The organism is Nesterenkonia halotolerans, from assembly GCF_014874065.1.
Taxonomy (GTDB): Bacteria; Actinomycetota; Actinomycetes; order Actinomycetales; family Micrococcaceae; genus Nesterenkonia; species Nesterenkonia halotolerans.
This window is the reverse complement of the sequence record NZ_JADBEE010000001.1, coordinates 56,424-171,766: the sequence shown is the minus strand read 5'-3', so window position 1 is coordinate 171,766 and position 115,343 is coordinate 56,424. Positions and strand designations below refer to the sequence as shown.

General features: G+C 66.3%; 99 protein-coding genes and 3 tRNA genes (2 of these 102 cut by a window edge). 35 read left to right on the top strand and 67 right to left on the bottom strand.

The window, feature by feature from the left end; translation table 11 throughout:
- From H4W26_RS00785 to H4W26_RS00765, 5 genes are all read left to right on the top strand, one after another.
- A protein-coding gene (locus tag H4W26_RS00785; RefSeq protein ID WP_192591935.1) for a glutamine synthetase family protein crosses the window boundary here: on the top strand, positions 1 to 1,121 show its 3' portion. The gene continues 226 nt to the left of window position 1, outside the view; 1,121 of the gene's 1,347 nt are visible here — the last part of the coding sequence; its start codon lies off the left edge, out of view; it ends in the stop codon at positions 1,119 to 1,121.
- On the top strand, positions 1,102 to 1,911 hold the full coding sequence (locus tag H4W26_RS00780; RefSeq protein WP_318779722.1) for a gamma-glutamyl-gamma-aminobutyrate hydrolase family protein: 810 nt from the start codon (positions 1,102 to 1,104) through the stop codon (positions 1,909 to 1,911). The genes H4W26_RS00785 and H4W26_RS00780 overlap by 20 nt, the downstream gene beginning before the upstream one ends.
- Entirely contained in the window at positions 1,908 to 3,266 is a 1,359-nt protein-coding gene (locus H4W26_RS00775; RefSeq protein WP_192590295.1) for an aldehyde dehydrogenase family protein, read from the top strand. Before H4W26_RS00780 ends, H4W26_RS00775 begins: the two co-directional genes overlap by 4 nt.
- Before the next feature lie 14 nt (positions 3,267 to 3,280).
- Entirely contained in the window at positions 3,281 to 4,057 is a 777-nt protein-coding gene (locus H4W26_RS00770) for a 3-oxoacyl-ACP reductase (RefSeq protein WP_192590294.1), read from the top strand.
- A 170-nt stretch (positions 4,058 to 4,227) separates the two neighbouring features.
- The gene (locus H4W26_RS00765) at positions 4,228 to 5,508 is read left to right on the top strand and encodes an ammonium transporter (RefSeq protein ID WP_192590293.1); all 1,281 of its coding nucleotides are present in this window, start codon (positions 4,228 to 4,230) and stop codon (positions 5,506 to 5,508) included.
- A gap of 100 nt (positions 5,509 to 5,608) precedes the next feature.
- On the opposite strand, the gene H4W26_RS00760 is transcribed toward H4W26_RS00765, so the two are convergent.
- Positions 5,609 to 6,823: an MFS transporter gene (locus H4W26_RS00760; protein WP_192590292.1), complete on the bottom strand. Its 1,215-nt coding sequence runs from the start codon at positions 6,821 to 6,823 to the stop codon at positions 5,609 to 5,611.
- 157 nt (positions 6,824 to 6,980) lie between these two features.
- On the opposite strand from H4W26_RS00760, the gene H4W26_RS00755 reads away from it, so the two are divergent.
- The gene (locus H4W26_RS00755; protein ID WP_318779721.1) at positions 6,981 to 7,397 is read left to right on the top strand and encodes a DUF1801 domain-containing protein; all 417 of its coding nucleotides are present in this window, start codon (positions 6,981 to 6,983) and stop codon (positions 7,395 to 7,397) included.
- Here H4W26_RS00755 and smc read toward each other — a convergent pair.
- A complete protein-coding gene (gene smc / locus H4W26_RS00750) occupies positions 7,384 to 11,028 on the bottom strand; it encodes a chromosome segregation protein SMC (protein WP_192590290.1) in 3,645 nt (1,214 codons plus the stop codon). The two genes, H4W26_RS00755 and smc, sit on opposite strands and share 14 nt — an antisense overlap.
- A gap of 10 nt (positions 11,029 to 11,038) precedes the next feature.
- Complete coding sequence (gene wecB / locus H4W26_RS00745) at positions 11,039 to 12,220, bottom strand: non-hydrolyzing UDP-N-acetylglucosamine 2-epimerase (RefSeq protein ID WP_192590289.1); 1,182 nt, start codon at positions 12,218 to 12,220, stop codon at positions 11,039 to 11,041.
- Between the two features lie 198 nt (positions 12,221 to 12,418).
- Between wecB and H4W26_RS00740 the strand changes: the two genes are divergently transcribed.
- From H4W26_RS00740 to H4W26_RS00720, 5 genes are read left to right on the top strand one after another with little or no spacing between them, the layout of a single operon-like run.
- Positions 12,419 to 13,813 carry a glycosyltransferase gene (locus H4W26_RS00740; RefSeq protein ID WP_192590288.1) on the top strand — a complete coding sequence of 465 codons (1,395 nt, stop codon included), beginning with the start codon at positions 12,419 to 12,421 and terminating at the stop codon, positions 13,811 to 13,813.
- The gene (locus H4W26_RS00735; protein WP_192590287.1) at positions 13,810 to 14,889 is read left to right on the top strand and encodes a hypothetical protein; all 1,080 of its coding nucleotides are present in this window, start codon (positions 13,810 to 13,812) and stop codon (positions 14,887 to 14,889) included. The genes H4W26_RS00740 and H4W26_RS00735 overlap by 4 nt, the downstream gene beginning before the upstream one ends.
- 4 nt (positions 14,890 to 14,893) lie before the next feature.
- Complete coding sequence (locus tag H4W26_RS00730) at positions 14,894 to 16,471, top strand: glycosyl hydrolase family 28-related protein (RefSeq protein ID WP_192590286.1); 1,578 nt, start codon at positions 14,894 to 14,896, stop codon at positions 16,469 to 16,471.
- Between the two features lie 27 nt (positions 16,472 to 16,498).
- Positions 16,499 to 17,752, top strand: coding sequence for a glycosyltransferase (locus H4W26_RS00725; RefSeq protein WP_192590285.1), 1,254 nt, complete (start codon positions 16,499 to 16,501; stop codon positions 17,750 to 17,752).
- A 33-nt stretch (positions 17,753 to 17,785) separates the two neighbouring features.
- Positions 17,786 to 19,069 carry a polysaccharide pyruvyl transferase family protein gene (locus H4W26_RS00720; protein WP_192590284.1) on the top strand — a complete coding sequence of 428 codons (1,284 nt, stop codon included), beginning with the start codon at positions 17,786 to 17,788 and terminating at the stop codon, positions 19,067 to 19,069.
- Here the strand turns inward: H4W26_RS00720 and H4W26_RS00715 are convergent.
- The 3 genes from H4W26_RS00715 to H4W26_RS00705 form a co-directional block, all read right to left on the bottom strand.
- Entirely contained in the window at positions 19,044 to 20,774 is a 1,731-nt protein-coding gene (locus H4W26_RS00715; RefSeq protein WP_192590283.1) for a glycosyltransferase, read from the bottom strand. The two genes, H4W26_RS00720 and H4W26_RS00715, sit on opposite strands and share 26 nt — an antisense overlap.
- A complete protein-coding gene (locus H4W26_RS00710; protein WP_192590282.1) occupies positions 20,771 to 21,847 on the bottom strand; it encodes a glycosyltransferase in 1,077 nt (358 codons plus the stop codon). The genes H4W26_RS00715 and H4W26_RS00710 overlap by 4 nt, the downstream gene beginning before the upstream one ends.
- Before the next feature lie 77 nt (positions 21,848 to 21,924).
- Positions 21,925 to 24,774 carry a glycosyltransferase family 2 protein gene (locus H4W26_RS00705; RefSeq protein ID WP_192590281.1) on the bottom strand — a complete coding sequence of 950 codons (2,850 nt, stop codon included), beginning with the start codon at positions 24,772 to 24,774 and terminating at the stop codon, positions 21,925 to 21,927.
- Between the two features lie 127 nt (positions 24,775 to 24,901).
- Between H4W26_RS00705 and H4W26_RS00700 the strand changes: the two genes are divergently transcribed.
- The 3 genes from H4W26_RS00700 to H4W26_RS00690 all read left to right on the top strand — a co-directional run bounded on the left by H4W26_RS00700 (position 24,902) and on the right by H4W26_RS00690 (position 29,201).
- Positions 24,902 to 27,076 (top strand): acyltransferase family protein, encoded by a 2,175-nt coding sequence (locus H4W26_RS00700; RefSeq protein ID WP_192590280.1) that lies wholly within the window; start codon positions 24,902 to 24,904, stop codon positions 27,074 to 27,076.
- Between the two features lie 149 nt (positions 27,077 to 27,225).
- Positions 27,226 to 28,164 carry an ABC transporter permease gene (locus H4W26_RS00695; protein WP_192590279.1) on the top strand — a complete coding sequence of 313 codons (939 nt, stop codon included), beginning with the start codon at positions 27,226 to 27,228 and terminating at the stop codon, positions 28,162 to 28,164.
- Positions 28,161 to 29,201 (top strand): ABC transporter ATP-binding protein, encoded by a 1,041-nt coding sequence (locus H4W26_RS00690; protein WP_225939544.1) that lies wholly within the window; start codon positions 28,161 to 28,163, stop codon positions 29,199 to 29,201. The genes H4W26_RS00695 and H4W26_RS00690 overlap by 4 nt, the downstream gene beginning before the upstream one ends.
- 105 nt (positions 29,202 to 29,306) lie before the next feature.
- Here H4W26_RS00690 and ndk read toward each other — a convergent pair whose 3' ends face one another.
- The 4 genes from ndk to ileS are packed head-to-tail and all read right to left on the bottom strand — an operon-like array spanning position 29,307 to position 34,972.
- A complete protein-coding gene (gene ndk, locus H4W26_RS00685) occupies positions 29,307 to 29,720 on the bottom strand; it encodes a nucleoside-diphosphate kinase (protein WP_192590278.1) in 414 nt (137 codons plus the stop codon).
- Positions 29,713 to 30,264: a DUF4233 domain-containing protein gene (locus H4W26_RS00680; protein WP_225939543.1), complete on the bottom strand. Its 552-nt coding sequence runs from the start codon at positions 30,262 to 30,264 to the stop codon at positions 29,713 to 29,715. The genes ndk and H4W26_RS00680 overlap by 8 nt, the downstream gene beginning before the upstream one ends.
- A complete protein-coding gene (locus H4W26_RS00675) occupies positions 30,261 to 31,637 on the bottom strand; it encodes a bifunctional folylpolyglutamate synthase/dihydrofolate synthase (RefSeq protein ID WP_318779720.1) in 1,377 nt (458 codons plus the stop codon). The genes H4W26_RS00680 and H4W26_RS00675 overlap by 4 nt, the downstream gene beginning before the upstream one ends.
- On the bottom strand, positions 31,637 to 34,972 hold the full coding sequence (ileS, locus tag H4W26_RS00670) for an isoleucine--tRNA ligase (RefSeq protein ID WP_192590277.1): 3,336 nt from the start codon (positions 34,970 to 34,972) through the stop codon (positions 31,637 to 31,639). Before ileS ends, H4W26_RS00675 begins: the two co-directional genes overlap by 1 nt.
- A gap of 390 nt (positions 34,973 to 35,362) precedes the next feature.
- Here ileS and H4W26_RS00665 point away from each other — a divergent pair, with 390 nt between their 5' ends.
- Positions 35,363 to 36,070: an MgtC/SapB family protein gene (locus H4W26_RS00665; RefSeq protein ID WP_192590276.1), complete on the top strand. Its 708-nt coding sequence runs from the start codon at positions 35,363 to 35,365 to the stop codon at positions 36,068 to 36,070.
- A gap of 119 nt (positions 36,071 to 36,189) precedes the next feature.
- Here the strand turns inward: H4W26_RS00665 and valS are convergent, their stop codons facing one another.
- Positions 36,190 to 38,832 carry a valine--tRNA ligase gene (valS, locus tag H4W26_RS00660; protein ID WP_192590275.1) on the bottom strand — a complete coding sequence of 881 codons (2,643 nt, stop codon included), beginning with the start codon at positions 38,830 to 38,832 and terminating at the stop codon, positions 36,190 to 36,192.
- A 108-nt stretch (positions 38,833 to 38,940) separates the two neighbouring features.
- Positions 38,941 to 40,545 carry a murein biosynthesis integral membrane protein MurJ gene (murJ, locus tag H4W26_RS00655; RefSeq protein WP_192590274.1) on the bottom strand — a complete coding sequence of 535 codons (1,605 nt, stop codon included), beginning with the start codon at positions 40,543 to 40,545 and terminating at the stop codon, positions 38,941 to 38,943.
- A gap of 108 nt (positions 40,546 to 40,653) precedes the next feature.
- Here murJ and H4W26_RS00650 point away from each other — a divergent pair, with 108 nt between their 5' ends.
- Together H4W26_RS00650 and H4W26_RS00645 are read left to right on the top strand one after the other, a co-directional pair.
- Positions 40,654 to 41,841, top strand: coding sequence for a hypothetical protein (locus H4W26_RS00650; protein ID WP_192590273.1), 1,188 nt, complete (start codon positions 40,654 to 40,656; stop codon positions 41,839 to 41,841).
- A gap of 29 nt (positions 41,842 to 41,870) precedes the next feature.
- Positions 41,871 to 42,635, top strand: coding sequence for an SDR family oxidoreductase (locus H4W26_RS00645; RefSeq protein WP_192590272.1), 765 nt, complete (start codon positions 41,871 to 41,873; stop codon positions 42,633 to 42,635).
- 75 nt (positions 42,636 to 42,710) lie between these two features.
- On the opposite strand, the gene H4W26_RS00640 is transcribed toward H4W26_RS00645, so the two are convergent.
- Together H4W26_RS00640 and H4W26_RS00635 are read right to left on the bottom strand one after the other, a co-directional pair.
- A complete protein-coding gene (locus tag H4W26_RS00640) occupies positions 42,711 to 43,313 on the bottom strand; it encodes a mycothiol-dependent nitroreductase Rv2466c family protein (RefSeq protein WP_192590271.1) in 603 nt (200 codons plus the stop codon).
- A gap of 208 nt (positions 43,314 to 43,521) precedes the next feature.
- On the bottom strand, positions 43,522 to 44,967 hold the full coding sequence (locus H4W26_RS00635; RefSeq protein WP_192590270.1) for a mycothione reductase: 1,446 nt from the start codon (positions 44,965 to 44,967) through the stop codon (positions 43,522 to 43,524).
- Positions 44,968 to 45,091: 124 nt separating this feature from the next.
- Between H4W26_RS00635 and H4W26_RS00630 the strand changes: the two genes are divergently transcribed.
- Together H4W26_RS00630 and H4W26_RS00625 are read left to right on the top strand one after the other, a co-directional pair.
- Positions 45,092 to 45,421: a putative quinol monooxygenase gene (locus H4W26_RS00630; RefSeq protein WP_192590269.1), complete on the top strand. Its 330-nt coding sequence runs from the start codon at positions 45,092 to 45,094 to the stop codon at positions 45,419 to 45,421.
- Between the two features lie 60 nt (positions 45,422 to 45,481).
- Positions 45,482 to 46,267 (top strand): ParA family protein, encoded by a 786-nt coding sequence (locus H4W26_RS00625; RefSeq protein WP_192591930.1) that lies wholly within the window; start codon positions 45,482 to 45,484, stop codon positions 46,265 to 46,267.
- Positions 46,268 to 46,406: 139 nt separating this feature from the next.
- Here H4W26_RS00625 and H4W26_RS00620 read toward each other — a convergent pair whose 3' ends face one another.
- The 14 genes from H4W26_RS00620 to H4W26_RS00555 form a co-directional block, all read right to left on the bottom strand.
- The gene (locus tag H4W26_RS00620; protein ID WP_378626046.1) at positions 46,407 to 47,015 is read right to left on the bottom strand and encodes a MerR family transcriptional regulator; all 609 of its coding nucleotides are present in this window, start codon (positions 47,013 to 47,015) and stop codon (positions 46,407 to 46,409) included.
- 184 nt (positions 47,016 to 47,199) lie between these two features.
- Positions 47,200 to 47,703 (bottom strand): bifunctional nuclease family protein, encoded by a 504-nt coding sequence (locus H4W26_RS00615; RefSeq protein WP_192590268.1) that lies wholly within the window; start codon positions 47,701 to 47,703, stop codon positions 47,200 to 47,202.
- 14 nt (positions 47,704 to 47,717) lie between these two features.
- Positions 47,718 to 48,476 (bottom strand): transcriptional regulator FtsR, encoded by a 759-nt coding sequence (gene ftsR / locus H4W26_RS00610; protein ID WP_318779719.1) that lies wholly within the window; start codon positions 48,474 to 48,476, stop codon positions 47,718 to 47,720.
- 91 nt (positions 48,477 to 48,567) lie between these two features.
- Positions 48,568 to 49,038, bottom strand: coding sequence for an FHA domain-containing protein (locus H4W26_RS00605; RefSeq protein WP_192590266.1), 471 nt, complete (start codon positions 49,036 to 49,038; stop codon positions 48,568 to 48,570).
- A gap of 9 nt (positions 49,039 to 49,047) precedes the next feature.
- On the bottom strand, positions 49,048 to 49,434 hold the full coding sequence (gene gcvH, locus H4W26_RS00600) for a glycine cleavage system protein GcvH (RefSeq protein ID WP_192590265.1): 387 nt from the start codon (positions 49,432 to 49,434) through the stop codon (positions 49,048 to 49,050).
- A 174-nt stretch (positions 49,435 to 49,608) separates the two neighbouring features.
- Positions 49,609 to 50,859, bottom strand: a complete 1,251-nt coding sequence (locus H4W26_RS00595) for an ABC transporter ATP-binding protein (protein WP_192590264.1) — start codon at positions 50,857 to 50,859, stop codon at positions 49,609 to 49,611.
- A gap of 21 nt (positions 50,860 to 50,880) precedes the next feature.
- A complete protein-coding gene (locus H4W26_RS00590) occupies positions 50,881 to 51,732 on the bottom strand; it encodes a carbohydrate ABC transporter permease (protein WP_192590263.1) in 852 nt (283 codons plus the stop codon).
- Between the two features lie 2 nt (positions 51,733 to 51,734).
- Entirely contained in the window at positions 51,735 to 52,685 is a 951-nt protein-coding gene (locus tag H4W26_RS00585) for a carbohydrate ABC transporter permease (protein ID WP_192591928.1), read from the bottom strand.
- Between the two features lie 38 nt (positions 52,686 to 52,723).
- Positions 52,724 to 54,034: an extracellular solute-binding protein gene (locus tag H4W26_RS00580; protein ID WP_192590262.1), complete on the bottom strand. Its 1,311-nt coding sequence runs from the start codon at positions 54,032 to 54,034 to the stop codon at positions 52,724 to 52,726.
- 133 nt (positions 54,035 to 54,167) lie between these two features.
- Positions 54,168 to 55,460 carry an ATP-dependent Clp protease ATP-binding subunit ClpX gene (clpX, locus tag H4W26_RS00575; protein ID WP_192590261.1) on the bottom strand — a complete coding sequence of 431 codons (1,293 nt, stop codon included), beginning with the start codon at positions 55,458 to 55,460 and terminating at the stop codon, positions 54,168 to 54,170.
- Positions 55,461 to 55,617: 157 nt separating this feature from the next.
- The gene (locus tag H4W26_RS00570; protein WP_192590260.1) at positions 55,618 to 56,286 is read right to left on the bottom strand and encodes an ATP-dependent Clp protease proteolytic subunit; all 669 of its coding nucleotides are present in this window, start codon (positions 56,284 to 56,286) and stop codon (positions 55,618 to 55,620) included.
- Between the two features lie 65 nt (positions 56,287 to 56,351).
- Positions 56,352 to 56,960 (bottom strand): ClpP family protease, encoded by a 609-nt coding sequence (locus H4W26_RS00565; RefSeq protein WP_192590259.1) that lies wholly within the window; start codon positions 56,958 to 56,960, stop codon positions 56,352 to 56,354.
- Between the two features lie 203 nt (positions 56,961 to 57,163).
- Complete coding sequence (gene tig, locus H4W26_RS00560) at positions 57,164 to 58,573, bottom strand: trigger factor (RefSeq protein ID WP_192590258.1); 1,410 nt, start codon at positions 58,571 to 58,573, stop codon at positions 57,164 to 57,166.
- A 40-nt stretch (positions 58,574 to 58,613) separates the two neighbouring features.
- Positions 58,614 to 58,687 (bottom strand) — tRNA-Pro (locus tag H4W26_RS00555).
- Between the two features lie 312 nt (positions 58,688 to 58,999).
- Between H4W26_RS00555 and H4W26_RS00550 the strand changes: the two genes are divergently transcribed.
- Positions 59,000 to 59,072 (top strand) — tRNA-Lys (locus H4W26_RS00550).
- 144 nt (positions 59,073 to 59,216) lie between these two features.
- On the opposite strand, the gene H4W26_RS00545 is transcribed toward H4W26_RS00550, so the two are convergent.
- Positions 59,217 to 59,771 (bottom strand): hypothetical protein, encoded by a 555-nt coding sequence (locus tag H4W26_RS00545; RefSeq protein ID WP_192590257.1) that lies wholly within the window; start codon positions 59,769 to 59,771, stop codon positions 59,217 to 59,219.
- Positions 59,772 to 59,860: 89 nt separating this feature from the next.
- Here H4W26_RS00545 and bcp point away from each other — a divergent pair, with 89 nt between their 5' ends.
- The 5 genes from bcp to H4W26_RS00520 all read left to right on the top strand — a co-directional run bounded on the left by bcp (position 59,861) and on the right by H4W26_RS00520 (position 64,572).
- Positions 59,861 to 60,328 carry a thioredoxin-dependent thiol peroxidase gene (gene bcp, locus H4W26_RS00540; protein ID WP_192590256.1) on the top strand — a complete coding sequence of 156 codons (468 nt, stop codon included), beginning with the start codon at positions 59,861 to 59,863 and terminating at the stop codon, positions 60,326 to 60,328.
- Between the two features lie 59 nt (positions 60,329 to 60,387).
- Positions 60,388 to 60,471 (top strand) — tRNA-Leu (locus H4W26_RS00535).
- 33 nt (positions 60,472 to 60,504) lie between these two features.
- Positions 60,505 to 62,148, top strand: a complete 1,644-nt coding sequence (locus H4W26_RS00530) for an ABC transporter substrate-binding protein (RefSeq protein WP_192590255.1) — start codon at positions 60,505 to 60,507, stop codon at positions 62,146 to 62,148.
- Positions 62,149 to 62,268: 120 nt separating this feature from the next.
- Positions 62,269 to 63,780: a malate:quinone oxidoreductase gene (locus tag H4W26_RS00525; RefSeq protein ID WP_192590254.1), complete on the top strand. Its 1,512-nt coding sequence runs from the start codon at positions 62,269 to 62,271 to the stop codon at positions 63,778 to 63,780.
- 3 nt (positions 63,781 to 63,783) lie between these two features.
- Positions 63,784 to 64,572, top strand: coding sequence for an alpha/beta fold hydrolase (locus tag H4W26_RS00520; RefSeq protein WP_192590253.1), 789 nt, complete (start codon positions 63,784 to 63,786; stop codon positions 64,570 to 64,572).
- 36 nt (positions 64,573 to 64,608) lie between these two features.
- Here the strand turns inward: H4W26_RS00520 and H4W26_RS00515 are convergent, their stop codons facing one another.
- Genes H4W26_RS00515 through H4W26_RS00505 form a run of 3 tightly spaced genes read right to left on the bottom strand, consistent with a single transcriptional unit; the run spans position 64,609 to position 70,345 of the window.
- Positions 64,609 to 66,024, bottom strand: a complete 1,416-nt coding sequence (locus tag H4W26_RS00515; RefSeq protein ID WP_192590252.1) for a hypothetical protein — start codon at positions 66,022 to 66,024, stop codon at positions 64,609 to 64,611.
- Positions 66,021 to 69,101: an AAA family ATPase gene (locus H4W26_RS00510; RefSeq protein ID WP_192590251.1), complete on the bottom strand. Its 3,081-nt coding sequence runs from the start codon at positions 69,099 to 69,101 to the stop codon at positions 66,021 to 66,023. Before H4W26_RS00510 ends, H4W26_RS00515 begins: the two co-directional genes overlap by 4 nt.
- Positions 69,098 to 70,345 (bottom strand): exonuclease SbcCD subunit D, encoded by a 1,248-nt coding sequence (locus H4W26_RS00505; protein WP_192590250.1) that lies wholly within the window; start codon positions 70,343 to 70,345, stop codon positions 69,098 to 69,100. The genes H4W26_RS00510 and H4W26_RS00505 overlap by 4 nt, the downstream gene beginning before the upstream one ends.
- 67 nt (positions 70,346 to 70,412) lie before the next feature.
- On the opposite strand from H4W26_RS00505, the gene H4W26_RS00500 reads away from it, so the two are divergent.
- Positions 70,413 to 71,198 carry an ADP-ribosylglycohydrolase family protein gene (locus H4W26_RS00500; protein WP_192590249.1) on the top strand — a complete coding sequence of 262 codons (786 nt, stop codon included), beginning with the start codon at positions 70,413 to 70,415 and terminating at the stop codon, positions 71,196 to 71,198.
- Here H4W26_RS00500 and H4W26_RS00495 read toward each other — a convergent pair.
- The 7 genes from H4W26_RS00495 to clpS are packed head-to-tail and all read right to left on the bottom strand — an operon-like array spanning position 71,182 to position 76,385.
- Positions 71,182 to 72,321, bottom strand: coding sequence for an exonuclease domain-containing protein (locus H4W26_RS00495; RefSeq protein WP_192590248.1), 1,140 nt, complete (start codon positions 72,319 to 72,321; stop codon positions 71,182 to 71,184). The two genes, H4W26_RS00500 and H4W26_RS00495, sit on opposite strands and share 17 nt — an antisense overlap.
- Positions 72,318 to 72,956: an RdgB/HAM1 family non-canonical purine NTP pyrophosphatase gene (rdgB, locus tag H4W26_RS00490; RefSeq protein ID WP_192590247.1), complete on the bottom strand. Its 639-nt coding sequence runs from the start codon at positions 72,954 to 72,956 to the stop codon at positions 72,318 to 72,320. The genes H4W26_RS00495 and rdgB overlap by 4 nt, the downstream gene beginning before the upstream one ends.
- Positions 72,953 to 73,693: a ribonuclease PH gene (gene rph / locus H4W26_RS00485; protein WP_378626047.1), complete on the bottom strand. Its 741-nt coding sequence runs from the start codon at positions 73,691 to 73,693 to the stop codon at positions 72,953 to 72,955. The genes rdgB and rph overlap by 4 nt, the downstream gene beginning before the upstream one ends.
- On the bottom strand, positions 73,690 to 74,523 hold the full coding sequence (locus tag H4W26_RS00480; RefSeq protein ID WP_192590246.1) for an MBL fold metallo-hydrolase: 834 nt from the start codon (positions 74,521 to 74,523) through the stop codon (positions 73,690 to 73,692). The genes rph and H4W26_RS00480 overlap by 4 nt, the downstream gene beginning before the upstream one ends.
- A gap of 18 nt (positions 74,524 to 74,541) precedes the next feature.
- The gene (gene murI, locus H4W26_RS00475; protein ID WP_192590245.1) at positions 74,542 to 75,441 is read right to left on the bottom strand and encodes a glutamate racemase; all 900 of its coding nucleotides are present in this window, start codon (positions 75,439 to 75,441) and stop codon (positions 74,542 to 74,544) included.
- Positions 75,438 to 76,070, bottom strand: coding sequence for a DUF2017 family protein (locus tag H4W26_RS00470; RefSeq protein ID WP_192590244.1), 633 nt, complete (start codon positions 76,068 to 76,070; stop codon positions 75,438 to 75,440). Before H4W26_RS00470 ends, murI begins: the two co-directional genes overlap by 4 nt.
- A 3-nt stretch (positions 76,071 to 76,073) precedes the next feature.
- A complete protein-coding gene (gene clpS / locus H4W26_RS00465; RefSeq protein WP_192590243.1) occupies positions 76,074 to 76,385 on the bottom strand; it encodes an ATP-dependent Clp protease adapter ClpS in 312 nt (103 codons plus the stop codon).
- A 23-nt stretch (positions 76,386 to 76,408) separates the two neighbouring features.
- Between clpS and H4W26_RS00460 the strand changes: the two genes are divergently transcribed.
- Positions 76,409 to 77,731, top strand: coding sequence for a nicotinate phosphoribosyltransferase (locus H4W26_RS00460; protein ID WP_192590242.1), 1,323 nt, complete (start codon positions 76,409 to 76,411; stop codon positions 77,729 to 77,731).
- Here the strand turns inward: H4W26_RS00460 and H4W26_RS00455 are convergent.
- On the bottom strand, positions 77,724 to 78,335 hold the full coding sequence (locus H4W26_RS00455) for a helix-turn-helix domain-containing protein (RefSeq protein WP_192590241.1): 612 nt from the start codon (positions 78,333 to 78,335) through the stop codon (positions 77,724 to 77,726). The genes H4W26_RS00460 and H4W26_RS00455 overlap by 8 nt on opposite strands.
- Positions 78,336 to 78,412: 77 nt before the next feature.
- Here H4W26_RS00455 and H4W26_RS00450 point away from each other — a divergent pair, with 77 nt between their 5' ends.
- Together H4W26_RS00450 and H4W26_RS00445 are read left to right on the top strand one after the other, a co-directional pair.
- Positions 78,413 to 79,378, top strand: coding sequence for an NAD(P)/FAD-dependent oxidoreductase (locus tag H4W26_RS00450; protein WP_192590240.1), 966 nt, complete (start codon positions 78,413 to 78,415; stop codon positions 79,376 to 79,378).
- A 74-nt stretch (positions 79,379 to 79,452) separates the two neighbouring features.
- Positions 79,453 to 80,097: an isochorismatase family protein gene (locus tag H4W26_RS00445; RefSeq protein WP_192590239.1), complete on the top strand. Its 645-nt coding sequence runs from the start codon at positions 79,453 to 79,455 to the stop codon at positions 80,095 to 80,097.
- 31 nt (positions 80,098 to 80,128) lie between these two features.
- On the opposite strand, the gene H4W26_RS00440 is transcribed toward H4W26_RS00445, so the two are convergent.
- The 6 genes from H4W26_RS00440 to H4W26_RS00415 all read right to left on the bottom strand — a co-directional run bounded on the left by H4W26_RS00440 (position 80,129) and on the right by H4W26_RS00415 (position 87,977).
- Positions 80,129 to 81,916 carry a DEAD/DEAH box helicase gene (locus H4W26_RS00440; protein ID WP_318779718.1) on the bottom strand — a complete coding sequence of 596 codons (1,788 nt, stop codon included), beginning with the start codon at positions 81,914 to 81,916 and terminating at the stop codon, positions 80,129 to 80,131.
- Between the two features lie 21 nt (positions 81,917 to 81,937).
- Positions 81,938 to 82,354: a DUF3039 domain-containing protein gene (locus H4W26_RS00435; RefSeq protein ID WP_192590238.1), complete on the bottom strand. Its 417-nt coding sequence runs from the start codon at positions 82,352 to 82,354 to the stop codon at positions 81,938 to 81,940.
- Positions 82,355 to 82,413: 59 nt separating this feature from the next.
- A complete protein-coding gene (locus tag H4W26_RS00430) occupies positions 82,414 to 83,994 on the bottom strand; it encodes a transporter (protein WP_192590237.1) in 1,581 nt (526 codons plus the stop codon).
- A complete protein-coding gene (locus H4W26_RS00425; protein WP_192590236.1) occupies positions 83,979 to 84,749 on the bottom strand; it encodes an ABC transporter ATP-binding protein in 771 nt (256 codons plus the stop codon). The genes H4W26_RS00430 and H4W26_RS00425 overlap by 16 nt, the downstream gene beginning before the upstream one ends.
- A gap of 90 nt (positions 84,750 to 84,839) precedes the next feature.
- On the bottom strand, positions 84,840 to 85,802 hold the full coding sequence (locus H4W26_RS13915) for a tetratricopeptide repeat protein (RefSeq protein ID WP_192590235.1): 963 nt from the start codon (positions 85,800 to 85,802) through the stop codon (positions 84,840 to 84,842).
- 66 nt (positions 85,803 to 85,868) lie between these two features.
- Positions 85,869 to 87,977 carry a hypothetical protein gene (locus tag H4W26_RS00415; protein ID WP_192590234.1) on the bottom strand — a complete coding sequence of 703 codons (2,109 nt, stop codon included), beginning with the start codon at positions 87,975 to 87,977 and terminating at the stop codon, positions 85,869 to 85,871.
- Positions 87,978 to 88,124: 147 nt separating this feature from the next.
- Here H4W26_RS00415 and H4W26_RS00410 point away from each other — a divergent pair, with 147 nt between their 5' ends.
- Complete coding sequence (locus H4W26_RS00410; protein ID WP_318779717.1) at positions 88,125 to 89,324, top strand: AI-2E family transporter; 1,200 nt, start codon at positions 88,125 to 88,127, stop codon at positions 89,322 to 89,324.
- Between the two features lie 21 nt (positions 89,325 to 89,345).
- Here the strand turns inward: H4W26_RS00410 and H4W26_RS00405 are convergent, their stop codons facing one another.
- A complete protein-coding gene (locus tag H4W26_RS00405) occupies positions 89,346 to 89,657 on the bottom strand; it encodes a hypothetical protein (protein WP_225939541.1) in 312 nt (103 codons plus the stop codon).
- Between the two features lie 80 nt (positions 89,658 to 89,737).
- Between H4W26_RS00405 and nucS the strand changes: the two genes are divergently transcribed.
- Positions 89,738 to 90,430: an endonuclease NucS gene (gene nucS, locus H4W26_RS00400; protein ID WP_192590233.1), complete on the top strand. Its 693-nt coding sequence runs from the start codon at positions 89,738 to 89,740 to the stop codon at positions 90,428 to 90,430.
- Positions 90,431 to 90,531: 101 nt separating this feature from the next.
- On the opposite strand, the gene H4W26_RS00395 is transcribed toward nucS, so the two are convergent.
- The 20 genes from H4W26_RS00395 to H4W26_RS00300 all read right to left on the bottom strand — a co-directional run bounded on the left by H4W26_RS00395 (position 90,532) and on the right by H4W26_RS00300 (position 112,626).
- On the bottom strand, positions 90,532 to 90,798 hold the full coding sequence (locus H4W26_RS00395) for a F0F1 ATP synthase subunit epsilon (protein ID WP_192590232.1): 267 nt from the start codon (positions 90,796 to 90,798) through the stop codon (positions 90,532 to 90,534).
- A 2-nt stretch (positions 90,799 to 90,800) separates the two neighbouring features.
- Positions 90,801 to 92,261: a F0F1 ATP synthase subunit beta gene (gene atpD, locus H4W26_RS00390; protein WP_192590231.1), complete on the bottom strand. Its 1,461-nt coding sequence runs from the start codon at positions 92,259 to 92,261 to the stop codon at positions 90,801 to 90,803.
- A gap of 67 nt (positions 92,262 to 92,328) precedes the next feature.
- The gene (locus H4W26_RS00385) at positions 92,329 to 93,222 is read right to left on the bottom strand and encodes a F0F1 ATP synthase subunit gamma (protein ID WP_192590230.1); all 894 of its coding nucleotides are present in this window, start codon (positions 93,220 to 93,222) and stop codon (positions 92,329 to 92,331) included.
- Positions 93,223 to 93,277: 55 nt separating this feature from the next.
- Positions 93,278 to 94,906, bottom strand: coding sequence for a F0F1 ATP synthase subunit alpha (gene atpA, locus H4W26_RS00380; protein ID WP_192590229.1), 1,629 nt, complete (start codon positions 94,904 to 94,906; stop codon positions 93,278 to 93,280).
- Between the two features lie 90 nt (positions 94,907 to 94,996).
- Positions 94,997 to 95,806, bottom strand: coding sequence for a F0F1 ATP synthase subunit delta (locus H4W26_RS00375; RefSeq protein WP_192590228.1), 810 nt, complete (start codon positions 95,804 to 95,806; stop codon positions 94,997 to 94,999).
- A complete protein-coding gene (locus tag H4W26_RS00370) occupies positions 95,806 to 96,375 on the bottom strand; it encodes a F0F1 ATP synthase subunit B (protein WP_192591923.1) in 570 nt (189 codons plus the stop codon). The genes H4W26_RS00375 and H4W26_RS00370 overlap by 1 nt, the downstream gene beginning before the upstream one ends.
- A gap of 86 nt (positions 96,376 to 96,461) precedes the next feature.
- Complete coding sequence (gene atpE, locus H4W26_RS00365; RefSeq protein ID WP_192590227.1) at positions 96,462 to 96,665, bottom strand: ATP synthase F0 subunit C; 204 nt, start codon at positions 96,663 to 96,665, stop codon at positions 96,462 to 96,464.
- Between the two features lie 130 nt (positions 96,666 to 96,795).
- Positions 96,796 to 97,587: a F0F1 ATP synthase subunit A gene (gene atpB, locus H4W26_RS00360; RefSeq protein WP_378626048.1), complete on the bottom strand. Its 792-nt coding sequence runs from the start codon at positions 97,585 to 97,587 to the stop codon at positions 96,796 to 96,798.
- Positions 97,588 to 97,835: 248 nt separating this feature from the next.
- Positions 97,836 to 98,267, bottom strand: a complete 432-nt coding sequence (locus H4W26_RS00355) for a hypothetical protein (RefSeq protein WP_192590225.1) — start codon at positions 98,265 to 98,267, stop codon at positions 97,836 to 97,838.
- Complete coding sequence (locus H4W26_RS00350; RefSeq protein WP_192590224.1) at positions 98,264 to 99,493, bottom strand: MraY family glycosyltransferase; 1,230 nt, start codon at positions 99,491 to 99,493, stop codon at positions 98,264 to 98,266. The genes H4W26_RS00355 and H4W26_RS00350 overlap by 4 nt, the downstream gene beginning before the upstream one ends.
- A complete protein-coding gene (locus H4W26_RS00345) occupies positions 99,490 to 100,182 on the bottom strand; it encodes an L-threonylcarbamoyladenylate synthase (RefSeq protein ID WP_192590223.1) in 693 nt (230 codons plus the stop codon). The genes H4W26_RS00350 and H4W26_RS00345 overlap by 4 nt, the downstream gene beginning before the upstream one ends.
- Complete coding sequence (gene prmC, locus H4W26_RS00340; RefSeq protein ID WP_192590222.1) at positions 100,170 to 101,156, bottom strand: peptide chain release factor N(5)-glutamine methyltransferase; 987 nt, start codon at positions 101,154 to 101,156, stop codon at positions 100,170 to 100,172. The genes H4W26_RS00345 and prmC overlap by 13 nt, the downstream gene beginning before the upstream one ends.
- A 4-nt stretch (positions 101,157 to 101,160) precedes the next feature.
- On the bottom strand, positions 101,161 to 102,243 hold the full coding sequence (gene prfA, locus H4W26_RS00335; RefSeq protein ID WP_192591922.1) for a peptide chain release factor 1: 1,083 nt from the start codon (positions 102,241 to 102,243) through the stop codon (positions 101,161 to 101,163).
- Positions 102,244 to 102,386: 143 nt separating this feature from the next.
- Positions 102,387 to 104,507, bottom strand: a complete 2,121-nt coding sequence (rho, locus tag H4W26_RS00330; protein WP_192590221.1) for a transcription termination factor Rho — start codon at positions 104,505 to 104,507, stop codon at positions 102,387 to 102,389.
- Positions 104,508 to 104,816: 309 nt separating this feature from the next.
- A complete protein-coding gene (thrB, locus tag H4W26_RS00325) occupies positions 104,817 to 105,887 on the bottom strand; it encodes a homoserine kinase (protein ID WP_192590220.1) in 1,071 nt (356 codons plus the stop codon).
- 22 nt (positions 105,888 to 105,909) lie between these two features.
- A complete protein-coding gene (gene thrC, locus H4W26_RS00320) occupies positions 105,910 to 107,016 on the bottom strand; it encodes a threonine synthase (RefSeq protein ID WP_192590219.1) in 1,107 nt (368 codons plus the stop codon).
- Positions 107,017 to 107,114: 98 nt separating this feature from the next.
- The gene (locus tag H4W26_RS00315) at positions 107,115 to 108,464 is read right to left on the bottom strand and encodes a homoserine dehydrogenase (RefSeq protein ID WP_192590218.1); all 1,350 of its coding nucleotides are present in this window, start codon (positions 108,462 to 108,464) and stop codon (positions 107,115 to 107,117) included.
- A 56-nt stretch (positions 108,465 to 108,520) separates the two neighbouring features.
- Positions 108,521 to 110,032 carry a diaminopimelate decarboxylase family protein gene (locus H4W26_RS00310; protein WP_225939682.1) on the bottom strand — a complete coding sequence of 504 codons (1,512 nt, stop codon included), beginning with the start codon at positions 110,030 to 110,032 and terminating at the stop codon, positions 108,521 to 108,523.
- An 18-nt stretch (positions 110,033 to 110,050) separates the two neighbouring features.
- On the bottom strand, positions 110,051 to 111,706 hold the full coding sequence (gene argS / locus H4W26_RS00305) for an arginine--tRNA ligase (RefSeq protein WP_192590217.1): 1,656 nt from the start codon (positions 111,704 to 111,706) through the stop codon (positions 110,051 to 110,053).
- A gap of 128 nt (positions 111,707 to 111,834) precedes the next feature.
- Complete coding sequence (locus tag H4W26_RS00300; RefSeq protein ID WP_192590216.1) at positions 111,835 to 112,626, bottom strand: LysE family translocator; 792 nt, start codon at positions 112,624 to 112,626, stop codon at positions 111,835 to 111,837.
- 90 nt (positions 112,627 to 112,716) lie between these two features.
- Here H4W26_RS00300 and H4W26_RS00295 point away from each other — a divergent pair, with 90 nt between their 5' ends.
- The 4 genes from H4W26_RS00295 to H4W26_RS00280 form a co-directional block, all read left to right on the top strand.
- A complete protein-coding gene (locus H4W26_RS00295; protein WP_192590215.1) occupies positions 112,717 to 113,637 on the top strand; it encodes a LysR family transcriptional regulator in 921 nt (306 codons plus the stop codon).
- 33 nt (positions 113,638 to 113,670) lie between these two features.
- A complete protein-coding gene (locus H4W26_RS00290) occupies positions 113,671 to 114,042 on the top strand; it encodes an ArsR/SmtB family transcription factor (protein WP_225939540.1) in 372 nt (123 codons plus the stop codon).
- Between the two features lie 27 nt (positions 114,043 to 114,069).
- The gene (locus H4W26_RS00285) at positions 114,070 to 115,056 is read left to right on the top strand and encodes an SRPBCC family protein (protein WP_192590213.1); all 987 of its coding nucleotides are present in this window, start codon (positions 114,070 to 114,072) and stop codon (positions 115,054 to 115,056) included.
- 108 nt (positions 115,057 to 115,164) lie between these two features.
- Positions 115,165 to 115,343 carry the 5' portion of an NAD(P)-dependent oxidoreductase gene (locus tag H4W26_RS00280; RefSeq protein ID WP_192590212.1) on the top strand. It continues 466 nt past the right edge of the window, so the window shows 179 of its 645 coding nt (coding positions 1–179); it begins with the start codon at positions 115,165 to 115,167; its stop codon lies beyond the right edge, outside the window.

Sequence of the window (115,343 nt, the reverse complement as noted above, 5' to 3'; positions counted from 1 at the left end):
GCTACGGGGACATGAGCTTCGCGATGGACCTCGACACCATTCGGCTGATGCCGCACAACCCCGGACAGGCGATGATTCAGTGCGACCTCACCGCTCATGACGGCCAGCTCATCCCCATGTCCCCCCGCGCCATGCTGCGCCGGCAGCTCGACCGCGCCCGGGAGATGGGCTACCAGATGCTCACCGGGACCGAGCTGGAGTTCTGCGTCTACAACACCAGCTACGAGGACGCCTGGGACTCCAACTACCAGAGCCTGGTCCCGGCCAACAAGTACAACGTCGACTACAACATCCTGGGCTCCCAGCGGGTCGAACCGCTGCTGCGCGAGGTCCGCAACGCCATGTACACGGCCGGGATGACCGTGGAGAGCGCCAAGGGCGAATGCAACTTCGGCCAGCATGAGATCGCCTTCCGCTTCGACGAGGGACTGATCACCGCTGATAATCACGTGGTCTACAAGCTGGCCTCCAAACAGATCGCCCACCAGCAGGGCAAGTCGATCACGTTCATGGCCAAGCCCAACGACCGAGAAGGCAGCTCGTGCCATATCCACATGTCGCTGCGCGGACTCGACGGCGAACTGACCTTCTGGGATGAGGAGAAGGACGCGCGCAGCGCCACCTACGACCACTTCATCGCAGGAGTGCTCAAGGGCATGCGTGAGCTCTCCATCTTCTACGCCCCGAACATCAACTCCTATAAGCGCTTCGCCAAGGGGAGCTTCGCGCCCACCTCGGTGGCCTGGGGCATCGACAACCGCTCATGCGCGGTGCGGCTGGTCGGCAGCGGACAGTCGGCCCGGATGGAGAACCGCCTCCCCGGTGGCGACGTCAATCCCTATCTCGCGCTCTCGGCGATGCTGGCTTCAGGGCTCTACGGCATCGAGCACCAGCTGGAGCTGGAGCCCATGATGGAGGGCAATGCCTACGAGTCGGACGCGCAGGTCGTCCCGTCGGCGATGCGGGAGGCCCGTGATCTGCTCCACGGCTCGTCACTGGCCCGCGAGGTGTTCGGAGAGGACGTCGTCGAGCACTACGTCCACTACGCCGAGGTGGAGCTGGAGGCCTTTGAATCCGCCGTCACCGACTGGGAGCTGCACCGTGGCTTCGAGCGGCTCTGAGATGGGTGAGAGTGGATCCGAGCACCGACCCCGCATCGGCATCACCACCTACTACCAGGAAGGATCCTGGGGCGTCTGGAGTTCAGTCGCCTCCATCGTCCCGGGATCCTACGTCGAAGGGGTGGCAGCCGCCGGTGGAACTCCCCTGCTGCTGCCACCGGTCGGCACCGACCCCTCGGTCCTGGAGCTGATGGATGGGCTGATCGTGATCGGCGGAGTCGACGTCGACCCGCAGTTCTACGGGGCCGAACGCCACGAGCTGACCTCATCGCAGCCCTCCCGGGACGATCACGACATCGCGCTCACACGCGCCGCGCTGGAGCATGGTGTCCCACTCTTCGGCATCTGCCGCGGGGCCCAGATCCTCAATGTGGCTCTGGGTGGGACGCTGATCCAGCACCTGCCAGACGTCACCAGCACCGCGAAGCAGTATCAACCGGCTCCCGGCCAATACGGCGAGGTGGAGTTCACCACGGTGCCCGGCAGCCGCTGCGCCGCGCTGCTGGGCGAGCAGGCCGACTCCCCCTGCCACCACCACCAGGCCCTGGACGAGGTGGCGGAGGGCCTCGTGGTCACCGCCCGAGCCGCCGACGGGACCATAGAAGCCGTGGAGACCACCGGCGAGAACTGGGTGCTCGGCGTCCAGTTCCACCCCGAGGAAAACCGCAAGGATGCGCGTCTCTTCGAAGGCTTCGTCGCGGCCGCGCGGCGCTTCGCCCATACCCGTGACGCGGAATCCCGCCCTGTTCACGGAGCCGACCACGACCGAGAGGATGCGCTGCTTCCATGACGATCACCGAGATCATCAATCCCGCCACCGAAGAGGTCATCCAGGCCGTCGAACGCACCAGCCTGGAACAGACCGACACGGCGATCGCCCGCGCACAGCATGCGTATCAGAGCTGGCGCACCGTCGCGCCAGCAGATCGGTCCCGCCTGCTGCGTCGCTTCGCCGACGCGGTGGACGCGGATCTGGAGCACCTGGCAGCACTGGAGGTCCGAAACTCGGGGCACACCATCGGCAATGCACGCTGGGAGGCCGGCAACGTCCGAGATGTGCTCACCTACTACTCGGGGGCGCCCGAGCGGCTCTCCGGACGTCAGATCCCCACCCCGGGAGGGGTCAACATGACCTTCCACGAGCCGCTGGGCGTGGTCGGCGTGATCGTGCCGTGGAACTTCCCGATGCCCATCGCCGCCTGGGGCTTTGCACCCGCCCTGGCCGCCGGAAACACGGTGGTGCTCAAACCCGCGGAGATCACCCCGCTGACCGCTCTGCGCCTCGCAGAGCTGGCCCTGGAAGCTGGAATTCCTGAAGGGGTCTTCACCGTGCTCCCAGGGGCTGGATCGGTGGTGGGTGACCGCTTCGTGACACATCCGGCGGTGCGCAAGATCGTGTTCACCGGATCCACCGAGGTGGGCAAGCGCATCATGGCCGGATGCGCAGATCAGGTCAAGCGCCTCACCCTGGAGCTGGGTGGGAAGAACTCCAGCATCATCTTCGCCGACTCAGACCTGGAACAGGCCGCCGCGGCGACACCCAACGGAGCGTTCGACAATGCCGGCCAGGACTGTTGCGCGCGCTCCCGCGTGCTGGTGCAGCGCTCGGTCCTGGACCGATTCCTCGAGCTGCTCGAACCCGCCGTCCAAGGCTTCACCTGCGCAGACCCTCAGGAGCAGGACACCCAGATGGGGCCGCTCGTCTCCGCCGGGCACCGCGACTCGGTGTCCTCGTTCCTCGGTCAGGACGCACCGATCGCTTTCCAAGGCTCCGCCCCCAGCGGCCCAGGGTACTGGTTCCCACCCACGGTGCTCACACCCACCACCGATGCGCGGGCGTTCCATGAGGAGATCTTTGGTCCGGTCATCGCCGTGGTCGCCTTCGAGGACGAGGCGGAGGCCATGCGTCTCGCCAATGACACGGAGTACGGCTTGTCCGGGTCGATCTGGACCCGCGACGTCGGACGTGCGCTGCGCGTGAGCCGCGGCGTCGAGGCAGGCAATCTCTCGGTGAACACCCACGCGTCCGTGCGCTACTCGACCCCCTTCGGCGGGTTCAAGCAGTCGGGCTTCGGCCGCGAACTGGGACCAGACGCCCCGGAGGCCTTCACCGAGACCAAGAACGTCTTCATCTCCAGCACCTGAGCCTAAGGAGCTTCATGGACACCAACGCCCGTCGCCTGATCGACCGCAGCGCCGTCATCACCGGAGGTGCCAGCGGGATCGGCCTGGCCTCTGCTCGCAGATTGGCTGCTGAAGGAGCCCGCGTCGTCATCGCCGACATCGACCCTCTCGCCGGGAGACAAGCGGCAGCAGAGATCGGAGGCATGTTTGTGCGGGTGGATGTCACCGATCCCGAGGATGTGGAGAACCTGTACGCCGAGACCCACCGCGCCTACGGCAGCGTGGACATCGCCTTCAACAACGCCGGCATCGCTCCGGCCGAGGACGCCTCGATCCTGGAGACCGGACTTGAGGCATGGAAGAGGGTGCAAGAGGTCAACCTGACCTCGGTCTACCTCTGCTGCAAGCACGTCCTGCCCTATATGCAGGAGCAGGGCAAAGGCTCGATCATCAACACCGCGTCCTTCGTCGCCGTGATGGGCGCAGCCACCTCGCAGATCTCCTACAGCGCCTCCAAGGGCGGAGTGCTCTCCATGAGCCGGGAGCTGGGCGTGGAGTTCGCCCGCCAAGGGATACGCGTCAATGCGCTCTGCCCCGGTCCCGTGAACACGCCGCTGCTCAAGGAGCTCTTCGCCAAGGACCCGGAGAAGGCGGCCCGGCGCCTCCTCCATGTGCCGCTGGGGCGCTTCGCCGAACCCGAGGAGCTGGCGGCCGCCGTGGCCTTCCTCGCCAGCGATGACTCCTCGTTCATGACAGCCTCCAGCTTCCTGGTCGACGGCGGAATCTCCGGCGCCTACGTCACCCCACTCTGATGGCTCAAGCACCCGCCAGGGTGAACCGCAATGCACCAAAGTCGCCAGGGGAAAGGTTTTACCTTCTCGAAACATGAAGGCGCGCCGGGTGAAACACGGGCCAAGGACCATAGAGATCAGCTCGCATCGGTGAGATACACCGATGACCTGATGTTTCTCCTGGAGGACACATGGAACTTGGATCACTAGACGTCTGGGTGCTTGTCTCAAGCGCACTTGTGCTGCTCATGACACCCGGTCTGGCCTTCTTCTACGGCGGTCTGTCGCAGGCCAAGTCCGCCATCAACATGATGATGATGAGCTTCGCGGCCATGGGTCTCGTGGCCGTGGTGTGGGCCCTCTGGGGCTCCGCCATCGCAGGCGGTGAATCCGTGGGCGGTCTGTTCGGCAACCCGGCGACTGACCTTGGTCTCTACACCACGCTGAGTGACGCGCCCGAAGGCCTGATCGGCATCGGCTTCGGCGCAACCTTCGCCATCATCACCACGGCACTGATCTCCGGCGCCATCGCGGACCGCGCCAAGTTCTCCGCCTGGATGGTCTTCGTTCCCATCTGGGTGACCCTGGTCTACTGCCCCTTGGCCTTCATGGTCTGGGGCGATGGTGGACTCCTCGGCGAGGGCGGCGCCGTCGGCGACGCTGTCGGTGAGGCAGTCGACTACGCCGGTGGCCTCGTGGTTCACATGTGTGCCGGTCTGGCAGCCCTCGTGCTCGCCCTGATCCTGGGCAAGCGCCGCAACTTCACCGAACGCGCCTCCCACCGCCCCCACAACACTCCGTTCGTGCTGCTGGGTGCTTCGCTTCTCTGGTTCGGCTGGTTCGGCTTCAACGGCGGCGCAGCTGCCGAGGCCGGCGAAGCTGGTCTGATCTGGGTCAACACCCTGCTGGCCCCTGCCGCAGCACTTGTGGTCTGGCTGGTCACCCAGCGCGTCCGCGGAGAGAAGCCGACCGCGCTCGGCGCTGCGTCGGGCATCGTCGCTGGCCTGGTCGCCATCACCCCTGCGTGTGCTCACGTGGACCCGGTCGGCGCCATCATCATCGGCGCCATCTCCGGCTTCGTCTGCTACCTGGCCGTCGGCCTGAAGTACAAGCTCGGCTTCGATGACACGCTCGACGTCGTCGGCCTGCACTTCGTCGCCGGCCTCTGGGGCACAGTGGCCATCGGCCTGCTGGGCCGCGCCGAACTGATCGACGGCGAACGTGCCGGCCTGTTCTACGGCGGCGGACTCGGACTCATGGGATCCCAGATCGTGGCGGTCCTGGTGACCCTGGTCTTCACCGTGGTGATGACCGCGATCATCGCCTACGCCATCCACGCCACCATCGGGTTCCGCGTCACCTCCGACGTGGAAACCCTGGGCATCGACCGCTCAGAGCACGACGAAGATGCCTACATCTTCGAGACCGAGGGCAGCAGCCGCAAGACCACCGCGGGAGCACCTCCGGAGTAGTCGGCTTCACGAGACTCCTCCAGGGCTTCGCCTCTGCAGAGAAAGAGGGCCGGTCAGGCGAGCATCATGCTCACCGGACCGGCCCTCTTCGCGTGCCGTCTCAGGTCTGCGGCGCGGGCTCCAGCGTCTCGGGAGCCCTGGTCCAGGCCAGAGCTCCGAACATCAGAATGACACCGGTGACACCGAAGGCCCACGAGTACCCCAGCTGGTCCACCAGAAAACCAGCCAGCAGCGGGCCGATGATCGACCCCAGATCCTGGGTCATCTGGAAGGTCGAGACCACGGAACCGCCGTTGCGTCCGGAACCGACGATGTCGGCGATGGCCGCCTGCTGTGCCGGATTCATCAGTCCGGTCCCCACCCCGGCGATGACGCTGAGCACCAGCAGCCACAGCGGACTCGGCGCCAGCCCGAGGACACCCGTGGCCACCGCGGAGATCATGAGTCCGATGATGATGGGACGTCGTCGTCCGAAACGATCCGAGCGGCGAGAGAACAGCAGCACCGCTCCGACGTTGCCCGCGGCGAAGGTGGCCAGCGCAACGCCTGCGAGCTGACTGGAGTCCAGCACCCATCCGGAGCCGACGAAGGCCGAGGCGGCGAAGAGCGGCACGACGGAGTTCCGCAGTCCGAACGTCGCCCACCCATTGGCGAATCCAGCGGTCAGCGCCGCACGATAGCCGCGATGCTGCCAGGCCTCGGCAAGTGTGGCCTTCTCCCGGTCCTCCTTGCGGCCGCGATCCTCAAGACGCGATTGGCGCAGCATCACGAAGACGATCGCCGCCGCGACCACCAGTGCTCCGCCGTAGACCAGGAAGGGAACACGCTGACCAAAGACCAGCAGGCCCGAGCCGACGAGCGGACCGGCGACGCTGCCGATGAGGAACGCGGAGGCGTAGGCCCCGGAGACCCTGCCACGGATGGTCGGCGGTGACTTCCGGGCGAGGAAGGTCATCGCCGAGACGGTGAAGAAGGTCGATCCGATGCCCCCCAGCGCGCGGAAGATCAGCAGAAGCTCGAAGCTGGGCGCGAAGGCTGTCGCGATCATCGAGGCGGCGACGATGAGCAGACCGATCACATAGACCGGGGTCTCCCCCAACCACTGGGTGAGTCTGCCGGAGGCGGGAGCAAAAAGGAGCCGGAAGAGCCCGAAGGCGGAGACCACGGCAGAGACGGCCATCGCCGAGACGCCGAAGTCCGAGGCATATTGCGGCAGGATGGGAGCCACGATTCCGAACCCGATGGCGATGACGAACGCCGAGACGATCATGACCTTCAGCTCGGAAGGAATCGGAATCTTCGTCTCACGCGTCATGCAGCCACTCCTGTGTTCAACCCATCATTGATCCTTGTTGCTCAACCCAACCAAACCCCGTCGCATTCCCGGGCGCCGCAGTCCCCCCACTCCGAGGTCCTCATGGCCATACTGGAGGAGGAGAGAGAGGACGCCCATGGCACCTACAGGTGGAAGTGTGGAAGAGCTTATCGGGTCGGTGACTCCCCGCGTCCGGCAGGAGGATGCCCGGACGATGCTGACGCTCATGCGCCGCGCCACCGGCGAGGAGCCTGCGCTCTGGGGACGCATCATCGGCTTCGGCACCTACCACTACCGCTATGACACGGGCCGCGAGGGCGACGCGCCGGCGGCGGCCTATGCGCCTCGACGCCAGGCGACGACGGTCTATCTGCCCGACGGAGTCGGGGCCCATGCCGAGGCTCTCACCACGCTCGGGGCGCACAGCACCGGGGTGGGGTGCCTCTATATCCCGCGGTTGGACCAGCTGGATCCGGTGGTGTTGGAGCAGATCATCGCGTCCTCGTTCACCGCGGTCACGGCCGGCACGTTCGAACACCGTGCGCGCGAGGGCGGCTCCACTACGGCGTCGTGACCTGATCTGCAGCGGCGAGTCGCTGCGACACCACGCGAGTCGAACCGTCCTGACGCATGGACACCCCGTAGAGGGCGTCAGCGATCTCCATGGTCCGTTTCTGGTGGGTGATGATGATGAGCTGGGAAGACTCCCGGAGCTCCTCGAAGATCACCAGGAGCCGGGACAGGTTGGTGTCATCCAGCGCCGCCTCCACCTCGTCCATCACATAGAACGGGCTCGGGCGCGCCTTGAAGATCGCCACCAGCAGCGCCACGGCGGTCAGCGATCGTTCTCCGCCGGAGAGCAGCGAGAGCCGTCGGATCCGCTTGCCGGGTGGCCGAGCCTGGACCTCGATCCCGGTGTTGAGCATGTCCTCCGGATTGGTGAGCTCCAACCTGCCCTCACCGCCGGGGAAGAGTCGGCCGAAGACGCGCTCGAACTGGGCCTTCGTGTCCAGCCAGGCTTCGGTGAAGACCTTTTCCACGGTGGCGTCGACATCCGCGATGATGTCCATCAGATCCTGGCGAGACTTCATCAGGTCGGCCAGCTGCTCCTGCAGGTAGCTGTGCCGTTCCTCCAATGCTGAATGCTCCTCGAGCGCCAGGGGATTGACCTTGCCCAGCGCCTTGAGGTCGCGCCGCGCCTGCGCCAGTCGCTTCTCCTGCTCCTCGCGCTTAAAGGCACGCCCAGGGGCGGGCTCCTGCTGGTCAGAGCCCTTGTGCTCGGATTCTGCGGTGTTGGGTTCTGCGGTGTTGGATTCTGCGATGTCATAGACCGGTTGATCGGGCCCGTAGTGCTCGATGAGGTATTCCGGCGTCAGGCTGAGCTCCTCGAGCCCACGCGCCTCAGCCGCCTCCAGACTCAGTCGCAACTCGGTGCGCCTGAGCTCGGCCTGGTGGAGCTTCGCCGTGACGGCCTCAAGCTCCTGGGCGTCCTGTCTCCGCGTGGACTGCAGCTCGCGGGCATGCTGCACCGTCTGCTGCGCCGCAGCATCCACCCCCGCACGGCTGGCCTGCGCGCGCTGGCGCAGCTGCTCCAGAGCTTCCACGGCTTCGGCCGCTTCGGCATGGATGGACTCGGCCTCGTCCGCGCGCCTACTGCGCACCTGGGCGATCCGTTGCGCCTCCTGAAGCCGAGATTCCTCCGCTGCGGCGGACCTGCGCAGCGCCGAGGCGCGCTCGAGCATCTGTTTGTGCTGCTCCTCGGCGGCGCGCAGCTCCAGCCGAGCATCGACCTCCTCGCGTCGCTGCGTTGACGCCGTCTCTGCGCGCCGATCACGCTCCGCCGTGGAGGGATCCTCGTCGATGTCCTCGCTCTGGGCCGCCGTGAGCCTGGCGTCAGCTTCCTCCCACTGCTGCTGGGCCTCTCCCGCGGCGTGCTCGGCTGCCTGGATCTCCTGTTCGGAAGCCTCGATGCGCTCGGCGCTGCGTTGGAGCTCGGCGTTGAGCCGACCCAGCTGTTCGGTCGTGGCGTGAAGCTCGGCGTCGTTTGCATGCAGCGCCTGCAGGGTCTCCTCGACCTTGAGTTCGGCGGCGCTGACCTCGGACTCCTCTTCAGCGGCCAGTGCCGTACGGCGCTCAAGCTCTGCCTCGCTGGTCTCCAGGGTCTCGGTGAGCTCGTTGATCTGCGCCGTGATGGCGACATCGGAGTTTTCCAGCGCGGTGCCGCCGATCCGCTCGCCGGCGCGCAGCACGATGCCGGAGACCGTGACCACCGTGATGACCTGCTCCATGTCCAGGAGCTCCTCGGCCAGCGACTCCTCTGGGCAGAGGACGACGCCGTCCAACACCGCAGTCACCGAGGCCGACAGCTCGGCCGGCGCGGTCACCGCCTCGCTCGCCCAGACGGCGCCCTCGGGCAGCGCGACTGTGGTGCCCCGCGCGACTGTGGTGCCTCGCGCCTCGGAGGGAACGCTCGGCGACGGGGCCGCGGGGGCGGGGTGGGGGTACACCAGATGGGCTCGGCCGGCCTTCTGCGCCGCCAACCAGCTCAGCGCCTCGGTGGCAGCCTCCGCGTCTCGGGTGACCAGTGCCGAGTCGAGGCTTCCCAGGCAGGCGGCCACTGCCGTCTCCCAGCCGCGCGTGATGCTCAGTCGCTGGGCAAGCGGGGCGTCGATGATCTCGGGGCGATCCCGGCTCAGCGCGGCGGCGCCGTCGCGCGGGGTCCTTGCCGCGGAGAGGCCGGAGAGTCGCGCCCGGTACTCGCTGATGGCCCCGTTCAGCCGCTGGTGCTCGCTGAGTTGATCGTCGTAGCGTGCGCGCAGAGTCGCCAGTCGCCGGTGCGCGGTCTCGTAGGCGGCGTCGAGGTCTTCCTCCCCCGTCTCGACACCTGCTATCCGCTGTTCGAGCTCGGCAAACTCCGCGCCGGCTCGCTGCTGTGCCGTTCGCGCGGCGTCGCGCTGCTCCTGCGCACGCTGGCGTCGGCCCTGCGCCGCCTCGATGCGCCCCTGGGCGGTCTCCACGCGACCACGCAGAGTGGCGAGACCTGCTCGACGATCCGCCACTGCACGCAGCTGCTCGGTCAGCCGCGTCTCTTCGGTCCTGAGCTCGTCCTCGGCGGCGGCTCGCGCAAGCGAGGTCTGCTCGAGTCGTTCACGGGCGGCACCGACCTCGCGCTCCAGTTCGGCCGCCTGGTCGGTGACGCTCTGGGCCTGTGTGCGCAGCTGCTCGGGATCTCGCCCACTCGGCGGCACCGAGGCTGCAGCGCGGAGGCTCCGGGCGCGCTCCTGCGCCAGCGATCCCACGGAACGCAGCCGTTCCTGCACCTGCTCCAGCCGGTGGTGTCCGGCGAGCAGCTTCTCACTGTGCTGCCGCTCAGAGCTGGCGCGCTGTTCGAGCCCGGCCAGCTCGGCGTCCTTCTCGGCGAGGTTCGCTCGCAGCTGTTCGGCGCGATCGCGGTCCTGGTGCTCACCCTGGGTCGACTCCTGCAGCGCGGTGGCCGCCTGGACGAGGTCATCGGCGATCAGCCGGGAGAGCGAGTCGCGCAGGTCGTGCTGGATCTGCTGGGCCCTGCGCGCCACCCGAGCCTGTCTGCCCAGTGGGGCCAGCTGGCGGGAGATCTCTCCGATCAGGTCTTCCAGGCGGGAGAGGTTCGTGCCCATGGATTCGAGCTTGCGCACGCTGCGTTCGCGCCGGCGTCGGTGTTTGAGCACGCCGGCGGCTTCCTCGATGAACCCGCGGCGCTGTTCCGGAGTGGCCTGCAGGATCTGGTCCAGCTGGCCCTGGCCCACGATCACGTGCATCTCGCGGCCCAGCCCGGAGTCGGAGAGCAGCTCCTGGATGTCCAGGAGACGACACTTCGCGCCATTGATCGTGTAGTCACTGCCTCCTGCGCGGAACATCGTCCGGGAGATGGTGACCTCGGAGTACTCGATCGGCAGCGCGCCGTCGGAGTTGTCGATGGTCAGCGACACCGACGCGCGGCCCAGCGGCTGCCGCTCCGTGGTGCCGGCGAAGATGACATCCTCCATGGTGCCGCCGCGCAGCGATTTCGCACCCTGCTCCCCCATGACCCAGGCCAGCGCGTCGACCACGTTGGACTTGCCCGACCCGTTGGGACCGACGACGGCGGTGACTCCCGGCTCGAACTCGAAGGTGGTGGCCGACGCGAAGGACTTGAACCCGCGGACGGTGAGGGTCTTCAGGTGCACGGCGGCTGGCTCACACGGGGTGGGTGTTGGTGTGCGCGGCGGGGCTCTGCTGGGGGTGGAAGTCCTCAAGCCGGTCGCCCAGTCCGAACATCGACGCGATCGCCGCGACCGTCCGCTTCGCCGCGTGACCATCACCGTAGGGGTTCACCGCATTGGCCATCGCCGCATAAGCCTCGGGGCTGTCGAACAGTGCGGCGACCTCTTCGACCACCCGCTCCTCCGAGGTCCCGATCAGTCGGACCGTCCCAGCATCCACCGCCTCGGGCCGCTCGGTGTTCTCCCGCATCACCAGCACCGGCTTGCCCAGCGAGGGGGCCTCTTCCTGGACGCCGCCGGAATCGGTGAGGACCACCGTGGCCAGGTTCATCAGCCGGGTGAACTCGCCATAGGGCAGCGGTTCGGTGACGATCACATTCTCATGCCCCGCCAGCGCGGGCAGGATCGCCTCACGGACCACCGGATTGCGGTGGGCCGGCAGCACGATCAGCTTCTCCGGGTACCGGTCGGCCAGCCGGGCCAGCGCCCGACCCACACCCTCCATGGCCGAGCCCTGGTTCTCCCGACGATGGGTGGTCACCAGCAGCACCTCCCGCCCGGAGGCCGCGGCTTCTTCCAACGCGGCATCGGCGAAGGGCACATGCTTCTGTGCGACCTCCAGCAGCGCGTCGATCACCGTGTTGCCGGTGACCACGATGTCCTCGGCCGGCAGGGACTCGCGCAGCAGGTTGTCCCTGGACTGCGAGGTCGGCGCCAGGTGCAGCGCGGTGATCTGGCTGGTCATCTTCCGGTTCGCCTCTTCAGGGAACGGGGAATAGAGATTGAAGGAACGCAGCCCGGCCTCGGCGTGGATCACCGGGATCCCGGAGTAGAACGCGGCCATCGCACCGGCCGTGGTGGTGGTGGTGTCGCCCTGGACGACGACGGCGTCGGGCTTGTGCTGGGTGAAGAGCGCGTCCAGGCCGGTGACGGTCCGGGTCAGGACCCCGTTGAGCGTCTGCCGCGGCTGGATGATGTTCAAGTCATGGTCCGGGGTGATGCCGAAGAGGTCATTGACCTGGTCGAGCATCTCGCGGTGCTGACCGGTGACGGTGACCTCGCATTCGAAGAGGTCACTGGCCTGCAGCGCCTTGACGATCGGGGCCATCTTGATGGCCTCGGGCCGGGTCCCGTAGATGGGCATGATTCGCTTCATCCGACCATCCTAGTCATCCTCAGGTTCCTCTTCATTGGAGAGCGGGGCAGGAACGCGGGGTGGGTTCGCCGCGGATCAACCGGTCCAGGCCACACCGCGTTGTTATACTCGCTCGGACGCTGCAACGATTCCTGTCAGCAGAATCTGCTCTGCACGTGACCCACGCGCGCCGCCGATCAGCACCGAAAGGGCTCTTTCATGAACAAGTTGTTCCGGATCTTGCGGCGGAGTGTGAATCCCGCCCAGCCGGGCGAAGCGCCCAGCGAGGCACCCGTCGAGGCAACCAGTGTGAGACCCGGCGCAGAGACTCCCGCGGCCCCCGCCGACCGGACGCTGTTCATCGGTCACACGCGCTTCAGCGTGCACCAGCATGGTTCCGGCTACTTCAACGCCACCCGGGGTGCGGAGCTGGGAGCCGGATTCAGCGAAGAGGAATACACCCAGTGGTTGTACTCCGAGACCAGGCTCGCCCCGCGGACCGAGATCTTCACGACTCTGAGTCTGCCCCAGCTGGCCCTCGCCGCGAAAGACCACGACGTGGTGCATTTCGTCTCTTACTCTCCTTCGCTTCCCGACCACCACAAGGCGCAGCTGAAGGAGGCCGCAGAGCGGCATGGCTTCCTCCGTCTGAACGAGACCACCAAGCCGGTGAATTCCACCCCCTCCCGCGCGCTGGTCAACAAGGCCCTGGGAGAGCGCGACCACGGGTCCCGTCCCTTCGGTGTTTACCGGTTGGATGATGATGATCTGTTGTCGGTGGGGTACTTCGACCAGATGGCTTCCTATGTCACCCCACGGCACATCGGCTGGTGGGTCTCACTGGGAACCGGTTTCTCAGCGATCCGCATGGAGGGCAGATACGCCTACACCCGCGAGCTCTACTATCCGAAGAGCGCCTTCGGGCCCATGGCCGTCGCTGCCAAGAACGACGACGGGGAGATCCTCAACCTCAGTGCCCCGAAACACACGGTGATGGACAAGTTCAACCCGACGATCCTGGACTCCCGTGAGCCTGCGTACTTCCATATTCGTCACGAGAGCCAGGACAGCACGGTCAAGGGTTCGGTTGCGCCCTTCTACCCGGAGGCGATGAGCAGGATCCTCGGGGAAGGCCCTGCGGACCTGGACCAGGTCTCCGAGCTCTTCCCCGTGCTCTCCGGTGTGGTCTCACACGAGCCTGGACCTGCCGAGCGTGGCGTTCGGCTGAGCACCGGGCCACTTGCGCTGAGCCGCGAATCCGTCACCTTCGAGTGGGCCCACGAAGGCCCCCTGGCTCTGGTGCTGAAGCCATCGGCCGGGGCAGGCCTGAAGGCGAACCAGGTCCAGGTTCGGCTCACTGTCGCCGCTGAGGGCGACGCCGAGATTGACGCCGCTGCTTCGAAGTTCTTCACCCAGGCGAAGTTCCGACATTCCGACCGTGACGGCACCTTCTGGTCCTACATGCCGCAGAAGCCGTCAGGCTTCGGTCATGTCCTGCCCATCGAGCCGCCGCGGGGCGTCCGAGTCACTGCCATCACCCTGGTCACCGCCAAGTCAGAAGAGGTGCACCTGGATTCCGTCGTCGCCTACCCGCTGCCGGTGAGGAAGTCTTGACCGATGCCTCCGGCGCCGACCTCAACACTGGTCCCGCGATGAATCCGCACGTGACGGAGTTTCTGCGCAGCTTCGGCCGCGAAACACCGGTAGATTTCGGCGGCCGACGAGCTGATTCGCCCTCAGCCCTGCTCAGCGGAGCAGCGCGCCGAAACAAGTTCCGACTCTCGAAGGTCCAGAACAACCACTACGTGATCACCGGTGGCAGACGAGTCATCGGCGGCTTTGCCGTGCACCTGACCAGCCTTCCGAGTGCGGAGGCGCTGCGAGCTTCCATGTCCCTTCCGCTGGCCAAACGTCACCTCCAGCTCGAGGGGCTTCCCGTCCCGCCGGGGGCCCATTTCGACGTGGACCACCTTGAAAAGGCCATCGCTCATTTCAAGGGGTTGACGAAGGCTGCGGTCGTGAAGCCTGCGGCCTCCACCCATGGCGCGGGATCCACCACGGGGATCACGACAGAGCGAGAGTTCCGCGACGCTTGGACAGCAGCCGCATCGGCACGGCGCTCCGACGCTGATGCGGACCAGCGTCTGATCGTGGAGGATCACGTTGAAGGCCTCGATGTCCGCGCGTTCGTCGTAGGAGAGAACGTCGTCGCGGCAAACGCCCGGGTCCCTCTCTTCTGCATCGGTGACGGCTCCAGGACACTCCGCGAGCAGGTCGAAGAGGTTTCTGCCCGCCGTTCGGCCCATCCTCTCTTCGGCAAGTTTGACCATGATGCGTGGGGCTACGCGATCGAAACCGGGCTCCCGCTCGACAGCCGCACCGAGAAGGATCGCGTCTACCAGCTGTCTCCAGGAATCAACATGCGGGCCGGCGGGGTGACGGTCGACGTCACAGACCATATGGGCTCGGCGCTGAAGGACCTTGCTGTCGCCGCGACATGGGCCATCCCCGGCTGCAAGGCCGCAGCGGTGGATCTGCTTCTGCCTGATATCAGCTCGGTCGAGGGCGCGACCATACTCGACGTCGATGTACAGGCAGGCTTCGCGACCCATCACTATCCCTGGATCGGGTCCCGTCGCCAGGTCGCAGACGCCCTCATCAAGAAGATGCACGAAAATTCGCGAGGTTGACCCCGTGACCCTGTTCGCCTCCCTCGTCCACCGATTCAGACGCAACTTTCCCGCGCTCTCTGCGTGGGATCGCTATACCAGGGCTCCGAACACCCATCCCCAGATTCCTAATGTCTCCTACGCCGGTTACCGTCGCGGCGAAGAGCCGCTTCCAAGGCCGAGTGGGCCCGTCTTCAACGTCCGGGACTACGGTGCGAAAGGCGACGGAAACAGCGACGACACGACGGCCCTCGCGTCCGCGATCACCGCCGCCGGCAGCGCAGGAGGCGGCGTCGTCGTCGTTCCTGCCGGAAACTACCTGCTCACGGGCGTCCTGTGGATCCATCACTCGGGCGTGGTGGTGCGCGGGGCGGGCCGTGACCTCACGACTCTGTCATTCCGGGAATCACTGGAATCTGCCTATCGGACACCGACCAAGGGGGAATGGTCCTGGACGGGAGGCCTCGTCTGGTTCATCCCTCGCAAGCTGTTGAACCGGCTCGAAGCTGCCGAGTGGGGGTGGGGGGAGAATGAGGGCTGGTTCGACACCGAGGCATTGTCCTGTGTCACCGGTGATGTCCCCCGCGGCGAGACTCGAATCCCGGTGGCCGACACCGACCGATTCACGGCGGGTGACCACGTGCTGCTCATCATGGACAACCTCGCCGACAGTTCTCTGCTGCGACACATGAGCGGGGATCTGCCCACCGACAGCTACGCCTGGGGCGTCGAGGACGCCTCACTGCACAAGCAGCCGAACTACCGACGGTTCCGGTACCCGGTGCAGGTCAAGTCTGTGCACAAGGACAGCATCGTCTTGGAACAGCCCACTCGGCTTGACCTGCGTCGGGAATGGAATCCCCGCTTCGAGACCCTCGGGGTCCATATCTCGGAGTCTGGGATCGAAGATCTCCGCATCGACATGTCGCTGGTCGAACCTCGGCCACACAACCAGGACCACGGGTTCAACGGGCCGCATTTTCAGGCATCGTTGAACTGTTGGGCCCGCAACGTCACCGTGCGGGACAGCGACAACGGGTTCGGCATCACCAGCTCCAAAGGCATCACGCTGACCGAGGTCACGGTGGAAGGACGGGCGCGTCATCATCCCTTCATCTGCAGGGAACAGTCCCACGACAACCTTGTGCACGGATTCACCATCGCCGAGCCCACGACGCCGCTGCCTCCGGAATCCCTGACCCACGGCCTGAACATCGAGGGATACTCGGCCGGCAATGTCTGGTCCAAGGGTCAGATGGAGGGAACCTTCGACTCCCATCGTCGCTTTCCCTTCGAGAATGTGCGGACAGAGATCACGATCAAGAACAAGGGCGTGGTCGGGGGCGCCAAGAACGCCGGACCACATTGGGGCGCCCGCTTCTGTCACTGGAACATCTCCGTGACCAACGGTCGCTCCTACGCCGTCCGACTGGAAGAGCACGCCCCGTACAGCGCGATGGTGGGGATCCAGGGCACGTCAAAGCCTTCGCAGCAGAAGCCTGAGTTCCATGGAGACCTGCACACCATGACCGAGTCAATGGGAGTCCAGCCGCAACCGACCAACCTCTATGAGGCGCAACTGCGTCATCGCCTCAACCGCTGACCAGGCAGACACAGACAGGAAGCATCCATGCGCAAACTTTTCATCGGGCATACGCGCTTCAGCGTGCATCAGTACAAGTCCGGCAGCTTCAAGGCGACCCGCCAGGGCGATGGGGGTCTCTTCTCGGAGAAGGAATACACGGACTGGCTCTACGACGAGGAACGCCTGGCTCCGCGGACCGAGATCTTCATCGAAGAGAGCCTCCCGCAGCTGGCCGCCTCCGCGGATTCCTGCAACCTCGTGCACATCGTGCACTACTCGGCATCGCTGCCGCAGAAGTACCAGGATCTCCTCCGCGACGCCGCACTGGAGTACCCGTTCCTGCATCTCAATGAAGCTCCGGGGATGGTCGCCCCCAGCGCACCCAATAAGAAGGTGCTCAATCAGGTCCTGCGAGGGCGTCTGCCGGAGGACGGGGTCTTCGGCATCTACCGACTCGACGACGACGACGTGCTGCCGATCAACTTCTTCCCTCGGATGAGCCCCTACGTCGTGGATGAGCACGTCGGGTGGCGTATCTCCTTCCCCGAATCGCTGACAGCCATTCGCACGCAGTCGGAATACATCCTTCCCTGGCGTCGGTACTTTCCCAAGGCCGCTGCCGGGCTCGTGTCAGTCCATCAGAAGACCTCTGACGGTTCGATCCTGGGTCTGCAGACGCGCGCTCCTGCCAAGGGCCATATGAAGCTCGACACCGCATACCCCACCGTGCTGGACTCCCGCGAGCCCGGCTTCTTCCAGGCTCGACACAAGAGTCAGGACAGCACCTTGGGAGACGGCGAGAGCCCCTTCTTCGCGTCCTTGATCCCCGCCGCCGCCAAGAAGGAACGCGTCGCGGCCGATCTGCTCCAGGAGTACTTTCCCTTCGTCAATCGCAGAATCCGCAGAGACATCGCTGCAGCCTCCGATCCCCTGCCTGTCGATACTGCCACGCCCCTGGACTCCCCGACGGGGGTCGGCGTCGCTCTAGGATCTGGAAGCTCTCAGCTTCTCCTGGCAGAACTCGACGACGCCGGTGCGGGTTCGAGGACCCTCAATGTAGAGATCACCGTGAGTCACGGCGCCGGGGTCTCGAAGGCTGGCGTGAAGGCCTTCATGGCCGCCGCCGATCTGCGCAGCGCCGGGGGCGGCCTGTACCGTGGATCGGTGGTGTTCGACAGCGACTCGGGATACGCGACCTGCGTCCTCGAGACACCACCGGGGTGCGTGGTTGACGACGTCCGCTTCACCTCGCCCGACCCAGTCCGCATGAAGTCGCTGCGCTCCTATCCCCTGGCCTGAGTCTTCCTGAACCAAAGAAGGTCTTCACACACGATGTCCTCCCGTACCGCTCTCTCCTCGCTCCACGAAACCTCCAACGCCGATGGGTGGGTGCGCTCGCAACAGGTCCACGTGAGGCTGAACCCCGAGCTCGCGACACTGACCTGGGATGTCCCAACTGCTCACGGCCTCGTGAGCCTGGTGCTGCGCGACACGGGAGACGAACACGGACTGCTCATGGCCCGGGGTGAATCTGAGAATCTCCGGCGCATCCTGCGCAATGAGCTGGTCACCGACGCCCTGCTCAAAGCCACTCCACATGAACATCACGTGCTGGAGCCCGCGCTGCCGCTGGGCGAGTCCTCCGGGGCCGCGCTCAGGCTGCTGCGGGAATGGGCCGGGCGCATCCAGGCAGGGATCATCGACGTGGACTCCGTGGAGCGCGGGGAGACGATGGACAAGAACCCTCCGTTGCACGGCTTCTGGTGGGACCGGAAAGCCAACTTCGGCGATGCCGTGGGTCCGTGGCTGGCTGCCACCCTCTCGGGCCGCGATGTGGTCAATGTGCGTCCGACGAAGGACAATCCCGTGCCCGCGCAGGGCCGCGCCATCGCGCTGGTCGGCTCGATCATCCACATGATCGGTCGGCCCGACGTGGACATCTGGGGAGCCGGTCTGATGAGGCCGCTCTCTGCGAAGTCACCGTTGCGGCGACTGACCGGAATCCGCGTCCATGCAGTGCGCGGGCACCTGACCCGGAATGAACTTCAGGCGAAGCTGGGGTGGGAAGTTCCTGAGGTCCTGGGAGACCCCGCCCTTCTGCTCCCCCGTCACTACACGCCGCGGCCGTCAGCTCACTCGGAGCAGAAGATCGCGTTCGTGCCGCATATGTCGCACCGTCCCCACTTCAAGAATCTCGACCAGGACACCTTCGACATCGTGGACGTCCGCGATGACCTGACGATCGTCGTCGATGGCATCGCGAATGCTCGAGTCTGCGTCTCGACGTCACTCCACGGGTTGATCATCGCTCAGACCTACGGTGTCCCGTGGGTCTGGCTGAACATCACCGATGCCGAATTGGGCGGCGGCGAGTTCAAGTTCAACGACTTCTTCTCCACTTTGAGCGGATCAGCGCCTGCACGCGTGGACGTCTCCCGCGAGGAGCTCGCCGACCTTGACCTCGAAGAGGTGGCACGCAGCAATGCTCTGCCGCGGCTCAATGTCGATCTCGAGGCCCTCGAATCAGCGTTCCCGGGAGCACGAGCCGGTTCCACGAGACCAGAACAGCGCAAGGGGCTCCTTCACCGGCTCATCTCGCGGTTCTCGAGACGCTGAGCCCTTCGCGGCGACGCCACCACCTTTGGGCAGCCGTGAACTGGTGCCGGCGAATCCGGAGGCGAGACCCGGGCGTCTCGGCGTCGACGATCAGCGTCTCCGCTGCCGTCTGGATCCGGTGCTCTGCTCCCTCGCTGAGGTGAACGTACGCACTGGCCTGAGCCTTCGTGGCGGACAGCGGGACCTTGAGGGTGTAGGTGACATCGGGTTCCAGCGCCGTCACCGCACAGCGGATCACCCAGTGCCCGTCAGGTTCACCGGGCGAAGTCTCTGCGGTCAGCTGCACCGGGGTCGACTGTCCGTGCGAGGAGACGACAGTGCCTGACCCGAGAGTCACACCGGAGGGAAGAAGAGTTCTCAGTTCCAGCTGTTCGCCGGAGAGGGCCGCGCTGTGGCAGACCACGGTTCTGGGGAGTTCTCCCGGGGGGTTCAGCAGGTCTGGGTCTTTGCGGGTGAGCGCCTGGTGCAGCGTGAGTTCGCGGTCGGAAGGGTCCTTCAACTCCACCGCCACACGCGCAGAATGTTCCTCGAGCCGGAGAATCTTCCCCAGCGCGAGTATCTGCGCATCTTCGAGGTCCTGCTGCGCGCCAGGACGGATCACCAGCTCTGAGTAGTACCGAGACACCGCCAGTTCATCGGCGAACCTGGACCGCGCGAGGCGACGGATGAGCCTGGCGCTCGTGGCAAGATCAGCTCCTGAAGCGACTCCCTCGCGTGCATCCCACATCCGCCACGCAGGTGCGACAAGCTCCGGCTCGCCCTCGGCCAGCAACGAGAATCCTGCCCTGAGCCGGGGCTGAAGGCGCATCCACTCGCTGCGATCTCGGCGCAGCAGGTATTCGAGGAGCTGCTGTCTCAGCACGGGTTCGAAGACCGCACCCCTGGTCTTCGCGATCACATCAGCAACCAGCGGCCGGAGATGACCATCGAGCGAGCTTCGCCAGAAGCTCCTCCACAGCGTCTCCGAACTCAGCCTCAGCAACTGATCCGCAGCCTCATTCTCCGAGCTCAGAAGCTCTGCCATGCGTTCCTGCCAGCTTGCACCCGGCGCGGTCCGTCGAATCCACGCCACGGCGTCCACTGCGACGACTCGCCTCAGCTTCGCGAGAAGCATCACCCCGACGGAACCCTCCGCGTCGAGACGGCCGTCCCCAGGATGGAGATCGAGGGAGCGAGCAGCCACCGCATGCAGAAGCACACCTCGGGAGCCTCGGACGCCCAACAGCCCGGGGTCGGTGTAGACATCCGACGCCCCCGGCTTCTCATGCAGCGGAACATGCTTCCACGCAATCTCTGCTCCGAGAGTCTCCTGCGGGGTGTAGAGGAGCTGACGACCGACGACGGCGTCCGCAGACTCCCGCACCGCGGCGGCGAAGAGCGTCAGCAGAGAATGGGGCCCGAGAAGGTCTGGCAGTGACAGGAACTGGAGGTACTCCCCCTCCGCGACATCGCGCCCAAGCCGCCAACGCTCAGCCTCGGAGACCGGTCCTGGGCGGACGCACCGCACACGCGCGTCGGAGTCGGCATGCTCGAGACACCGTTTCCACACACTCGCCGGGGCGCCGTGATCCACCAGGACCAGTTCCAAGCGACAGCCGGGCTGCGAAAGCACCGAGAGAACCGACTCACCCAGCCATGGCCCGTGGTCCCCGACCAGAGCGATGACTGAGATGTCCGGCGTGCCGAGCTCGACCTGCCTGCTCATGCCGCCCCCACTCGGGGGCGGAGCATCTGCAGCACCTGCAGAAAACGGGATGACATCGACCAGGGAAGATGATCCCGGGCGAACCTCGCCGCGTCGTCTCGGCGCTGTTCAGCTGAGTCGAGCATCGCTTCGACGACTGGACGAAGCGCCGAAGCGTCCTCCGGGTCGAACAGTCCAACCCAGGGTTCGGCTCCGAAGAGCTCTTCGAACTGGGGCTCAGCCGGGAGCACACACGGCACTCCGAAGCCTGCAGAGAGGTAGGCGCTTCCCGAGTTGAGCACCTTGCGGTAGGGAAAGACCATCACATCCGCAGCTTTGAACCAGAGCTGCAGATCCTTATCATCGACAAATCCGAAGTGACTCACGCACGGGAGTCCGTGTTGAGCCACAAGGCGCAGGATCTCGCGATCCACCCCGCCCTGCGGACGCCCGGCAAGCAGCACGGTGACCTGGCGCCCCGATTCCTGCATCTGCGCCGCGACCTCGATCAGTCGTTCGATCCCCTTATAGGGACGCACCTGCCCCAGAAAACCCACCACGGCGTGGTCTTCTGGGACGCCGAGGGCTGCTCTGGCCTCATCGGTTCGCACCGTGTTGGGATATATCCCCTGATAGGAGGAATGCGGGATGGTCACGAAGTCCGCGTTGCCGATGGTGAAACTCTCGCGGCAGACCGTCTCCGTGTAGTCGTTGAGTTGAATCACCACGTCGGCGCGACTGCCCATGAAATTGTTGAAACGCGTCTCCAGCTCGATGAACTCCGTGTCGTGGGAGGCCATGTTGTGGACGGTCCAGAGCAGGTGGATGCCGCGTCCCATACACTCGTCCACGGCCTCACAGAAGGAGTCCACGGCCTCCTTGGCTTCAGCCCACGTTCCACCGTTGCGGAACAGCGGCCAGTTCCACTGCACGTGGAACACGTCACCAGGAACCAGTCGTCGCAGGTGGGACACCACTCGAGCAGGCTGACTGGTCTCCAGGATCTTCCAGCCGGCAGAACGAGCATGCAGGTAGAGCATATTCGTGTACGGGTTCATGCCTGCATACGGGAAGGAGACGAGAGTCCGGCTCATGGCATCTCCACGGCCTGTGGACCTTGAGACTTCATGACGAGACCGACTGAGTCTCGACAGCGTCGTGCTTGGTCTTCTCAGTGCTCGACTGCGGCCTCTGCATGGGTACGCAACACCTCCAGGTACTCTGCAGCGCTGCGGTGCTCAGCGATGAACGCGAAGCCGCGCTCGCGCTGAGCCGAATAGCTGTCATCGTTGAAGCAGGCTTTCATGACCTGACGAAGTTCAGACGGACTCGCGTAGAGCAGCGCGTCGCCGTATTCCTTCTCGAGATGCGGGGACGCGATGCACACGGTGCCGGCTCGCAGGGCTTCCACCACGCTGGGCTCGATCGATTCGTCCCATTCCTCTGCCGGATAGATCAGCAGGAAATCGATCTCGTCCAGATACTCCTGGAAGCCGCTGACCGAGTGGTCCTGGATGATCCACCCCTCAGGCACCTGGCTCCCGCTCAGAATCTCCTGGCGCTGCAGGGCGCTGAGCTGGGATCTGATAGAGACTGTGCGGGAACCGTCCTTTGGAAATAGCTCTTTCCGCTCCTTGCTGGACGTCGGCCAGTTGAGCTCCTCCTCATCCCACGGCCGCCCGACCACGGGAACCCGGGACTCGACGAAGGTCTTGGTCAACGGTCGTCTGATGGGGTCGCCGACGCCGTGCCACAGTCCGGGCACCATCTCTCGAGCCGGAACCAGCTTCGCCAGGCTCTGTCGCATGATGGTGCTCTGCGCCGCCCAGTACGGACGCGTGCCGAAGGTCTCGAAACAGTTTTCCGCCACGTCGTGGACGTCATAGCCGCTGTAGACCGCGCTGAGCACGGCCGGGGCTTCGTTCGCGACGGTGATCAGCTTGCGCGCCTGGATGGACGAGGGCTCACTGGGCAGCAGCTGCATGATCGCCGGCCAGTGGATGACGATCAGGTCTGTGGTCACGTTTCGCTGCAGGTGCAGTCGGTCCACACTTCCCTCGAGGAACAGTCGGCGCAGCTCGGGGACCATGCGCCGTCGCGCAGCACCTGGGACCAGGCCGTTCTGCAGCGGGATCACACCGACACGGAGTCCAGCGCTCAGCGAGGCGTGGATCTCCTGGACGAGGCTCAAGGAGTTTCCACCCCAGAGCCCGAATTCGGAGAGGTAGATGACGTCGTAGTGCGGCACCTGCGTCTTGTCACGATCGGGAAGGAAGGACGGCGGTCCGATCCATGCGCGATCCTCGCTGTTCTTGGGCAGGAACCCTGAGGCGCCCAGCTGCACCTGCTCGTGCCACGCGGTGTAGGCGTCCTGATAGATCTCGCGGTCCGGGTGCCTGTAGCCCAACCCGAAGTCATTGCTGGTGAGGTTTCCTTCTCCCAGCAGCGAGAATGCGAGGGGCACCATGTCTTCCGCGACGAGCTTCTCGCCATAGGTGATCTCATACCTCGTGCGGTACTCGCCGTCCGCGGATTTCCGCACGGCGTCCCAGTACCCCAGGTCTGCCTTGACGACTTCTCGCCGATACATGATCGACGCGAAACTCGGGTGCACCACACGATCAGGTCCCCAGCGCACCAGGAACTTCAGGTCCTCGTCCACGCGGACCCAGTTGACGATGTTCGCGTTCTTCGCCGGGTTGGCGATCAGCTCACGCGCTTGGCGTTCTATCTTCTGCGGATGGTGCCAGTCATCCTTGTCCGCAACAGTGACGAACTCACCCTTCGCCACTTCGAAGGCGTCGTTGCGCACCGCATAGGCCCCGCGGTTCTCGGCACAGAGGGTCAGCTTGATGCGACTGTCACGATCCGCCCATGCCTCGAGCTGCGCACGGTAAGGGGTGGGGCTTCCGTCGGGGAATGTCGCTGGTGAAGCGTCATCGATGATGAGAACTTCAATATTGCTCCAGCTCTGATTCAACAGCGAGGCGATGGCGACGTCCGTGGCTTCATCCGGCTCGTAGATCGGCATGATGATCGAGACCAGCGGAAGATCCTCCTCAGTGAGCACAGGAGCCGTGGTCGCGATGTTGAAGAAGGAGGGCGCCTGACCCTCGGGGAATTCGAGGGGCTGCAAGTCACTGTCGGCGAAGCGCGCGTTCACTCGGGTGAGCCACTCCTGTCGCTTGTAGTCGACGCCGGTGACGTTGGGGTTGACGGCGTTGAACTGCAGGAAGCGCTGCGAGTCTGCCCGCCACTCGTTGTCCTCGGCATAGTCCAGCAGCTCGTCGGCCCGAGAATACTGACCGTCCCAGGTCAGCAGATCCGAGTACAGGGACCGGTCGACACCATCAAACACGTCATCGAGGCCATAGAGTCGGTCGGCGAGTTCATAGAACGTCAAGCAGTTCCGCAGGTCCCATTCGCTGGAACGCTGACTGTAGAGCACGCGGGCAAGCGCGAAGAACCCGGGACGCCAGAGCACTCGCCGCAGCTTCGCCAGCTCTTCGTGGGCGCCTGGGTGCAGCCTCGTCTGATCCGCGATCTTCACCAGATCGCGGTATCGGCAGGTGCCCCTGGTGGCGCACAGCGCAAGAACGTCGCGCGCACCACGGGACCGGGTCTCGCGGGCCAGCATGATGAACCAGTTCAGCCGGCCAGGCCTGCTTCGAAGCGACTTCGCCCACTGACCGAGCACCTCATTCGCCACAAGATCCGATGCATGCTCCTCGCGAGGCGCGGCGGCCTGGCTGCGGACCGCCGCGTGAGAGGAGCTGCGGGGGTTCGTCACCAGCCGGTCCAAACGCGATTGCATACGGCGTGTGAGTTGGCTGAACCCGAACATCTGCACACCGAGCAGAACAGCGGCGACCAGCACCAGTCCGAGCACGGCGACCGGCCACCAGCCCAACGCCGCAGCCACCACCGATGCGACGGCGGAGGCGGCGAACAGCACCAGCGCCATCCACTGCATCTTCGTCAGACCAGGGCTCTTGCCTGTTGGTTTGGGAGCAAGACTCACGATGCGCTGTTCCTTAATGTCAGGTGCTGGTCCGTCGTAGAAACCGCGCATAAGTATAGGCGAGGGGCCGATAAGCGACCGCGGAGACACTCCCGTATCCTAGGCCACTATGCCTTCCCTGAGTCCTGTGTCTGCGCCGCGTCCTCCAACAGAGGCGTCAGCTCGGGCACAGGGGCACCCGGGCGCCCTCCCCGGGCGGCGCTACCGTCCGGAGCTCCATGGGCTTCGCGGGCTGGCCATCGCCGGAGTGGTCCTGTTCCATCTCTTCGGCGCAGGACGCGTCTCCGGCGGCATCGACATCTTCCTGGCGATCTCCGGCTTCCTGTTCACCGCCATGCTGCTGCGCGAGGCCGATTCCACAGGACGGATCGACTTTCTGAAGTATTTCGCGAGGTTGGCACGCCGGATACTTGCCCCCGCCGCCCTGGTGATCGGAACCACGACCCTCCTGGGCCTCATGATCCTTCCGATGACTCGCCATTCTCAGCTGGTGACCGAGGCCCGCGCCTCGCTGCTCTACTTCGAGAACTTCGAACTCATTCGTTCCCAGCTCTCCTACGAGGCCGCCGGACCTGAGACGAGCCCGTTTCAGCACTTCTGGTCCCTTTCGGTGCAGGGGCAGTTCTATCTGATCTGGCCCGCAGTGGCGCTGATTGCCGTCTGGCTGTCTCGACGCACCCGCTTCTCCCCCGCGTCTGCCATGGCCGGCCTCATCGGACTGCTGATGGCCGGCTCCTTCAGCTTTGCGCTCTACCTCCAGCAGCACAGTCAGGCGGAGGCTTATCTGCTGACCCAGACCAGAATCTGGGAGCTCGGATTCGGCGGGATCCTCGCCCTGCTCGGAGCCAGACTGGTGCTGCCCAGGCCCGTGCGGACCGCCGCAGGCTGGTTGGGCCTCGCCCTGATCATCAGCTGCGGGTTCCTGCTCGACGGCGCTGCCCTGTTCCCAGGCCCGTGGGCGCTCTGGCCGTTGGTGGGGCTGGCCCTGGTGATGGCTTCGGCCGCACGCGCTGAGGACCCGTCGGACGGTATGCCCACTGCCCAGGGCCTGCTCGCCACCGGGATCTTCTCCCGTCTGGGTGATATCGCTTACGGCCTGTATCTCTGGCACTGGCCGCTGGTGATCTTCGTGCTGGAGCTGCGCGGAGACGCGGAGCTCAGCGCAGGCGATGCTGTCTTCGTGCTGGGCGCTTCGCTGCTGCTGGGCTGGCTCACCTACAGGCTCCTTGAGCAGCCCCTCGCCCGCAGACGCCCCACGGACTCCGCAGGTCGCTCCCGGTCCAAAGGCCTCGTACCGGTGGCGCTGGCGGCAGGATCTCTGGTGATCGGCGGACTTGCCACCACTGCTTATGTGCAGCTCACCACGGCCCGCGACACCGACGGACTGGCCATGGCCGGCGTCGACCGGCAGCTCTACCCGGGAGCGGATATCTTCAGCGCCAATGACCTCGGTGCCAACGATCCCCGGACCAACGATCTAGGGGCCAACGATCTAGGGGCCAACGACGGCGCGCGAGACGTTGCGATCTACCCGGAGCTCGGCGGCATCTCGCAGCGTGTCCCGGAATATGCAGGGAGAGACGACTGCCACCAGCCCACCGGCAACGAGCCCGGCACAGGGGAGGTTCTGGTCTGCGAGGACTCCGCGGAGCCCGCAGATCCGACCCAGACCATCATGCTGGCGGGCGGCTCTCATGCCGGTCATTGGCACAACGCCTGGATCATGCTGGCCGAGAGGCACCACTGGGAGGTCCTGGTCTCCACCAAGGGCGGCTGCGTCTTCCGCGCCAACGATCCCGATCAGCCATCCCTGTGCGACGACTGGAACGACGCCTTCCCCGAGATGCTGAAAGAGCGCTCCGTAGACCTCGTGGTCACACCGGGCACGGCGATCCCCCGCGAGCCCGGCACAGAGCAGATCCACGACGGCGCCCAGGTTCGCTGGGAGCAGATCACGGGCACCGGCACGAACCTCCTGTTGCTGCGCGGCACGCCGCGCCAAGAGGAGAATGTGCCGGACTGCCTGGCCCAGGGCGACGATGCTCTCGAGTGCGCACCGGACTACGCGAAGTTTGCCGAGTCCAATCCGCTCACCGAGATCGATCTCCCGGACGACACGTACACCCTGGACCTCACCGATCATTTCTGCCCGGCGCAGCAATGCTCCGCGGTCATCGGCAACGTCCTCGTCTACCGCGACAGCCACCATCTGACCAATGAATATGTCGAAACCATGGTCCCGCATCTCGAGCGGAATCTGCGGGAATCCATGCCGCAGCTGTTCGGCACGCAGGCCAGCTGAAGCGTCGGATCTCGGGGGCGCTGATAGACTGGCAGGCGCTCAGCCGGTCCTGAACCTCACCTCCGCAGAGCACGACGATGAGGCACAATGGCGCAGAGCGCGAGTCGGCATCCCCGCCGAATCTGAGCGAAGAGAGAAGGAAAACGTCCATGGCCGCACCGACTGTAGAGCGGGCCGAGGAGTCCGAGGATTCCTACGAATCCAGACAGGTCGCCCAGCTTGACGGCACCAACCTCATCCGCGTCGGCGCCCGGCCAGGGCTATTCCGGTATATCCGCGAGATCTGGTCCTTCCGCCACTTCCTCTACTACGACTCCCATTCCCGCGTCTCCACCGCCAACAGCACCGACTCGCTGGGCCGCCTCTGGATGATCCTGAACCCGCTCCTCATGGGAGCGGCGTACTTCTTTGTGTTCGGGATGCTGCTGAACACCGGCCGTGGCATCGACAACTTCATCGGTTACCTGATCATCGGTGTCTTCACCTTCCGATTCTTCACCACTGCCGTCTCCGGCGGGGCGGGCTCCATCGCGGGAAACCAGAAAGTGGTCCAGGCGTTCAACTTCCCGCGAGCCTGCCTGGTGATCTCCAGCACTGTCCGAGAACTGTTCTCCAGTGTGCCGATGTTCTTCGTGATGGGCCTGCTGGTGCTCACGATCGGTGACATCAAACTCGACGGTGCTGAGTCGATCCCCACCACGCTGAGCTGGCACTGGCTGTTGTTCTTTCCCTGCATCGCGCTGGCTCTGATGGTGATGCTGGGCTGGTCTCTTGCCCTTGCCCGAGCGGTCAACGCCCACACCGACGTCAAGCACCTCATCAGCTTCGGCACGCGAATCCTCTTCTACACCTCCGCCGTCTTCTTCTCCCCGGACCGCTGGTCCAACATCGGAGCAGACTGGCTGGTCACGGTGATGAATCTGAATCCGCTCTACTGCGTGCTGGACATCATCCGCCACGCCTGGCTCTACGACGGGTTCGCCGATCCCGCCCGCTGGATCGTCCTGGCATCCTGGGCCGTGGGGTCCATGATCATCGGATTCCTCATCTTCTGGCAGGGTGAAGAGAGCTACGGGAAGGAACGATGAGCACCTCAACGCCGTACGTCCCACGCCGGGTGAGCCGCAACTCCGAATCGGAGCTCATCGCCCAGGACCTCGCCATCGAGTTCGACGATCACGACTTCTCCGAAGACGGTTCCTGGGATGAGTATCCACTCACCCAGCAGAGTCCCGTCGTGCGCACCGTGGACCCGAAGAACGTCTGCCTCGTCGTCGACGACGCCTCCATGACCTACCGGGTGCGCTCATCGAATGAGTACAGGCACTCCCAGGGCCGGTTCACCCGTGCGGTGAAGCGCGTCACCGGCGCCGGATGGACAGAGGTCCCGGCCCTGTCGAACCTCAGCTTCATCGTCAATCGCGGTGAATCTGTAGGCGTCATCGGCACCAACGGCTCGGGCAAGTCCACGCTGATCAAGCTGCTCACCGGAAAGGTTCGTCCCACCAGTGGCGAGGTCTACGCGAGCTCCACCCCGGTGATGCTCGGCGTCAATGCGGCCCTGGTCAAAGACATCTCCGGCAAGGAGAACATCCGCCTCGGGTGCCTCGCCATGGGCCTCTCCCCCGAGCAGGCCGACGCGAAGTACGACCAGATCGTGGAGATCTCGGGGCTCTCCGATGCGCTGGACATGCCGTTGAAGACCTACTCCTCCGGCATGGCATCTCGTCTCCAGTTCGCCATCGCCACCTCGGTGGACCCGGACATCCTGCTGATCGATGAGGCGCTGAACACCGGTGACGCCCAGTTCCGCGCCCGCACGAAGAAGCGCCTGGATGAGGTCCGGGCGCAGGCAGGCTGCGTCTTCCTTGTCTCCCACTCGCTGGGCACCATCAAGCAGATGTGCACCCGCGTGATTTGGATCGAACAGGGAGAGCTGCTTGCTGACGGAGACCCGCAGTGGGTCTGCCAGCAGTACGAGGAGTACACGGCCCACAAGTCCAATGATCGTCTGCGCTCGGCCAAGGTGGTCTACGAGCGCACCCGGTTGCAGCTGAACCCGATCCAGGTCGACTTCACCGACGGCTCGCGGCCCAAGAAGGCTGGCACCAACAGCATGCGCTGAGCGGAGCGTCTGCTCGGTAAGAGCTCTGCTGGGGCCGGACATGACGGAGGCCCGGGACGTCTCGTCCCGGGCCTCAGTCATGCGCGCTCAGAGCGCCGCGAGGGTTCAGCTGAACCAGATGTCGATCTCCCGCTCGGCTGACTCCACCGAATCGGAGCCATGGACCAGGTTCTTCTGGACCTTCTCGCCCCAGTCTCGGCCGAGGTCACCGCGGATGGTGCCCGGCGCCGCCGTCGTCGGCTCGGTGCTGCCCGCCAGCGAGCGGAAGCCTTCGATGACGCGGTCACCCTCCAGCACCGCGGCGACCACGGGACCGGAGAGCATGAAGTCCACCAGCGGCTGGTAGAAGGGTTTGCCCTCATGCTCCGCGTAGTGCTTCGCCAGCTTCTCAGTGCTCGCGTCGAGCTGCTGCAGCGCGGCGATGCGGTAGCCCTTGGCCTCCACACGGCGCAGGATCTCACCGGTCAGTCCACGCTGGACACCGTCGGGCTTCACCAGGATCAGGGTACGTTCAGTCATCGTTGTTCTCCTCACTAGTAGCGTCTTGAGCCAGGGCTTCTTCTGCCTGGAATCTCTGCATCTTTTCGTCGTCGAGCTGTTCCCCCTTGGTCACTGCGTACCACCAGCAGGCCATGAAGGCCACGCCGGGCAGCGCCGCGAGCGGCACGATCAGACCCTCGCTGGTCAGCAGCGCGACTGAGATGAATCCGAAGAGCATCACGAACTGCAGCACCCAGCCGAACACGTAGCCGCCGGGTCGCTGCAGCACCGCGCAGGTCAGGATCAGGATCAGCCCGAGCAGGAGCGAACCGCCCAGCAGCCACCACGCGTAGGACTCGTTCTGGTTCAGTCCCCAGGCGGCGAGGCTGAAGAAGAACATCAGCACCGCCTCGAGGCACAGCACCGTGGAGGCGAACAGCGTCTTGACCGAGCGCGGGGCTTTGACCTGTCCCGGACGCCACTCACGCTGCGCCCGGGTCTGCCGTGGCGGCTTCCGCTGCGGCCCGGTTCTCCGCTCCGGCCCAGTGCCGTCGTCGCTCATCTGTCCCACCGTCTCACTCATGCCGGCTCAGGTGCACCCAGCAGGGTGCGGGCCTCGCCCACCACAGTGACAGATCCGGTGATCAGCACTCCGCCGATCAGACCCGGGTCGGCCTGATCCGCGCGGCCCACCGCCCAATCGATGGCGTCATCCAACCGTTCGGTCACGTAGATGTCTTCTTCGGCGTAGCCCACGTCCAGCGCGAGCGTGCCGAGCTGACCGGCAGGGATGGCCCGCGGAGAGGTGGACTGGGTGAAGCAGATGTCCTCGACCAGCCCCTCGTACTCCTTGTACAGGCTGGTCAGCATCTCGCGGGCGTCCTTGTCCTGCAGGATGCCCACCACCAGCACCAGCCGGGAGAGTCCGAAGCTCTCCTTGAGCGCCTGAGCGCTGGCCTCGATCCCCGCAGGGTTGTGTGCGGCGTCGACGATGATGCTCGGCCCGGTGCGCAGGGTCTCCAGGCGCCCCGGTGCGGTGACGTTCTCGGCGGCGAGCCGCAGGTGCTCGATGTTCAGCTCCTGGGTGCCACCGCCGATGAACGCCTCCAGGGCTGCGACGGCGACCGCGAAGTTCTCCGCCTGGTGCGCTCCGTGCAGGGGCAGCAGGATCTCGGGGTAGCGTCCCGCCAGACCGGAGACGGTCAGCTGCTGACCCCCCACTCCTGGCACTCGGGACTCCACGCCGAACTCCACGCCTTCGAAGCGGAACGGCACGTTCTTCTCCTGGGCCTCCGCCAGCAGCACGTCAGCGGCGGCCGGGACCTGGGCGGCCGAGATGAGGAAGCCATGCTCCTTGATGATGCCGGCCTTCTCCAGCGCGATGTCGCGTTCATCGTCGCCCAGCAGGTCCGTGTGGTCGAGGCTGATGGGCGTGACCACGCTGACCGAGCCGTCGGCGACGTTGGTGGCGTCGGTGATGCCGCCGAGGCCCACCTCGAGCACCATGACGTCCACAGGAGCATCTGCGAAGACGGCGAAGGCAAGGATGGTGACACATTCGAAATAGGTCAGCGGCACCTCTCCGCGCTCGGCGAGGCCCGCGTCCACCATGCTGATGAAGGGTCGCACCTCATCCCAGATGCGCACGAAGGTCTCATCCTCCACCGGCTGGCCGTCGAGGCAGATGCGCTCGGTCACCGAGGACAGATGTGGCGAGGTGTAGCGACCCACACGGATGTCGTGGGCCATCAGACCGGCCTCGATCATCCGCGCCGTGGAGGTCTTGCCGTTGGTGCCGGTGATGTGGATGACCGGGGCGGACCTGTTCGGCTCCCCGAGCAGGTCCATGGCCTCGAACATCGGCGCCATCCGCGGTTCCATCTTGTTCTCCGGCGCTCGGGAGAGCAGCTCAGCGTAGACGCTGGCCACCGAGAACTGGTCGAGTTCCTCTGGCACTACCGGGCTCCTTCGACGACGGAAACATGGATCGTGGGCTCAGCTGCAGTCTCGCAGGGAACCGGATGCAGATCCACCGTCAGGGTCTCCTCAGAGACGAGCTGGCGGTGCGCCTGCAGGGCAGCGACCACAGCGGGCGAGGCGGTGACCGTGGTCTCGATACGATCAGAGACCTGCAGATCAGCGTCCTTGCGTGCCTGCTGGATGCTGCGGATCAGGTCTCGGGCGATGCCCTCCGCGATCAGCTCCTCGCTCAGAGCCGTGTCCAGCACCAGGAAGCCGCCTGCGCCGTCGAGGACCGTGACCACCTTCTCCCCGAGCTGCTCGGAGACCGTGGTGCTCAGCGTGTATTCGCCCTCGAAGAGTTCCAGACCACCGGCAGTGACCGTCCCTGAGTCCACGGACCAGTCGCCGGACTTGGCCCCCTTGATCGCCTGCTGGACCTGCTTGCCCAGGCGGGGTCCGACGGCGCGGGCGTTGACCACCAGCTGCTGACCGATCCCCCAGTCTGCGGCGTCGGTGTCGGCGGAGTCGAGCAGCTGAACCTCCTTGAGGTTCAGCTCATCGGCGATGATCTGCTGGTAGGTTCCCGCGAGGGACTCCGCCTGCGGGACGACCACGCTGAGCTTCGCCAGCGGCTGGCGGACCCGGAGGTTCGCCTGCTTGCGCAGCGAGGAGCCTGCCGAGCTGACCGTGCGGGTCAGCTCCATCAGCTCCACGGCGCGCTCATCGCGCAGGTAGTCCTCCGGATCGGGCCAGTCGGCCAGGTGCACCGAGCGACCACCGGTCAGCCCGCGCCAGATCTCCTCGCTGATCAGCGGCAGCAACGGAGCGGAGACCCGGGCGAAGGTCTCCAGCACGGTGTAGAGCACGTCGTAGGCGGCGAAGTCCTCGGCGTAGAACCGAGCGCGGGAGCGGCGGATGTACCAGTTGGTCAGCGTGTCGGAGAACCGGCGCAGCGACTCACAGGCGGCGGAGACGTCGTAGGCGTCCAGTGCTGCGGTGACCTCGCGGACCAGATCACCGGTTGCGGCGAGGATGTAGCGGTCCAGCGGGCTGGCGACGTCGTCGGCTCCCACCGCCTTCGCCTGGTAGCCGGCACCCTGGTTCGCCGTATTGGAGTACAGCGCGAAGAAGTGCCAGGCGTTCCACATGGGCAGCAGCACCTGGCGCACGCTCTCGCGGATGCCCTCCTCGGTGACCACGAGGTTGCCGCCGCGCAGGATCGGGCTGGCCATCAGGAACCACCGCATCGCGTCGGATCCGTCGCGGTCCAGCACCTCGGAGACGTCGGGGTAGTTCTGCAGCGACTTGGACATCTTCGCTCCGTCGGAGCCCAGCACGATCCCATGACTGATCACGTTGGTGAAGGCGGGCCGGTCGAACAGCGCCGTGGCCAGCACGTGCATGGTGTAGAACCAGCCGCGGGTCTGGCCGATGTACTCCACGATGAAATCGGCAGGGTGATGTTCGGCGAACCACTCGGCGTTCTCGAACGGGTAGTGCACCTGGGCGAACTGCATCGATCCGGAGTCGAACCAGACGTCGAGGACATCTTCCACACGGCGCATGGTGGAGGCGCCGGTGGGGTCATCCGGGTTCGGGCGGGTCAGGTCATCGATCCAGGGACGGTGCAGATCGGGCTCGCCGTCGGCGTTGCGCGGGTAGTCGCCGAAGGCCTCCTTCAGCTCGTCCAGCGAGCCGTAGACCTCGGTGCGCGGGTACTCCGGATTGTCCGAGACCCAGACCGGCAGGGGGCTTCCCCAGTAGCGGTTGCGTGAGATGGACCAGTCCCGGGCGTTCTCCAGCCACTTGCCGAATTGGCCGTGCTTGACGTTGCCCGGGATCCAGTTGATCTGCTCATTGAGCTCGAGCATGCGGTCCTTGACCTGGGTCACGGCCACATACCAGGAGGTGACAGCCTTGTAGATCAGCGGGTTCCGGCAGCGCCAGCAGTGCGGGTAGGAGTGTACGTAGGAGGCTTCGCGGACCAGGCGTCCGGACTCCTTGAGCGCATTGATGATCGTGCGGTTGGCCTCGAAGACCTGGACACCGGCGATCTCGGCGAGCGGAGCGTCGCCGGAGGCGGTGGGCTGGGCGAACATCGGCAGGAAGCGCGCGCCCTCATCCACCGAGAGGATCACCGGGATCCCCGCCTCCTCGGAGGAGCGCTGATCCTCTTCACCGTAGGCCGAGGCCTGGTGGACCAGGCCGGTGCCGTCGGTGGTGGTGACGTAGTCCTCCACGAGCACCCGGAAGGCATGCTGGGTGCCCCAGGTCTCGGTGTCGGTGTAGTAGTCCCACAGCGGGGTGTATTCGATGTCGGCCAGGTCGGTGCCCCGATACCGGCCGACGACGGCGGCTGCCGCAGCCTCCGCGGCGGTGGCGCCTCCCTGCTCATCGGCATCGGTGAAGCCGAGGTCCTTGGCGTAGGCGCCGAGCAGCTCGACGGCGAGCATGTGCCGCCCCGGCAGCGGCGACTCCGCCGGCGATTCGACCACCACGTACTCCACCTCCGGCCCCACGGCCACGGAGAAGTTGGTGGGCAGGGTCCAAGGCGTGGTGGTCCAGGCCAGGAGATTCACGCCGACCAGGTCATCTCCGTATGTGCCGCCCCCGGTGATCGGGAAGGCCACGGTGACCGAAGGGTCCTGGCGCTCCTTGTAGACGTCGTCGTCCATGCGGAGCTCATGGTTGGACAGCGGGGTCTCGTCCTTCCAGCAGTAGGGAAGCACGCGGAAGCCCTGATAGGTCAGGCCCTTTTCGTGCAGCTGCTTGAAGGCCCAGATGACCGATTCCATGTACTCGACGTTGAGCGTCTTGTAGTCATTCTCGAAGTCCACCCAGCGGGCCTGACGATTGACGTAGGACTCCCATTCACCGGTGTACTTCAGCACCGAGGCGCGGCAGGCATCGTTGAACTTGTCCACGCCCAGAGCTTCGATCTCGGCCTTGTCGGTCATGCCGAGTTCCTTCATCGCCGTCAGCTCGGCGGGGAGCCCGTGGGTGTCCCAGCCGAAGCGACGCTCCACGCGCCGACCGCGCTGTGTCTGGTAGCGCGCGACGAGGTCCTTCACATAGCCGGTGAGCAGGTGACCGTAGTGCGGCAGACCGTTGGCGAAGGGAGGGCCGTCATAGAAGACGAACTCGTTGGGCGCTCCATTGGACGACTCGGCGGGACGGTTCTCGATGGAGGCCTTGAATGTCCCGTCCTTCTCCCACTCCGCAAGCACACGCTCTTCGATCTTCGGGAAGCGCGGCGAGGCGGGGATCCTGCGCTGCTCGCCGTCGGCGGCAGAGGCGCGTGGATACACGGGGGAGCTGTTCTGCGTCATGGAGGTCCGTCCTGCAGGTGTGCTGAGCTGATGGTCTGACACGCTCACAAGGACGCCTCAACGGCGCGGTACCACCTTGCTTGCCCGCCTGATGCGCGTCCCGCGCTCCTGTGAGGGAGGTGAGGGTGCGCCGTCGTCGGGCCTCTCCATGACTGCTGTGACGGGCTTACCCGTCCGGTTCTACTGGGGCCGTGACGGCGTCATGCCGCGGGCCTGTTCCGCCGGAAGCTCACCGGTGATAGCCGGGTCCAAGCTGATGCGGCTAGTCTACTGGGTCTGCTGACTCCGCGCAGAACCTGAGCGTCACACGACCGTGCTAGATTCCGCGCAGGCCGGACGGCCTTCCCCGCGTCATGCATGCACCCCCGATGAGCAGAGGATTCAAGACCCATGGAGATCGATCTCTTTCCGGAGACCTTCGGCACCCAGGTGCTGCTTCTGGTGAGCGCGTTCGTCCTCTCGGCGGCGATCGGCATCGAGCGCGACGTGCGGCAGAAATCCGCGGGGGCGCGCACGCACATTCTGGTGGGCATGGGCTCGGCGCTGTTCACCCTGGTCTCCGCCTACGGGTTCTCACATCTGCTCGGCGGCGACGTGGTGCTGGATCCATCCCGGATCGCCGCACAGATCGTCAGCGGCATCGGCTTCATCGGCGCCGGCGTGGTGTTCGTGCGGCAGAACATGGTCTCCGGGCTGACCACTGCGGCGTCCATCTGGGTGACGGCTGCGGTGGGCATGGCCTGCGGCGCCGGAATGCCGATGATCGCCGCACTCACCGCGCTGCTCTACCTCTTGGCCGTCACACTGATCACCACACTCGTGCGACGACTCCCCCGGCACGATCGCTCCGAGCGGTACGTGGTGCGCTACGCCGATGGCCGCGGGATCCTGCGCGAGATCCTCGGAGAAGCCTCGCAGCTGGGCTATGAGACCCGGCTGGTCCGCACCCGCCGGATGGAGGTCGCCGACGGATTCGCCGTGGACGCGACGATGACCTTCACGCGCACCCAGCGGGTGGGGCGTGAGCAGCTCTTCGAAGCGCTGCATGAGATCGAAGGCGTGCTCGAGATCCGCACCGCGAACGTCGAGAACGACTGACCCCGCCCCTGACCGCTTCCTCCCGCGAATTATCGTAGAGCTCCTGCGGAATCGTAGAGCTATAGCACGACGATTTGCTAGAGCTCTACGATAATTTGCGCGGCGCGGGCGGAGGGGGGTCAGACCTGGGCGGGCTGCTCTTCTTCGGCGAGCTGCACGTCGGTGACCAGCACGGACTGACCCGCGTCGGCCTGCTCGAGAAGCTCCAGCGAGCGGGACCGCGTGGCGGCCTGCACGTCGGGAAGCGCCGCCTCGATGTGCGCCAAGGTCTGCTTGCGAGCGGAGATGCGCGCGCTGATGACCTCGGTGCGCTGCTTGACCTTGGCCTCCGACTTCACCTTGCGCAGCCCGGAGAGCACCTGCGCCACGGTCTCCAGCATCCCGGCGGAGCCCTGCACGGACTCCAGACCAGCGGGCGCGGGCCACTGCGTGGCGTGCACCGAGCCATGGCGCCACCAGCGCCAGACCTCGTCGGTGACGAAGGGAAGGATCGGCGCGAAGAGCCGCAGCAGCGAGTCGAGCGTGGTCGCCAGCGCCGCCAGCACGGAGGCCTGCGCCTCCTCCCCACGAGACCCGTAGGCGCGGTCCTTGACGAGTTCCACGTAGTCGTCGGTGAAGGACCAGAAGAAGGACTCCACCAGCTGAAGCGCCCGAGCGTAGTCATAGTCAGCGAAGTGCTTGGTCGCCTGATCCACCACGGTGCGCAGCTCGGCGATCAGGGCACGATCCAGCGCTTCGGTGAGCACCGCAGTCCCCGCTTCATCGGTGATGATGTGGCCCTCGGTGACCCCGAGGTTCAGCGCGAACTTCGAGGCGTTCAGCAGCTTGATCGAGAGGCGTCGCCCGATCTTCATCTGCGCGACCTCGTAGGCGGTGTCGGCACCGAGCTTCGCCGAGGCGGCCCAGTAGCGCACCGCGTCGGAGCCGAACTGCTCCAGCGGCTCGGTCGGGACCACGACGTTGCCCTTGGACTTGGACATCTTCTTGCGGTCCGGATCGAGGATCCAGCCCGAGATCGCGGTGTTGGTCCACGGCACCGAATCGTTCAGCGAGTTCGCGCGGACCGCCGAGGCGAAGAGCCAGGTGCGGATGATGTCGTGACCCTGCGGGCGCAGGTCGAAGGGGAAGACCTTGTTGAAGAAGTCGTTGTCCTTCTCCCAGCGGCCCGCGATGTGCGGGGTGATCGCCGAGGTCGCCCAGGTGTCGAGCACATCGGCTTCACCGATGAAGCCACCGGCGACGCCGCGCTGAGACTCCTCGTAGCCGTCCGGGACCCGCGAGGCAGGGTCCACCGGAAGCTGAGTCTCCGCAGGCAGCAGGGGGTTGTCGTAGTCGGGCTCGGCGTCGGCGTTCAGCGGGTACCAGACCGGGATCGGCACGCCGAAGAAGCGCTGCCGGGAGACCAGCCAGTCCCCGTTCAGGCCCTCCACCCAGTTCTCGTAGCGCGAGCGCATGAAGGCCGGATGCCAGGAGATCTCCTTGCCGCGGGCGATCATCTTCTCGCGCCGTCCGGCGTCGCGCCCGCCGTTGCGGATGTACCACTGCCGGGAGGTGACGACCTCCAGCGGCTTGTCACCCTTCTCGTAGAAGTGCACCGCGTGGGTGATCTTCTTCGGCTCGCCGTCGAGCAGGTCCTCGGCCTTGAGCAGCTCGACCACTGCCTCCTTGGCGGAGTGCACGGTCTTGCCGGCCAGCTGCTCATAGTGCTGAGCACCGGTCTGGGAGGTGATCCATTCCGGGATCTCGCGGGAGAAGCGGCCGTCGCGGCCGATCAGCGCGCGGGTGGGAAGCTGCAGCTCGCGCCACCAGGTCACGTCGGTCATGTCGCCGAAGGTGCAGATCATCGCCACGCCGGAGCCCTTGTCGGGCTGCGCCAGGCCATGGGCCTTGACCTCGACCTCCACGCCGAAGAGCGGCGAGATGACGGTTGTGCCGAAGAGGTGCTGGTATCGCTCGTCGTCAGGGTGGGCGACCAGCGCCACACAGGAGGGCAGCAGCTCCGGGCGGGTGGTCTCGATGAAGACCTGCTCCCCGGTGTCCTTCACGGTGAACGGGTAGCGGTGATACGCGCCAGGGTGGTCCTTCGCCTCGAGCTCGGCCTGGGCCACGGCCGTGCGGAAGGTGATGTCCCACAGCGTCGGCGCCTGCGCGGTGTAGGCGTTGCCGGCCTGGATGTCGCGCAGGAACGCCCGCTGGGAGGCGGCGCGGGAGTCGTCGTCGATGGTGCGGTAGGTCTGCCGCCAGTCCACAGAGAGACCGAGCCGGGAGAAGAGGTCCTCGAAGATCTTCTCGTCCTCGACGGTGAGCGTCTCGCAGAGCTCGATGAAGTTCTGCCGGCTGATCGCGTCCCAGTCTCGCTGGTTCTTCGCGGGCTTCTCCGGCGGGGTGTAGTCGGGGTCGTAAGGCTGGGCGGGATCACAGCGCACCCCGTAGTAGTTCTGCACTCGCCGCTCGGTGGGCAGTCCGTTGTCGTCCCAGCCCAGCGGGTAGAACACGTTCTTGCCCGACATGCGCATGAAGCGCGCCATCACATCGGTCTGGGTGTAGGAGAACATGTGTCCCACATGCAGCGAACCCGAGGCGGTGGGCGGGGGCGTGTCGATGGAATACACCTGGGACCGCTCGGTGTCCTCGTCGAAGTGGTAGATCTCCTCTGCCTGCCAGGCGGCGTGGAGCTTCTCCTCCAGGCCCTCCAGGGCGGGCTTCTCGGGCACGTCGGGGGTCTTGACGGGCGCGTCTGTGCCCGTGATCTGTTCAGCCATTGGGCCATTCTTTCACGAAGCCGGCCACCGTTCGCACCGGATGTCGCAAGCTCCGGCCTGCGCCGTGGACCCTCAGCACTGCCGCCCCATCAGCCGCTGACCCGTGAATCAGCGGCCGCGGCGCAGCAGGTTCACCCCGCGCGCCAGGACCCAACGCTCCGGTGCGCGCAGCAGGATCAGGCCGAGCACATAGACCGCCGCGACGACGGCGGCGATCACCACCGCGCCGAGCACACCTGCCGAGGCGGAGGCCCCGGCGTCGGGCTGCGCGGGCATGAGGTTGCCCGGCATCCAGGACGCTGTGGACACCGTGTAGCCGGCGGCGAGCGCGAGGAGCCCGAGGCCGAGCGCGCGGCTGAGCAGTCCTGCGGCGCCTCGCAGGTCCACCCCGCGGTGTCGGCGGTGCAGCAGACAGATGTTCAACACCGCCGCGAGCACCAGCGAGGCGGTGGTCGCCGCGGCGATGCCGGCGATCCCCATGATCGGCGCGAGCAGCAGGTCGCCCGCCACGTTGAGCACCATCGCCAGCACCGCCACCACCACCGGTGAGGCGGCGTCGCCCACCGCATAGGAGGCGCGCACCACGATCTGCCGGCAGCCCAGCGCGATCAGCGCCGGCGCGTACCAGGCGACGGCGAGCGCCGTGTCCGTGACGGCCTGGGCCTCGAAGGCCCCGTGGCCGAAGGCCAGGTCCACCACCGGCCGAGCAGCGAGCACCAGCAGCACCGTCAGCGGGGTCAGCACGGTCACCGTCACCGCCATGCCCTGCCGGACCAGACCGCGCACCTCCCTGCGATCTGAGGCCGCGGCGCTCAGCGCGGGGTAGAGCGGGACCAGCAGTGCGGTGATCACCAGCGTCTCGGGCAGGTGGATCAGTCGCCAGCCGTAGGAGAGTGCCGTGATCGCCCCCTCCTGCAGGGTGGAACCCACCGCGCGGTCCACCAGCGTGTTCACGTTGACCACCGCAGTGCCGATCAGCATCGGCGGCACCAGGCGGGCGATCTCCAGGAAGCCCGGGTCGCGCAGATTCACCCGGGCGCGCAGCGGAATCCCGATCCTGCGCACCGGAGGAAGCTGCATGGCCAGCCGCGCGCCGGAGCCGAGGACGAAGCCGACGGCGAGCGCCACCACCCCGTGCTGAGGCCCGAACAGCGCGGCCGCGCCGATCATGATGATGTTGAACGGCACGCCCTCCAGGGAGGACCAGGCGAAGCGCCCGTGGGCCTGCACCAGTGAGGCGAGCAGGTCAGTGCCGGCGACCAGCACCGTGGCGAGCAGCATCACCCGGGTGAGGGAGGCCGCGACGTCGGCCTGCTCCCCGCTGAACCCCGGCGCGATCAGCGAGGTCACCGGGCCGGCGAGCAGTCCCACCATCACCCCGGCGAGACCCAGCGCGACCAGGGTGACGGTCAGCGCGACGTCGAAGCCCCGGTGCCCGCGGCAATGCCCGGACTCCGCCGCCGCCTCACGAGCGACCCTGGGGGTGACCGAGCGTGAGACAGCGTCCGCGACCAGGCCGAGCACGATGCTCATCAGACCCTGTGCGACGAGGTAGGCGTCGAGCTCCGGCCCGGCACCGTAGACAGCACCGATGACGACGTCGCGCAGCAGCCCGAGCAGGGTGGAGGCGGCTGTCAGCGCGGTCACCAGCAGAGCGGCCCGGGAGACGCTGAAACGTCCCGAGCCCTCTGCCCCGCTCCCCCGCCGGCTCATCGCGTTCCCCCGAGCATGATCGTTCCTCTTCCGTGGTCTCTGGCGCGTCACAGCCTAACCCGCGGCGCCTCACTGAACGGGAGGTGAACCGTTGGTAGAGTCACGAAGGTGACGCACCGTCGAGCCTTGATCGTCAGCACCGCCCGCGACCGGGGCTCGCTCGCCGCAGTGCGCGCCCTGCACCGCGCAGGCTGGACCGTGGGTGTCGGCACCCCCGACGGCGGAGGTATGGTGACCGCCTCCAAGGCCTGCGCACGGCGTCATGTGGTCGCCCGTCCCCGCGGTGACAGCGCCGCCTTCGTCCACGATGTCCAAACGGCTGTGCGCAGCGGAGGCTACGACATCGTCTTCGGCGCCGGCGATGACTGGATGGCTGCCCTCGCCGAGTTCCGTGAGCAGATTCCGGTTCCCGTGGCTCATCCCCCGTCCAGCGCCGTGCGCATCGCGCTGGACAAGCTGGAGCTCGCCCAGGCGGCGGCGCGCGCCAGGATCACCACTCCCCGCACAGTTGCTGCCACACCCGAGGCGCTGCGTCTGTGGATCGGACCGGTGGTGGTCAAATGCCGTGAGCATTGGAGTCCGGGGCAGACCATGCCGTACCGCATTGAAGCGCAGCGCTTCGACGGTCCCCGCCAGGCCCTGCCCCAGATGGAACGCATCCACGTCGCTGGCGCCCGCGCAGTGCTGCAGAAGCCGGTCGAGGGTTCGCTCACCGCCCTGGTGGGCCTCTTCCATCACGGACGGCTCGACGGCAGAGTCCAGCAGATCAGCTCTCGGGTGTTCCCGACCCCCAACGGGGTCTCGACCCGGGCGCACACCGTTCCCGTGGAGGACGAACTGGCCGCCCGGGCAGAGTCCCTGCTCAGCGATATCGGCTGGGAGGGGCTCGTCGAGCTGCAGTTCCTGCTGGCCGAAGACGGGACGCCGCACCTGATCGACCTCAACGGACGGTTCTACGGCTCCATGGCCCTGGCCGACGCCGCGCGGCCGGGACTCGCGCATACTTGGGCCCTGCGCACCTTGGGCGAACCCACCGAGATCCTGCAGGATGCCGCCGTCGGGCACCGGTATGCCTGGGGTGCGGGAGACGTCCGACGCGCCATGGTTGAACGGCGCGACTCGCTGACCCGGGACCTCGGGGAGACCGTGCGCTGGGCGCGCGGTGCCCGGCACAGCGTGTGGGACCTCAGCGACCTGGGTCCGACCCGACAGCTGGTCCTTGATCGTCTGTCTCTGCCGGTGCGGTCTGCAAGGTCCCGAGTCGGCGCGTCTCACCATTCGACCATCACATGGTGACGGCCCCTCGGCCTCACTAGGCTGTACTCATGATTCAGACTGACATCACCACCCGCAGCGCGCTGGTCACCGGCGCCTCCTCCGGAATCGGCGCGGCCACCGCGCATCGACTCACCACGGAGGGCTGGCGGGTCTTCGCCGTCGCTCGCCGGGCGGAGAAGCTCGAAAGCCTGGCCGAGCAGGAGGGGATCATCCCGCTCATCTGCGATGTGACCGATCCGGAGCAGGTGGACGCTGCGCTGGCCGAGGTCACAGCCGCCGGCGGGATCGACACGCTGATCAACAACGCCGGCGGTGCGCTGGGCATAGACTCCGTGGCCGACGGGCACGCCGAGGACTGGCGGTGGATGTATGAGGTCAATGTGCTGGGCCCGCTCAACATGATTCGCGCCTTCATCCCGATGCTGCGCGCCCACGGTGAAGGGACGATCCTCAATGTCACCTCGACCGCGGCGCTCGACCCCTACGAGGGTGGGGCCGGCTATAACGCTGCCAAGTTCGGTGAGCACGCGCTGACCGGGGCACTGCGCCTGGAGGAGGCCGAGCACAATATCCGCGTCATCGAGGTGCTTCCCGGCATGGTGCACACCGAGGAGTTCAGCGCGAAGCGGCTGCGCGGAGATGCTGCGGCGGCCGAGGCCGTCTATCGCGGGGTGAAGAAGCCCCTGGTGGCCGAGGACATCGCCGAGGTCATCGCCACCGCCGTCACGCTGCCCCATCACGTGAACCTGGATCAGGTGGTGGTCCGCCCCGTGGCCCAGGCGGCCCAGCACAAGGTGATCCGCGAAGACTGAGCCCCGCGGTGAACGCAGAAGAACGCCGGTGAGGGCAGTGCCCTCACCGGCGTTCTCGTGCTGCAGCGGAGTCGATCAGTCGAAGACCGGGGACTCCGTGCGGGAGCGCTTGAGCTCGAAGAAGTACGGGTACTGCGCCAGCGCCACGGCGCCGTCGAAGATCTTTCCGGCGTCCTCGCCGCGCGGGATGCGGGTGATGACCGGGCCGAAGAAGGCCGTCCCCTGGAACGCGACGATCGGCGTGCCGACGTCCTGACCCACCTGGGAGATGCCCCTGTTGTGGGAGGCGCGCATCTCGTCGTCGTTGGTGTCGGTCTTGGCCTCGGCCAGGAGGTCCTCTTCGAGGCCCACGGCGCGAAGTGCGTTCAGCGTGGCGGCCTCGAAGTCCTTGTTGCCGTTGTTGTGGATCTCGGTGCCGGCGGCCGTGTAGAACTCGCCGACCTTCTCCTCGCCGTGCTTCAGCGCGACGGCGGTCGCGGTGCGGGCGGGGATCCAGCGGGCAAGCTGCTCGGCGTCTTCAGCCGGTGAGGGATTGTTGTCCTCGTTGAGCACGCCGAGGCTCATCACGTTCCAATGCACTTCGATGTCGCGGACCTGCTCCACTTCGCGGATCCACCGGGAGGTGGCCCAGGCGAAGGGGCACAGCGGGTCGAACCAGAAATCTACGCGTTCAGCCATATCAGGCTCCTTTCGGGACGGGAGCGGCTTGCTCCCGGCGTCGGATCAGTCGTATCGCGTGTTCGTCGTGGTGCTTCACTCCCCACAACTGGCACTGTTCGCATTCCATTCCTGACCGCGGGGCCCCGGCCGGTTCACCGGACAGTCCCTGCGGATGGTTCAACGGATGCTCAGAGCGAAAGGCAAGACCTAGGCCAGAGCGGGGTTCTCAGAGCGGCGCGTCCTCGGGGATAGGGACCTCGAGGCCGAGCAGGGCGTTCTCCGTGACCTCCATGAGCGCGGGATGGATCCAGTACTGGCCGCGCGCTGCGGTGTAGGCGTCCTGGCCGAAGCTCATCGCCTGGATGACCGGCTGGATGAGGTTCGAGGCCTGGTGCCCCAGCACATGCGCCCCGAGGATCTGGCCGCTGCGCCGATCGGCGATGACCTTGAAGATCCCGTGACTGTCCTCCATTGCCCACCCGTAGGCGGTGTCGCCGTAGTTCTGGATCTTGGTGGTCAGATTCTCGGCACCCACGGCCTCTTCGGCCTGAGCTTCGGTGAGCCCGACCTGGGCGATCTCCGGGAAGGAGAAGACTGCTGCGGGGATCGCCTCATGGCGGGAAGGACGAATCGTGTCCGGATGCTCCAGGTTGTGCGCGACCACGCGGGCCTCCTGGTTCGCCACATGCTTGAGCATGGCCGGGGAGCTGATGTCCCCCAGCGCGTACAGACCCTCCACGGGATCACCCTGCATGAGCACCCGCTGATACTCGTCCACCGCCAGGCGACCGTCCGAGTGGACATCCAGTCCCACTTCGGCGGCACCGACAAGATCGGTGTTCGGCGTGCGGCCGATGGCCACCAGAACCAAGTCCACGTCGTGGTCCTCGACCCGCCCATCGGAGGTGACCAGTTCCACCCGGAGTCCCTGGCCCTGCTCGGTGATGCTGGTGACGGTGCGTTCGTAGCGCACGGTCCAGTTCTGCTCGGCCTCGGCCGAGAACGCCGAAGCGATGTCCGCGTCCAGCGCGTTCATCAAGCCCCGACTGCGGTTGATCTGAAGGACCTCGGTCCCGAATGCCGAGAACACCCCGGCGAACTCGCAGGCGATATAGCCTCCACCGATGATCAGGATCTTCTCTGGTCGCTCCTCGATGCGCATGACGGTATCGGAAGTGTGCACCCCGGGGAGGTCGATGCCGGGCACCTGCGGCAGCACCGGACGTGAACCGGCAGCGATGACCATCCGGTCGGCCTCGGCCCGCACCCCTGACTCAGCGACGAATGCGAAGGGCGCCTGGCTGAAGTCTCCCGTGAGCGTGACCTTCTCGGCCACGAGGTCCACATGATCGAGCCCCTCGCGATAGCGGCGTCCACCCGTGGAGATCGAGTCGATGCGGGAGAAGATCCGGTCGCGCATCGCTGGCCAGTCGACGTCGGTGGTCTCCTGGGTGACGTTGAGCCGGGCGGCCTCCTCCGGACCGCGAGCCAGCGCAGCGGGACGGACGAACATCTTCGTGGGGATGCAGCCCACGTTCAGACAGGTCCCGCCGAAGGCGCCCATGCCGCCAGAACCCTTGTCCGCCAGGACGACGCGCTTATCGTCCCAGAAGGGTGTGATCAGGGAATTCCCGGAGCCGGAGCCGATGATGGAAAGGTCATAGTGGGCCATGATCCAATCCTACGGGCCCGACGAGCGGCTCACCCACGGGAATCTTGCAGCCCGTGGCAGGGTTGTCCCTAGCGTCGCGCACTGCGCCTCCTCAGCCGAACCCCCTGCATCCCAAGGAGAGAAAATGATCCTCATCGTCGTGAAGTTCCAGGTCAAGCCCGAGTTTGCCGAGCAGTGGCCCGAGATCACCCGTTCCTTCACCGAGGCCACCCGGGCAGAGCCGGGCAATAAGTGGTTCGACTGGTCGCGCAGCGTGGAAAACCCCAACGAGTACGTGCTGATCGAGGCGTTCGAGGACGACGCCGCCGGCCCCCACGTCGAGTCCGCGCACTTCCAGCAGGCCACGAGCTCCGAGGGCGCGATGGCACAGGCCCTGGTCTCCACCCCGAAGATCATCTCCCGCCAGGTCGAAGGCGAGGGCTGGGAAGAGATGGGCGAGATGAAGATCGACTGAGCCTCGCCGCGCGGAGCGCCGGAATGAGTTCCTGTGCCGATCATCCCTATGATGGGTACCGTGCAGATCTTGAGCGTTTCCAGCCTGAAAGGCGGGGTCGGTAAGACCTCGGTCACCATGGGCCTGGCTTCGGCCGCCCTCCAACAGGGGGTGCGGACCCTCGTCGTCGACCTTGACCCCCATGCGGACTCCACCACGGGTCTGGCGGTGAAGCGCGGCAGTGGCACCGAGGCAGGGCAGTTGCTGCGTGACGCGAAGCGCGCCAAGCTCAGCGAGCACGTGGTGCGCTCCGGATGGGTGGACCTGCTGCCCGAGGAGCGACGCTCCACGGCGAAGCTCGACGTGATCGTGGGCTCCGCGCTCTCCGCCACCTTCGACCGCCCAGACATCCGTCCGCGGGACATGCGCCGACTGAAGACCCTGCTCGACGGCGTGACCGGCTACGACCTGATCCTCGTGGACTGCCCGCCCTCGCTGGCCGGGCTGACTCGGATCGGGTGGGCGGCGTCGAACGGTGTGCTGCTGGTCGCCGAACCGAGCCTGTTCTCAGTGGCCGGAACCGAGCGGACCATGCGCGCCATCCGGATGTTCTCCAACGAGTACGCTCCGCAGCTGAAGTCCGCCGGCGTCGTGGTCAACCGCGCTCGCGCGGACTCCACCGAGCACGAGTACCGCCTGCTGGAGATGGAGCGGCTCTACAAGGAGAAGCTGATGCTCCCGGTGCTGGAGGAGAATCCGTTCTGGCAGCAGATCCAGGGTGCTGCCTATCCGGCGCACCAGTGGCCCGGAGACCAGGTCAGGGATCTCGCGAAGTCCTTCGACCAGCTGCTCAAGCAGCTGCTCTGAGTCCCCCACTCCACAGCCGTTGAGGGGCGGATTCTCCGAGCGTTCAGGGGCCAATACGGCCTCAGATGCTCGGAGAATCCGCCCCTCAACGTGTTAGGTGAGAGAGTTCACCCCTGGCCATGCGGCTCGGAGAGGCTGCTCAGGAGGCTTGGGAGCGACGCCGGGCGCGCAGCTGCGCGAGCTCGTCCTCTGCCCCGGTGGCTTCGCCCGTCAGAAGCGACGGTTCCGGCTCGGTGCGCTCGCGTGGGAGTTCGGCCAGGCTTCCTTCGACTTCGCGCCAGACACGGCCCACCGCGATGCCGAAGACGCCCTGACCGCCCTGCACGAGGTCGATGACCTCATCGGCGGAGGTGCATTCGTACACCGAGGCGCCGTCAGACATCAGCGTGATCTGCGCCAGGTCATCCACCCCGCGCTCACGCAGGTGTTCGATGGCGGTCCGGATCTGCTGCAGCGAGACGCCGGTGTCGAGAAGGCGCTTGACCACCTTGAGCACCAGCACGTCGCGGAAGGAGTAGAGGCGAGCGGAGCCGGAACCGGCCGCATTGCGCATGGAGGGCTGGACCAGTTTGGTCCGGGCCCAGTAGTCCAGCTGACGGTAGGTGATGCCGGCCGCGGCGCAGGCCACCGGTCCGCGGTATCCCAGTTCCTCGTCCAGCTCGGGCAGGCCGTCGCTGAACAGCGGCTGCTGGGCAGCTGCCTGCCCCGGCCGTATGCGTTCAGCGTCCGCGTGCGATTCTGGACCCACCTGGTACCTTCCTGAAGTGCTGGAACCCGCTGGGTGAGCTCCACCCTGGATCGATCGAGCGACCCGGGTGATGCATGCGGAAACCTTGTCCCTTGACGGTATGGCGACAGCCGCCAAGGGTCAAAGACATTCGAATTTTACTCTACGGCGTGTCGCCGCATTGCACTAGTCGGTGCGGGCAGGCTCACTCGAAGTCCTCGGGCTCCGCGTCCTCGAGGTAGCGCTGGAACTCTTTGATCTCGTCCTCAGAGATGGGGCGCTGGCCGGTCGCGGCGGTGCGCGGGGTGATGCCCACCCGGTTCAGCGTCTCGCGGTCCATGGTCACCAGACACTGCACGCGCACGGCCACTGCGATGGCATCGGAGGCCCGTGAGTCGAAGCTTCGGCCGCTGCCCAGGGTGATGGTGCCGCGATAGGTGGAGGAGTCGAGCATGCTGATCTCCACGGATCGCACCCCGGAGCCGAGCCGGGTCATCACCTCGGCGAGCAGATCGTGGGTCATCGGGCGCGGAGGGACCTTCTTCTCCATGGCCATGGCGACGGCGTTGGCCTCCGCCGGACCCACCAGGACCGCCACGTGGAGGTTCTCCAGACCGGGCTCTGCACCGCGGAGCACGACCACAGGCTGTTTGGACGGGAGTTCGATCCGAACACCCACGACATCCATCGGAACCAGCTGGCTCTCCATGGCTCAAGTCTAAGTCAGTTCTTGTCCAGCTGCTCCACCGAGGTGTCCATGATGGAGGCGCGCAGGTCCTTGAGGCACTGCAGCATCTCCTTGGAGGACTCTGCCACCCGGGCGCGCGCCGCAGTGTCTTTGCGTGCGGCGTGCGGAGCCATCGCCCGGGCGATCAGGTCCAGCTCATTGTCGGCCGAGCGGCGGATGTTCGCCAGGTGCTTGGGCTCCAGCCCATAGCGCGCCAGGACCCGGACGGCCTTGACCGCTTTGAGATCGTGGTGGCTGTAATTGCCTTCGGCATCAGCCTGGATGATCCGGAACTTCTCCAACGTATCGAGCATCCCGCGGGTGGCGCCGGAGTGGGCGCGCAGCTCCTTGCGGGACATCGGGCGGATGCGACCGGTGATCTGGGCCGCCATCTCATCGGTGACCTCACGCGGACCCACAGGCGCTGCCTGGGGCAGCGCCTCCGGGGTCTCCCCTGAATCGATGGCGTCCATCGTCTGTTTGATGACGTCCAGGGGCATGTAGCGATCCCGCTGCAGCGCGAGGATGAAGCGCAGCCGCTCGACGTCCGCGGCACAGTACTTGCGATATCCCGACGCGGTGCGGGCCGGTTCCACCAGGTCGCGCTCCTCGAGGAAGCGCAGCTTGGAGGCCGTGAGATCCGGGAACTCGTTCTGCAGCTCGCGCAGCACTTCAGAGATCGTGAACACATGTGAGGTGGCAGGTTCAGGCGAGGTCGGGGCCGGCTTAGGCCTCGGCGCTGGGGAAGCACTCACTGCGTGTCCTCTTTCGGGCTGTGGGGAAGGAACGAAATCAGCCTCAGGATAACGTGCCGGTCTTACTCGCCCGCGCATTTTGATTCACCGGTCAGTCGGAATCTCTGGACCCGGCATAGAAGGTCAGCCGGAACTTGCCGATCTGCACCTCGTCACCGGGCTTGAGCCGGTACTCGTCCACCCGGTCGTGATTGACGTAGGTGCCGTTGAGGCTGCCCAGGTCCTTGACCTGGAACTTGCTGCCCTCGCGGAGCAGCTCCACGTGACGCCGCGAGACGGTGACATCGTCAAGGAAGATGCCGGCCTCCGGGTGTCGTCCGACGCTCGTCAGGTCCTGATCCAACAGGAACCGTGCACCCTGGTTCCCTCCGGTATGGGCGATCAGCAGCGCGGAGTTCCTGGGCAGGGCCGCGATCGCCTGCTGATCGTCCTCCGAGAGGTGCGGCTCTCCTGCCTGCGCTTCAACTGGAGGCAGTGAGATGCTGGTCGTCTCCGCTGCACTCTGAACGTTGTCGTTCCCACGTGTAGTATCCACGTCGCCTCCTCTCCTGGGGCGGTCCATCAGGGGTCTTCAGCCTACTTGGTTTCTATAGTCCTCGGCAGTCAGCAGGGCGTCCAACCCTGAGGACTCGGCCAGTTTCACCTCGAAGAGCCATCCGGCCGCATAGGGGTCGGTGTTCACCGAGCCGGGGTTCGCATCCAGGTCGGAGTTCACGGTCACGATCTCTCCGGCCACCGGCGCGTAGATGTCGGAGACGGACTTGGTGGACTCGACCTCGCCGACGACGTCACCGGCTGCCACGGTGGCGCCCACTTCGGGGTGTTCCACATAGACGACCTCACCCAGGGCATCCTGGGCGAAGTCGGTGATTCCGACGCGGACCACGCTGGGATCTGCGGTGGTCGCGATCCATTCGTGCTCGGCGCTGTACTGCAGCTCATCCGGGACGGTGCTCATAGCTTCGGCTCCACTCTCGACCTCGCGGTCACGGGGGCAGGAGACCGCCGACGACGACGTCGGTGTCCTGCTGACCAGTTCGTTTGTCTGCGAACAACTTAGCACCCCAGGCTGGCCAGGGGATATGCCCTTCGGTCACCAGTCGTGCCGGCCCACACCACACCTGGCCGCAGTTCACTCCTTCTTGGCGGCTGCGAACCGCTCCGCATCGCGACGGCGATCCTCGCGTGCTTCCCGGGTCAGCTCCGCTCCTGCCTCTTCATCCCGGGTGAGGTTCTCCCCGGAGACCGGGTCGAAGAGGTGCATCCGCCGCGTGTCCAGCCACAGCTCGGCGGTGTCTCCCCCGCGGAACCGCGAGGTGGCATCGACCTCGACCACCAGCTGGGTGCGCAGCTCATCGGCATCCATCTCCTCTGCCAGGTTCTGCAGCGCATCCGCCACCCGCTCATCGGTCTCGTAGCCGACATAGGCGTACTGCTCGTTGCCCAGCCACTCGCTGTGGCTGATCTCTGCGGTGAAGGTGGTGCCCTTCGAGAGCTGCACGTCGCTGAGCTGGGTCGCGTCCTCGAAGAACTCGGGTCGGATGCCTGCGAGCACGATGTCACGTCCCGCTCCGGCCTTCGCGGCGCGGTCCGGGATCTCGATCTCGCCCAGTGGAGTGGAGAACACGTTGCCCTCCACAGTGCCGGGCAGGAAGTTCATCGAGGGTGAGCCGATGAATCCTGCCACGAAGAGGTTGGCGGGCTGTTCGTAGAGCTCGCGCGGTGAGGCGATCTGCTGGAGCAGGCCCTTCTTGAGCACCGCCACCCGGTCCCCGAGCGTCATGGCCTCGGTCTGATCGTGGGTGACATACACGCTGGTGGTGTTGAGCTCACGCTGGAGGCGGGCGATCTCGGCGCGCATCTGGCCACGGAGCTTGGCGTCCAGGTTCGAGAGCGGTTCGTCGAAGAGGAAGGCGTCGGCGTCGCGCACGATCGCACGGCCCATCGCCACCCGCTGACGCTGACCGCCCGAGAGGTTCGCGGGCTTGCGGTCCAGGTGCTCGGTGAGCTCCAGCATCGTCGCGGCGTACTGCACCTTCTCGTCGATCTGCTCCTTGGTGAACTGCCCCTTGGTCAGCCGCATCGGGAAGGCGATGTTCTCGTACACGGTCAGGTGGGGGTACAGCGCGTAGCTCTGGAAGACCATGGCGAGGTTGCGCTCACGGGGAGCCTTTTCATTGACCCGCTCTCCCCCGATGAGCAGGTCGCCCTCGGTGATGTCCTCGAGGCCGACGATCATGCGCAGCAGCGTGGACTTGCCGCAGCCTGAAGGCCCCACCAGGATGATGAACTCGCCGTCCTCGATGTCGATGGAGATGTCGTTGACGGCGGGGAATCCGTCGTCGTACTTCTTGACGAGGTTCTGGAGCGTGATGGATGACATGGAAGTGGAGTCCTTTTCTACTCAGCCCTTGACGGCGCCCTGGGTCAGTCCGGAGACGATCTGTCGCTGGAAGAGCAGCACCAGCACGACGACGGGAATGGTGACGACGATGGCGGCAGCCGAGATCGCGCCGGTGGGTTCCTCGAACTGGGAGGCCCCCGTGAAGAACGCCAGGGCCGCCGGCACCGGACGGGCGGCTTCGGTGGAGGTCAGTGATATCCCGTAGACGAAGTCGTTCCAGGCGATGAAGAACGCGATGATCGCGGTGGTGAAGACTCCGGGCATGGCCAGCGGGACGATGGCGCGCCTGAAGGCCTGCCACTGGGTCGCGCCGTCGACCTGCGCCGCCTGCTCCAGGTCCCAGGGGATCTGCCGGAAGAAGGCCGCCAGGGTCCAGATGGAGATGGGAAGCGTCAGTGAGAGATACGGGATGATCAGACCCAGCCAGGTGTCGTAGAGCCCGATGTTCCGCCAGAGGTTGAACAGCGGGGTGACCACCGAGATCACGGGGAAGATCGAGACCGCCAGCGCGGAACCGAGAATGATCTTCTTGCCAGGGAAGTCCAGTCGGGCGATGGCGTAGGCACATAGCGTCGCCAGCACCACCGCGATGAAGGTCGCGATCAGGGTGATGCCGATCGAGTTGCGAAGCGCCGTGAGGAACAATCCCTGCGCGTCGCCGACGAGGATCATCTGATAGTTCTCCCAGGTCCAGCTTGACGGCAGGAAGGACGCATTGCCGAGATCCGCCTGGGTCTTGAAGCTCGTGGCCAGGATCGCGGCCACGGGGAACAGCGCGTAGAGCAGCACGACGACGGTCAGCACCGTCCACCCGAGCCGCTGCCTGCCGGTGAGCTTCCCATTGGAGGCCATGGTCACTTCCCTCCCTTGGCATCGGTGCCGCTGGCCAGATCGACCTTGAAGAACTTGATCGCGATGAAGCAGATCAGCAGCACGCAGATGAACAGAATGACCGAGACCGCGGAGCCCAGGCCGATCTCGAGGCGTCCGATCGAGGTCCTGTACGCCAGCAGGGAGAGCACTTCGGTATTGGCCGACCCATTGGTCATGATGAAGACGTTGTCGAAGATGCGGAAGGCGTCCAGGGCTCGGAAGAGCACCGCGACCATGATTGCCGCCTTCATGTTCGGCAGGATCACCCGCGTCATCTGCTGGCGCCAACTGGCACCGTCCACCTTCGCGGCCTCGACAAGCTCGTCGGGGACCTGAGCCAGACCTGCCAGGAGCAGCAGCGCGATGAACGGCGTGGTCTTCCAGATCTCGGAGGCCATGATGATGGTGATGGCGGTGGGAAAGTTGGCGAACCAATCAAGATCGCTGTCGATCCCCGGCACCCAGCTGAACCAGTTGTTCACGAACCCGGAGTTGATGTCGAACATGTAGTACCAGGCGAAGGCCGAGACCACCGTGATGATGCCGTAGGGCACGAGGATCGCTGTGCGCAGCGCTCCGCGGATCCGCTTGAGCGCCTTGTGCATGACCAGGGCCAGGCCGAAGCCGAGGACCAGCTCCACGGCCACGGTCACCACGGTGACGAAGAGCGTCACGCCCAGTGCCTGCCAGAAGACTTCGACGTCGGAGAAGATCGTGAGGTAGTTCTGCAGGAAGACGAAGGATCGATCGTCCGGTGCGGTGAGCCGGAAGGAGAAGAGGGAGTCGTAGACGGCCTGGGCGATCGGGTAGGCGGTCACCGAGAGCATGATGAAGAATGCTGGGCCTGCGATCAGCCAGCCCAGCCGGGCCTCGGACTTCGCGCGGTTGCTCTTCTTGCCTGTCCCGCCTCGCGGCCGGGACGATCCGTTGATCTCGCGCTTCTGCCGCCGTGATGTCTCTGGTGCGGTGGTCACAGGAGACGCTCCCCTCTGAGGACTTCAACGATGAAGGAATCCGTCTCTGCCGGCGTGCTGTCTTCTCGCACCCCAGAGATGGGCGTGAACTCCTGTTGGATGGCCGTGGAGATCTCGTTGTAGAACGGAGTCTGGGGTCGGGGGGCGGCATTGGCGAGGGCCTCGCGGATGGCATCGGCCATCGGATAATCCTCTTCCAGGGCCTCATCGTCGTAGGCCGATTCCGAGGACGGGGGGTTGCCATTGGTGATGAAGTACTCGGTCTGGTTCTCCGGCTGGACGATGCATTCGATCGCATCGAAGGCCAGGTCCTGGTTCTCCGAGTCTGCACCGACGCCGAGGTTGATCCCGCCCAGCGGCGGCGCGGATGCGGTGTCCTCGTCCACACGCGGGTACTGCGACCACCCGATGTCGTCGAGAAGATCCTGCTCCAGGACGCCCTCGTCGACTGCGGCCTTGGTCGCGGCCCAGACGAACGGCCAGTTCACCATGAAGGAGCCGTTGTCTCCCTGGAAGAGCAGCATGGACTGATTCTCGTCCATGGACGCGACCCCCGGTCCGGCGAGACCCTCGGTGCCGATGGTCCCGATGATGTCGGCGGCCTTCTCTCCTTCTGCGGTGTCGAAGTTGGTCTCCAGGTCCACGGCCCGCGCTTCGGGATCGACCAGGATCGACGTGTCCTGCGACTCCACCAGAGCATTGAGCCAGACCGTCATGGACTCCGCTCGCGTGCCCTGCACGCCCAGCAGCTTGTCCTGCTCCATGGCAGCCTCGATGACCTGATCCCAGGTGACGGGCTCGTCCATATCGAGTCCCGCCTCCTCGGTCACCGATTCCCGGTACCAGAGCAGCTGAGTGTTGGCCCAGAACGGGACGGCGACGAGCTCTTCATTCCACATCGCTCCGGCGAGGGCACCCTCCAGGGTGTCTTCGGTGGTGGCCTCTGCGGTTTCGTCTGGGACTGGCGCAAGGAATCCCGGCTCAGCAAGTTCGGGGATGAACGGAGGGTCCAACGACATGATGTCCAGAGAGTCGTCTCCTGCTGCCAGGCGCCGAGCCAGCTGCTCGCGCTGTGAGGGCGCATCTGCAGGAAGCAGCGAGGTCTCGATCCGGTAGGCACCCTCGGCCTCCTCAGTGCACTGCTGCGCGAGAGTGGCCTGACCGCCGTCGTCGGGGTTGATATACCAGGTGAGGACGGGCACGTCCTCTTCCCCAGAGCATCCGCTCAGCAGGAGGCCTGCCGCGAGTGCGGCGCCCACCACTCGAGCTGGGCGCCCTCCGTGTGGGGTGCCAAAAGAACCACCCATGAATCTGCCGCCTCTCGTCACCCGGCGACGGTGCCGGGCCACTGAATGTGACCTGAGCCATACGTGAGAGAGAGACTACACCTCAGCTGACTCCCAGGAAATAGCCAGGCAATCCAAGGAGGAAAAGTCCAGGTCAGGCGGATTTCTTGCGGAATTTCTTGGCTTCGGTCAGCGTCACCAGCTCCGCATCGGCACCTTCACGCACGACCGCTTCGGTGATGGTCACGGTGGCGATGTCATCCCGAGAGGGAAGTTCGAACATGACCGGGCCGAGCACGTTCTCCAGAATGGACCGCAGACCGCGGGCACCGGTGCCACGCAGCTCAGCCTGTTCCACCACCGCCCCGAGCGACTCAGGAGTGAACTCCAGTTCGACCCCATCGATCGCGAAGATCTTCTGATACTGCTTCACCAGGGCGTTGCGGGGCTTGGTGAGGATATCGGTGAGCGCGGCAGCGTCGAGCTGCTCCACCGTCGCGATGACGGGGAGGCGCCCGATGAGCTCGGGAATCAGGCCAAACTTGTGCAGGTCCTCGGGCTCGACATCGGCATAGCTGGCCTCACCACGGGTGATGGTGGACAGCGGCGCACCGAAACCGATCCCCTTGCGGCCGGCTCGAGACTCGATCAGTTCCTCCAGCCCGGCGAAGGCGCCGGCAACGATGAAGAGGATGTTGGAGGTGTCGATCTGGATGAACTCCTGCTGCGGGTGCTTGCGCCCGCCCTGCGGAGCCACCGAAGCCACGGTTCCCTCGAGGATCTTCAGCAGCGCCTGCTGGACACCCTCGCCGGAGACGTCGCGGGTGATGGAGGGGTTCTCTGACTTGCGGGAGATCTTGTCGATCTCGTCGATGTAGATGATGCCCTGTTCGGCCTTCTTGACGTCACCGTCGGCGGCCTGGATGAGCTTGAGCAGGATGTTCTCCACGTCTTCACCGACATACCCGGCCTCGGTGAGGCTGGTCGCGTCGGCGACGATGAAGGGAACCTGCAGCTTTCGGGCAAGCGACTGGGCCAGATAGGTCTTGCCCGAACCGGTGGGACCGACCATCAGGATGTTGGACTTGCCGATCTCAACATCATCCAGCGGGCCCTTCTCCAGGGAGGTGGTCTTCTTCGCCGAGCCGGTGGCCTGGATCCGCTTGTAGTGGTTGTGCACCGCCACGGAGAGGGACCGTTTGGCCTTGTCCTGGCCGATCACGTACTCGTCGAGGAAATCGTAGATCTCCCGAGGTTTGGGCAGCTCGAAGTCATCGGGCTCCTGCACCTCGTTGAGGTACTCCTCGATGATCTCGTTGCACAGTTCTATGCACTCGTCACAGATGTAGACGCCCGGTCCAGCGATCAGCTTGTACCGGACCTGCTTCTGGCTCTTTCCGCAGAATGAGCACTTGAGCAGATCTGCGCTCTCACCTATGCGTGCCATGGATGTGCAATCCCCTCAAGACCTGATGTGTGGTTCGTATCTAGGGTACTTCAGGGCACTGACACGATCGGGGACGTCCGTGAAGAACGTCCCCGATCGAGTCATATGTGAAGCGGCGCGTGATCTGTTCAGAAGCCTCACGCGCCGAGGCCCTGGGTCAGACCGGCAACTTGCGTGAGGCGAGAACCTCGTCGACCAGGCCGTATTCCTTGGCGCCGGCGGCGGAGAGGAACTTGTCGCGGTCGATGTCCTCGGCGATCTCATCCTTGGACTTCTTGGTCAGGTCGGCAAGGACCTCTTCCATCCAGTCACGGATCCGGCGCACCTCATCGGCCTGAATCTGCAGGTCGGTGGCGGTGCCCTGGGTGCCGCCGACTGCCGGCTGGTGGATCAGCACTCGGGCGTTCGGCAGCGCGAGGCGCTTGCCGGGGGTCCCCGCGGCGAGCAGCACGGCCGCGGCGGAGGCAGCCTGACCCAGGCAGACCGTCTGGATATGCGGTCGCACGAACTGCATGGTGTCGTAGATGGCGGTCATCGCGGTGAAGGATCCGCCCGGGGAGTTGATGTAGAGCGTGATGTCCCGCTCCGAGTCCATGGACTCCAGCACCAGCAGCTGAGCCATGATGTCGTCGGCCGAGGCATCGTCGACCTGGCTGCCCAGGAACACGATGCGGTCCTCGAAGAGCTTCGCGTAGGGGTCCTGACGCTTGAAGCCATACGGGGTGCGCTCCTCGAAGGAGGGCAGGATGTAGCGGGAGTCGGGCATGGTCGGCGCGCTGGGCTGGGCAGCGGGGAGGCCGGGTGCCGAGTTGTCAAAGAGGTTCATGTCAGATGTGCTCCTGTGGTCCTGGTGCGAAACGCTGGCAGACGGTGTTCTTCTCCCGTGCGGGATCAGAGGCCCCCGCCGCCGGAGACGGTGGAAGACCGCTTGGCGATCTTGTCGAAGAAGCCGTAGGCGAGGCCGTCTTCAGCGGTGAACCACTTGTCACGGGCGTTGTCCCGAAGGATGGTCTCGAGGCTCTGGCCGGTCTGCTCTGCAGTCAGCTCGGCCATGACCTGCTTCATGTGCTGGATCAGCTGCGCCTGGATCCGGACGTCCGACTCGGTGCCCCCGATGCCGCCGGAAGGCTGGTGCATCAGGATGCGCGCGTGCGGAGTGGCGAATCGCTTGCCGGGGGTGCCCGAGGAGAGCAGGAACTGCCCCATCGAGGCGGCCAGGCCGGTGGCCACGGTGACGACGTCGTTCGGGATGAACTTCATCGTGTCGTAGATGGCCATGCCCGCGGTCACGGAGCCGCCCGGGGAGTTGATGTAGAGCGTGATGTCTCGCTCCGGGTCCTCGGCGGAGAGCAGCAGCATCTGAGAACAGATGGTGTTGGCGTTGTCGTCGCGGACCTCTGAACCGAGCCAGATGATCCGCTCCTTGAGCAGACGGTTGTAGATGTAGTCGTCGCGGGACGCAGGGTCCACGGTGGACATGCTCGGCAGGTTCTGGGTCATGGACTCATCCTCCACTGGTGGGTCAAGCTGGGTCGGCACTGGCAGTGCCCTCGCCAAGAACATTACTGGTTGTGCCGGGGCTGGCGAGCCCCCGGCGCGGGACTGTTCGCTGTTGGCACACGCGTTCAACTGCCAGCGAAGTCCATCACGCGAAGAAGGGCCCCACCGTGACGGTGAAGCCCTTCTTCTGTGACAGTTCAGTGTCAGTTCTGCTTGGTGTCCTCGGTGGCCTCAGCCTCAGGAGCCTCGGTCTCAGCCGCTTCGGACTCCGAAGCTTCAGCCTCGACTGGCTCCGCCTCGCCGGACTCATCCTCGTCACCGGCGGGGGTGACGAAGTCGGTCAGGTCAACGGTGTTGCCCTCGGTGTCCTTCACGACGGCGAGCTCGAGCACCTTGGCCAGAGCCTTGCGACGACGGACCTCGCCCATGATCATCGGCACCTGGCCGGCCTGGTCGAGCATCTGCGCGAACTGGTTCGGCTCCATGCCGTACTGCGAGGCGGTGGAGACGATGTACTCGATGACCTCGCTCTGCTCGACGCCGATCTCTTCCTTCTGGGCGATCTCATCCAGGACGAGCTCGTTGCGGAAGGCATCTGCCGTCTGCTTCGAGATCTCTTCGCGGTGCTCTTCAGTGTCGTGATCGTCACCGGACTCGTGGCCCTGGGAGGTGAAGTGCTGCTCCACCTGCTCGGCGACCACCGAATCGGGCACGGGGACCTCGATGAGCTCCATGAGCTTCTCCAGGACCTTGTCGCGAGCCTCGACGCCCTGCTCCACGACGAGGTTCTCCTCGGCCTTGGAGGCAAGATCGGCGCGCAGCTCCTCGATGGTGTCGAACTCCGACGCCATCTGGGCGAACTCATCGTCCGCTTCGGGAAGCTCGCGCTCCTTGACCGCCTGCAGGGTGACCTTGACGGACGCGGTCTCACCGGAGTGATCGCCGCCGGCAAGGGTGGTCTCGAAGGTGGCGTCCTCGCCGGCAGAGAGGCCCTCGAGGGCCTCGTCGATGCCCTCAAGCATGGTGCCGGCGCCGACCTGGTAGGAGAGTCCCGAAGCCGTGTCGACCTCTTCCTCTCCGACCTTGGCGACGAGATCGATGGTCACGAAGTCGTCGTGCGCGGCGGGGCGCTCGACGTCCTTGAGCGTGCCGAAACGGCCACGCAGCTCATCGAGCTGCTCCTGTACCGCAGCATCATCGGCGGAGCGTGTCTCCACCTCGACCTCGAGGCCGGAGTAGTCCGGGAGCTCGATGACCGGCTTGACGTCCAGCTCGCCGCTGAACTTCAATGTGCCTTCGTTGGTCTTGACGTCGGGGATCTCGTCGATCTCGACCTCGGGGCGGGAGAGCGGAGTGATCTCCGCTTCGGCCAGACCCTGCTGGTAGAAGTCGTTCAGACCGTCATTGATGGCCTGCTGGATCACATATTCGCGACCGACGCGCTGGTCGATGATTGCCGCGGGGACCTTGCCCTTGCGGAAGCCCGGGACCTGAACCTGCTCGGCGATGCTCTTATAAGCAGCCTTGATCTTTGGCTCAAGCTCTTCGGAAGTCACCTCTACGGTGAGCTTGACGCGGGTCGGGTTCAGATTTTCTACGGTGCTCTTGACCACGTGTGGGGCTCCTGATCGATGACTGGTGGATCGTCTGCTGTCGGGGTGACAGGATTTGAACCTGCGGCCTCACGCTCCCAAAGCGCGCGCTCTACCAAGCTGAGCTACACCCCGATCTCCCGACCACGCCGCTTCAGCCTGCCGTTCGCACGGCATGCGTCTGCAGGGACAATGGCGGACCGGTATACAGTACCGTGCTCCTGTCCTGGGCGACGAATCCTCACGCGTCCTGAGGGCTGATCCTCATGGCGCACACCATGAGGGGCGCTCTCCGGGCTGGTGGATTCTGCTCGAGAACTGCGGATTCGCCGTGAGACCACGATCACTGGATATCGATTGGCGTGCCCGCTGACCGGGTGCTAGAGTTTTATGTCGTTGCCCTGCTGATGAGGCGGGCGGCGAAATGGAGACATCGTCTGCGATTCAGGGCCTCTAGCTCAAGTGGTAGAGCATCAGACTCTTAATCTGCAGGTTTCGGGTTCAAGTCCCGAGGGGCCCACTGTGCATCACGCGGACGCTGTCTTCAGGATCGGACCGCTGGCCCGCGAGTTCAACTCGTGGGTCGGCGGTCTTTCTCGTGTCCACCTCGCTTCGGCGATGGCCGGGGACTCGACCGTCGGGACGGGGCTTCAGCCCTGCTGCCTCAGGCCGCGTCCATCTTCTCCACGGTGTCCATGAAGTAGTCGATGAACTCGAAGAAGTCATCGACGTCCTTGCGCTGATGCAGCACGACGTCTGGGAACTTCTCAAGACGGACCTGACCGTGCAGGTCCAGCGTCACCCGTCTGCCCGTCGAGAGTGCCAGCTCCACGAGATTGTCTCGGGTGGCCATCCCCGCAAGGTTGGTCAGGTTCACCAAGGTGGGTATCAGCGCTGTGGCCGCCCCGGGCAGTTCAGCTCGACGCAGCACCTCCACGCGGTCCAGCGCCTCCTGCAGGTTCACCGGGCAGAGCACGATCTCCACGGGCTCCCGCCGGTAGCCGACCAGCAGCAGGGTCTCGGACCTCTCATTCGGCGCCCGAGTCGATTCCAGGGATTCATCTTCCCCGGAGGACTCGGCCTCACCCGAGGAGGGCCCCAGGTCGGTGGTGCAGAGGATGTTGTAGGCACCGAAGTTCATCACGGAGGCATCAAATGTGGCACGCAGAGCGTTCACCAGGTGCTGTTCCGGCCTGCTGCGCTCGGTGGTGATGACCATGGGTGCCTCGACTCTCACGGGGGCGTCGGAGCTCCAGTCTACGGATAGGCTGACAAGCACGCATCAGCCACCCCGTTGAAAGGACCCCGATGACGACCCGACTTGAACCTGGCGATTCGGCCCCGCACTTCACCCTCCCCAGCACCGGCGGCGACACGGTGAGCCTGAAGGAGCTGCAGGGGCAGAAGGTTGTCCTGTACTTCTACCCGAAGGCTTCCACCCCGGGTTGCACCACGCAGGCCTGTGATTTCCGGGATTCGCTGTCCTCGCTCGCCGCCGGCGGCTACACGGTGCTGGGCATCTCCCCCGATCCGTTGACAGACCTGGAGAAGTTCACCGAGGAGCAGTCGTTGAGCTTCCCGCTGCTCTCGGACGAAGACCATGCGGTGGCGGAGTCCTTCGGCGCCTGGGGCGAGAAGACGAACTACGGTCGGGTGAGCGAGGGCCTGATCCGCTCCACCATCGTCTTGGACGAGACCGGAACCGTGACTCTGGCGCAGTACAACGTGAAGGCCACCGGCCACGTGGCCCGTCTGCGCGAGAAGCTCGCAGTCTGATCTCCTGTAGAATGAGCGGTCGCTGGAGGGCCATCTAAGCAGCCTCCCAGCGACCTCAAGCGGGCGTGGCGGAATTGGTAGACGCGCTGGATTTAGGTTCCAGTGTCTTAGACGTGGGGGTTCAAGTCCCCCCGCCCGCACCACCAGCGCACCTCCCCCGAGCATAAGGACCAGAGATGCTCTCAGCCATCGAACGACGCCGTTTCCTCGGCGGCTTCGGCGTGGCCGGGGTCGCCGGCGTGCTGCAGCGTCCCAGCTCGGGCGCGCACGCCCTCCCCACCCCTGCCTCCGACACCGAAGCCCCGGCGGACACCGAGCCAGAGGGCATCGTGCTCTCCGCCGTCTCCTCGGTGGTCTCCATGGATCCTGCCTTGGCCGTGGACACGGAGACCGAGCGAGTCTGTCGGCAGGTCTTCGAGACCCTGGTGGGGATCGACGGCGACACCGGTGCCACTGCGCCGCTGCTCGCCACGGACTGGGAGGCAAGCCGCAACGGACTGCGCTACACCTTCACGCTGCGCGAGGGCGTGACCTTCCACGACGGCAGCGCGCTCACGGCCGACGTCGTCGTCGCGAACTTTCGGCGCTGGGGACAGATGAATCAGCTGCTCCCGGAGGACGGTCCAGCGCGGACCACACTGGCCTTCGAGTCGCTCTTCGGCGGGTTCATGGATGAGGAGGCCTGTCTGCTGGAATCGGCGGAGGCCACCGATGACTTCACCGTCGAACTGACGCTCAAGGAGCGGCTGGTGTTCCTGCCCGAAGCCCTGGCCATGCCACCCTTCGGCATCGCCTCGGCGGAGGTCCTCTCGGACTCCGACCCCGAGCGGCTGGCCCGGGAACCTATGGGCACCGGCGCCTATCGGATCGTCAACGTGGGTGAGGATGAGGTGGTCCTCGAGGCCTTCACCGACTATTGGGACGGTGTCCCCCCGGCTCCACGCGTGGCGGTCCGCACGCTGCCTCGCTCCTTCGACAGGCTGCGCGAGCTTCAGCGCGGAGAGATCGACGTCTACGACTACATCACCGCCGACAATCTCCGTTCCCTGGTGCAGGCTGGGCGGCTGATCCTGCAGCGGGATCCCTTCTCCGTGCTGTACCTGGGCTTCAACCTTGACCATCCGATCATGGGTGACCGGGACGTGCGCGAGGCAGCCGCTCGTGCCATCGACCTCAACGCCCTGGTCGAGTCTTATTTCCTCGAGGGCACCCGACCGGCCTACCACTTCACCCCGGCAGCCCTGGAGGTGCAGTCCGAGGAGGCGTCCCGGTACAGCTTCAACGTCGAGGAGGCGCAGGCGCTGCTCGAGGAGACCGGGTACGACGGCGAACCGCTGCCGTTCTACTATCCGATGAACGCCACCCGCAGCTACTTCCCGCGTCCCGAGGCGGTCTTCGCCTCGGTGGCCAGAGATCTCACCGCCGTGGGCTTCAACATCAGACCCCAGCCAGTCTCCTGGGACGGCGGCTATGTGCAGTCGCTGCTCGAAGACGACAAGCGGGCGATGCACCTGTTGGGCCGCAACGGCGGATACCGCTCGCCGCATTCTTTCTTCGGCCCACTGTTCTCCCAGCAGACCCCCGAGTTCAACTACGATTCGGAACAGGTCCGGGAACTGATCAACACCGCCCGCAGCGTCGCTGATGAGCAGCGCCGCAACGACATCTACCGGGAGGTCTCGGATCTGGTGGCCGAGGACCTGCCGGCCCTTCCCCTGGTGCACCCGATCTCGGGCGTTGCGCTGGGGCGCGGAGTCACCGACTACCCGATGTCTCCGGTGCTGCACGAGCTTTTCAAGAACATCATTCCCGCCGAATAGTCGCACTCGTTGCCTGTGTAAAGAATTTCATTCGCTCGGCTCCCCGCGGGTAGAGTCGCTGATCGGATACCCCCGCACCACCCCCGGGTCTCGTCAGGGGGAACACTCAAGGAGAACTCTGTGGCCAAGTCATCGTCGACCAGCGCTCATGCGCCCAGCGCAGGGCAGAAGTTCGACGTCGTGCTCATCGGCGCCGGAATCATGTCCACCACGCTCGGCTCGATGCTCAAGGAGCTGGAGCCGGACTGGACCATCGGCATGTTCGAATCACTGGACCAGGCCGGGCAGGAGTCCTCCGACCCGTGGAACAACGCCGGAACCGGTCACGCCGCGCTGTGTGAGCTGAACTACACGCCCCGCGGCGCAGACGGCAAGGTCTCCACTGCGAAGGCACAGGGGATCAACGAACAGTTCACGGTGTCCAAGCAGCTGTACTCCCATTGGGTCAAGGCCGGGACGCTCGGTTCCCCGCGGACCTTCATCAACGGCCTGCCGCACATCAGCTTCGTCTGGGGCGACAAGAACGCGGAGTACCTGCAGGAGCGCTATGAGGCCATGAAGGCCCAGCCGCTGTTCTCCGACATCGTGCACACCGAGGACCACGCCGAGATCGCCGAGTGGGCTCCCCTGCTGATCGAGGGTCGCGACCCCTCCCAGCGGGTGGCAGCGTCGAAGTTCGACACCGGCACCGATGTGGACTACGGCTCACTCACCCGGCAGCTCGCCACGCACCTGGACAGCAGCGGCGTGGAGGTGCGCTACGGCCACGAGGTGCAGTCGGTCAAGCGCGGCTCCGACGGCCGATGGGACGTCAAGGTCAAGGACAAGGCCACCGGTGAGCGCAGCACCGCCAGTGCTCGCTTCGTCTTCGTGGGCGCCGGCGGCGGTGCCCTGGGACTGCTGCAGGGCGCCGGGATCGACGAGATCAAGGGCTTCGGCGGGTTCCCCGTCTCCGGGAAGTTCCTGCGCAGCACGGATCCGGCGGTGGCCGAGCGTCACCACGCCAAGGTCTACGGCCTTGCCTCGGTGGGCGCTCCGCCGATGTCGGTCCCCCACCTCGACACCCGGTTCGTGGAAGGACGCCGCACGCTGATGTTCGGTCCCTACGCGGGCTTCTCCACCAAATTCCTCAAGAGCGGCTCCTTCATGGACCTGCCGCTCTCGGTCCGCCCGCACAACCTGATCCCGATGCTTCAGGTCGGCAAGGACAACACCGACCTGGTGACCTACCTGATCAAGGAGGTCACGAAGTCCTCCAGCGCGAAGTTTGACGAGCTGCACAACTTCTTCCCCGACGCGGGGTCCGATGCGTGGGAGATGATCACCGCCGGCCAGCGCGTGCAGGTGATGAAGAAGGACGACAAGGGCAAGGGCGTGCTGCAGTTCGGCACCGAGCTGATCTCAGCCCGGGATGGTTCCATCGCGGGTCTGCTGGGCGCCTCCCCCGGCGCCTCCACCGCTCCGTCCATCATGTTCTCCCTGCTGGAACGCTGCTTCGGGGCACAGATGGACCGCTGGCGTCCGAAGCTTGAGCAGATGGTGCCCTCCTTCGGGCGCGCGCTCAATGACAACCCGGCGTTGCTCTCCGAAGTCACCGCCGAAACAGCCAAGACCCTGCAGCTCGAGCCCTGATCCATGGCTCGCCTCGAGTTCCCGGCTCCCGACACCGTCCGCACACCTGCCGGTCTCACCCTGCACACCTGGCCGCATCAGGAGCCCACGGGCCCACCTGTCCTGCTGATCCACGGTTTCGCGAGCAGCACGCTCTACAACTGGGTGAAGACCGGATGGCTTGACCCGCTGGCCACGACCGGCCGCACCATCATTGCGGCGGATCTTCCCGGACACGGGGACTCCAAGGAGACGAACCCAGAAGGTGTCCGGGTCGGCGACATCCTCCGAGACCTCAGGACACATCTTCAGGAGCAGGGGCACGACACGGTGGCCGTGCATGGCTACTCGCTCGGTTCCCGGATCGCCTGGGAGTTCAGCGCGGGGCATCCGGAGATGGTGACTCACCTGGTCATGGGTGGCTCCCCGACGGATGACCGGCTGAGTGCTCTTGAACCGAAGCAGGCGCGCCTCTGGGTGCAGGAGGGCGTCCGACCGCTCGATGAGCTCACGCGCAACGTCGTGACCATGGCCGGCAAGCTGCCCGGAGCCAATGTGCCGCACGTGGTGGAGCTTCTGCTGAGCCTCTCGGCAGACCCCTATGACCCCGCGGCAGCCGTGCCCGCAGCTCCGACCCTGGTGGTCGCCGGATCACAGGATGAGATCGCTTCCGAGGCAGCATCCCTGGTGCCGCTGATCACCGCGGCAGGCGCCGTCGGCACCTTCGTCCAGATCCCTAACCGGGATCATGTAAACGCGGTGACCTCGCGGGACTACAAGTCGGCAGTGGTCGAGTTCCTGCAGACCTCCTGAGCGCGTCCTGCCGAACTCTCAGCCCCGGTCTCTCCGTCAGGCCGAGCCCGCCCAGGGTTCCCTGCGTGTGGACGTCTGGGGCTCCACGGGCCCGGGCGTTCCCCAGAGCTGACCCCCGAGCACCACGACGACGGCCACGAGACTTCCAGAGACGGCCACCAGTGTGGACCAGCCATAGCCGAGTTCGTCCGCGGCTATGCCGGCGAGCGTGAGTCCCAGACAGACTCCCAGGAGCAGTCCCCCGGAGACTGCCGACATCGCGTGCGGCAGTCGCTCGACCGGTGCCCCCGCGCCCAGACTCGCGTAGAGCGCGACGCTCAATCGACCGAGCATGACAGCACTGAGCACGCAGAGCGCACTGAGCACCAAGAACGACCCCGGCGTCGAGGCGAGAGTGCCCACGGCCAGAAGCACCAGGGAGAGCCCCAGCAGCACTGTCACGTGAAGGCGTCGCCGGCGCAGCAGGAGCGGACTGCTGAAGGCCTGTGAATTCGCCCGCCCTGCCAGCACCGACGCTGCGGCGATGAGTCCCATCGGCACCGTGAACAGGCTGGGTCGCGGCAGCATCTGGGCCGACCCCAGGACGGTGATCCACAGCGCACCCAACACCCCTCCTAATGCTGCCGCCAAGAGAGCCGCTGCCAGGAGCCCACGCACCCACCCCGCTCCCGACGCGACGGAGCCCTCGCTCGAGCGGGGGTTTTCAGCCATGGCCTCTTCCTCGACCTCCGCGGGAAGACCCACCCGGTCGGGAAGGGCCTCTGGGGCGAGCCCGCGGTGTTCCAGGAGCAGCTGCTGGGCATGTTCGACCCCGCCGAGCGGTGACCGGGCCGCTTCGATCGACGCCACATCGGGCAGGGCGCGGTTCACGGCGAAGAGCGGAACGGCAGATGCGGTCAGAACTGCAGAAGTCAGCAGCCCAGCGGTCGGCCCGACGCCGAAGCTCAGCGCTGCCACCATCAGGGGCGCCGCGATCAGCGCGGCGTCATCCAGGCGGACTTCGCTCCGAAGCCCTGCCCGCACGCCGGGATCCGCCTGCGTCGGTAGTGTCGCAGGGGCCCAGCGGTGCGCCCGGCTGAAGGTGGCGGTCGCCGGTGCACTCAGGCCTGCGACGGCCGCGAAGACGAGCAGCAGCCCGTAGATCACCGCGTCGGAGGTCAGGGTGTCCTGGCGGGTGAGCCGGTCGATGCTGCTGACCATCAGCACCAGCATCAGCACGTGGACGATGGCGCTGACCAGGAGGACGTTGCGCGCGCCGACCCGCGAGGCCAACAGGCTGGCCGCAGGTCCGCCCACGGACATGCCCACCAGGGCCGCGCACACGAGGGTGGCAGTGGTGAACATCGACCCGGTGCCCGCAGCCGTCGCGGCCATCACACCGATGGGAAGAAGCGGGCCGGGCAGGCGCGCGGCGAAAGAGACCGCAGTTCCGTAGCCGCGCAGCCGACTCACGGGATCACCATCTCGGTGGTGGAGCCGTTTCGGTGCCGCAGCACTCGCAGCTGAGTGGGAATGGCGCGGTGCATCTCGCTGACGTGACTGACCAGCCCCACCCGGCGCCCCTCTCCTTGGAGCCTGTGCAGGGCGCTCATCACATGTTCGAGACTGTCCTCATCCAAGGAGCCGAATCCCTCGTCGATGAACAGCGACTCCATCCCGATTCCACCCGACTCTGCCTGGACCACCTCGGCGAGTCCCAGAGCCATGGCCAGTGATGCCATGAAGGTCTCCCCTCCGGAGAGTGAGGAGGTGGAACGCTCGACGTCGCTGTGTTCGTCGTTAACCTTGAGATCCAGACCCTGCAGACCTCGTCCTGCGGCGTCGTCGCTGTGCATCAGCCGGTAGCGCTCCTCCGACATCGTCGCCAGGTGTCGAGTGGCTGCCTCCGCCACCCGCTCCAGCCGGGCGGCGAGCACGTAGGTCGTCAAGGTCATCTTGAGCCCATTCTCTGCACCTGCCCCGTTGATCGTCGCTGCGAGGTCGGCTCGGCGGCGCTGTTCCACCAGGACGGTGTCCCGGTGGTGTTGAGCCTGCTCGAGCTTGTCGGCATGCTCCTCGAGGGCCTCACGCTGAGCATCGAAGCGCACCAGCGCCGCGGCAGCCGTCTGCGCATGAGCTGCGGCGGTCTGCTTCCGCTGCGCCGCGGTGGCGAGCTGCTCAGCATCCGGGCGTTGTTCTCCGGCCTCGTGCCGGCGGCTGCCGTCCTGAACGATCTCCTGGACAGACTCGTACTCCAACTCTCGCTCGAGCTCATCCCAGGCGTCGACGGCCGCGCGATGCTCGTGGAGCTCCTCCGCGCTGAGCCGGGCGGCCTCGAGCTCGGTGGAATCGGCGAAGGCGGAGGCCTGAAGCTGCTGCTCTGCAGCCTGCCGGGCGCGGTCCCGGTGCGCCTGCTGGAGCTGAGCCTCCTCGATCTGCTTCTGCGCCGCTTTCACCGCGACCTGCGTCTTCTCCAGCGCTGCCAGGCGCAGGGCGACGGATTCGTAGCTTCCGCGCAGCTTCCTCAGGGTCGACTTGAGCGCGGTGATCTCCGCGGCGTGCTGGGCTGCCGCTTCGCCGCTGCGCTGCGAGGTGTGCAGCGCCTGGGCGTGCTGCTGGCGCATCTCGTGCTCCCGGGCTGTGTCCTGATCGAGCTGCTCTCGCAGGGAGCGCTGGAGCCTGCGCTGTTCCTCCGCCTCTTGCAGGGCGAGCCGAGCGTGTTCGAGACTGCGCTCTGTCTCCGTGACGCTGACCTGCGCGTGTTCGCCGAGTCCGGCGAGCAGGTCCTGGTGCTGATCGGCCATGCTGCGCTGTTCGATCCGGGCCTCGTTCACCGCGTCCCGGGCGGTCTGCAGCTGAGCCTGGCTCTGCTCGACGTGCTCCCGGGTCACCGAGGTGTCACTGTCAGTGGCAGGGTCGGGGTGCGAAGTGGATCCGCAGACCAGGCAGGGGTGCCCGGGCTCGAGCTCTCCCGCGAGCTGCACCGCGACGTCGCGCAGGTAGTGCTGAAGCCGCTCGCGATGCGCAGACTCCAGACGTCGGTGCTCATCCTCCCGCTCCGTCACGCGGGAGCCCCAGAGCTCGATACGGCTCTGCAGACGATCGCGGGAGCGCTGCGCCTCCTCGCGGGCCACCAGCTCGTCACACGTGGCCCGGGCCTCATCGCGAGCGGCTTCGAGGACGTCGGGGTCTCTCAGCCGGTTCTGCTTCTCCTGGCGGGAGGCCGCCAGGCGTTCCAGCTCCTTCGCGTGCTCCTCGGCCTCGGTCCGCGCCTGATCGGCGACGCGCTGAGACTCTGCCTGCCGGGTCCGCAGAAGCCCATGCCGCCGCTCATGTTCGGCGGCCTCCGGCCCGGTCAGTCGGGCGCGCAGAGTGAGAAGCTCTTCGGCCGCAGCCGCGGCCAGTTCCAGACGTGGGTGACCCAGGACGTCCAGGAGCTCGACAGTGCTGATGTCCTCCGGCTGCAGCTCCGCGAACTCCTGGAGCTCACGCGCCGCCGAGCGAGCACCCGACTCTGCACGCTCCACGGCGCCGGCGTGCTCCCGAACCGCCTCCTGGGCGGCGCCAAACCACTCCAACACCTGCTTCGCAGCCTCGTGACGCTCCAGCTCCCCGCGCTTCTCGGCGATCGAGGCTGCCTGCTTCTGATGCTCGGTGCGGCGCACCGCGTGCTCGGCATAGCGGCGCAGCGCCTCGTCCCGCTCGCGCAGCTCGCTGTCCTGATCCTGGGACTGCTGCGAAGTCTCGGTGCTCGCTTCAGCGGAGGCCGCGAGCAGCAGACGACGACGACGCACCGCCTCGCTCACCCGTTCAGGCAGTTCATCCTGAGACAGGTCGGCCAGCTCAGCGGTGTCCGACTCATCGGACCCCTCCGGGAGCAACCCCTGGGCTGCCTGACGGAGATTCTCCGTGTGCAGCTCGATCTTGGCGCTGGTCTCCTTGAGCTGGTGCTCGGACTCCCTGGCTCGGTCCCGCAGGTGCCTCTCGAGCAGGGTGAACCGCTCCGTGTCGAAGAGCCGCTCCAGGAGTTCCTGCTTGTCCTTGCTGCTGGCATGGAGAAACTGGGCGAAGGACCCCTGAGGCAGAAGGATCACCTTGGTGAACTGGTGAAGATCCAACCCGAGCAGTCGCTGGATCTCATCATTGGCCGCCTGGATCCCCGAAGAATAGGGCTGCCACTCCCCCGCCTGGTCCAGATGCAGGGTGACCCGCTGGCCCACCTCACGCACCCTGCTGGGGTCCCGCTTCTGCGGACGTCCATGCTGCGGGGATCGCCAGATCCGGCAGCGTTGACCGGCCTGGGTGAATTCGAGCTCCACGAACGGCTCGCTCTCAGCACCAGCGTGGGTGCTCTTCAACCGCGTCCTGTCCCGCTGACCCGGGACGTCCCCGTAGAGCGCGAAGGTCAAGGCGTCCAGGATCGAGGTCTTCCCCGCACCGGTACGTCCGCGCAGCAGGAAGAGGCCGTCGGCGCCGAGTCGATCGAAATCGACTCGCTCGGTGCCCGCGAACGGACCAAAGGCATGCAGGGTCAGGTGATGCAGCTTCATGGGCGGACCGCCTGAAGACCCTGGTCGATCAGTTCCCGTTCCTCGGGGCTGGGCCCGCGTCCGCCGCGCACGTGTTCCAAGAAGCCCTCGATGACCTCGGTATCGGTGCGCGCCTGCTCCACCTTTGCCGAGTAGGTGCGATGGGCCGAGTCCTGCCGGCCGGTATGGGCGAAGGCGGCCAGGTGTGGGTAGCTCTCCTGCACGCGCTGGAAGGCTCGCTCCGGGCGCACGCTGTCGGTGAGCTTCACCTGGACATATGAGTCGCGATGAGTGGCCACCGTCTCTTCTGCGAGCAGCTCCTCCAGCGTCCCCTCCAGCTGTGCCAGGGGACGGCCTATGCTCCAGTCCAGCGCTTGGGCGGGATCTCGGGTTCGGGAGTCCCACAGCCAGGCGCCCTTGGCCTGGTGGGTCTCCGAGAACGAGTAGCGCAGCGGTGATCCGCTGTAGCGCACCGTCGAGGAGAGCCGCTGCCGCCCGTGGAGATGACCCAGCGCGACGTACTCGAAGCCTGCGAAGAGTTCCAGAGGCACCACCGTCAGTCCTCCGATGGTGTCCTCGTGATGTTCGGGGGCGTCGCCGGCGGCGACGTCCACGCCGATGTTGCGCTCGGAGTCGCTCGCCGCGCCGTGAGAGGCGAACAGGTGCGCCATCAGGATTACCGTCAGCGGTCCCGCTGCCGTCCCTGGGTCCGTCGAGGTCTCTGTGGCTGTGTCAGCGGATGGGTCGGTTCCATACTTTGCTTGCCGCGCTTCGACATCGGCCCAGATGCGCCGGATGACCTCGGCGGTGACTCCGGTGTGGTGGGCGCGGTCCAGTCCCAGTGCGGGTGCGAAGAGCTGCGGCTCCAGATAGGGCATTCCGTAGACCAGCGTGGTGCCTCCCGAGGGCTCGGGAAACTCCACCGGGATCCAGGCGTCCTCGAGTGAGCTGCGGATGTGCACCCCCGAGCGGCGCATGAGCCCGCGGCCGAATCCAAGCCGGGCGGCCGAGTCGTGGTTGCCCGGCGTGATGACGACCTGGACGCCGGCGTCCACCAGGCGCTGCAGGCAGCCCTCCAGGGCGGCCACCGCCCATTCCGGTGGCAGTGCACGGTCATAGATGTCCCCGGCGATGAGCACGACGTCGACTGCATGCTCCGCCACCGCCGCGCAGAGGGCCTCGAGCATCTGTTCCTGTTCCTCACGCAGGGAGTGGCCGTGGAAGCCACGGCCCAGGTGCCAGTCGGAGGTGTGTAGCCAGCGCATGGCTCCACGCTATCGGCTGGCACGGACATGGCCGGAGCACCACCCCGGCGCAGACTATTCTGGGAGCGTGGATTCCGCCGAGAAACTGATCAGCCGCTTCTATCCGGTGCTTGCCGCGGGTGCCCGCCAGGGTGACTCCCCCGCCCATCATGCGGAGCTGCTGCATCAGCTCTGCACCGCCGACGGTCTGCTGGAGCTCCTGGACTGGACCCGGCAGGGGCTCGGCGCCGATCCGCTCGCCTGCATGTGGCTGGGGTCCCTGCGCTGGTATCGCGTGGTCACGGGCTCCTACCCGCCCGGCGCCCCGCAGCCTCCCAGCCGCGCGGTCGATGCCCAGCTCGCGACCCTTCGCAGCGAAGGGTCGCTGATCCTGGAGCCAGAGTCCGCAGGTGGCAGCCTCGCGGGACTGGCGGAGGGGCAGATGGCCTATCCCAGTGCGCCCGCTCAGCCGGAGTCCGAAGCTTCCCAGGCGCTGCTGCGCGTGGTGCCCGTGGGACTGGTGCCCTATATCGACGAACCGATGCGACGCGCCTGGGCACGGCAGACCGTGGCTCTGACCCACGGACATCCCGCGCTGCTGCGCCGCGCAGAGGAGCTTGCCGTGCTGGTCCATGAGCTCGCCATCTCCTCGGCGCCGATCTCAGACAGCACGGCACAGGCCCGCCGCGAGATCACCGACGCCGTCCCGGAAGCCTCGATCCGCGAGATCCTGGAGCGTCAGCTCGACGCCGCACTGAACCCAGAAGACGCCAAGGGCCCGGAGATCCCCGCTGACCGGGACCTCGACACGGGCCTTCTCGTGGTGATCGCTCGCCTGGCGCAGCAGTGGGAGCAGATCACTCGGGCACAGTGACCTCGGCTGAGCCACCGTCACGGCCGGACACACTGGCTCCTGCCGGCGCGCTCTCGCGGGCCTGCGAGACCTGCGAGACCTGCGAGGGGGCCGGCCAGGCCACCCCGAGCAGCGCACGAAACTCCTCTTCGGCGATGAGCCGGATCGACTGGCCCTCTGCCTGACGGCGCAGCGCATCTCGCGCCTTGCTGCTGCGCAGCGGAAAGGACTCCTGGGGTGCGGCCAGCTCCCAGGGTTCGAAGCCGTCGCCCACCACCAGCAGCGAAGTGGCCGCCGTGACCCGCGAGGAGGTGCCTGCGCCGAGGCCGGCCACGACCTCTTTGGCCTCGGCACGCGGAATGGAGAGGCTGCCGGTGAAGCTCAGCTGTTGACCGAACAGCTCGTGGCTCGGGTCTGCCACCGCCGATGGTGGGAGGTTCTTTCCCTCGTCCTGCCAGCGCATCAGATCCGGCATGTGCCGAGGAGCGGGTGCGGGCAGGCGTGCATCGAAGAGGTGTGCCATGGTCCGCACCTGCCGGGTGGCCCGTGATTCCCGAGCGCGCGGCGCCCGCCAGGCCTCCATCGACCGAGCGGAGACGCCGCTCTCCTGGAAGAGGCGGTGGATCGGACCCACTGCTCGTCGCTCGGCGATGTCGCAGACCACTGCGGCGCTGGCCCGAGCGTCCTCCAGCGCATAATGATGGGCGGTGAGCTCATAGCCGGCCTCGGCGGCGGCCTTGGGCAGGGCATGCGAGGGAAGCTGATAGTTCGCGCGGGACAGTCGCACCGAGCACAGGCAGCTCAGTCCCGGGGAGTCCAGGCCGCTGACCTCCAGGGCGGATTCGAAGACCTCGATGTCGAAGGCTGCATTATGGGCAACCAGCACGTCTCCGGCGATGAAGGCGCTGATCCCCTCGAAGAGCTCCCCGAAGCGGGGCGCCTGCGCCACGGCCTCAGCGGTGATCCCGTGGATCGCCACGTTGTGGGGGTCGAACCGGTCGAAGCCCTCCGGCGGACGCATCGCAGAATAATAGGTGTCCACCTCCTGCCCATCGCGCACCTTGACCATGCCGATGGCGCAGGGCGAGCCACGGAACCCGTTGGCGGTCTCGAAGTCGACCGCGGTGAAGTCGAGCCCCTTCACCGAGTCAGTGCCTCGAGGATGTGCGGACGGAGGGCGGCGAAGGCCTCGCCGCGGTGGGAGATCGCGTTCTTCTCCTCCATGGAGAGCTCCGCCGTGCTGCGGGTCTGACCCGAGGGCTGCAGGATCGGGTCATAGCCGAATCCCCCGACACCCTGGGGTGCCGGCAACAGCCTGCCGCGCAGCGTCCCGGTGGTGGTGAACTCCTCGGCGGGGACGCCCGGCGACGCGGGGATGACCAGCGCCGCCACGCAGACGAACGCAGCACCGCGGTGTTCGGGGGCGATGTCCGCGAGCTGCTCCAGCAGCAGCCGCAGGTTGTTCTCATCCGAGGCCTGCGCGCCGGCCCAGCGCGCGGAGAAGATCCCCGGCGCGCCGCCGAGCACGTCCACTGCCAGTCCCGAGTCATCCGCGACGGCGGGGAGTCCGGTCTCGGCGGCCACCGCGCGCGCCTTGAGCAGAGAGTTCTCGGTGAAGGAGGTGCCGGTCTCGGGGATCTCGGCGCAGCCAGCGGTGGCGGCGTCGATCACTGCCTGCTCGAGATCAAGCTCGCCCAGCTCTGTGTGGGAGCCCAGCAGCGCCCGGAACTCCCGAAGCTTGCCGGGGTTCCTGGTGGCCAGGACGATCCTTGCGTTCACTGCGCGAGCGCCTCCCGCTGCATGGTGGCCAGACTCTTGGTGCCGCCCAGCGCAAGGTCCAGCAGGGTGTCCAGCTCCGCGCGATTGAAGGGGGTGCCTTCAGCGGTGCCCTGCACCTCGACGAAGTCTCCGGAGCCGGTCACCACCACGTTCATATCGGTCTCGGCGGTCGAGTCCTCGGTGTAGGGCAGGTCCAGCACAGCCTGTCCCCCGGGCAGCACTCCCACGGAGATGGCGGAGACTGAATCCTTCAGCACCTCGGCGCGCTTGGCCACGTGGCCTTCGCTGCGCGCCCACTCCACTGCATCGGCCAGCGCCACGAAGGCACCGGTGATGGCGGCCGTGCGGGTGCCGCCGTCGGCCTGGAGGACGTCGCAGTCCAGCGTGATCATGTTCTCGCCCAGTGCCTTGGTGTCCACCACGGCCCGCAGCGAGCGTCCGATGAGTCGCGAGATCTCGTGGGTGCGGCCACCGATCTTCCCCTTGACCGCCTCCCGAGCAGAGCGGGTGTTCGTGGCGCGCGGCAACATCGAATATTCGGCCGTGACCCAGCCTGCTCCCTGTCCCTTGAGCCAGCGCGGCACATTGGACTCGAAGGAGGCGGTGCACAGCACCCGGGTGCCGCCGAACTCGATCAGCGCCGAGCCTTCGGCATGGGCGCTCCAGTGCCGGGTGATGGTGACCGGACGAAGCTCATCGGCTGCTCGTCCGTCGGTTCGCAGATTAGTGATGGTCACTTCTCACTCTCTTCATGTGGTGTGTTTCTGGTTCCGCCGATCTCGTAGCTGACACCGGCGACGGCGACGGCGAGGTCTCCGCTGTACTGTTCTCTGGCGCGGGCGAGGAGCACCCGCTGCGAGGTCCAGACGGGGATGTGGGTCAGCAGCAGGCGACCCACCCCTGCCTCGCGTGCGGTGATTCCGGCTCGGTGCCCGTTGAGGTGGACACCCTCGATGTGATCGTCCCGGCCGTCCTCGAAGGCCGCCTCGCAGAGGAACAGGTCAGCGTCCCGGGCCGCCTCGAGAAGTCCGTCACAGGCGTCGGTGTCTCCCGAATAGGTCAGCGTGTGCGGCAGACCGTCCGCCGAGGCTTCCGCCGCCACGTCGATGCGCAGCGCGTATGCCTCCTCGATGGGGTGACGCACGGGAACCGGGGTGATGGTGAAGGGTCCGATCGTCTCGGCCTGCTGGGGCTGCCAGGTCTTGAAGTCGAAGTCCGGGTGCATCCCCGGGTTGGGGTCCATCCCGTAGGCGCTGGCGATGCGCTGATCGGTGGTCGAAGGTCCGTAGACCGGCACATGCTTCCCTGGCCACCCGCCTGGACGCCATCGGATGGCGACGTGGAGACCGCACAGGTCCATGTAGTGGTCCGGGTGCAGGTGCGAGAGGCACACGGCGTCGATGTCTTCCAGCGCGAGGTGCTGCTGCAGCTTCCCCAGGGCCCCATTGCCCAGATCCACGACCACTCGCCAGGTGCGGCCCTGGTAGTCGGCGGTCAGCAGATAGCACGACGCCGGGGACTCCGGGCCGGGGAAAGACCCGCTGCACCCGATGATGGTGAGTTTCATATGGTGCGTTGCTCCCCTTCAGTCATCCTGCGCTCCGGCCAGCATAGCGGGAGTGATCCGCTGAATCACACCAGTGGGATAGGCCTCCCGCACGTGGTCCACCTGCTGCACTCCGCGCACCTCGGGACCGAGGAATCGACGGGCCAGGACCCGGAATGCCTCGGCGTCTCCGGTGGAGAGGAAGGTGTGCACCGCAGCCGGGCCGGGGCGGTCCTGCGAGCCGAGGGGGCGTTGGAGCCCGTGCTGGGTGAGCGCGCGGTAGAGGTCCTTGGCGGTCTCCTCGGCGGAGGAGACCAGGGTGACCTGCTCGCCCATCACATAGGAGATGACCCCGGTGAGCAGGGGGTAGTGGGTGCAGCCGAGGACCAGGGTGTCGACGTTCGCGGCCTCGAGCGGGGCGAGATACTCCCGGGCCGCCTGGAGCAGGTCCTCCCCCGCGGTCACGCCGCGTTCGACGAACTCCACGAACTGCGGACAGGCAGCCGAGGTGATCTTCAGCTGCGGGGCTGCTGCGAAGCTGTCCTCGTAGGCGCCCGAGCCCACGGTGGCGCTGGTGCCGATGACGCCGATGCTCCCGTTGCGGGTAGCAGATGCTGCCCGGCGCACGGCCGGCTGGATGACCTCGATGACCGGTATCCCGTGACGGTCGGTATAGCGCTCCCGCGCATCGCGCAGGACCGCCGCCGAGGCGGAGTTGCAGGCGATGACCAGCGCCTTGACTCCGGAGTCGACGAGCTCGTCCATGACGCCCAGCGCGTGGGCCCGCACCCGGGCGATGGGCAGCGGGCCGTAGGGCCCATGGGCGGTGTCACCGAGGTAGGTGATGGACTCCCCCGGCAGCTGATCCAGCACGGCGCGGGCGACGGTGAGGCCTCCGACTCCGGAATCAAAGATGCCCACCGGAGCGGATGCGTTCATGCGGCGCCCGTGTCCTCGTCGGTCTCGTCCTCCGGGAGAAACTCGGTCATGGCGGTGAAGAGGGATTCCTGCAGCCAGGTGATGAAGGTGTAGATCTCTGCCATGAAGGACTCGGAGTCCTTGGACCGCGAGGCGAGTGCCAGCTCATGCACGCGCTCGGCGTCCTCCTCGGTCTCCAGATTCAGCCGGCTGGCCAACGTCAGCCGCAGGTCGTTGAGGGCGCGCCCGAACATGGGGGCCACATCCTCCTGGATGCTGACCGGGGAGCTCTCCAGGAGCATCCGCGCGGTGCGCAGGTCCGCAAGCTTGGCGCCGCGCAGCGAGTTCTCGCTCAACCGACGAAAATGTCCTGCCTCCTCCTCATCGGCCAGCGCATCCGGAAGCAGCCGACGCAGCACCTCATCCGTCGGCGCAGCCAGCGGCTCGTCACCTCCCAGACCGGCCATCTCGGCCCGGAAGTGCGCGAAGTCGGGGTCCTCGGAGGCGCTGTCCGGTGCCGCCGTCGTCTCCTTCTCACGGTTTTGAAGCAGCGTGATGACATCGGCGCACAGGGAGCTGAGCAGACGGCGCTCGTGCTGGTCCAGATCGGCGCGGTATCCCTTGGTCGTGGCGCGGAAAGCAGTGGCCACGGACTACTCGGCCTCTTCCAGGGTCGCCTGGAGCCCGAACTGATGCATCGCCGTCACGTCCTGCTCGGCCTTCTCTCGCGGACCATGGGAGACCACAGCGCGGCCCTGGTGATGGACCTGGAGCATGAGCTCCTTGGCGCGTGCCTTGGAGTGGCCGAAGTAGCTGCGGAACACCCAGCTGACGTAGGTCATCAGGTTCACGGGGTCATTCCAGACGACCACCTGGTACGGGCGCTGGGCGGAGAGGAGCCGGGAGAACTCGGAATCGAGGTCAGTCTCCTCGCGGCTGAGCGTGGATCCTTGCGCTGAACTCATGCTCCGTATTCTACGCTGGGGCAGTGACACGTGAACCCGCAGCCACCCAGTCCACCGCCCTGCTCACCGATCAGTACGAACTGACCATGGTGCAGGCGGCCCTCGCTTCGGGCGCCGCCGAGCGTCGCTGCGTCTTTGAGGTCTTCACCCGGCATCTCCCGGCCGGTCGACGCTATGGCGTGGTGGCCGGGACCGGTCGGCTGCTCGAAGGCCTGGAGCAGTTCCAGTTCGGCGCCGCGGAGATCGATTGGCTGGCGGAGCAGGGAATCGTCGACGAGCCCACCCTGGACTTCCTCGCCGACTACCGCTTCCGCGGCGACATCCACGGCTATGCCGAGGGCGAGGTGTTCATGCCCGACTCCCCGGTGCTGCGCGTCGAGTCCAGCTTCGCCGAGGCATGCCTGCTCGAGACCTTTGTGCTCTCTGTGCTCAACCACGATTCCGCGATCGCCTCCGCAGCCTCGCGCATGAGCCTCGCCGCCGGAGCACGGCCGTGCGTGGAGATGGGGTCCCGACGCACTCAGGAGCTCAGCGCCGTGGCCTCCGCCCGGGCCGCCGCCGTCGCCGGCTTCACCGCCACCTCGAACCTGGAGGCGGGCCGACGCTGGGGGCTGCCCACGATCGGCACTGCGGCCCATGCGTTCACGCTGCTGCATGATTCAGAGGAGGAGGCCTTCGAGGCGCAGGTCAAGGCCTTCGGCCCGGGGACCACCCTGCTGGTCGACACCTACGACGTCCCCACCGCGGTCCGTCGCGCCGTGGAGATCGCCGGAGAAGAGCTCGGCGCGGTGCGGCTGGATTCCGGAGACCTCGTGGAACAGGCCCGCGAGGTCCGCGCGCTGCTGGACTCTCTGGGGAACACCGGCACCAGGATCATCGTGTCCTCGGATCTGGATGAGCACGCCATCGCGCGGCTGCAGGCGGCTCCGGTGGACTCCTACGGCGTGGGCACGAAGCTGGTCACCGGTGGCGGCTCCCCCACGGCGGCCATGGTCTACAAGCTCGTGGCCCGCACCGACGACGACGGCGACTCCGTCTCCGTGGCCAAGAAGGCCGAAGGCAAGAAGAGCGTCGGCGGGGTGAAGCACCCGGTCCGCAGCTTCGACGCTGGCGGGCGGGCCGAGGCCGAGCTGATCGGCATCGGCACAGCACCCGAGGCTCACGGGGCGCGGACCCGGGAGCTCATCGTGCCGATGGTGCTCGGCGGTGAGGTCCAGTCCCAGCATCTCGGTGCGGAGGGCGTGCGCCGGGCTGCGCAGCGGCACACGGATTCTCTGGCCGAACTGCCGGCGGCTGCCAAACGCCTGCAGCACGGCGACCCGGTGCTTCCCACGATCTTCAGCTGAGCTCCTGCCGGGGCTGCGCGGGGCGGGTCTGTGCGCGGGCCGCCGCGTGGACTGCCGCGTGGTCCTCTGCGTGCGTGTTCACGGCGGCCTCGTTGAGGATGCAGATCACCTCGGCGTCCTCCGGCCCGACGGCGCTGAGACCGTGGGGTCGCAGGGTGTCGAACTCGGCGGCCTCACCGGCCCGCAGCAGGATCTCCTCCTCACCGAGCTGCAGCCGCAGTCGGCCAGAGAGCACATACAGCCACTCGTATCCATCGTGGCTTCCCAGCTCGGTGATCGGCGGGCGCGGCACGTACCTGATCTTGAAGGTGTGCACCGGAGAGGTCTCCGGCGACAGCGGCTGCACCAGCATCCCGTTGCGCTCCCAGGCGTCTCGCTGCACACGCGGATCCGGGCTCGAAGAGACCAGCAGCTCATCCACGGTGACGCCCAGCGCGCGGGTGATCGGCAGGAGCAGCTCCAGGCTGGCCTGCCGCTTCCCCGACTCCAGCCGGGAGAGCGTGCTCGGCGATATTCCTGCGCCGCGCGCCAGTCGGTCCAGCGTCCAGCCGCGGGCGGTGCGTGCGGAGCGCAGCCGCAGGCCCAATTGGGCGAGTTCTTCCATGCGGCTCATCATGACAAGTTCTTGCCATTTCGGCAAGACGTCTTTCACCCGGTTCTGAGCCGGCGCATGCTGGAGCCATGAACAGCACAGCAGAAGCAGAAGTGTATGACGCCATCATCATCGGGTCCGGAGCGGCGGGTCTCAGCGCCGCACAGTCGTTGGGGCGTGCCCTGCGCCGGACCCTGATCCTCGACACCGGCACCCCGAGAAACCGATACGCCGCACAGATGCACAACGTGCTCGGCCATGATGGGACATCCCCGGAGGAGCTGATCCGAGTCGGGCTCGAGGAAGCCGCCCACTACGGTGTCGAGCGTGTGGACGCCGGGGTGCATCGGGTCAGTGAGTCGACTCGCAGCTCCGGGCCGCGCGAGCTGGTGGTGACGCTGGATTCAGGGACGCAGCTCTTCGCCCGCAGCGTCATCGCCGCATCGGGCCTGACCGACGAGCTCCCCGCCATTCCAGGGCTCGCCGAACGCTGGGGACGCAGCGTGCTGCACTGTCCGTATTGCCACGGGTGGGAGGTCCGCGGACAGGGCCTGGCGGTCCTGGCCACCACGCCGATGCAGGTGCATCAGGCACAGCTGATCCGCCAGTGGAGCGACCGGCTCACGTTCTTCAGCGCCGGCGCGGGAGAACTCCCCGCTGAGACGATTCAGCGCCTGGAGTCCCGCGGCGTCGTCGTCGATCCCACCCCGGTGGTGGAGGTGACCGGAGATGGCGGAGCGGTTCACGCCGTGGTGCTCGAGGATGGCCGCTCGGTCGCGGTGGACGCGATCTTCACCGCCGGAGCGCACCTTCCCCGCGACCACTACCTGCGAGGTCTGGATCTGGACCGCGAAGAGACGCCCGTGGGCAGCTTCCTGAAGGTGGACGCGATGGGGACGACCTCGCATGACCGCATCTGGGCGGTGGGCAATGTCGCGAACCCGATGGCCACCGTTCCGATGTCCATGGCGATGGGGAGCTTCGCCGGCGCAGCGGCGAACGCGGCTCTGGTCACGGAGGAGTTCGATCTCGCTGCGGCGGGGCAGAACAAGTAACGTGGTTCCTGTGCGGCGCGGAGGATGCTGCGTCACACAGGAGAGTTCACGAATCGCCCGAGCAGGAGGACACAGTGGCCCACGCACTGATCATCGTCGATGTGCAGCAGGACTTCTGCGAGGGCGGCGCCCTGGCAGTTGAAGGCGGGGCCCGCGTGGCCAGTGAGATCAGTGAGTTCCTCGATGACAGCTACGCCGACTACGACGCGATCCTCACCACGCAGGACTGGCACATCGAGCCTGGTCGGCACTTCTCTGAGACCCCGGACTTCTCCACCAGCTGGCCTGTGCACTGCGTCGCAGGAACCCCCGGCGCCGAGCTGCACCCCAACCTCGACACCGAGCACGTGGATGCCCATTTCCTCAAGGGCCTCTACTCGGATGGGTACTCCGGATTCGAAGGCCTGCAGGGCGACCCGGAGAAGGTCGGCAGCCTGGAGGGCGAGAACGGCACGAAGGTGGCACCCGCTGCGGCGGTGTCCGACTCCTCACTCGATCTGCATGCCTGGCTCGACACCCAGGACATCGATGCCGTGACCATTGTGGGCATCGCCACCGACCACTGCGTGCGCGCCACCGTCCTGGACGCCGTGGAGAACGACTACCGGGTGCGTGTCATCCGTGAACTCACGGTGGGGGTCAGCGAGGATTCCGTGGAGGAGACCTACCGGGAGTTCAGCGCCGCTGACTTGGAGGTCCTCAGCCTCGAGGACCTGTAGCCCCCAGGACCTGCAGCCCCGCCGCGGCGGGTCATTTCCGTCCCACGAACCACATCTGGATCTTCTTCAGCCGCTGCTCCAGCTGGGCCTGCGTGGCCTGACCCACTGCCGGTCCCCCACAGGCGTCCCGAAGCTTCGTGTGGATGCTGCCCTGGTGCATGCCGGTCTTGGCCGCATAGGCCGAGACCGACTTGTTCAGCGTCGCGCGCAGAGACTTGAGCTGACGGTGGTCCACCACCGGTTCGGCGGCGGCGGAGTCCTGCGGCTTGCGGCGCAGCTGATCCGCCTGGTGCTGACGCAGCAGAGTGGAGACCTGCTCGGGCTCCAGCAGTCCGGGGATGCCGAGGAAGTCCATCTCCTCCTCTGATCCCATGGCACCGCCGAGCCCGAACTCGTTGCCCTCGAAGAGGACCTTGTCGAAGGCGGCATTGGAGTGCAGTGCGGCGAACTCTCCGCGGTCCATCGCCTCGGAGCCGCGTTCCTCTCGGTTCGCCTCTTCGAGCAGGTCGTCGTCGAGGTTCTCCTCGGCGTCTTCTGCCGCGGTGCGCGGCACGTCCAGGGCGTGATCGCGCTCCTGCTCCATCTCATTGGCCAGGTCTGTGAGCACCGGGACCGAGGGCAGGAAGACCGAGGCGACCTCTGCCTTCTTGCGCAGGCGCACGAAGCGCCCCACGGCCTGGGCGAAGAACAGCGGGGTGGAGGTGGAGGTCGCGTAGACACCCACGCAGAGCCGCGGGACGTCGACCCCCTCCGAGACCATGCGGACGGCGACCATCCACAGTTTGGAACTGTCCGCGGAGAACTCCTCGATCCGGTTCGAGGCGTCCTTGTCATCGGAGAGCACCACCGTGGTCTTCTGGCCGGTGAGCTCATCGAGCTGGGCGGCATAGGCGCGGGCGGCTTCGTGGTCGGTGGCGATGACCAGGCCGCCGGCGTCGTCGATCTTGTCGCGGACCTTGAGCAGTCGCTGATGCGCGGCCTTGAGCACCGAGGGGATCCACTCTCCCTCAGGGTTCAGCGCCGTGCGCCAGGCGTGGTTCGTGATGTCCTTGGTGGCTGCGGCACCGAGCTGGGCCTCCATCTCCTCGCCGCTGGAGGTGCGCCAGCGCATGTTCCCCGAATAGGCCATGAAGACCACCGGGCGCACCACACGGTCCTTCAGCGCGGGTCCATAGCTGTAGGCGTAGTCCGCCTTGGAGCGGCGCACCCCGCTGGCATCCTCCACATACTCCACGAACGGGATCGGTGAGGTGTCGGAGCGGAACGGGGTGCCCGTCAGTGCCAGACGGCGCACGGCCGGATCGAAGGCCTCACGCACACCATCGCCCCAGGACAGCGCGTCACCGGCATGGTGGATCTCGTCGAAGATGACCAGCGTGCGGCCGGCCTCGGTCTTGTTCCGATGCAGCGCAGGCTTGTTCGCCACCTGCGCGTAGGTCACGACGACGCCGATGTACTGGCGTCCGTGCCGTCCGTCGGAGTTCTTGAAGTTGGGGTCCAGGGCAAGGCCCACCCGCCCGGCGGCATCTGCCCACTGGCGCTTGAGGTGTTCGGTGGGGGCGACCACATAGATGCGGTTGACCTCACCGGACTCCACGAGCAGCTTGGCCACGCGCAGCGCGAAGGTGGTCTTGCCGGCTCCAGGGGTCGCGACCGCGAGGAAGTCCTTGTGCCGCTTCTGGATGTAGCGGTCCAGGGCCTCCTGCTGCCATTGCCGCAGAGTGCCGGCGGTGCCGTGCGCCGCGCGGTGGGGATAGACCGGGGGAAGGGATCTGCCGACGTCGGTGCCGACGTCGAACAGCGTCTCAAACTGCTCCACAGTGTCGTAGATTAGCGGGGATCAGCTGCGGCCGAAGCCGAAGAAGCCACGCTTGCCGCCGGAGTCGCCGCCGGACTTGCCCTCGCCGTCGCCGTCTCCGCCCTGCATCTCTTCGTAGATCTCTTTGCATTCCGGGCAGACCGGGAACTTCTGCGGGTCGCGGGAGGGAGTCCAGACCTTGCCGCAGAGCGCGACCACGGCACCGCCCTCCAATGCTGACTCCATGATGCGATTCTTGTTCACGTAGTGGGCAAAGCGCTCGTGGTCGCCGGGCTCCGAGAGCTGCTCCTGATGCTCGCGCTCAATCGTGGCGGCACCACCGGGGGCCGGAGCGGCGTCGGGATCCGCGGTATGCATGCGGACGGGCCGGTCCAGGCGTGAACTCCGCAGGCTGGGGTGGACATCAGCAGGGAGGAATCCATTCTCATTGACCATCATGGAGTCCATTCTACCGAGCCTCGGCGCGCAGATCATCCACCCCGCCAGGATCCGCCGGTCTAGTACTGGATGACCTGCTGGAAGAGCTCGGGCTGGGAGCGCTCATAGACGCGGGCACCCACACGCACTCCCGCCCAGCACAGGGCCAGGCCTTTGAGCACCGATCCCAGCGCGAGCACCCAGGCCAGCCATGAAACGTCTCCCAACAGCCATGCCGCGACCAGGGCGAGCTCCGGGAGCATCAGCAGCAGCGAGGCGATCATGGTCCCGAGCTGGACCGCCATCAGCCGTCCGGTGGATCCCGAGGGCTGACTCAGCGGGCCGTCACCGGGCTTGGGCACCGGATAGGTGAACCGCGCCGAGATCAGGCAGGAGAGCCCTGCGGCGCTGCCGAGCATGCCCAGGCTGACCCCCAGGAGGACCAATGTGACATCGGGCTCGGTGAACAACAGCGCCGGCACCAGAGCTGTGACCGCTGTGACCGGCAGCGCGAAGGTCATCAGTCCGACGAGTCGCCCCAGCCGGTCGGCGACCCCGCTGACGCCGGTGGTCACATGCATGGCGAAGGCGGAGTTGTCATAGGAGATGTCCGCCGAGATCGCGAAGCCCAGGGTCAGGCCGAAGAACGGACCGAGCGCGAGCAGCACCCAGGGCTGGTCAAACTGGAAGTACATCACCACAGCGAGGATCACGAGGGCGGGAAGCACCACGAGCGTGCCGCCGTATCGCGTGTCTTTGAGCCAATAGGTGGTGGCCCGTGCCGCCACCGCTCCCCAGGGCGTGGCTGGGAATCGTTCGAACAGGCCCACTCCGGTGGCGCTCTTCGAAGCTGCGGAGCCCCGCACCGAGGGCTGCTCGGTGATCTTCACCAGCCCTGCCCGGATGACGAGCACCGCCACCCCGAGCGTGGCCGCCATGATGAGCAGGCGCAGAGCCAGGGCCGCCCAGTTCCCCGCGGCCGCATCTGCGGGCATGGCGGCTCCAGCACCCAGCGGGGTCAGGGCGAGGAAGTCCACCACGGCGGGAAGCGCGGCCTCGAGCGAGGAGAAGGCGGCCTCGAGTCCGACGACGATCGGATAGGCCATCACCATCACCGTCAGCGCGAGGATGGCCAGGACGTCACGTGCCCGGCGACCGCTCAGCCAGGCGCTGATCGAGGTGGTCACGGCCTGCGAGACCAGACTGAAGCTGACCAGCAGCAGCGGCAGCGTCACCGCCGCGGTGAGGGCCGCCGCCGGATCCCAGCGCCAGTGCGCGACCTGACCGATCAGCCAGATGAAGGTCAGCACGGCGCCGATGGAGATCAATCCGGTCAGCGCCATTCCCAGGATCAGCGACCTGCGAGGAATCCCGTAGGTGACGAACTGGCGCGGATTCATGGTGGTGTCCGCACCAGAGATGAACACCGGCAGGATCAGCCACAGCAGGAACACCGCAGAGCCCATGAGCACACTCACGGTGCGGACCATCTCTGGGTCCACCTCTGCGGGGCTGCCCGAGCCGACCTGCAGCACGAAGAGCATCACGACGATGCCGAGGCCATAGAGCCCGGCGAAGACCGTCCCGAGGATATGCCAGGCGGACTGGCCGAAGCTGTTGAACGTGAGGTCCTTCTTGAGCCGGATCAGAGCCGCAACCACGAGAGCTCCTGATCTCCGCCTTCAAGCCCGACCAGCTCGACGAACCGGGTCTCGAGGTCGACGTCGCCCTGGACCTCCTGCAGCGTCCCCGAGGCGAGCAGCCGTCCCTCCGAGATGATCCCCACATGGGAGCACATGCGCTGGACCAGATCCATCACGTGACTCGAGAGGATCACCGTGCCGCCGGAGGCGACGTAGGACTCCAGCAGTCCCCGGATGGTGCGTGCGGAGACCGGGTCCACTGCCTCGAAGGGTTCATCGAGCACCAGCAGCTCCGGGGCGTGGACCATGGCCGAGGCCAGCGCGATCTTCTTGGTCATGCCTGCCGAATAGTCCTGCACCAGCTTTCCGGCCGCGTCCTGAAGACCGAGGACGCGCAGCAGATCGGCCGTGCGTTCCTGCACGGTCTCCCGGTCCATGCCACGGAGCAGACCGGCATAGGTCACCAGCTGGGCTCCGGTGAGCTTGTTGAAGAGCAGCACGCCGTCCGCCAGCACACCCATGCTGCGCTTGGCCTCGCTGGGTCGTGCCCAGACGTCGACGCCGACCACCTCTGCGGTGCCAGCATCGGGGCGCAGCAGCCCGGTGGCCATGGAGAGCGTGGTGGTCTTGCCCGCTCCGTTGGGACCGACGAATCCGTAGAAGGATCCGCGGGGAACGTCGAGGTGCAGGTCCTCTACGGCGGGTGTCTGTCCGAATCGTTTGGACAATCCGTTCAACCGCAGGGCGGGCGTCGTCAGGCTGGGGGCACTCATGCAGATGAGCCTACACAGCCCAGGTCAGACCCTGCCTCAGTCCTGAGGCGTACATTTTCTGTCGGAACCCTGACGCCACGGGGGCAGGACTCAGAACAGGGCGCGTGCGAGCTGTTTGCGCGAGCTCGACACGCGAGGATCGCTGTCACCGACGATGGAATACAGCTCCACCAGGTGAGCGCGCGCGGCTTCTCGGTCCTCACCGAAGTGGGTCTGGATGAACCGGACGAGCCGGGACAGACCGTCCTCGACATGGCCGCCGAGGATGTCGACGTCGGCCACCGCGATCTGTGCCTGGACGTCATCGGGCTGATCGGCCCCGAGCTGACGAGTCTGCGCGATGTCGACACCTGCGGTGCGCCGCAGCAGCTTCACCTGCGCAAGACCGATCTTCGCGTCCTCGTCGTCGGGCTTCTCCTTGATCGCACGCTCGTAGGCTGCGGCGGCCTTCGCGTAGTCCCCTGCCTCCAGGGCGTCCTGCGCCTCCTGGTGCAGCGGGGGCAGCTCTGGCTCCGCCGGAGCCTCGGACCCCTCCGCACCCTGGGCGGCCCTCGTGGACTGCGGCGGAAGCTTCTGGGTCATGCCGTTCTGGGTGGCCATCTGGACCATCTGGGTCACCAGCTGACCCAGCTGTTCGCTGGGCACCGAGGAGTCGAACTCCCCCACCGGCCTGCCTCCGATGAAGGCGGTCGCCACCGGAACCTGGTCAGCACTCTGGGCCAGTTCAGGATGGGCGGAGGCGTCGATCTCGGCAAGCAGGATGCGGCCCTGCTGGGCGTCGACGAGATCCTCGAGGGTCGTCTTCATGGTCGCCGAGGCGGCGTCCGCACCGAAGATCAGCACGATCACCGGCGCCTGCGAAGAAAGCTCCACCACCTGCTGGAGCTGCTGCGGCTGCACCGCCACGGCCCAGCTGTCAGCCGAAGACCCCGCCGGTGGTGCCCCTGCACCCTGAGGCGCAGCCTGCGCCGGGGAGGGGGCGAGGGCGGAGAGATCCACCGCTCCCCTGGTATCGACTCGTCGAGACTGTGGCTCCTGAGCGGAATCTGTCACTGCAGCTCTCCTTGCGCGTCGGCGTCCATCGTGGCGGACCTGGGGACGAATCTCCTGGTGCGGAGATCAGTCGAGGATATTGACCTCGTTCACAATATCGTGGACGCCCAGGACCACGACCTTCTCGTCGTTCTCGGCCGGGATGTGCAGGATCATCGATTCGCGGTTGATGATGTCTGCATCTGCGGTGGTGGACTCGGTCTCGGCCAGCTCTGCGCTCACGCCGGAGAAGTTGATGGAGGCACCATCCTCCGGGCGAAGCTGAGTGGTCGAGTCGAAGCTGCCCACGGCGAGCACGGAGCCATCCGGAAGACGCATCGCGGTGGAGCCCTCACCGATGAGTGGACGGGTGTAGGAGATCTCGAGGTCCTCGGCGCTCTCGCGCAGCTCGTCCTGGTACGCCTGGAGATCCTCGATGTAGGCGTTGTCTTCGACATTGTTGCCGAAGTAGTACTCGCTGTTGTTCAGGAAGACCGCCGTACGCTCCATGGCGTGGTTCGCGGCGAACACAGCCTCCTCCTCCGTGGGATCGACGGATTCCACGCCGCCGTCCTCGGCGGAGATGGCGGGGAACTCGGTGCCCGGGACCATGAGCACCGACTGGATGAGCTCGTAGTTCTCCCGTGGGGAGGCCTGCTCGATCACCAGCACCTGAGGGATCTCAGCCTCGGCCTCCTGAGTGATGACCACCGCCTGGCGCGGGAAGTCGCTGCCGGAGGTGACGGCCGCGCTGAGGATCTCGGTGCCGATGGCATCGGGCATGACATCCTCGTCGAGCTCATGATTGCGGTAGGTCAGCTCCCGGACCGTCTCGGCGTTGCCGGAGACTCGAGGAGCAAGAAGCTCGGCGTCGAAGGCTTCATCGGCCTCAGTGGTGTGCTCGGCGATGTCGTCGATGATGCCCTGCAGCTGAGATTCCAGCAGGACGGAATAGCCGGCGTCGTCGTCGGGCTCCACCTCGTCGGCTTCGACGTCTTCTGTCTGCTCACTCTCACCCGGAGTGGGCTCGGCGTCGGACGCCAGCACGGCGGGGCTCAGCGCAAGGGAGAGCGCCGCGGCAGTGGCCACCGATCGACTGCGCCAGGTGCGCCCCTCGGTGCCGTCCGTGCCGTCCTCGGGGTTCTGGGCCTCGGGCGCCTCAGTGTGGAGCGTGTCGGCGTCGGCCGGATCCGAATCGATGGGCTCGATGATGCCGGTCGCGTCGGGATCCTCGGAAGATTCGCGCGGTTCCTCGGTGGGGACCTGGGGGTGGACCTCGGTGGGGTCCGCGTCCGTGGTGTGCGGCTGGTGCGTCATCTCGTCCTCCGTGGATGCGGCCAGTGTTCCGGTCTCGTCATGTCCGGTCGCCGCGGTGTCGGTGTCACCCTCCACCGTGTGGCTGTCGTCCTCCGCGGCGTCGTTGGTGCTCACCGTGGCGGCGCCCAGAGCGACGCCGGCGATGCCCTGCGCAGTGCCGCTGGACTCGGTGCCGGAGGCAGCCGCGGACGGCGCGGAGCCGATCCCGGTAGTCGCTGCGGTCCGGTTCTTGCCCTCGCGACGGTCGAACTTCTCGCCACGCTTCGCGTCGCGGGACTTGCGTGAGCGCAGGAACAGGAAGAGCCCCAGCAGAACCAGCAGCGCGCCGAGCACGATCAGCACGGTGCCGACCAGGTGATCGGACTCTTCCTCCAGCTCGACGCTGACGGTGCTGGGAGCCGGCTGCTCGCCGTCACGGAACATCAGCAGGCTCCAGTCGCCGCTGTCGTCCGGTGCGCTCCAGCCGTAGCGCAGGTCCCCCTCGGTGGTCTCGCTTGCCACCCAGAGGTCCGAATCGGCGGGATCCGGCACGGTGGCCTCGCCCTCGACGAACTGCGTCTCGATGGTGGCCTCAGCATCGTCCTGGCCCTCTTGGACCGCTCCGATGGTGACGTGAGCGGCGTCGCCGACCCAGGCTTCGATGTCCTGGGTGCGTGCAAGGGCCAGGGTGTACTCCCCCTCGGCCGAGATCATGAACTCTTCGCGCTGAGCCTCTTCGTCGATCAGATCGTCGCTGATCACGGTGAGCGGCGCCTCGTCCACCTGCTGTGTCTGCGCGGTGGGGACCTCGTCGGAGGCCCAGACGGTCAACAGGCCCACTCCTATCCCTGCCAGCAGCAGGCCCAGAATGAAAGTGATGATGGAAGCGGGAAAGCGCACGGGTGAGAAGTCCTTGATCGGGGGAGGCGAGGGGTCCAGCGGTCTAGAATACCGAAGATAACAATAAGATCACAGTCTGGGTATCGGCTGGACGGTCCGACGCGCGTCAATGCAGATCCCGGCCCGGCAGATGGATAGGCTGAACGCGTGACAGACTCCGAGCGGAACCCGCCGCCCAAGGCCCGACTTCGCGGCCTTGCACGCCGTTACCGGCTGCGCCGCCCGAAGCGCGCCCCGCGCCGACCGGTGGCGGAGCTGGACCGGTATGGTCTGCCTCCTGTCGCCGCGGGAACGATGGAGAAGGCCGCCACCTACGCCTCCCGCCCGATCTATACCGGGTTCATGCTCGCCGTCGGCGTCGGACTGGCACTGCTGGTCTTCTACGTCGCCCAGGCCAACACGCAGCTGCTGGTCTGGATCGCGGCGGCGCTATTCATCGCCATCGGTCTGGATCCGGTGGTGCGAAGCCTGGAACGCGCGGGCTTCCCCCGCCCGGCCGGGGTCGCGGTCACCATCACAGTCTTCCTCGGTGTGGTCTCCACGGTCATCGCCGCCCTGGCGCCCATGGTCACCGAGCAGACCAGCACCTTTCTCGGATCCCTTCCCCGGCTGGTCGAGGGCATCTCGAGCTCAGAGTGGTTCGAACGCATCGATGAGGACTTCCAGGTCCAAGAGATCATCGACGCGGAGGTCAATCGGTTCATCTCGGATCCCGGCAATGTCACCAACGCCCTGGGCGGACTCTTCGGGGTGGGGACCGCCATCCTCACCACGGCGCTTGGCACGCTGGTCGTCTTCGTGCTGGCCATCTACTTCCTGTCCTCGCTGCCGGTGATGACCGCCTGGAGCTACCGGCTGGCGCCGCGCTCCTCGCGGGAGCGGGTGCAGCATCTGGGGGATCGGATCCTCGACGGGGTCGGGCACTATGTGATGGGCCAGGCCTTCGTGGCCGCGCTCAACGGGGTGGTCGCCTTCATCGCGATCAGCATCGCGGGTGTTCCCTTCGGGGTGCTCTTCGCCGTGGTCGCGGGGGTTCTGGCCTTCATCCCGCTGGTGGGCCCGGTCACCGGCGGCACACTGGTCACCCTCGTGGCGCTGACCGTGGACTGGCAGACCGCGGCGACCTTCGCGGCGATCTACTTCGTCTATCTGCAGGTCGAGGCGTACCTGGTCTCGCCACGAATCATGGCGCACGCCGTGCGGATCCCGGCCGCCGTCGTCGTGATCTCGGTGCTCGCCGGGGGCACACTGCTCGGTGTGCTCGGCGCGCTCATGGCAATTCCCACCGCGGCTGCCGTCATGCTGCTGACCCGCGAGGTCCTGATCCGCCGCCAAGACGCACGATAGCGGACAAGGCCTGTCCCGAGCTCAGCCGATCCGCCAGCAATGGCTGTGCCAGTGCCGCCGGTCCGCCGCCGCATGCTCGTCGCCGAAGATGGAGTCCGCTCGCCAGGCCACCACATGGGCGGTCCCCGCGGAGACCGGAAGGTGGCAGCCAGGGCAGGTGTACTGCTTCTGGGCGGCGGAGGCCGAGATGTGGCGGACGTGGTACTCGCCGTCGCGGCGGCGCACGGTCCCGGAGGAGAACGCTCCCTGGCCGAAGACTCCGGCGGAGAGCGGCCTGTGCTCGCGCTGCCACTTCGACCCGCGGCGCCCTGACCCCTTCGCTGACTTCGCCATGACCCCATTGTTCCAGGTGATCGCGAGATACGTGGTCGCGATGCACCGGGCGGCAGCCGGAGCGGGTAGGATCAGTCACCGTGCGATTGGTGATTGCGACCTGTTCAGTGTCATATTCCGGCCGGCTCAATGCCCATCTGGCCCAGGCCACGCGCCTGCTGATGGTCAAGGCCGACGGCGGAGTGCTCATCCACTCCGACGGCGGCTCCTATAAGCCGCTGAACTGGATGTCTCCCCCGGCCACCCTGCGGATCACCGCGCCCGATGCCCAGCAGATCGAGGCAGGCATCTCCGAGGTCTGGACGGTGTCTGCCACCAAGAGCGATGACACGCTCAGCATCCTCATCAGCGAGATCCACGAAGACGTCTCCCACGAGCTCGGCGCAGATCCGGGGCTCGTCAAGGACGGCGTGGAATCTGATCTGCAGCGCCTCCTCGCGGAGCAGATCGAGCTTCTCGGAGCCGGCCACCGGCTCATCCGCCGGGAACACCCCACCCCCATCGGCCCCGTGGATCTGCTGGCACGTGGTCCGCAGGGCCACGTCGCCGTGGAGCTCAAGCGCCGCGGAGACATCGACGGCGTGGAGCAGCTCACGCGCTATCTGGAGCTGCTCAACAGGGATCCCCTGCTGGCACCGGTACAGGGGATCTTCGCCGCTCAGCAGATCAAGCCCCAGGCGCGCACGCTCGCCGAAGACCGCGGCATCCGCTGCCTGGTCCTGGACTATGATGCGATGCGCGGCGTCGACGACGCCGACTCCCGCCTCTTCTAGACGCCCCCCCCAGCTGCAGCAGGACAGACCAAGGGCGGGCCCGGTCTCCATGATGGAGACCGGGCCCGCTCTTGGTGTGCTGAGCTCGTGGGAGGTCTGGCTCAGTCCTCGATGAGTTCGGCGTCATCGGCGACGATGGTCACGCGATCCGAATCGACCGAGAAGAACCCGCCATTGACCTTGGCCTTGACCGGAGCGCCCTCGACGGGATCGATGAGCAGTTCGCCCTCCGCCAGCAGCGACAGCACCGGAGTGTGACCGGGAAGAATTCCCATGTCGCCCTCCACTGTGCGCCCGCGGACGGACTTGGCAGCGCCGGACCAGACCGCGTGGTCGCTGGCGACCACCTGCACGTCGAGTTCCGCCATGATCAGGACCTCTTCTGCATCTCGGCGTAGAGGCGCTCGACATCATCGAGGCCGCCGACGTTGTAGAACGCCTGCTCGGGCACATGGTCGAGGTCACCGTTGGCGATGGCGTTGAAGCCTTCAATGGTGTCCTTGATCCCCACGGTCGAACCGTCCACACCGGTGAACTGCTTGGCGGTGTAAGTGTTCTGCGAGAGGAACTGCTCGATGCGGCGGGCGCGGGAGACGACGATCTTGTCCTCTTCGCCGAGCTCGTCGATGCCGAGGATCGCGATGATGTCCTGCAGCTCCTTGTTCTTCTGCAGGATCTGCTTCACGCGGGTCGCCGTGTCGTAGTGCTCCTGGCCCACGTACTGCGGGTCCAGGATGCGCGAGGTCGACGTGAGCGGATCCACAGCCGGGTAGAGACCACGCGAGGCGATCGCACGGGAGAGCTCCGTGGTCGCGTCCAGGTGGGCGAACACGTTCGCCGGCGCCGGGTCCGTGTAGTCATCGGCAGGAACGTAGACGGCCTGCATCGAGGTGATGGAGTGACCGCGGGTCGAGGTGATGCGCTCCTGGAGCACACCCATCTCGTCGGCGAGGTTCGGCTGGTAGCCCACTGCAGAAGGCATGCGGCCCAGCAGTGTGGAGACCTCGGAACCGGCCTGCGAGAAGCGGAAAATGTTGTCGATGAAGAGCAGCACGTCCTGGTTCTGCACATCGCGGAAGTACTCCGCCATGGTCAGTGCGCTCAGCGCGACACGCAGACGCGTGCCTGGCGGCTCATCCATCTGGCCGAAGACCAGTGCGGTGTCTTTGAGGACACCTGCCTCTTCCATCTCGACCCAGAGGTCGTTGCCCTCACGGGTACGCTCGCCGACGCCGGCGAAGACCGAGGTGCCGCCGAAGTTGCGGGCCACACGGGTGATCATCTCCTGGATGAGCACCGTCTTGCCGACACCGGCACCTCCGAAGAGGCCGATCTTGCCGCCGGAGATGTAGGGGGTCAGCAGGTCGATCACCTTGATGCCGGTCTCCAGCATCTCGGTGGAGCCCTCGAGCGACGCGAAGTTCGGCGCCGAGCGGTGGATCGGCCAGCGGTCGGTGACCTCAAGCTCGGAGATCGGCATGTCCAGGGTCTCGCCCAGGACGTTGAAGATGTGGCCCTTCACGGACTCGCCGACCGGCACGGAGATCGCAGAACCGGTGTCCTGGACCGGGGTGCCGCGCACCAGGCCGTCAGTGGCCTGCAGCGAGATCGCCCGGATGAGGTTGTCGCCCAGGTGTGCGGCGGTCTCGAAGGTGATCTTGCGCGTCGTTCCGCCGAGGGTGACCTCGGAGGTGAGCGCGTTGTACATCGATGGGATGGAGTCGGCCGGGAACTCGATGTCCACGACCGGGCCGATCACGCGCGCGATGCGACCAGTCGCACCCGGCTGAGCGGTTCCTCCGGAGCTCTGCTCTGTAGTAGTGGCAGTCATCTCTCTCACTTCACTTGATCTTGGATGATGTCAAAACGTCTATAGGCCTGCGGGAGTACCCCGTGGGCTAGCTCGCGGCCAAGGCGTCGGCACCCGCGATGAGCTCGCTGAGCTCCTGGGTGATCTCTGCCTGGCGAGCGTTGTTGCGCAGCAGGGTGTACTTCTTGATGAGATCGTCTGCGTTGTCCGCAGCCGACTTCATCGCCCGCTGGCGTGCCGCGAGCTCGGAGGCCGAGGCTTCCAGCATCGCCGCGAAGATCTTGGACTCGATGTACCGCGGAAGCAGCGCATCGAGCACCTCCTCGGCGTTCGGCTCGAAGTCGTAGAGCGGGTTCGGCTCGTGCTCACCCTCGGCGTCGCTCTCCACGAAGGCCAGCGGCAGCAGACGTCGCGCCACAGGCTCCTGCTTCACCATGGACTGGAACTCGGTGTAGACGAGGTACAGCTCGTCCACGCCGCCCTCCTCGGTGGGCTGCAGGAAGCGGTCCACCAAGGTGCGACCGATCTCCTGAGCACGTTCCACCTCGGGAGCGTCCGTGTTACCCGTCCATACCTGGTCGTACTCCCGCTCGCGGAAGTCGTAGAACGCCTGCGCCTTGCGTCCATAGAGGTAGGGGCGGACTTCCTTGCCGTCTTCACGCAGCCGCTTCGTCAGGGCCTCGCCCTGCTTGAGCACATTGGTGGAGTAGGCGCCGGCAAGACCGCGGTCGCTGGTGAGGATCAGCACTGCCGCGCGGGTGGGGTTGTCCACCTTTGTGGTCAGCACGTGATCGATGTCGTTCTGCGAGGCCACGGCGGAGACCGCACGAGTGATGGCTTCTGCGTATGGCAAGGCCGCACGCGCACGGCTGCGTGCCTTGCCGATGCGCGACGTCGCGATCAGCTCCATCGCCTTGAAGATCTTCTTCATCGACGAGGTCGATGCGATCTTCTGGCGGTAGACCCGGATCTGGGCTCCCATGCTTGTCCTTCCCTGATGTCTTCCAGTCGGTGATTCTGCAGGGCTGAGCGGTGGCTCAGCTCTTGGCGGGAATCTCTTCCTGGCTGATCTCGTCGGCGGACATCGCTTCGGTCTGCTCGTTGCCCACGAGGGACTCCGAACCCTCGGCGTGGAACTCCTTCTTGAACGCGACCATGGCTTCCTTGAGTGCACTCACCGTGTCGTCCTCGAGCTTGCCGGAGGAGGCGATGTTGGTCAGCACGTTGGTCTTGCGACGCAGGTAGTCCAGCCAGTCGGTCTCGAAGCGCTTAATGTCCGCGGTCTCGACATCGTCCAGGTGGCCCTGGGCGCCGGTCCAGATCGAAGCGACCTGGTCCTCCACCGGGTATGGCGTGTACTGAGCCTGCTTGAGCAACTCGGTCTGGCGCTCACCGCGCACCAGCTGCTGGCGCGTGGCGGGATCCAGGTCCGAGGCGAACATCGCGAAGGCCTGCATGTCGCGGTACTGCGCCAGGTCCAGCTTCAGCGTGCCGGAGACCTTCTTCATGGCCTTGACCTGCGCCGCACCACCCACGCGGGACACCGAGATGCCCACGTCGACGGCGGGACGCTGGTTGGCGTTGAAGAGATCCGACTGCAGGAAGATCTGGCCGTCGGTGATGGAGATGACGTTGGTCGGGATGTAGGCCGAGACGTCATTGGCCTTGGTCTCGATGAGCGGAAGACCGGTCATCGAACCCGCGCCGAGTTCATCGGAGAGCTTGGCACAACGCTCCAGCAGGCGGGAGTGGAGGTAGAACACGTCGCCGGGGAACGCCTCGCGCCCTGGCGGACGACGCAGCAGCAGTGACACTGCACGGTAGGCCTCAGCCTGCTTGGAGAGATCATCGAACACGATGAGCACGTGCTTGCCGCCGTACATCCAGTGCTGGCCGATGGCCGACCCTGCGAACGGTGCAAGGTACTTATAGCCTGCGGGGTCAGAAGCTGGGGACGCCACGATGGTGGTGTACTCCAGCGCGCCGCGCTCCTCGAGAGTCTGCCGCACGGCTGCGATGGTGGAGGCCTTCTGGCCCACAGCCACGTAGACGCAGCGCACCTGCTTATTGACGTCGCCGGACTCCCAGTTGGCCTTCTGGTTCAGGATGGCGTCGATCGCGATGGCGGTCTTGCCGGTCTGCCGGTCACCGATGATCAGCTGGCGCTGACCACGGCCGATCGGGATCATGGCGTCGATCGCCTTGATGCCGGTCTGCAGCGGCTCGTGCACAGACTTGCGCTGCACCACCGAGGGCGCCTGCAGCTCCATCGGACGGCGACCCTCCGGGGTGATCTCGCCCTTGTCATCGATGGGCTTGCCCAGCGGGTCGACCACGCGACCCAGGAATTCGTCACCCACCGGGACCGAGAGGACCTCGCCGGTGCGAGTGACCTCCTGGCCCTCCTCGATGCCGGAGAACTCACCGAGGATCACGACGCCGATCTCGCGGGTGTCGAGGTTCTGGGCCAGGCCCAGGGTGCCGTCTTCGAAGCGAAGAAGTTCGTTTGCCATGGTCGAGGGAAGTCCCTCGACTCGAGCGATGCCGTCAGCCGCGGAGATCACACGTCCGACCTCGACGCGCTCTGCGCTGCCGGGATCGTAGGACGCTGCGAACTCGTTCAAGGCGTTGCGGACGTCGTCGGCGTTGATGGTCAAGTCGGCCATCTGCAGTCCCTGCTCTCCTCAGTCATGGCCGCAGTGTGCGGCCGGGTGGTTCAAAGATTCACGTGTATATGAGCTATGTCTTCTAGAAGACTAGCTGGCCAGCTTCCGGTGCAGTTCATTGAGCTTGGTGGCGACAGTGCTGTCGACCACCTCATCACCGACCTGTACACGAATGCCACCGACCACTGCTGGGTCGACGACGACGTCGAGTTGCAGCTCTCGGCCGAAGTAGCGGTCGAGGCTGGCCCCGAGTCGCTCCACATAGGCCGAGTCCAGCTCTTTGGCGACGGTGACCTGTGCGATCCAACGCTGCTGACGCTCTGCGATCTGCTCCGAGAAGCGCTCCAGAAGCTGCGTGGGACGCAGTCCCCGCGGCTTCGTGACGGCGCGGTCGATCAGCAGCCGCGCTTCGGAGCTCACGCCGGGCGAGAGACGATCGGCGAGCTGCTTCTTGGCCTCGGGGCGCGCCTGCGCGTCCGTCAGAGCCCGCTGCACCTCATGCGAGGACGCGACGGTCCGTCGGAAGTCCAGCAAGGTCGTCTCGAGGTTCTCGAGTCCCTTCAGGCCTTCACGCTCGGCCTGTCGCGTCACCACGATGACCGCCATGATCTCCACGGCGTCACCCAGGTCGCGCTCACGGCTCCAGCGTCGTGAGACCAGAGCCTCCAGGATCGACGCGGTGGCGGAGCTGACCTTGCCGCCGAAGAGGCTCTTGACCATCGCTGCCCGGGCTACCGGCTCGCGCGACGGATCGGTGAGGCTGCGACGCAGCCCCGCCGAGGAGTCGAGCACGTCCAGCGCGGCGAAGAGCTCTTCGGCAACCTCAAGATCAGCCTGCGAGATCACCGGTGCGAGCTCGCGCTGCACCGTTGCGAGGGATTCGGTGGTCACCGCTGCCATTACTGCGTCGCCCCTGTCTGGCCAGCCTGTGCTGACTGATCAGCGTCGAGATCGGCCAAGAAGCGGTCCACCACTCGCTGGGAGCGGGTGTCGTCCTCGAGTGCTTCCCCGACGATCCGGCTCGCAAGCTGGGTGGCCAGTGCGCCCACCTCTGCCTGCAGGGAGTGCGCAGCCGAAGCACGCTCGGCGGCGATGTGCTGCTGAGCCTGCTCGGTGATGCGAGCCGCCTCGGCGGCCGCCTTCTCCTTGTGCTCGGCAACGATCTCGGCGCCCTCGGCGCGAGCCTCCTCGCGGAGACGGCTCGCCTCGGCGCGTGCCTCGCTCAGGTTCTTCTCGTACTCAGCCTTCATGGCCTCGGCCTCAGCCTGAGCCTTCTCAGCTTCGTGCAGGCCACCTTCGATGGCCTGTCTGCGGTCCTGGTAAGCCTTCTCGAACGCCGGGGCGATGAACTTCACCACGACGAAGAGCAGCGCGGCGAAGCCGACTGCGCTGGCGAGAATCTCCCAGGGATTGGGAACAAGGGGGTTTGCGTCCTCGGCCGCGGCCTGGAGCAATTGTGCCCTGATCATGCGTTCACCCATTTCCATAGTCTGACGGTCCTATGACCGTGGTTCTGCGCTCCTGCGCCAACGTCCACGGCATCATGTTGCGACCTCTAGAGGACGAAGGCGAAGACCAGAGCCAGAATCGCAAGTGCCTCGGCCAGTGCGAAGCCGAGCAGTGCGATGGGCTGCAGGATGCGCTGTGCCTCGGGCTGGCGGGCAACACCGTTGATGTAGGCCGAGAAGATCAGACCCACACCGATGGCGGAACCGATGGATGCCAGGCCGTAGCCGATCAGGTTAAGGGAACCATCCATGTCCTTGTGCTCTCTTTCTGATAAGGATGCCGGCAGGTACACCGACAGATTCTTGGGTGCATCCCCACCCCCGGTCGAGCCGGGCATGGAGGTTTTTTCTCATGGGCGTGGTGCCCTGAAAATCTTGAGGCTAGTGGGCGTCCGCTTCGATGGCGCCCTGCAGATAGATCGCCGTCAGCAGTGCGAAGACGAAGGCCTGCAGCACCATCATGAGCAGCTCGAGGAAGTACAGCGCGATGAAGCCGATCAGGACCAGGACGCCGGTGGCGTTCATCAGCAGCGACTCCTGCTGGCCGATGAGGAACTCAGCGCCGGAACCGGCGAGCATCACGATCATGTGACCGGCAAGCATCACGGCCATGAGTCGCAGCGAGTGGGTCACCGGACGGACGATGAAGTTCGAGATGATCTCCAGCGGGATCAGCAGCGGCAGCACCGCCTTGGGGACGCCGGCCGGCACGACCGCCAGCTTGAAGTAGCGGGGCCCGTACTTCTGCACGCCGACACCGATCCAGGTGAAGTACACGATGGCTGCCATCAGATAGGCAGGTCCGGCGTGGGAGAACGTGGGCATCTGCAGCAGCGGGATGGCGCCGAAGAGGTTGTTGACCAGCACGAAGAAGAAGATCGCAAAGAGGAAGGGCACCCATTTGGCGAAATGCTTCTCGCCGAGGATGTCCTTCGCGATGGTGTTGCGGACGAATCCGTAGCCGGACTCTGCGGCCCACTGCAATCGTGATGGGACCAGTGATCGCTTCCGGATGGCCCACATGAAGAACAGGTAGATGATGATCACTGAAAGGATCGCCATCAGCATGTTCTTGCCGAAGCCTGTCCCCCATTCGGCCATCCACGGGAAGATCTCTGGGAGGTGGGTCTCACTGATCGTGGGCGGCGTGAATCCACCTTCATTGGTGGCCATGAGCGCAAGCGACTGCAACGCTGGTCCTCTCTGCGGTGTCTTTCGATCCTGACAAGGATGAGCAATTGGTGCGGCGGCGAGTGGAGTGATGCTCGTCAGCCTGACGCGACCCTCGGCAAGCCTACCAAACACATTGTGTGATCCAGAGCATGGCCGATTTCTGCACCCAGTCTACTACATCGCGTAGAACTTCTGGCACGCCGGCGCCGGCCGAGCCGCCACCGACATGGGGCGTCAGCGTTGAGTGGTCACGGGTGCGGCGTCACGGTGAACCGCATCCTGCGGAAGGCCATCAGCTCCGCCGTCTGCCAGACCACCACGACCGCGAGGGCAGTGAGCCCGGCCCATGCGGCACTGACCCAGTCAGGGGCCTGCACCGTGCTCAGCACGATGCCGAGCAGCACCAGCTTGACCACGAAGCCCAGCATGAACGCGATGATCGTCAGACCCGGGGCGTGACGCTCCGCGAGGTCCACGATGAGCAGCGTGAGCGCGGAGAGCAGCACGACGGCGATCCCGCCTCCTGCCGCACTTCCGGCCGCTGCGGGGCCGTCCAGCACCCAGCCGAGCCCCGCGGCCAGTGCGGTGGCGAGCAGACCTGCCGCGCAGGCCACGAGCAGCACCCGCCGCCATCCGGTGAAGCGTTCGACCGGCTCCGATGTCGCGAAAGGCTGGCTCACAGCTGTCCTTCCTCGGCCGCAGCGGGGCCTGGTTCGTGGGGCGGCTGGTAGGGAGAGTGCGCTGGCTCTCCGCGACGCTGTCGAAGCCGGCGCTCGCGCAGCGCCTGTTCCGCGGCGGCTCGGTTCACCCGGCGGGCTCGTCGGCGCAGCCAGGGACCCAGGGTGAACACGACGGCCGCGCCGAGGCTGAGGATCATCAGCAGAGTGACGATCCACCATTCGACGAAGTACAGGGAGACCGCGCCGAAGGCGAACAGGGCGGACCAGAAGTGGAGCAGCAGCACCGCCTGCGGATGTGAGTATCCGCCGTCGACCAGCTTGTGGTGCAGGTGACCGCGGTCGGGGCTGAAAGGTGAGGCGCCTCGCGCGGTGCGGCGGGCCACGGCAAGGGCCAGGTCCAGCAGCGGCAGCAGCGTGACGGCCAGTGGCAGCAGGATCGGCATGTACGCCGGGATGTTGCGGAATCTGAAGCCTTCGGTCAGCTGTCCGACGTCGGCGGTCACCGCGAGGGCGCCGGCCGCCATCACCAGACCCAGCAGCATCGCCCCGGTGTCCCCCATGATGATCCGCGAGGGGTAGAAGTTGTGCGGCAGGAAGCCGAGACAGGAACCCAGCAGCACCGCCATCAGCAGGGTGACCAGGTTCGAGGCGTCGAAGGCGTTGATCGAGAGCGTGAGCAGGTAGCTGTAGATGAAGAAGGCGGCCGCGCCGAGCGCCGCGACGCCGGAGGCCAGTCCGTCGAGCCCGTCGATGAAGTTGAAGGCGTTGATCGTGAGCACCACCACGAAGACTGTCAGGAAGGCCTGCACCCAGGGGCCGCCCACGCCCAGCCAGCCCACCGGCATCACCTCCAGCGTGATGCCATGGACTACCAGGATGACGGCGGATCCCACCTGTCCTGCGAGTTTGACCATCCAGGGGATGTCCCAGGCATCGTCGGCCATCCCGACGAGAAGGATCAGCACCATCGCGGCGAAGACGCCGCGCACCGGAGTGAGATCGGCGAAGATCCCCTCCAGGTACGGGATCGTGGAGGCCGCCGCGAGCCCCACGATCATGCCGACGAACATCGCCACCCCGCCCCAGCGCGGCTTGATCTGGCTGTGCACGTCGCGGTCCCGGATCTGGGTGTAGATGCCCAGCTTCAGCGCGATCGTGCGGACCAGCGGCGTCAGCAGATACGTCACCACCATCGACACGGCCAGGACAGCGAGGAAATAGATCATGAGGGAGAGTCGGAGGCCTCTGCGTCAGGGGCATCTTCGAGTCCGCGCACAGTGGGCTCGATGGCCTGGATCTCCGCCAGCGGCAGTGCGCCCTGGCGCACCACTCGGGGAGGCGTCACTGTGGCGTCGATGATCGTCGAGGCTGCGCTGGAGCTTCGGGCCCCGGCATCGAGGTAGACCGAGACGGACTCCGCGAGCATCTGCTGGGCCTCCTCGACGGAGGTGGCGGCGTCCATGCCGGTCCGGTTCGCGGAGGAGACCGCGAGCGGGCCGGTGGCGTTGAGGAGATCCAGCGCCAGCTCATCGGCGGGCATGCGCAGCGCCACTGTTCCGTAGGTCTCCCCCAGGTCCCAGTGCAGCGAGGGCTGCGCTTCCAGGATCAGGGTCATCGCGCCGGGCCAGAAGGCCTCAGCGAGTGCACGCGCCGCCTCGGGGACGTCGACCGCCAGGGCATCCATGACCTCTGCTCGGCCGATCAGCACCGGCGGGGGCATGGCGCGGCTGCGACCCTTGGCGGCGAGCAGCACGGCGACAGCCTGCGGAGAGAAGGCATCGGCACCGATGCCGTAGACGGTGTCGGTGGGCAGGACGACGACCTCTCCGCGCGAGAGTGCGTCCTGGGCCTGGGCGATCCCGTCAGCGCGGGAGTCTGGGTCCATGCAGTCGAGTGTTCGGCTCACGCGGGACATTCTTTCATGTGCGATGCGGGTTCTTCGTCAAGGGTGGCGCTTGTGGCTCGGTCACGTCCGGTGAGGTCCTGATGCGTGGCCACCGCGCTCAGCGCCGCGTCGGCGCGGCAGTGCGCCGCCAGTGCCGGAGCCTGGACCTCGGCATGTTCCAGGATGAACCATCCCCCCGGGACCAGCAGCCGCTTGGCGGTCTCGATCACCGCGAAGGGCATGGCCAGGCCGTCTGCTCCCCCGCCATAGAGCGCCAACTCGGGGTCGTGGACCCGGACCTCCTCCTCGCGCGGGACCATCCCTTCGGGGATATAGGGAGGATTGGAGACGACGACGTCGAAGCTCGCCTCCCACTCCGGGGGCACCTCGCGAAGGTCGCGCTGGTGCAGCGTCACCCCGAGCGGGGCAAGGTTCAGCTCGGCCCAGGCCACTGCCGACGCGGAGAGCTCCACCGCATGGACCTCCGCCTGCGGATGCTCTGTGGCGATGGCAGCGGCCAGTGCTCCAGATCCGGTTCCGAGATCCACCACCCGCGGCGTCCAATCGGCGGGGCGATTCTGCGCCATGGAGGCCAGCTTCTCGAGCGCAGCCTGGGCCACCTGCTCCGTCTCGGGGCGCGGAATGAACACCCCGGGTCCCACCCGAAGCTGGAGGTGCCTGAACGGCGCCGCTCCGGTCAGGTGCTGCAGCGGCACGCGGTCGGCCCTCTCCCCCACCAGCTCGGTGAAGCGCTCGGTCTGCGCCGCAGTCAGAGTGCTGCCGGCGATCGCCATCGCCGCGAGCCGACCGCGGGAGACGTCCAGCACATGGGCAGCCAGCACCTCGGCGTCCACCCGCGGGCTGGGCACTCCTGCTGCGCTGAGCCGCTGGACCGCGTCGCGCAGGAGCACGTCGGCACTGTGTCCGACGCCGGCGCCCTGTTCAACGCCCGCCCGGTGCTCCACCTCTGAGTCGTGTTCCACCTCTGCCTCGTGCTGGACCATGCCGTCAGCTCTCGGTGTCGTTCAGCGCCGCGAGCCGCTCCTGCTCATCGAGCTGCACGCAGGACTGGATCACGGCCTCGAGGTCTCCGTTGATCACGGTGTCCAGGTTGTAGGCCTTGTACCCGCTGCGGTGATCCGCGATCCGGTTCTCCGGATAGTTATAGGTGCGGATGCGCTCGGACCGATCCATGGTGCGGACCTGGGACTTGCGCACCTGGGCGTTGTCGGCGTCGATCTGTTCCTGCTGGTGCGCAAGGATCCGGGAGCGCAGCACACGCATCGCGGCGTCCTTGTTCTGCAGCTGGGACTTCTCGTTCTGCATGGCCACCACGATCCCGGTGGGCAGGTGGGTGATGCGCACGGCGGAGTCGGTGGTGTTGACCGACTGTCCGCCGGGGCCGGAGGAGCGGTAGACGTCGATCTTGAGATCATTCTGGCTGAGCTCGACCTCCTCCGGCTCATCGACCTCGGGAAGGACAAGCACGCCGGCCGCGGAGGTGTGGATGCGTCCCTGCGATTCCGTCTCAGGCACGCGCTGGACACGGTGCACGCCGCCTTCGAACTTCAGGTGGGCGTAGACGCCGAGGGCCGGATCATTGGTGGAGGACTTGATCGCCATCTGCACGTCCTTATAGCCGCCGGCGTCGGAGGCGGTGGCCGAGAGGATCTCGGTCTTCCAGCCCTTGGACTCGGCGTACCGGGTGTACATGCGCAGCAGGTCTCCGGCGAAGAGTGCCGCCTCGTCCCCGCCAGCACCGCCCTTGACCTCGATGATCACGTTGCGCACATCGTTCTCATCGCGAGGAATGAGCATGCGCAGCAGCTTGGCGGCAGCGGCGTCGAGCTGCTCGGTCAGCGCCGGGATCTCAGCGGCGAACTCTGCGTCCTCCTGGGCGAGTTCCTGGGTGGTGGCGAGGTCCTCGCTGATCCGCTTCCAGTTCTTGTGCGCCTCCGCGACGCCGTTGAGCTGGGCGTAGCGGCGTCCCAGGCGGCGCGCCAGGGACTGGTCGGCGTGGACCTCGGGGTCGGCAAGCTGCTCCTGGAGCTCGGCATGCTCGGCGAGCAGCGTCGAGACGGAGTCGAACATCCGGGCTTTGATCTCTGCGCTCATGGGCGGGTTCTCTCTGTTTCCGTGACTCCCCGATCATGCGGGGCGCGTGCGGACCGGGGTGGTACAGGCAAAGCCCGGGGCGAGCTGATGCTCACCCCGGGCTTGCGCTGTTGAAGCGGCTAGTTGCCTTTGTCTCCGAGCGTGGTCTTGGAGGCAAGCATCAGGAACTCCGCATTGGACTGGGTCTCCTTGAGCTTGTTGATCAGCAGCTCGAGACCCTGCTCCTGCTCGAGTCCGGACAGGACACGTCGCAGCTTCCACATGATCTTGACCTCATCGGGCGAGAGCAGGTTCTCCTCGCGACGAGTGGAGGACTCGTTGACGTTGACGGCGGGGAAGATCCGCTTGTCCGCCAGGCGGCGGGACAGACGCAGCTCCATGTTGCCGGTGCCCTTGAACTCCTCGAAGATGACCTCGTCCATCTTGGACCCGGTCTCCACCAGTGCGGTGGCAAGGATGGTCAGCGAGCCGCCGTTCTCGATGTTGCGCGCAGCACCGAAGAATCGCTTCGGCGGGTAGAGCGCATTGGCGTCGACGCCTCCGGAGAGGATGCGACCCGAGGCCGGGGCGGCGGTGTTGTACGCACGTCCGAGTCGCGTCATGGAGTCCAGCAGCACGACGACGTCCTTGCCCAGCTCCACGAGACGCTTCGCGCGTTCGATCGCCAGTTCGGCGACCGTGGTGTGGTCCTCGGCAGGGCGGTCGAAGGTCGAGGCGATGACCTCGCCGTCGACCGTGCGCTGCATGTCGGTGACCTCCTCGGGGCGCTCGTCGACCAGGACCATCATGAGGTGGACCTCAGGATTGTTGATCTTGATCGAGCTGGCCAGGGCCTGCAGGATGATCGTCTTGCCTGCTTTGGGCGGGGAGACGATGAGCCCGCGCTGACCCTTGCCGATCGGCGAGACGAGGTCGATCACGCGGGGCGCGATGTTCTTCGGGTCGCCTTCCAGGCGCAGCCGGTCCTGCGGGTAGAGCGGAACCAGCTTGCTGAACTCGACCCGGTCGGTGTTGGACTCGGCGGGACGCCCGTTGACGGCATCCAGCTTCACCAGCGCATTGAACTTGGCCCGCTTATTGGGGTTCTCGCCTTCGCGGGGTGCGCGGATGTGGCCGTGGACGGCGTCGCCCTTACGCAGGTTGTGCCGCTTGACCTGGGCGAGCGAGACGTAGACGTCGTTGGGACCGGAGAGGTAGCCCGAGGTGCGCACGAACGCATAGTTGTCGAGCACATCCAGGATGCCTGCCACGGGCACCAGGACGTCATCCTCGGTGACCTCGGTGTCATCCACCTCGGGATCGCGTCCGCGGCGGCGGTTGTTGCGGTCGCCGCGATCATTGCGGTCGTTACGATCGTTGCGGTCATTGCGATCGTTCCGGTTCCGGTTGCGGCGGTTGCGGCGCTCTTCATCGCGGCCACCGTCGTTGCGGTTGTTGTCGCGACCGCCGTCGTTGCGGTTGTTGTCGCGGTTGTTGTCACGACCGCCATCGTTGCGGCTGCTGTTGCGACCACCGCCGTCGTTGCGGTTGTCACCGTTGTTCTCGCGAGTGCCGTCATTGCGGTTGTTGTCGCGATTGCGGCGACCCCGGCCTTCGCCGTCGTTGTCCTGGTCCGCGCCGCTGGACTGCGCGGGGCTGGACTCCTGGCCGTTCTGCTGCTGGGCACCATTGTCGTCACGGTTGCGATTGCGGCGGTTGCGATTGCGTCCGCGGGGCTGACCCTCGCCCGAGTCGTCGGAGCCGCTGTTCTGCGCACCCTGCTGGTCCGCACTGCGGCCCTCGGCGGGGGCCTGATCCGAACGGCCGTTCTCGGTGCTGGTGTTCTGCGCATTCTCGGCGCCGGCGTCGTTCTGCGTCGTTTCGGCCTGCTGGGCCTCCTGCGGTGCGGCATCAGCCTTGGCGCGGCGACGGTTGCGCTTCGGGGCGGCTGGCTCTTCGGCTGCGGCCTTCCCCTCGGTCTGCCCGTTGTCGGCGGACTGGGTGTCGCGGCCTTCGGCGGCCGCCTGGTCCTGCTTCTTGTCCCGTTCGGCGACGGCGCCGCCGCGCTGATGCGAGGAGATGGCCTCCACCAGGGCGGACTTGCGCATGCGGGAGCTTCCAGTGATGCCGAGCTGGGAGGCAAGCGCCTGCAGCTGGGCGAGCTTCAGACCGGCAAGCCCGGAGCTCTTGGCCTCGGGTGCAGCGGACTCGGCCGTTTCGGCGGTCTGAGTCGCAGTGGTCTCAGCGGTGGTTTCTGTCACGAAGGTTCCTTCCCCCTCGTCAGGCAGGCCCGGCGGATGCGCCGTCCTGCGGTGTCTTCAACGGAGCGTCAGAGGTCCGTTGGCTTATTTCTATTTCATCCGCGCATACAACGTTGGGGAGATTTCTTGCGTGGTCCGCGTCCCCGGCGGGGAGTGGGATCACCGCGGGGCTCTGTCGGATCCTTCTCGGTGGAAAGGGCAACAGCCGGCGCACTCAGGAAGAAAGCGCAACTCGCGCGAAGAAACATTCCAATGATTCCTCTGGTTCCATCATGGTGGTCCCGGAGGTCCAGTGTGCGGTGCACATTGTCATTGCGAACGTAATTCCACTGTAGCACCTGTCCCCGCGATGGGCAGGATCCAGGGTGTGAACGCGTGGCCCCGCGCGTCGGGCCCTCCACGCGCGACGATATGCTCCGCTGCACGCTCGGCCTGGGCATCGCCTTCCGCCAGCACCAGGACCGATGGGCCCGCACCGGAGATGACCGCTGCGAACCCGGCAGCGCGCAACGAATCCACCAGAGCCATGGAGCCAGGGAACGCCGGGCGACGTTGTTCCTGATGCAGCGAGTCCTCCGTCGCCTCCCAGAGCAGCTCCGGAGCGGTGGTCAGCGCATGCACGAGCAGGGCCGCCCGAGCTGAGTTGCGCGCCGCGTCGGAGTGCGGCACCTGTGCGGGCAGCAGGTCGCGGGCCACCTGCGTGGACTGCTCGAAGTTGGGCACGGCGACGACGGTGCGCAGCTGCGCGTGCGGGGTCAGTCGAGCGGTCTTGAAGGCTCCCGGCGTCTCAGGGTCCTCCGGGTCGGGCTGCTGCTGCCAGGAGATCGCGACCCCTCCGCGCAGGGCGGGCACATAGTTGTCCGGGTGGCCCTCAATGCGCGAGCCGATCTGCAGCTTCTCATCCTCGGTGAGTCCTTGGGGAAGCAGCGCATCGGCAGTCATGACGGCCGAGGCCACGGCAGAGGCTGAGGATCCGAGTCCTCGGCTGTGCGGGATGTTGTTCTGCGCACGGACCTGCAGATCGGGCAGGCTGTAGCCCTTGGCTGCCAGAATCTTCTCGACCAGGGTCACCACCAGATGCGAGGCATCGCGGGGAAGCGTGGCGGCTCCTTCACCCTCCAGGGAGATCTCGATGCTGGCCTCTGCTTCCGCGCGGGGCGCGGCCTGGACGGTGATCTCGTCATAGAGTCCCAGCGCGAGACCCATGGTGTCGTAGCCGGGACCGAGGTTCGCCGAGGTGGCGGGCACGCTCAGCTGAAACGTCACCGGGGACGTCAGCGGTTCGGCGAGACCGGCCTCCGGGGTCGGCGCACCGGACGCTCGGACAGGCCCCTCAGCGATCGCCTGCTCCGGCGCAAGTCCCTGGCCTAGCTTGTCCATGCTGTTCTGCCCACCCATAGGATCAGAGCCCCAGCTGACGAGCCACAGTCTCCACGTCCTGCGGAACCATGGTCGGCGTGACATCGGAGCCATCGGCGTTCTTCAGCGCCCAGTCGGGGTCCTTGAGGCCGTGCCCGGTCACCGTGATCACGATGGTCTTCTCGGCAGGCACCTCTCCGGCGGAGTGCTTCTTGATCAGCCCGGCCACGCCGGCGGCCGATGCCGGCTCGACGAAGACGCCCTCCTTGGAGGAGAGCCAGCGGTGGGCCGCGAGGATCTCCTCGTCGGTCACCGCTTCGATCACACCCGCAGAGTCATCACGAGCGGCCTCGGCCTTCTCCCAGGAGGCGGGATTGCCGATCCGAATGGCGGTCGCGACCGTCTCCGGCTCGGTGATGGGATGCCCGTTGACGATCGGGGCCGCACCTTCAGCCTGGAAGCCCCACATGATCGGGGTGTGGGTCGCCACCGCGGCCAGCTCCTCACCGCCCTCGACGTGAAGGTTGGTCCAGGGCTGGGAGTACTCCTGGTATCCCTTCCAGTAGGCAGTGATGTTGCCGGCATTGCCCACCGGAAGCAGGTGATAGTCCGGGGCGTCGCCGAGCGCGTCGACGACCTCGAAGGCACCGGTCTTCTGTCCCTCGATGCGAGCGGGATTCACCGAATTCACCAGGAAGACCGGGTAGTTCTCAGAGAGCTTGCGAGCGATGTCGAGGCAGCCGTCGAAGTTGCCGTCCACCTGGATGAGCTCGGCACCGTGGGCCACTGCCTGGGACAGCTTGCCCATCGCGATCTTCCCGGCCGGCACCAGCACGGCGCAGGTCAGTCCGGCCTGGGTCGCGTAGGCGGCGGCAGAGGCCGAGGTGTTTCCGGTGGAGGCGCAGACCACGGCTTTGGCGCCCTCGGCCACCGCGGCGGTCATCGCCATGGTCATGCCGCGATCCTTGAAGGAGCCGGTGGGGTTCATCCCCTCGACCTTGAGATAGACCGTGCCGGAGACCAGTTCGGACAGCGCGGGAGCGTGGACCAGCGGGGTTCCACCCTCCCCCAGGGTGATCACCTGGGTGGAGTCATCGACGGGAAGTCGCTCTGCGTACTCACGGATCACTCCGCGCCATTGGTGCGCCACGTAGGGGTGCTCCTTCGTCTTCGTGCTGCCGGTGTCCTGGCGGCGCCGGTCTGGGCCGCCTCTGGGTTCTGCTCGGTACCGCGCGGCGGTGCCTGGGACTACTGTTCCACCTCGACGCGAAGCACCGAGTTCACCGCGCGGACCACGTCGAGTTCCTTCAGCGTGACCACGGTGTCGTGGAGGTCCTTCTCCCGTGCCAGGTGGGTGACGATCTGCACGACGGCGCCGCGAACTCGCGCGGTGTCGGCGGTGACTTCGCCGTCGATCGAGACGCTGCCGTGCTGGCGCATGGACTCGATGGAGACGTGGTGATCCGCCAGCACGCGGGCCACTTCAGCGATCACGCCTTCGCGATCGGCGACCTCCATGTCGATGTAGTACTGGGTGCGCGCATCGTCCACGGGCAGCGCGCGGACGCTCTGCCAATCACCGTTGCTGTCGGTGGAGGCGGGATGCTCCGGACCGCTGTGCAGGCGGCGTGCCACGGAGACCACGTCTCCCATGATCGCCGAGGAGGTGGGCAGACCGCCCGCCCCCTGGCCGTAGAACATCAGCTCTCCGGCGTTCTCGGCCACCACGAAGACGGCGTTGAACGCGCCGCGCACGCTCGAGAGCGGATGGGTGCGGGGCAGCAGGGTGGGATGGACGCGGAGGATCGCGCCGTCGTCGTTCTTCTCCACGATGGCCAGCAGCTTGATCACATAGCCGGAGGCGGCGGCGGCCTCGATATCGGCTGCGGACACCGCAGTGATGCCCTCGCAGTAGACGTCGTCGATGCTGAACGGGGCATGGAAGGCCAGTGCGCCGAGGATCGCCGCCTTCGCGGCGGCGTCGTGACCTTCGACATCGGCCGTGGGATCGGACTCGGCGTAGCCCAGGCGCTGAGCCTCGGCCAGCGCGTCGTCGAAGGCTGCTCCCGTGGAGTCCATCTGGTCGAGGATGTAGTTGGTGGTGCCGTTGACGATGCCCATCACCTTGGTGATGCGGTCACCGGAGAGCGATTCCTGGATCGGGCGCAGGATCGGGATCGCGCCGCCCACAGAGGCTTCGAAGCGCAGCAGCGCGCCGGATTCGGCGGCGAACTGGCTGAGCTCTCCCCCGCGGACCGCGAGCAGCGCCTTGTTGCCGGTGACCACGGCGGTCCCGGCGCGCAGCGCGCGTTCCACCAGTGCGCCGGCGGGCTCGAGGCCGCCCATGAGCTCGATGATCATGTCCGCCTCGTCCACCAGCGCCTCGGCATCGGTGGTCAGCAGCTCGCCGGGGATCTTCCAGTCACGCGGGGCCTGCACATCGCGGACCGCGACTCCGATCAGCTTGATCGGCGCGCCCACGCGGGAGGAGATGAGCTCGCGCTCCTCGACAAGGGTGCGTGCCACCTGGGCGCCCACATTCCCTGCGCCGAGCAGCCCGATCTTCAGCGGCTCGACGCTGGTGCTCGAGTTGGACATCTTGACCTCAATCTCTTGTGCCTGCACGGTCCCCGGCGGTCTGCGCGTGCTGTGTCTCAGTCGGCGGCAAAGCCGGTGTCGCGCCCGAGCATGTCCTGCTCGGTCTCCCGGCGGATGAGCACCTGGGATTCGCCGTTGTGCACGGCGACCACGGCTGGTCGAGTCAGGTAGTTGTAGTTGCTCGACAGCGAGTGGCAATACGCTCCGGTGGCGGGAACGGCAAGGAGATCATCCCGGGCCGTCGCCGTCGGCAAGTATACGTTTCGCACCACGATGTCGCCCGACTCGCAGTGTTTGCCCACGATGCGAGACAGTGCGTGTTCTCCGGTCACGCGACGGCCGGCCAGCACGGCGGAATACTCGGCGTCGTAGAGGACCCCGCGGGCGTTGTCGCTCATGCCGCCGTCCACGGCGACATAGCGCCGTGAGGTGGTCGATCCGTCGGGGGCTTCGACCGGCACGTTCTTCTGCACGCCCACGCGGTAGAGGGTGACTCCGGCCGGCCCGACGATGGCGCGGCCGGGCTCGATGGAGATCCGAGGCACGCGGAGGTCCTCCGCGGCGCAGGCCTGCTTCACCGTGGCGGCCAGCGCCTCGGCGATCGCTTCGGGGTGCCGGGGCGCGTCGGCCTCGGTATAGGCGATGCCGTGGCCGCCGCCGAGGTCCAGCTCGGGAAGCTCGACCCCGTAAGTGGTCCGCAGACTCGCCAGGAAGCTGATCAGCTTGCTCGCTGCCAGTTCGAATCCGGTGGGCTCGAAGATCTGTGAGCCGATGTGGGCATGGAGCCCGCGCAGCTCGACGCCGGGAAGCTGAAGTGCGCGGGTCGCGGCGGTCCAGGCCGGGGAGCCGAGATAGGGGTTGGTCTCTCCCGGCTCGGGCGCGCTGGCCTCGGCGTCTTCCAGGTCCAGGGCCGGCGTGAGCGAGAGCCCGAACTTCTGGTCCTCGTGCGCGGTGGCGATGTACTCATGGGTCGAGGCGTGGACCCCGGGTGTGAGTCGAAGCATCACCGGGGCACGCGTTCCGGCGGCGACCGCGAGGGCGGAGATGCGCTCGAGCTCGTCGAGGGAGTCGGCGATGATTCGCCCGATGCCGGCATCCAGCGCGCGCTGGATCTCGCCGTCGGACTTGTTGTTTCCATGGAGGCCGATGTGCTGCGGCGGCACTCCCCCGGCCAGTGCCAGCGCGAGTTCGCCACCGGAGGCGGTATCGACGCAGAGTCCCTCTTGGGTCGCCCAGCGCGCCACGTGGGTGCTCAGGAAGGCCTTGCCGGCATAGAAGACGTCGACCTCCGTCTCGGGGGCGAAGGCCGCAGCGAAGGCCTCCCGGAAGCTGCGGGCGCGGGCGCGAAAATCTGCCTCGGAGAGCACATACAGCGGGGTGCCGTGCTGCTGGGCCAGGGTCTCGACGTCCGCCCCACTGATGACCAGGCGCCCTTCGACGTCGCGATGGGTGTCCGCCGGGAACAGCGCGGCCTCGAGGTCATCGGTGTCCCGGCGAGGGCTGAGCCAGGCGGGAGCCAGCGGATGCTTGCGCAGGGGTGTGGAGGAGGTGGTGTCCGTGGAGGGCAGGTCAGGGGTGATGGCGGCTCACATCCTTTCGGGTGCGGTGACGCCGAGCAGCGCCAGACCGTTGCGCAGCACCTGGGCGGTGGCGTCATTGAGCCAGAGCCGGGTGCGATTGAGGTCGGTGACAGGATCCTGGACGCCGTCGGGGCTGACGCTCGGCGCGACGCGGCAGACGGCGTACCAGCCGTGATAGGCGCTTGCCAGCGACTCCAGGTAGCGGGCGACCCGGTGCGGTTCGCGCAGCTCTGCGGCGGAGGCCACCACGGAGGTGAAGCGGCCCAGCTGGGAGAGCAGCTCCTCCTCGGTCTCATGGGTCAGCAGTCCGGCGTCGAAGGATTCACGGTCCACGCCGGCAGCCTCGGCGTTGCGGGCCGCGTTGCGAGAGCGGGCGTGGGCGTACTGGACGTAGAACACCGGGTTGTCGTTGGTCCGCGACTGCAGCAGCTCAGGGTCCACGTCGATCGGGGAATCGGCCGGGAAGCGGGCCAGCGTGTAGCGCAGCGCATCGGTGCCCAGCCAGTTGATCAGGTCGCTGAGTTCGATGATGTTGCCGGCGCGCTTGGAGAGCTTGGCGCCCCGGATCGACATGAGCTGCCCGATCAGCACCTCGATGTTGCGCTGGGGATCGTCTCCGGCGCAGGCCGCAATGGCCTTGAGCCGGGAGACATAGCCGTGGTGATCCGCGCCGAGGAGGTAGATCTTCTCGGTGAAGCCACGCTCGCGCTTGGAGAGGTAGTAGGCGGCGTCGGCGGCGAAGTAGGTGGGCTCGCCGTCGGCCTTGAAGAGCACCCGGTCCTTGTCATCGCCGAAGTCCGAGGTGCGCAGCCAGACGGCGCCGTCGCGGTCCTCGATGTGACCCTGCTCGCGCAGCGTCTCGATGGCGGTGGCAACCTTGCCGTCGGCATGCAGGGACTGCTCGGAGAAGAAGACATCGAAGTGGACCCCGAAGGCTTCCAGGGTGTCCTTGATCTGGCCCATCTGCGCCTGATAGCCCAGTTCCCGCACGATCGGCAGCGCTTCCTCTCGCGGCATGTCCTTGACGTCCGGGCGGGCGGCGAGGATCTCCTCGGCCAGCTCGATCACATAGGCGCCGGGGTAGCCGCCCTGCGGCACGTCCTCCCCATGGATCCGGGAGAGCACCGAGTGGCCGAAGACGTTCATCTGATTGCCGGCGTCGTTGATGTAGTACTCGTTGGCGACCTCGGCTCCCGAGGCCCGCAGCAGCCGACCGATGGCATCGCCCAGGGCGGCCCAGCGGGTGTGCCCGATGTGCAGCGGCCCGGTCGGGTTCGCCGAGACGAACTCGATGTTGACCGTGCGCCCGGCCAGGGCATCGTTGTGCCCGAAGGTGTCCCCGGCCTCCACGATGGTGCGCGCCAGCAGACCCGCGGCGGCGGCCTCCACCGTGATGTTGATGAACCCGGGACCCGCGATCTCGATGCGCTCCACGCCGGAGACCTGTTCCAGGCGTGCGGCGAGGATCTCGGCGAACTGGCGCGGGGCCATGCCGGCCTTCTTGGCCAGCTGCAGGGAGATCGCGGTGGACCAGTCCCCGTGCTCGCGATTCTTAGGGCGTTCGACGACGACGGTCTCGGGGAGGTCGACGCTCAGCTCACCGGCTTCGACAGCTTCGGCGAGCACGCTCTTGACAACGGCGGAGAGTTCTTCAGGAGTCACCGGAACAGTCTACGGGGTATGCCCCATCGGCCTCATTCGCCCGTCCCGATCATCTGTTGGGCGAGAATCGTCGGAATAACCGCGCGACGGCGCCCCAGAACGACGATTTCTGCCCAATGGATCTGATGTCAGGCGAGAAGGCCCAGCACTCCGGTGACGCTGAGGTAGATGCCCAGCCCGGCGAGGATCACGCCGCTGCCCATCTCGATCCGCCCGGTGACAACCGGATTGGAGAGCCAGGTATTCGCCGCATCGACCAGCAGGACGACGCCGACCAGGAAGATCAGCATGCTCATCGCGACGGTTCCGCCCAGCACACCGATCGCGAAGGCCGGTGACGCTCCGACCGGCGTGAACTGGGGGAAGAGAGCCAGGAAGAACAGGCCCACCTTGGGGTTGGTCATGCAGCTGGCCAGTCCGATCAGGAACGTGCCGCGGAAGGTCGTCGCGCCGCGCCGGGCTCGCGGCTGTGCGGCGGCCGCGCCGCGCGAACCGGAGGTGCCACCCGAGCCGCTCGAGCCGCTCGCCCCACCCGCGCCGGAGCCTCCCGGGGCAACCTCGGGCGCCTGCGGGTCATAGGGTCCGCCCACCAGGGCGGGAACGCCTGCCGTCGTGCGCACGCGGGACTTGAGCAGAATCCGGGCGCTGCGCATGGCCCGCACCCCGAGGAAGATGACGTAGAGCCCGCCGATCAGGCTCAGCAGTTCATAAGCGATCGGTGACGCCTGAAACAGCGTCGCCAGACCCGTGGCCGCGAGCGCCGCCCACACCAGTGCCGCCACGGAGGATCCGGTGGCCGCACCCAGTCCCGCGCGGCGAGACACGAGCGCGTTGCGCAGAGAAAGCATCGTGTCCTGGCCCGGGGTGACCGCCAGGACTGCAGACACGGCGAGCAGAGCGAGGTAGCTGGAGAGCGTCATGCATCCATCCTGATCGAGACGACTAGTCAGAACAAGCAGATAAAACCTAACGACTGTTCGTCACTGCCGAATCCGCGGCATACTGGTCGCATGTTGAATCCCCACCGGTTGCGCGTGCTGCAATCAGTCATCGCCACCGGCTCCATCCAGGGCGCTGCACGCAGTCTGCACTACTCCCCTGCCACTGTGAGTCAGCACATGAACACGCTCAGCCAGGAGACGGGACTGACGCTGTTTGAACGCACCGGACGGGGACTTCGCCCGACCCAGGCTGGCCTGTCTCTGGCAGAGGGCAGCACCGGCGTCCTTCAGGGGCTCGACGAACTGGACCGCCTCGTGCAGAGCCTGCGTCATGGACACTCCCAGCATCTGGTGATCGCCAGCTTCACTTCGGCGGCCAAGGAGTGGCTTCCTCGCGTGGTGGCCACTCTTCGGTCCAGCGAACCGGAGTTGACGGTGCAGATCAGCCTCAATGAGCCCTATACCGAAAAGACCAGCAATGCGGTGGACATCGACATCCGCAATGAGTCCCCGCTGGAACCAGAAGAGCATTTCGAGGGCTACCTGCGCCACCGCTTGCGGGACGAGGACTTCGCCGTCGTCCTGCCTGCCGGTCACCCGCTCTGCGCGACGGAGGTCGTGGAGGTCCACCAGCTCGCGGACCAGATGTGGGTCGATCATGACATCAAAGACAGCCCCAATGGGCGCATGATCCGAACCGCTTGCCAGGCGGCTGGCTTCGTGCCCCAGTTCGCCGCCCGGCTCGATGACCACACTGCGGCGCTCGCACTGGTGGCTGCCGGACTGGGGATCACCGTCCTCCCCCACCTGGCGCTGCGCGACCTCCCCTCCGGAACCGTGCTGCGCCCGCTGCGCAACCCCGCCGTGACGCGCCGAATCGTGGCGCATGTCAGGCAGGATCACGCGGCTGATCCACTGGTGGCCGCCGCGCTGGAGATCCTGCGCCGAGAATCTCAAGATTTACAGAACGGGTCACTCGAGAACCCTTGACCCGGGGCAGGCGCAGGCCTAATGTACAACCAAATGGTTATGCATCATGGTCAGTCTCCGACCTACGGTGACACCCAGGTGGACCGGATCTTCCGGGCGCTGGCCGACGCCACCCGCAGGGACATCGTGAGACGCACGCTGGGTGAAGAGGCCACGGTCTCCGCCCTGGCGGCGCTCTACGAGATGTCCTTCGCCGCCGTGCAGAAGCACGTCAGCGTCCTTGAAGCCGCCGATCTGGTCATCAAGCGCCAACAGGGGCGTGAACGGCTGGTTCGCGGAAACCCCGACACTCTTCGCGCGGCCCAGACTCTGCTGGATGACTTCGAACTCATCTGGCGTGGCCGCATCTCTCGCCTGGACGCCCTCCTGGAGGAAGGCCCAGGCGATCCAACCAGTAAGCCGTGAGCAGCACAGAGACGAAGAAGGCCCGACATGCCCATCACCTCAGTCACCAAGGACAGCGATGCACTGACCATGACCGTGGTCGCCGATTTTCCGGTCACGGTCCAGCGGCTCTGGGACGCCTACGCGGACCCGCGCCAGCTGGAGAAGTTCTGGGGGCCACCCGAGTGGCCCGCCACGTTCTCCCGGCACGATCTGTTTCCCGGGGGGCGCTCCCACTATTGGATGACCGGCCCGGACGGGACCCGGTCGGCGGGCTACTGGGAGTTTCTCGCAGTGGACCCTGGACGCTCTTTTGAAGTCACGGACGGCTTCGCGGACGAGCACTGGGCGCCAAGCCAGGAGATGCCCAACATGCGGATGCGGCTGACCTTCGATGAGACGTCCGACGGCGCGCGCGTCACCACCACCACATGGTTCAACTCCGCTGCGGACTACCAGCAGCTGATCGAGATGGGCATGGAAGAGGGCATGAGCGCTGCCATGGGGCAGATCGACGAGGTGCTGGAGGACCTCTCCTTCTTCGCAAGCGGCAAGGGGGTCGAGACCCAGGTGCTCAGCGAGACCCAGGTGCGGTTCACGCGCATCATTCGAGGCACGCCGGAACAGGTTCGGCAGGCCCACCGTGATCCGGAGCTGCTGCGCAGATGGCTGCTGGGACCGGACGGTTGGCGGATGTCGGACTGCCAGGTCGCGCATAAGGTCGGGGACTCCTACCGCTTCGCCTGGGAGAAGGAAGAGGACGGCTCGGATGGCTTCGCGCTGTACGGCGAGCTCAAGGAGCTGGACGAACCCCACCGCGAAGTCACCACGGAGTCCATGGAGGGCGTCCCCGGGGAACCGAACCTCAACGAACAGACGCTGCGACCGATCGACGGCGGCACCTTGCTCACGCTGGTCATCACTTATCCGAACGCGGAGGTCCGGGACATGATCCTGAACACCGGGATGACCGACGGCATGGAGACCAGCTATGTGCGGCTGGAGGAGGTGTTGTCCGCTTCCTCGCGCAGCTAGCGAAAGCACCCGGCGGCCGGGAAGTGATGCGAGTCGATTCGTGTTGTCAGTGACCAGATGCGCCGGCAGCACGCCGGCGCCACTGACGACCGATCGAAGGAGCATCACATGTCACACATCACGGTTCTGGGCGGCACAGGCTACGCAGGCTCACACATTGCTGCCGAGGCTGCGTCCCGTGGCCACGACGTCGTCGCCGTCTCTCGTCACGCACCGGAGAACCCGATTGAGGGCGTGAACTACGTGACCGGCGATGCGACGAGCCGGGAGCTGCTCACAGACCTGGT

Excerpts from the sequence above, each read along its gene's own strand:
- H4W26_RS00775 (WP_192590295.1), top strand. The coding sequence starts at position 1,908 with ATGACGATCACCGAGATCATCAATCCCGCCACCGAAGAGGTCATCCAG.
- H4W26_RS00770 (WP_192590294.1), top strand. The coding sequence starts at position 3,281 with ATGGACACCAACGCCCGTCGCCTGATCGACCGCAGCGCCGTCATCACC.
- H4W26_RS00765 (WP_192590293.1), top strand. The coding sequence starts at position 4,228 with ATGGAACTTGGATCACTAGACGTCTGGGTGCTTGTCTCAAGCGCACTT.
- H4W26_RS00760 (WP_192590292.1), bottom strand. The coding sequence starts at position 6,823 with ATGACGCGTGAGACGAAGATTCCGATTCCTTCCGAGCTGAAGGTCATG.
- wecB (WP_192590289.1), bottom strand. The coding sequence starts at position 12,220 with ATGAAGCGAATCATGCCCATCTACGGGACCCGGCCCGAGGCCATCAAG.
- H4W26_RS00740 (WP_192590288.1), top strand. The coding sequence starts at position 12,419 with ATGAACAAGTTGTTCCGGATCTTGCGGCGGAGTGTGAATCCCGCCCAG.
- H4W26_RS00725 (WP_192590285.1), top strand. The coding sequence starts at position 16,499 with ATGCGCAAACTTTTCATCGGGCATACGCGCTTCAGCGTGCATCAGTAC.
- H4W26_RS00720 (WP_192590284.1), top strand. The coding sequence starts at position 17,786 with ATGTCCTCCCGTACCGCTCTCTCCTCGCTCCACGAAACCTCCAACGCC.
- H4W26_RS00715 (WP_192590283.1), bottom strand. The coding sequence starts at position 20,774 with ATGAGCAGGCAGGTCGAGCTCGGCACGCCGGACATCTCAGTCATCGCT.
- H4W26_RS00710 (WP_192590282.1), bottom strand. The coding sequence starts at position 21,847 with ATGAGCCGGACTCTCGTCTCCTTCCCGTATGCAGGCATGAACCCGTAC.
- H4W26_RS00695 (WP_192590279.1), top strand. The coding sequence starts at position 27,226 with ATGGCCGCACCGACTGTAGAGCGGGCCGAGGAGTCCGAGGATTCCTAC.
- H4W26_RS00690 (WP_225939544.1), top strand. The coding sequence starts at position 28,161 with ATGAGCACCTCAACGCCGTACGTCCCACGCCGGGTGAGCCGCAACTCC.
- ndk (WP_192590278.1), bottom strand. The coding sequence starts at position 29,720 with ATGACTGAACGTACCCTGATCCTGGTGAAGCCCGACGGTGTCCAGCGT.
- H4W26_RS00680 (WP_225939543.1), bottom strand. The coding sequence starts at position 30,264 with ATGAGTGAGACGGTGGGACAGATGAGCGACGACGGCACTGGGCCGGAG.
- ileS (WP_192590277.1), bottom strand. The coding sequence starts at position 34,972 with ATGACGCAGAACAGCTCCCCCGTGTATCCACGCGCCTCTGCCGCCGAC.
- H4W26_RS00665 (WP_192590276.1), top strand. The coding sequence starts at position 35,363 with ATGGAGATCGATCTCTTTCCGGAGACCTTCGGCACCCAGGTGCTGCTT.
- valS (WP_192590275.1), bottom strand. The coding sequence starts at position 38,832 with ATGGCTGAACAGATCACGGGCACAGACGCGCCCGTCAAGACCCCCGAC.
- murJ (WP_192590274.1), bottom strand. The coding sequence starts at position 40,545 with ATGAGCCGGCGGGGGAGCGGGGCAGAGGGCTCGGGACGTTTCAGCGTC.
- H4W26_RS00645 (WP_192590272.1), top strand. The coding sequence starts at position 41,871 with ATGATTCAGACTGACATCACCACCCGCAGCGCGCTGGTCACCGGCGCC.
- H4W26_RS00640 (WP_192590271.1), bottom strand. The coding sequence starts at position 43,313 with ATGGCTGAACGCGTAGATTTCTGGTTCGACCCGCTGTGCCCCTTCGCC.
- H4W26_RS00635 (WP_192590270.1), bottom strand. The coding sequence starts at position 44,967 with ATGGCCCACTATGACCTTTCCATCATCGGCTCCGGCTCCGGGAATTCC.
- H4W26_RS00630 (WP_192590269.1), top strand. The coding sequence starts at position 45,092 with ATGATCCTCATCGTCGTGAAGTTCCAGGTCAAGCCCGAGTTTGCCGAG.
- H4W26_RS00615 (WP_192590268.1), bottom strand. The coding sequence starts at position 47,703 with ATGGAGAGCCAGCTGGTTCCGATGGATGTCGTGGGTGTTCGGATCGAA.
- H4W26_RS00605 (WP_192590266.1), bottom strand. The coding sequence starts at position 49,038 with ATGGACCGCCCCAGGAGAGGAGGCGACGTGGATACTACACGTGGGAAC.
- gcvH (WP_192590265.1), bottom strand. The coding sequence starts at position 49,434 with ATGAGCACCGTCCCGGATGAGCTGCAGTACAGCGCCGAGCACGAATGG.
- H4W26_RS00595 (WP_192590264.1), bottom strand. The coding sequence starts at position 50,859 with ATGTCATCCATCACGCTCCAGAACCTCGTCAAGAAGTACGACGACGGA.
- H4W26_RS00590 (WP_192590263.1), bottom strand. The coding sequence starts at position 51,732 with ATGGCCTCCAATGGGAAGCTCACCGGCAGGCAGCGGCTCGGGTGGACG.
- H4W26_RS00580 (WP_192590262.1), bottom strand. The coding sequence starts at position 54,034 with ATGGGTGGTTCTTTTGGCACCCCACACGGAGGGCGCCCAGCTCGAGTG.
- clpX (WP_192590261.1), bottom strand. The coding sequence starts at position 55,460 with ATGGCACGCATAGGTGAGAGCGCAGATCTGCTCAAGTGCTCATTCTGC.
- H4W26_RS00570 (WP_192590260.1), bottom strand. The coding sequence starts at position 56,286 with ATGAACCTCTTTGACAACTCGGCACCCGGCCTCCCCGCTGCCCAGCCC.
- H4W26_RS00565 (WP_192590259.1), bottom strand. The coding sequence starts at position 56,960 with ATGACCCAGAACCTGCCGAGCATGTCCACCGTGGACCCTGCGTCCCGC.
- H4W26_RS00545 (WP_192590257.1), bottom strand. The coding sequence starts at position 59,771 with ATGGTCATCACCACCGAGCGCAGCAGGCCGGAACAGCACCTGGTGAAC.
- bcp (WP_192590256.1), top strand. The coding sequence starts at position 59,861 with ATGACGACCCGACTTGAACCTGGCGATTCGGCCCCGCACTTCACCCTC.
- H4W26_RS00530 (WP_192590255.1), top strand. The coding sequence starts at position 60,505 with ATGCTCTCAGCCATCGAACGACGCCGTTTCCTCGGCGGCTTCGGCGTG.
- H4W26_RS00520 (WP_192590253.1), top strand. The coding sequence starts at position 63,784 with ATGGCTCGCCTCGAGTTCCCGGCTCCCGACACCGTCCGCACACCTGCC.
- H4W26_RS00510 (WP_192590251.1), bottom strand. The coding sequence starts at position 69,101 with ATGAAGCTGCATCACCTGACCCTGCATGCCTTTGGTCCGTTCGCGGGC.
- H4W26_RS00505 (WP_192590250.1), bottom strand. The coding sequence starts at position 70,345 with ATGCGCTGGCTACACACCTCCGACTGGCACCTGGGCCGTGGCTTCCAC.
- H4W26_RS00480 (WP_192590246.1), bottom strand. The coding sequence starts at position 74,523 with ATGAAACTCACCATCATCGGGTGCAGCGGGTCTTTCCCCGGCCCGGAG.
- murI (WP_192590245.1), bottom strand. The coding sequence starts at position 75,441 with ATGAACGCATCCGCTCCGGTGGGCATCTTTGATTCCGGAGTCGGAGGC.
- clpS (WP_192590243.1), bottom strand. The coding sequence starts at position 76,385 with ATGAGTTCAGCGCAAGGATCCACGCTCAGCCGCGAGGAGACTGACCTC.
- H4W26_RS00455 (WP_192590241.1), bottom strand. The coding sequence starts at position 78,335 with ATGGAAGAACTCGCCCAATTGGGCCTGCGGCTGCGCTCCGCACGCACC.
- H4W26_RS00450 (WP_192590240.1), top strand. The coding sequence starts at position 78,413 with ATGAACAGCACAGCAGAAGCAGAAGTGTATGACGCCATCATCATCGGG.
- H4W26_RS00435 (WP_192590238.1), bottom strand. The coding sequence starts at position 82,354 with ATGATGGTCAATGAGAATGGATTCCTCCCTGCTGATGTCCACCCCAGC.
- H4W26_RS00425 (WP_192590236.1), bottom strand. The coding sequence starts at position 84,749 with ATGAGTGCCCCCAGCCTGACGACGCCCGCCCTGCGGTTGAACGGATTG.
- H4W26_RS00405 (WP_225939541.1), bottom strand. The coding sequence starts at position 89,657 with ATGGCGAAGTCAGCGAAGGGGTCAGGGCGCCGCGGGTCGAAGTGGCAG.
- H4W26_RS00395 (WP_192590232.1), bottom strand. The coding sequence starts at position 90,798 with ATGGCGGAACTCGACGTGCAGGTGGTCGCCAGCGACCACGCGGTCTGG.
- atpD (WP_192590231.1), bottom strand. The coding sequence starts at position 92,261 with ATGACTGCCACTACTACAGAGCAGAGCTCCGGAGGAACCGCTCAGCCG.
- H4W26_RS00385 (WP_192590230.1), bottom strand. The coding sequence starts at position 93,222 with ATGGGAGCCCAGATCCGGGTCTACCGCCAGAAGATCGCATCGACCTCG.
- atpA (WP_192590229.1), bottom strand. The coding sequence starts at position 94,906 with ATGGCCGACTTGACCATCAACGCCGACGACGTCCGCAACGCCTTGAAC.
- H4W26_RS00375 (WP_192590228.1), bottom strand. The coding sequence starts at position 95,806 with ATGGCAGCGGTGACCACCGAATCCCTCGCAACGGTGCAGCGCGAGCTC.
- H4W26_RS00370 (WP_192591923.1), bottom strand. The coding sequence starts at position 96,375 with ATGATCAGGGCACAATTGCTCCAGGCCGCGGCCGAGGACGCAAACCCC.
- atpE (WP_192590227.1), bottom strand. The coding sequence starts at position 96,665 with ATGGATGGTTCCCTTAACCTGATCGGCTACGGCCTGGCATCCATCGGT.
- atpB (WP_378626048.1), bottom strand. The coding sequence starts at position 97,587 with ATGGCCACCAATGAAGGTGGATTCACGCCGCCCACGATCAGTGAGACC.
- H4W26_RS00350 (WP_192590224.1), bottom strand. The coding sequence starts at position 99,493 with ATGATCTATTTCCTCGCTGTCCTGGCCGTGTCGATGGTGGTGACGTAT.
- H4W26_RS00345 (WP_192590223.1), bottom strand. The coding sequence starts at position 100,182 with ATGTCCCGCGTGAGCCGAACACTCGACTGCATGGACCCAGACTCCCGC.
- prmC (WP_192590222.1), bottom strand. The coding sequence starts at position 101,156 with ATGGTCCAGCACGAGGCAGAGGTGGAACACGACTCAGAGGTGGAGCAC.
- prfA (WP_192591922.1), bottom strand. The coding sequence starts at position 102,243 with ATGTTCGACTCCGTCTCGACGCTGCTCGCCGAGCATGCCGAGCTCCAG.
- thrB (WP_192590220.1), bottom strand. The coding sequence starts at position 105,887 with ATGGACAAGCTAGGCCAGGGACTTGCGCCGGAGCAGGCGATCGCTGAG.
- H4W26_RS00315 (WP_192590218.1), bottom strand. The coding sequence starts at position 108,464 with ATGTCCAACTCGAGCACCAGCGTCGAGCCGCTGAAGATCGGGCTGCTC.
- H4W26_RS00300 (WP_192590216.1), bottom strand. The coding sequence starts at position 112,626 with ATGACGCTCTCCAGCTACCTCGCTCTGCTCGCCGTGTCTGCAGTCCTG.
- H4W26_RS00295 (WP_192590215.1), top strand. The coding sequence starts at position 112,717 with ATGTTGAATCCCCACCGGTTGCGCGTGCTGCAATCAGTCATCGCCACC.
- H4W26_RS00290 (WP_225939540.1), top strand. The coding sequence starts at position 113,671 with ATGGTTATGCATCATGGTCAGTCTCCGACCTACGGTGACACCCAGGTG.
- H4W26_RS00285 (WP_192590213.1), top strand. The coding sequence starts at position 114,070 with ATGCCCATCACCTCAGTCACCAAGGACAGCGATGCACTGACCATGACC.